This is a genomic window from Fictibacillus phosphorivorans (genome assembly GCF_023715845.1).
Classification (GTDB): domain Bacteria; phylum Bacillota; class Bacilli; order Bacillales; family Fictibacillaceae; genus Fictibacillus; species Fictibacillus phosphorivorans_D.
Genome location: NZ_JAMBOR010000015.1, coordinates 1 through 92,444 on the forward strand (window position 1 = coordinate 1; position 92,444 = coordinate 92,444).

Annotated in this window: 100 protein-coding genes, 1 pseudogene, 1 riboswitch and 1 other annotated feature; of the genes and pseudogenes, 68 read left to right on the forward strand and 33 right to left on the reverse strand. The window is 41.0% G+C overall.

Features of this window, described 5'->3' with window-relative positions:
- Positions 1–226: 226 nt before the first annotated feature.
- From M3206_RS12360 to M3206_RS12375, 4 genes are all read left to right on the forward strand, one after another.
- Positions 227–628 (forward strand): hypothetical protein, encoded by a 402-nt coding sequence (locus M3206_RS12360; protein ID WP_251312835.1) that lies wholly within the window; start codon positions 227–229, stop codon positions 626–628.
- A gap of 59 nt (positions 629–687) precedes the next feature.
- A complete protein-coding gene (gene galE, locus M3206_RS12365) occupies positions 688–1,692 on the forward strand; it encodes a UDP-glucose 4-epimerase GalE (RefSeq protein WP_251312836.1) in 1,005 nt (334 codons plus the stop codon).
- A gap of 236 nt (positions 1,693–1,928) precedes the next feature.
- Entirely contained in the window at positions 1,929–2,423 is a 495-nt protein-coding gene (locus M3206_RS12370; protein ID WP_251312837.1) for a competence protein ComK, read from the forward strand.
- 131 nt (positions 2,424–2,554) lie between these two features.
- Entirely contained in the window at positions 2,555–2,875 is a 321-nt protein-coding gene (locus tag M3206_RS12375) for a hypothetical protein (protein ID WP_251312838.1), read from the forward strand.
- 83 nt (positions 2,876–2,958) lie between these two features.
- On the opposite strand, the gene M3206_RS12380 is transcribed toward M3206_RS12375, so the two are convergent.
- The 5 genes from M3206_RS12380 to M3206_RS12400 form a co-directional block, all read right to left on the reverse strand.
- Complete coding sequence (locus M3206_RS12380) at positions 2,959–4,407, reverse strand: sodium:solute symporter (protein WP_251312839.1); 1,449 nt, start codon at positions 4,405–4,407, stop codon at positions 2,959–2,961.
- A 39-nt stretch (positions 4,408–4,446) separates the two neighbouring features.
- A complete protein-coding gene (locus tag M3206_RS12385; RefSeq protein WP_349774014.1) occupies positions 4,447–5,787 on the reverse strand; it encodes an aspartate aminotransferase family protein in 1,341 nt (446 codons plus the stop codon).
- 84 nt (positions 5,788–5,871) lie between these two features.
- A complete protein-coding gene (locus M3206_RS12390) occupies positions 5,872–7,248 on the reverse strand; it encodes a sigma-54 interaction domain-containing protein (protein ID WP_251312840.1) in 1,377 nt (458 codons plus the stop codon).
- 206 nt (positions 7,249–7,454) lie between these two features.
- Complete coding sequence (locus tag M3206_RS12395; protein ID WP_425590736.1) at positions 7,455–8,075, reverse strand: spore coat protein; 621 nt, start codon at positions 8,073–8,075, stop codon at positions 7,455–7,457.
- Positions 8,076–8,219: 144 nt separating this feature from the next.
- Positions 8,220–9,401 carry a DHH family phosphoesterase gene (locus M3206_RS12400; RefSeq protein ID WP_251312842.1) on the reverse strand — a complete coding sequence of 394 codons (1,182 nt, stop codon included), beginning with the start codon at positions 9,399–9,401 and terminating at the stop codon, positions 8,220–8,222.
- Positions 9,402–9,543: 142 nt separating this feature from the next.
- On the opposite strand from M3206_RS12400, the gene M3206_RS12405 reads away from it, so the two are divergent.
- From M3206_RS12405 to M3206_RS12415, 3 genes are all read left to right on the forward strand, one after another.
- Entirely contained in the window at positions 9,544–10,830 is a 1,287-nt protein-coding gene (locus tag M3206_RS12405; RefSeq protein ID WP_251312843.1) for an MFS transporter, read from the forward strand.
- A 51-nt stretch (positions 10,831–10,881) separates the two neighbouring features.
- A complete protein-coding gene (locus M3206_RS12410; RefSeq protein WP_251312844.1) occupies positions 10,882–11,127 on the forward strand; it encodes a hypothetical protein in 246 nt (81 codons plus the stop codon).
- A 308-nt stretch (positions 11,128–11,435) separates the two neighbouring features.
- A complete protein-coding gene (locus M3206_RS12415) occupies positions 11,436–12,596 on the forward strand; it encodes an acyl-CoA dehydrogenase family protein (protein ID WP_251312845.1) in 1,161 nt (386 codons plus the stop codon).
- A gap of 453 nt (positions 12,597–13,049) precedes the next feature.
- Here the strand turns inward: M3206_RS12415 and M3206_RS12420 are convergent, their stop codons facing one another.
- Positions 13,050–13,418: a glyoxalase superfamily protein gene (locus tag M3206_RS12420; protein ID WP_251312846.1), complete on the reverse strand. Its 369-nt coding sequence runs from the start codon at positions 13,416–13,418 to the stop codon at positions 13,050–13,052.
- Positions 13,419–13,575: 157 nt separating this feature from the next.
- Here M3206_RS12420 and M3206_RS12425 point away from each other — a divergent pair, with 157 nt between their 5' ends.
- Entirely contained in the window at positions 13,576–14,004 is a 429-nt protein-coding gene (locus M3206_RS12425) for a VOC family protein (protein WP_251312847.1), read from the forward strand.
- A gap of 357 nt (positions 14,005–14,361) precedes the next feature.
- A complete protein-coding gene (locus M3206_RS12430; RefSeq protein WP_251312848.1) occupies positions 14,362–14,535 on the forward strand; it encodes a hypothetical protein in 174 nt (57 codons plus the stop codon).
- A 23-nt stretch (positions 14,536–14,558) separates the two neighbouring features.
- On the opposite strand, the gene M3206_RS12435 is transcribed toward M3206_RS12430, so the two are convergent.
- From M3206_RS12435 to M3206_RS12450, 4 genes are all read right to left on the reverse strand, one after another.
- Positions 14,559–15,215 carry a TetR/AcrR family transcriptional regulator gene (locus M3206_RS12435; protein ID WP_251312849.1) on the reverse strand — a complete coding sequence of 219 codons (657 nt, stop codon included), beginning with the start codon at positions 15,213–15,215 and terminating at the stop codon, positions 14,559–14,561.
- Between the two features lie 66 nt (positions 15,216–15,281).
- A complete protein-coding gene (locus M3206_RS12440; RefSeq protein WP_251312850.1) occupies positions 15,282–16,319 on the reverse strand; it encodes an ABC transporter permease in 1,038 nt (345 codons plus the stop codon).
- Positions 16,309–17,037, reverse strand: coding sequence for an ABC transporter ATP-binding protein (locus tag M3206_RS12445; protein ID WP_251312851.1), 729 nt, complete (start codon positions 17,035–17,037; stop codon positions 16,309–16,311). Before M3206_RS12445 ends, M3206_RS12440 begins: the two co-directional genes overlap by 11 nt.
- 176 nt (positions 17,038–17,213) lie before the next feature.
- Complete coding sequence (locus M3206_RS12450; RefSeq protein ID WP_251312852.1) at positions 17,214–17,651, reverse strand: DUF4395 domain-containing protein; 438 nt, start codon at positions 17,649–17,651, stop codon at positions 17,214–17,216.
- 134 nt (positions 17,652–17,785) lie between these two features.
- Here M3206_RS12450 and paaI point away from each other — a divergent pair, with 134 nt between their 5' ends.
- Entirely contained in the window at positions 17,786–18,235 is a 450-nt protein-coding gene (gene paaI, locus M3206_RS12455) for a hydroxyphenylacetyl-CoA thioesterase PaaI (protein ID WP_251312853.1), read from the forward strand.
- 120 nt (positions 18,236–18,355) lie between these two features.
- Here the strand turns inward: paaI and M3206_RS12460 are convergent, their stop codons facing one another.
- Entirely contained in the window at positions 18,356–18,853 is a 498-nt protein-coding gene (locus tag M3206_RS12460; RefSeq protein ID WP_251312854.1) for a peroxiredoxin family protein, read from the reverse strand.
- A 420-nt stretch (positions 18,854–19,273) separates the two neighbouring features.
- Between M3206_RS12460 and M3206_RS12465 the strand changes: the two genes are divergently transcribed.
- The 4 genes from M3206_RS12465 to M3206_RS12480 all read left to right on the forward strand — a co-directional run bounded on the left by M3206_RS12465 (position 19,274) and on the right by M3206_RS12480 (position 23,559).
- Positions 19,274–20,434 carry a S8 family peptidase gene (locus M3206_RS12465; RefSeq protein WP_349774015.1) on the forward strand — a complete coding sequence of 387 codons (1,161 nt, stop codon included), beginning with the start codon at positions 19,274–19,276 and terminating at the stop codon, positions 20,432–20,434.
- Positions 20,435–20,810: 376 nt separating this feature from the next.
- Positions 20,811–21,812 (forward strand): S8 family peptidase, encoded by a 1,002-nt coding sequence (locus M3206_RS12470; protein WP_251312855.1) that lies wholly within the window; start codon positions 20,811–20,813, stop codon positions 21,810–21,812.
- A gap of 39 nt (positions 21,813–21,851) precedes the next feature.
- Positions 21,852–22,025 carry a hypothetical protein gene (locus M3206_RS12475; RefSeq protein WP_251312856.1) on the forward strand — a complete coding sequence of 58 codons (174 nt, stop codon included), beginning with the start codon at positions 21,852–21,854 and terminating at the stop codon, positions 22,023–22,025.
- A gap of 436 nt (positions 22,026–22,461) precedes the next feature.
- Positions 22,462–23,559, forward strand: coding sequence for an MBL fold metallo-hydrolase (locus M3206_RS12480; RefSeq protein ID WP_251312857.1), 1,098 nt, complete (start codon positions 22,462–22,464; stop codon positions 23,557–23,559).
- 32 nt (positions 23,560–23,591) lie between these two features.
- Here M3206_RS12480 and M3206_RS12485 read toward each other — a convergent pair whose 3' ends face one another.
- On the reverse strand, positions 23,592–24,104 hold the full coding sequence (locus tag M3206_RS12485) for a cupin domain-containing protein (RefSeq protein ID WP_349774016.1): 513 nt from the start codon (positions 24,102–24,104) through the stop codon (positions 23,592–23,594).
- A gap of 424 nt (positions 24,105–24,528) precedes the next feature.
- On the opposite strand from M3206_RS12485, the gene M3206_RS12490 reads away from it, so the two are divergent.
- The 13 genes from M3206_RS12490 (at position 24,529) to M3206_RS12550 (ending at position 37,605) form a co-directional block, all read left to right on the forward strand.
- Positions 24,529–25,104, forward strand: coding sequence for a thioredoxin family protein (locus M3206_RS12490; protein ID WP_251312858.1), 576 nt, complete (start codon positions 24,529–24,531; stop codon positions 25,102–25,104).
- A 171-nt stretch (positions 25,105–25,275) separates the two neighbouring features.
- Complete coding sequence (locus tag M3206_RS12495) at positions 25,276–26,025, forward strand: CobW family GTP-binding protein (protein ID WP_251312859.1); 750 nt, start codon at positions 25,276–25,278, stop codon at positions 26,023–26,025.
- Between the two features lie 729 nt (positions 26,026–26,754).
- Positions 26,755–27,366 (forward strand): hypothetical protein, encoded by a 612-nt coding sequence (locus M3206_RS12500; RefSeq protein WP_251312860.1) that lies wholly within the window; start codon positions 26,755–26,757, stop codon positions 27,364–27,366.
- A gap of 13 nt (positions 27,367–27,379) precedes the next feature.
- A complete protein-coding gene (locus M3206_RS12505) occupies positions 27,380–27,949 on the forward strand; it encodes a hypothetical protein (RefSeq protein ID WP_251312861.1) in 570 nt (189 codons plus the stop codon).
- Positions 27,950–28,041: 92 nt separating this feature from the next.
- The gene (locus M3206_RS12510; RefSeq protein ID WP_251312862.1) at positions 28,042–28,377 is read left to right on the forward strand and encodes a LapA family protein; all 336 of its coding nucleotides are present in this window, start codon (positions 28,042–28,044) and stop codon (positions 28,375–28,377) included.
- Positions 28,378–28,519: 142 nt separating this feature from the next.
- Complete coding sequence (locus M3206_RS12515; protein WP_285876954.1) at positions 28,520–29,548, forward strand: LacI family DNA-binding transcriptional regulator; 1,029 nt, start codon at positions 28,520–28,522, stop codon at positions 29,546–29,548.
- A 75-nt stretch (positions 29,549–29,623) separates the two neighbouring features.
- Complete coding sequence (locus tag M3206_RS12520) at positions 29,624–31,729, forward strand: amylo-alpha-1,6-glucosidase (RefSeq protein ID WP_251312864.1); 2,106 nt, start codon at positions 29,624–29,626, stop codon at positions 31,727–31,729.
- Between the two features lie 17 nt (positions 31,730–31,746).
- Entirely contained in the window at positions 31,747–33,000 is a 1,254-nt protein-coding gene (locus tag M3206_RS12525) for an ABC transporter substrate-binding protein (RefSeq protein WP_251312865.1), read from the forward strand.
- 30 nt (positions 33,001–33,030) lie between these two features.
- A complete protein-coding gene (locus M3206_RS12530; RefSeq protein ID WP_251312866.1) occupies positions 33,031–33,921 on the forward strand; it encodes a carbohydrate ABC transporter permease in 891 nt (296 codons plus the stop codon).
- Between the two features lie 12 nt (positions 33,922–33,933).
- Positions 33,934–34,758, forward strand: coding sequence for a carbohydrate ABC transporter permease (locus M3206_RS12535; protein ID WP_251312867.1), 825 nt, complete (start codon positions 33,934–33,936; stop codon positions 34,756–34,758).
- Positions 34,759–35,051: 293 nt separating this feature from the next.
- Positions 35,052–35,654, forward strand: coding sequence for a biotin transporter BioY (locus M3206_RS12540; protein WP_251312868.1), 603 nt, complete (start codon positions 35,052–35,054; stop codon positions 35,652–35,654).
- A gap of 18 nt (positions 35,655–35,672) precedes the next feature.
- A complete protein-coding gene (bioB, locus tag M3206_RS12545) occupies positions 35,673–36,659 on the forward strand; it encodes a biotin synthase BioB (protein WP_251312869.1) in 987 nt (328 codons plus the stop codon).
- A gap of 130 nt (positions 36,660–36,789) precedes the next feature.
- Entirely contained in the window at positions 36,790–37,605 is an 816-nt protein-coding gene (locus M3206_RS12550; RefSeq protein WP_251312932.1) for a mechanosensitive ion channel family protein, read from the forward strand.
- Positions 37,606–37,625: 20 nt separating this feature from the next.
- Here M3206_RS12550 and M3206_RS12555 read toward each other — a convergent pair whose 3' ends face one another.
- Positions 37,626–39,116: a potassium/proton antiporter gene (locus M3206_RS12555; RefSeq protein ID WP_251312870.1), complete on the reverse strand. Its 1,491-nt coding sequence runs from the start codon at positions 39,114–39,116 to the stop codon at positions 37,626–37,628.
- A 346-nt stretch (positions 39,117–39,462) separates the two neighbouring features.
- On the opposite strand from M3206_RS12555, the gene M3206_RS12560 reads away from it, so the two are divergent.
- Positions 39,463–39,627, forward strand: a complete 165-nt coding sequence (locus M3206_RS12560; RefSeq protein ID WP_251312871.1) for a Fur-regulated basic protein FbpA — start codon at positions 39,463–39,465, stop codon at positions 39,625–39,627.
- A gap of 209 nt (positions 39,628–39,836) precedes the next feature.
- Here the strand turns inward: M3206_RS12560 and M3206_RS12565 are convergent, their stop codons facing one another.
- Complete coding sequence (locus M3206_RS12565; protein ID WP_251312872.1) at positions 39,837–41,243, reverse strand: alanine/glycine:cation symporter family protein; 1,407 nt, start codon at positions 41,241–41,243, stop codon at positions 39,837–39,839.
- Positions 41,244–41,502: 259 nt separating this feature from the next.
- On the opposite strand from M3206_RS12565, the gene M3206_RS12570 reads away from it, so the two are divergent.
- Positions 41,503–42,051: a class I SAM-dependent methyltransferase gene (locus M3206_RS12570; protein WP_251312873.1), complete on the forward strand. Its 549-nt coding sequence runs from the start codon at positions 41,503–41,505 to the stop codon at positions 42,049–42,051.
- Between the two features lie 35 nt (positions 42,052–42,086).
- Here M3206_RS12570 and M3206_RS12575 read toward each other — a convergent pair whose 3' ends face one another.
- Genes M3206_RS12575 through M3206_RS12585 form a run of 3 tightly spaced genes read right to left on the reverse strand, consistent with a single transcriptional unit; the run spans position 42,087 to position 43,751 of the window.
- Positions 42,087–42,440, reverse strand: a complete 354-nt coding sequence (locus M3206_RS12575) for a DUF2512 family protein (RefSeq protein WP_251312874.1) — start codon at positions 42,438–42,440, stop codon at positions 42,087–42,089.
- Positions 42,441–42,452: 12 nt separating this feature from the next.
- Positions 42,453–42,605, reverse strand: coding sequence for a hypothetical protein (locus M3206_RS12580; protein ID WP_251312875.1), 153 nt, complete (start codon positions 42,603–42,605; stop codon positions 42,453–42,455).
- A gap of 12 nt (positions 42,606–42,617) precedes the next feature.
- A complete protein-coding gene (locus M3206_RS12585; protein WP_251312876.1) occupies positions 42,618–43,751 on the reverse strand; it encodes a zinc-dependent alcohol dehydrogenase in 1,134 nt (377 codons plus the stop codon).
- A 144-nt stretch (positions 43,752–43,895) separates the two neighbouring features.
- Between M3206_RS12585 and M3206_RS12590 the strand changes: the two genes are divergently transcribed.
- The 4 genes from M3206_RS12590 to M3206_RS12605 all read left to right on the forward strand — a co-directional run bounded on the left by M3206_RS12590 (position 43,896) and on the right by M3206_RS12605 (position 46,722).
- Positions 43,896–44,138 carry a hypothetical protein gene (locus M3206_RS12590; RefSeq protein ID WP_251312877.1) on the forward strand — a complete coding sequence of 81 codons (243 nt, stop codon included), beginning with the start codon at positions 43,896–43,898 and terminating at the stop codon, positions 44,136–44,138.
- 96 nt (positions 44,139–44,234) lie between these two features.
- Positions 44,235–45,002 (forward strand): Nif3-like dinuclear metal center hexameric protein, encoded by a 768-nt coding sequence (locus M3206_RS12595; RefSeq protein WP_251312878.1) that lies wholly within the window; start codon positions 44,235–44,237, stop codon positions 45,000–45,002.
- A 154-nt stretch (positions 45,003–45,156) separates the two neighbouring features.
- Positions 45,157–45,723: a tyrosine-type recombinase/integrase gene (locus tag M3206_RS12600; protein ID WP_251312879.1), complete on the forward strand. Its 567-nt coding sequence runs from the start codon at positions 45,157–45,159 to the stop codon at positions 45,721–45,723.
- A gap of 90 nt (positions 45,724–45,813) precedes the next feature.
- On the forward strand, positions 45,814–46,722 hold the full coding sequence (locus tag M3206_RS12605) for a YitT family protein (RefSeq protein WP_251312880.1): 909 nt from the start codon (positions 45,814–45,816) through the stop codon (positions 46,720–46,722).
- A 208-nt stretch (positions 46,723–46,930) separates the two neighbouring features.
- Here M3206_RS12605 and M3206_RS12610 read toward each other — a convergent pair whose 3' ends face one another.
- On the reverse strand, positions 46,931–47,356 hold the full coding sequence (locus tag M3206_RS12610; RefSeq protein WP_251312881.1) for a PH domain-containing protein: 426 nt from the start codon (positions 47,354–47,356) through the stop codon (positions 46,931–46,933).
- 261 nt (positions 47,357–47,617) lie between these two features.
- Between M3206_RS12610 and M3206_RS12615 the strand changes: the two genes are divergently transcribed.
- Positions 47,618–49,297 (forward strand): DMT family transporter, encoded by a 1,680-nt coding sequence (locus M3206_RS12615; protein WP_251312882.1) that lies wholly within the window; start codon positions 47,618–47,620, stop codon positions 49,295–49,297.
- Between the two features lie 46 nt (positions 49,298–49,343).
- Here the strand turns inward: M3206_RS12615 and M3206_RS12620 are convergent, their stop codons facing one another.
- Positions 49,344–50,369: an NlpC/P60 family protein gene (locus M3206_RS12620; RefSeq protein WP_251312883.1), complete on the reverse strand. Its 1,026-nt coding sequence runs from the start codon at positions 50,367–50,369 to the stop codon at positions 49,344–49,346.
- 939 nt (positions 50,370–51,308) lie between these two features.
- Positions 51,309–51,852, reverse strand: a pseudogene (locus M3206_RS12625) (site-2 protease family protein); the annotation flags it as partial.
- A gap of 175 nt (positions 51,853–52,027) precedes the next feature.
- Between M3206_RS12625 and M3206_RS12630 the strand changes: the two are divergent.
- Entirely contained in the window at positions 52,028–52,450 is a 423-nt protein-coding gene (locus M3206_RS12630) for a hypothetical protein (protein WP_251312884.1), read from the forward strand.
- A gap of 33 nt (positions 52,451–52,483) precedes the next feature.
- On the opposite strand, the gene M3206_RS12635 is transcribed toward M3206_RS12630, so the two are convergent.
- From M3206_RS12635 to M3206_RS12645, 3 genes are all read right to left on the reverse strand, one after another.
- Positions 52,484–52,846 (reverse strand): hypothetical protein, encoded by a 363-nt coding sequence (locus M3206_RS12635; protein WP_251312885.1) that lies wholly within the window; start codon positions 52,844–52,846, stop codon positions 52,484–52,486.
- Positions 52,847–53,006: 160 nt separating this feature from the next.
- On the reverse strand, positions 53,007–53,564 hold the full coding sequence (locus M3206_RS12640) for a GNAT family N-acetyltransferase (RefSeq protein ID WP_251312886.1): 558 nt from the start codon (positions 53,562–53,564) through the stop codon (positions 53,007–53,009).
- A gap of 15 nt (positions 53,565–53,579) precedes the next feature.
- A complete protein-coding gene (locus M3206_RS12645) occupies positions 53,580–55,076 on the reverse strand; it encodes an HD-GYP domain-containing protein (RefSeq protein WP_251312887.1) in 1,497 nt (498 codons plus the stop codon).
- A 335-nt stretch (positions 55,077–55,411) separates the two neighbouring features.
- On the opposite strand from M3206_RS12645, the gene M3206_RS12650 reads away from it, so the two are divergent.
- Positions 55,412–56,140, forward strand: coding sequence for a TraR/DksA C4-type zinc finger protein (locus tag M3206_RS12650; protein WP_251312888.1), 729 nt, complete (start codon positions 55,412–55,414; stop codon positions 56,138–56,140).
- Between the two features lie 39 nt (positions 56,141–56,179).
- Here the strand turns inward: M3206_RS12650 and M3206_RS12655 are convergent, their stop codons facing one another.
- Complete coding sequence (locus tag M3206_RS12655) at positions 56,180–56,812, reverse strand: LysE family transporter (protein WP_251312889.1); 633 nt, start codon at positions 56,810–56,812, stop codon at positions 56,180–56,182.
- A gap of 144 nt (positions 56,813–56,956) precedes the next feature.
- Between M3206_RS12655 and M3206_RS12660 the strand changes: the two genes are divergently transcribed.
- Both M3206_RS12660 and M3206_RS12665 read left to right on the forward strand, forming a co-directional pair.
- Complete coding sequence (locus M3206_RS12660; protein WP_251312890.1) at positions 56,957–57,532, forward strand: cysteine hydrolase family protein; 576 nt, start codon at positions 56,957–56,959, stop codon at positions 57,530–57,532.
- Between the two features lie 115 nt (positions 57,533–57,647).
- A complete protein-coding gene (locus M3206_RS12665) occupies positions 57,648–57,881 on the forward strand; it encodes a hypothetical protein (protein ID WP_251312891.1) in 234 nt (77 codons plus the stop codon).
- Positions 57,882–57,913: 32 nt separating this feature from the next.
- Here the strand turns inward: M3206_RS12665 and M3206_RS12670 are convergent, their stop codons facing one another.
- Positions 57,914–58,099, reverse strand: a complete 186-nt coding sequence (locus tag M3206_RS12670; protein WP_251312892.1) for a hypothetical protein — start codon at positions 58,097–58,099, stop codon at positions 57,914–57,916.
- A gap of 114 nt (positions 58,100–58,213) precedes the next feature.
- Entirely contained in the window at positions 58,214–59,509 is a 1,296-nt protein-coding gene (locus M3206_RS12675; protein ID WP_251312893.1) for a purine/pyrimidine permease, read from the reverse strand.
- Positions 59,510–59,846: 337 nt separating this feature from the next.
- Between M3206_RS12675 and M3206_RS12680 the strand changes: the two genes are divergently transcribed.
- Positions 59,847–60,104 carry a hypothetical protein gene (locus M3206_RS12680; RefSeq protein WP_251312894.1) on the forward strand — a complete coding sequence of 86 codons (258 nt, stop codon included), beginning with the start codon at positions 59,847–59,849 and terminating at the stop codon, positions 60,102–60,104.
- On the forward strand, positions 60,101–60,358 hold the full coding sequence (flgM, locus tag M3206_RS12685; RefSeq protein WP_251312895.1) for a flagellar biosynthesis anti-sigma factor FlgM: 258 nt from the start codon (positions 60,101–60,103) through the stop codon (positions 60,356–60,358). Before M3206_RS12680 ends, flgM begins: the two co-directional genes overlap by 4 nt.
- On the opposite strand, the gene M3206_RS12690 is transcribed toward flgM, so the two are convergent.
- The gene (locus M3206_RS12690; protein WP_251312896.1) at positions 60,359–60,769 is read right to left on the reverse strand and encodes a phage holin family protein; all 411 of its coding nucleotides are present in this window, start codon (positions 60,767–60,769) and stop codon (positions 60,359–60,361) included. It abuts the gene before it with no gap.
- A gap of 205 nt (positions 60,770–60,974) precedes the next feature.
- Here M3206_RS12690 and M3206_RS12695 point away from each other — a divergent pair, with 205 nt between their 5' ends.
- From M3206_RS12695 to M3206_RS12725, 7 genes are all read left to right on the forward strand, one after another.
- Positions 60,975–61,250 (forward strand): hypothetical protein, encoded by a 276-nt coding sequence (locus tag M3206_RS12695; RefSeq protein WP_251312897.1) that lies wholly within the window; start codon positions 60,975–60,977, stop codon positions 61,248–61,250.
- A gap of 350 nt (positions 61,251–61,600) precedes the next feature.
- On the forward strand, positions 61,601–62,632 hold the full coding sequence (locus M3206_RS12700) for a YkvI family membrane protein (protein WP_251312898.1): 1,032 nt from the start codon (positions 61,601–61,603) through the stop codon (positions 62,630–62,632).
- A 75-nt stretch (positions 62,633–62,707) separates the two neighbouring features.
- On the forward strand, positions 62,708–63,031 hold the full coding sequence (locus tag M3206_RS12705) for a nucleoside triphosphate pyrophosphohydrolase (RefSeq protein WP_251312899.1): 324 nt from the start codon (positions 62,708–62,710) through the stop codon (positions 63,029–63,031).
- Positions 63,032–63,359: 328 nt separating this feature from the next.
- Positions 63,360–63,674, forward strand: coding sequence for a hypothetical protein (locus M3206_RS12710; protein WP_251312900.1), 315 nt, complete (start codon positions 63,360–63,362; stop codon positions 63,672–63,674).
- Positions 63,675–63,876: 202 nt separating this feature from the next.
- Positions 63,877–64,665 carry a DeoR/GlpR family DNA-binding transcription regulator gene (locus M3206_RS12715; RefSeq protein WP_251312901.1) on the forward strand — a complete coding sequence of 263 codons (789 nt, stop codon included), beginning with the start codon at positions 63,877–63,879 and terminating at the stop codon, positions 64,663–64,665.
- 178 nt (positions 64,666–64,843) lie between these two features.
- Positions 64,844–65,020: a hypothetical protein gene (locus tag M3206_RS12720; RefSeq protein WP_251312902.1), complete on the forward strand. Its 177-nt coding sequence runs from the start codon at positions 64,844–64,846 to the stop codon at positions 65,018–65,020.
- 153 nt (positions 65,021–65,173) lie between these two features.
- Complete coding sequence (locus tag M3206_RS12725) at positions 65,174–66,484, forward strand: APC family permease (protein ID WP_251312903.1); 1,311 nt, start codon at positions 65,174–65,176, stop codon at positions 66,482–66,484.
- Positions 66,485–66,566: 82 nt separating this feature from the next.
- Here the strand turns inward: M3206_RS12725 and M3206_RS12730 are convergent, their stop codons facing one another.
- Entirely contained in the window at positions 66,567–67,604 is a 1,038-nt protein-coding gene (locus tag M3206_RS12730) for an SEC-C metal-binding domain-containing protein (RefSeq protein ID WP_251312904.1), read from the reverse strand.
- A 191-nt stretch (positions 67,605–67,795) separates the two neighbouring features.
- Between M3206_RS12730 and M3206_RS12735 the strand changes: the two genes are divergently transcribed.
- Both M3206_RS12735 and M3206_RS12740 read left to right on the forward strand, forming a co-directional pair.
- Positions 67,796–68,461, forward strand: coding sequence for a DUF4349 domain-containing protein (locus M3206_RS12735; protein WP_251312905.1), 666 nt, complete (start codon positions 67,796–67,798; stop codon positions 68,459–68,461).
- Positions 68,449–68,607 carry a hypothetical protein gene (locus tag M3206_RS12740; RefSeq protein WP_251312906.1) on the forward strand — a complete coding sequence of 53 codons (159 nt, stop codon included), beginning with the start codon at positions 68,449–68,451 and terminating at the stop codon, positions 68,605–68,607. Before M3206_RS12735 ends, M3206_RS12740 begins: the two co-directional genes overlap by 13 nt.
- A 147-nt stretch (positions 68,608–68,754) precedes the next feature.
- Here M3206_RS12740 and M3206_RS12745 read toward each other — a convergent pair whose 3' ends face one another.
- The gene (locus tag M3206_RS12745) at positions 68,755–68,985 is read right to left on the reverse strand and encodes an IDEAL domain-containing protein (protein ID WP_251312907.1); all 231 of its coding nucleotides are present in this window, start codon (positions 68,983–68,985) and stop codon (positions 68,755–68,757) included.
- A gap of 374 nt (positions 68,986–69,359) precedes the next feature.
- A riboswitch (TPP riboswitch) is annotated at positions 69,360–69,468 on the forward strand.
- A 77-nt stretch (positions 69,469–69,545) separates the two neighbouring features.
- Between M3206_RS12745 and thiD the strand changes: the two genes are divergently transcribed.
- The 9 genes from thiD to M3206_RS12790 all read left to right on the forward strand — a co-directional run bounded on the left by thiD (position 69,546) and on the right by M3206_RS12790 (position 75,955).
- Positions 69,546–70,367 (forward strand): bifunctional hydroxymethylpyrimidine kinase/phosphomethylpyrimidine kinase, encoded by an 822-nt coding sequence (thiD, locus tag M3206_RS12750; protein ID WP_251312908.1) that lies wholly within the window; start codon positions 69,546–69,548, stop codon positions 70,365–70,367.
- Entirely contained in the window at positions 70,354–71,253 is a 900-nt protein-coding gene (thiM, locus tag M3206_RS12755; RefSeq protein ID WP_251312909.1) for a hydroxyethylthiazole kinase, read from the forward strand. Before thiD ends, thiM begins: the two co-directional genes overlap by 14 nt.
- Positions 71,250–71,924 carry a thiamine phosphate synthase gene (gene thiE, locus M3206_RS12760; protein WP_251312910.1) on the forward strand — a complete coding sequence of 225 codons (675 nt, stop codon included), beginning with the start codon at positions 71,250–71,252 and terminating at the stop codon, positions 71,922–71,924. Before thiM ends, thiE begins: the two co-directional genes overlap by 4 nt.
- Positions 71,925–71,954: 30 nt before the next feature.
- A complete protein-coding gene (thiW, locus tag M3206_RS12765; RefSeq protein ID WP_251312933.1) occupies positions 71,955–72,440 on the forward strand; it encodes an energy coupling factor transporter S component ThiW in 486 nt (161 codons plus the stop codon).
- 73 nt (positions 72,441–72,513) lie between these two features.
- On the forward strand, positions 72,514–72,753 hold the full coding sequence (locus tag M3206_RS12770) for a hypothetical protein (protein WP_251312911.1): 240 nt from the start codon (positions 72,514–72,516) through the stop codon (positions 72,751–72,753).
- Between the two features lie 268 nt (positions 72,754–73,021).
- Entirely contained in the window at positions 73,022–73,624 is a 603-nt protein-coding gene (locus M3206_RS12775; protein WP_251312912.1) for a helix-turn-helix domain-containing protein, read from the forward strand.
- The gene (locus M3206_RS12780; RefSeq protein WP_251312913.1) at positions 73,621–73,830 is read left to right on the forward strand and encodes a hypothetical protein; all 210 of its coding nucleotides are present in this window, start codon (positions 73,621–73,623) and stop codon (positions 73,828–73,830) included. Before M3206_RS12775 ends, M3206_RS12780 begins: the two co-directional genes overlap by 4 nt.
- A gap of 16 nt (positions 73,831–73,846) precedes the next feature.
- Positions 73,847–74,428, forward strand: a complete 582-nt coding sequence (gene clpP / locus M3206_RS12785; RefSeq protein WP_251312914.1) for an ATP-dependent Clp endopeptidase proteolytic subunit ClpP — start codon at positions 73,847–73,849, stop codon at positions 74,426–74,428.
- 291 nt (positions 74,429–74,719) lie between these two features.
- Positions 74,720–75,955: an MFS transporter gene (locus M3206_RS12790; protein ID WP_251312915.1), complete on the forward strand. Its 1,236-nt coding sequence runs from the start codon at positions 74,720–74,722 to the stop codon at positions 75,953–75,955.
- Between the two features lie 99 nt (positions 75,956–76,054).
- On the opposite strand, the gene M3206_RS12795 is transcribed toward M3206_RS12790, so the two are convergent.
- Both M3206_RS12795 and M3206_RS12800 read right to left on the reverse strand, forming a co-directional pair.
- A complete protein-coding gene (locus tag M3206_RS12795; RefSeq protein WP_251312916.1) occupies positions 76,055–76,915 on the reverse strand; it encodes a DUF1206 domain-containing protein in 861 nt (286 codons plus the stop codon).
- 14 nt (positions 76,916–76,929) lie between these two features.
- Positions 76,930–78,018: an AI-2E family transporter gene (locus tag M3206_RS12800; RefSeq protein ID WP_251312917.1), complete on the reverse strand. Its 1,089-nt coding sequence runs from the start codon at positions 78,016–78,018 to the stop codon at positions 76,930–76,932.
- 153 nt (positions 78,019–78,171) lie between these two features.
- On the opposite strand from M3206_RS12800, the gene M3206_RS12805 reads away from it, so the two are divergent.
- The 9 genes from M3206_RS12805 (at position 78,172) to M3206_RS12845 (ending at position 88,170) form a co-directional block, all read left to right on the forward strand.
- A complete protein-coding gene (locus M3206_RS12805) occupies positions 78,172–79,188 on the forward strand; it encodes a LacI family DNA-binding transcriptional regulator (RefSeq protein WP_251312918.1) in 1,017 nt (338 codons plus the stop codon).
- An 89-nt stretch (positions 79,189–79,277) separates the two neighbouring features.
- On the forward strand, positions 79,278–80,000 hold the full coding sequence (locus M3206_RS12810) for a ThuA domain-containing protein (RefSeq protein WP_251312919.1): 723 nt from the start codon (positions 79,278–79,280) through the stop codon (positions 79,998–80,000).
- A gap of 325 nt (positions 80,001–80,325) precedes the next feature.
- Positions 80,326–81,360: a Gfo/Idh/MocA family protein gene (locus M3206_RS12815; protein WP_251312920.1), complete on the forward strand. Its 1,035-nt coding sequence runs from the start codon at positions 80,326–80,328 to the stop codon at positions 81,358–81,360.
- Positions 81,357–82,418, forward strand: a complete 1,062-nt coding sequence (locus M3206_RS12820) for a Gfo/Idh/MocA family protein (protein ID WP_251312921.1) — start codon at positions 81,357–81,359, stop codon at positions 82,416–82,418. The genes M3206_RS12815 and M3206_RS12820 overlap by 4 nt, the downstream gene beginning before the upstream one ends.
- A complete protein-coding gene (locus tag M3206_RS12825) occupies positions 82,415–83,383 on the forward strand; it encodes a sugar phosphate isomerase/epimerase family protein (protein ID WP_251312922.1) in 969 nt (322 codons plus the stop codon). The genes M3206_RS12820 and M3206_RS12825 overlap by 4 nt, the downstream gene beginning before the upstream one ends.
- Positions 83,384–83,601: 218 nt before the next feature.
- Positions 83,602–83,817, forward strand: a binding site (T-box leader).
- Positions 83,818–83,863: 46 nt separating this feature from the next.
- Positions 83,864–85,294 (forward strand): proline--tRNA ligase, encoded by a 1,431-nt coding sequence (gene proS, locus M3206_RS12830; RefSeq protein ID WP_251312923.1) that lies wholly within the window; start codon positions 83,864–83,866, stop codon positions 85,292–85,294.
- Positions 85,295–85,413: 119 nt separating this feature from the next.
- Positions 85,414–85,752 carry a PadR family transcriptional regulator gene (locus tag M3206_RS12835; RefSeq protein WP_251312924.1) on the forward strand — a complete coding sequence of 113 codons (339 nt, stop codon included), beginning with the start codon at positions 85,414–85,416 and terminating at the stop codon, positions 85,750–85,752.
- Positions 85,749–86,777, forward strand: coding sequence for an HAAS signaling domain-containing protein (locus tag M3206_RS12840; protein WP_251312925.1), 1,029 nt, complete (start codon positions 85,749–85,751; stop codon positions 86,775–86,777). The genes M3206_RS12835 and M3206_RS12840 overlap by 4 nt, the downstream gene beginning before the upstream one ends.
- 139 nt (positions 86,778–86,916) lie before the next feature.
- Entirely contained in the window at positions 86,917–88,170 is a 1,254-nt protein-coding gene (locus M3206_RS12845; RefSeq protein ID WP_251312926.1) for a dicarboxylate/amino acid:cation symporter, read from the forward strand.
- Between the two features lie 156 nt (positions 88,171–88,326).
- On the opposite strand, the gene M3206_RS12850 is transcribed toward M3206_RS12845, so the two are convergent.
- Complete coding sequence (locus tag M3206_RS12850) at positions 88,327–89,331, reverse strand: inorganic phosphate transporter (RefSeq protein WP_251312927.1); 1,005 nt, start codon at positions 89,329–89,331, stop codon at positions 88,327–88,329.
- A gap of 12 nt (positions 89,332–89,343) precedes the next feature.
- A complete protein-coding gene (locus M3206_RS12855) occupies positions 89,344–89,961 on the reverse strand; it encodes a DUF47 domain-containing protein (RefSeq protein ID WP_251312928.1) in 618 nt (205 codons plus the stop codon).
- Between the two features lie 453 nt (positions 89,962–90,414).
- On the opposite strand from M3206_RS12855, the gene M3206_RS12860 reads away from it, so the two are divergent.
- Positions 90,415–92,286 (forward strand): heavy metal translocating P-type ATPase, encoded by a 1,872-nt coding sequence (locus tag M3206_RS12860; RefSeq protein WP_251312929.1) that lies wholly within the window; start codon positions 90,415–90,417, stop codon positions 92,284–92,286.
- Positions 92,287–92,444 lie beyond the last annotated feature (158 nt).

Consider the following 92,444-nt stretch of genomic DNA (forward strand, 5'->3'; position numbering starts at 1 on the left):
TAGAGTTACTTGGTGACGTCCTTCAGTAGTATGCTTAGATAACATGTATATTTCTCCCCTCAAACATTATCTACTTTAATTGTACAATAAAAAAAGCTTGTAGACATGACTTTGTCTACAAGCTGAGCCAGCTCACTAAATCAGTGAGCTGGCTTTTTCATTTGGTATATTTCGCGCGCCTCACAAATAAGATGAATTATCTAATAGTATTGGGGGAGGACGAGCTGTGTCGGTAAATAAAACGGATTACACGATCTCTGAAGACCTGGTCATTAAATACAACACGTTGAGCGCCAAGAAAAAAGAACTTGAAAAGGAACTGGATGAACTGAAGAAAGTCTTTCATATTTATTTTGATAACCTAGTCGGTCCGAACGAAAAAGGGGAAGTCACCGTCAACCATTATAAACTCCAGAGGCAGATTCGAAGGTCGGAAAAGTTTAATGATGAGAAGACCGTACACCGGCTTACCGAACTCAACATGACGGATCTCATTCAGCATGTTCCGAAGCCTGATGAAGAAAAGGTGAAGTCTGCCCTTACGCTAGGCTTAATAAAAGAAGAAGACTTGGACGGCTGCCTCATCAAAAGTGCGTCTCAAGCCATTGTTGTAAAAACACTTAAATAAAAAGAGAGGTGACTTGTGTCAAAACAGTCACCCCATTTGTTATGGAGAGTGATAAGACGATGACAATTTTAGTAACCGGCGGGGCAGGATATATTGGCAGCCACACTGTGCTTTACTTAAAAGAAAAAGGTGAGTCCGTAGTTGTGCTGGATAATCTCATCACAGGGCATCGGCAATCGGTACTCAACGACGTTCCTTTTTATATGGGGAGTTTACACGATCAAGAACTGCTTCACTACATTTTTCAAAACCACAATATAGAAGCAGTTATTCATTTCGCAGGAAATTCTCTAGTAGGTGAAAGCGTGAAGGATCCACTTTCTTACTATGAAAATAATTTAGGTGGAACCCTTTCTCTATTAAAAGTGATGAACAAAAACCAGGTGAAAAAGCTCGTATTTTCTTCAACAGCAGCCGTTTACGGAGATCCAAAATGCGTTCCAATCCAAGAAGAGGACCCAACAATTCCTACAAATCCTTATGGTGAAACCAAGCTTGCGATAGAGAGGATGCTCCATTGGGGTGAACAAGCATATGACATCAAGTCGATCTCGCTGCGCTATTTTAATGCAGCAGGTGCAGATCCTGAAGGACATATTGGAGAGCAACATCATCCGGAAACGCACTTGATTCCGATCGTCTTGCAAGCAGCATCAGGAGAACGGGACAAAGTGAATGTGTTTGGCGATGATTATCCTACACCAGACGGTACATGTATCCGTGATTATATTCATGTGATGGATCTGGCAGATGCACATTATTGTGCACTGAAAAAAATCAGGAACGAAAAGAAAAGCGGCACCTACAATTTAGGCAACGAAAAGGGCTATTCCGTAAAAGAAGTGATTGAAACGTGCCAGGAAGTCACAGGGCGTGAAATCAGAGTAGAAGCTTCTCCAAAAAGAGCAGGGGATCCAGCAGTACTTGTGGCTTCCTCACAAAAAGCTCGAAAAGAATTAAAATGGAAGCCGAAATATTCGAATCTAAAAGACATCATTACTCATGCTTGGAACTATCACTCGAAAAAAGAAGTTCACCATAAGAATATGCACTATGTTAAATAATTTGATAAAAAAAACAGTCCATTATCTGGGCTGTTTTTTTAGTCCAATCGTTTCAGTACTCAACGAAATTCAGGAATACATTTACTGAAAATTTAAATAGTTAAAAATATTGTAAAAATGAGTAGATTCTTGTCTAAAGGCTTAGTATAATTTACCTATTGGAAGATTTTTGCTTTATAAATTTGAGAAAGGAGAGAAAGGTAGTAGGATAAAAGATAAAACAGGAGGATGAATGGATGGAAAAGACGATGCTTCTCGGAACCTACGAAATAAATACAAGTACAATGGCACTTTTGCCATATTACAATGAGTTTGGAGTCGTGCATACCGAAATATTGGAATCAGAGAAAAATGAAAGAGTTGCACTTAGTCCGATCAAAATAATTAATGAAAGTTGTTTGTTCTTCGGCTCCAGTTATGAAGGAAGGCGAGAAGCCGTACGTCGTTCGATGGGTTATGTAAGTTTGTCCCCGATCATGATCAACCTCGAATTAGGCATTTTTTTCTTTCCTGTAGAATCACCCAAAAATGAAACATGCATCTGGTTATCTCAGTCACATGTGCAGCGAATTGAAGCTGTCGACTCGGATACCTGCAGCGTCCACTTTAAGAATACCGCAAACCTTATACTACCCCAATCGAAACATGCATTAGAGGCGAAACTGTTCCGTACCGCACAATACCGATATATATTAAGTGAACGAGTCAGTGAGAGAAACATGAGATATTAATAAATATAAAATACTAAAACGCCTGATGCATTTATTGCACAGGCGTTTTGTTTATTGAAACTAGTTATTATTGCTTTTAATGGAACTTTATTCCTTTTGTAACGTAGTAATAGAAAAGAGGAGGAGACGGGATGAAAAATGTTCTGATTTCAGTTGTTACACTCTTACTTATGGCTTTAGTAAACTACATGCTTGCACGTGTTGTAGGGTGGAACTTTATCGATCTTGCTTTGTTCGTCGGATTAGCCTTTGTCATCATCATCCGTTTTTTTACGTCAACAGGTGGAATGTCCTCTAACATGGTTCGTGTACAAACTCAAGCTCTTACTGGAATAAAGGTGGAAGAAGAAAAACAGACATTTAATCCGAGTTATGCTTATTACACGGCGATTGCTTATACGGTTGTATCGTTTATCAGTGTTTTTATGTATTATAAGGATTACTTTATCTGAGATAGAATAGTAGTAGAAAGATTAGTAGGCGAATTCCCATATATAAAACAGCCTTCTCATTAAAGAGGAAGGCTGTTTTAAATTTATGCTTCTTTTCTTGCCTCTGCACTTTCATCTTCATAGACTTCGTGATCTTCAAAAGGTGTAGCAAACTCAGAATCATCAGCAGGTCGTGTAAACAGCGAGATACCTACTATACTGATTAATCCTGTGGACATACCGTATAGAATAGGGTTAGTAGAAGTTAACCCTTCCATAAATAAACCAGCTAGAACGACGACTGTGCTAATTAAAATGGCATAGAATCCTGAATTAGGTGTAGCACGTTTCCAAAAGAATGTCATGACCAATGGAATGAAAATAGCACCTGATAAAATTGCATAAGCGACGTCTAGAGCGACAAGGACATCTTGTATCCATATAGAAAATGTAATAGCAATCATACCTATAAACAATGTCGTAACCCTGGATGCAAGTAATAGCTGCTTATCGGACATGTTTTTAAGAAAATATTGTTTAACGATATCGTTCGTAATTAAGGTTGAGGAAGCGAGTAATGACCCTGAAGCGGTGGACATCAAGGCAGAACAAACACTGGCAAGAACAAGACCTAATATGCCGTTCGGTAATATCGTAAGCGCCATCGTTGCAAAGGTGTTTTGCGGGTTTTCTAGATTTGGAATGACAAGAAACGCGCACATCCCGATGATACTTCCGGCAATCGCATAGGCAAAACTGTAGACACCTGCAAAGATGGAACCGTTCCTGGCAATCTTTCCTGATTTCGCCGTAAACACCCTTTGCCAAATATCCTGTGATACGACCATTCCTAGTGCAAACAATAAGAAGTACTGAAAGATCTGCTGGTAACCTATAGATGTAACGCTTAGATGGGCTTCTGGCAGCTTTGATACCAACTGACTAAACCCATCCACTTTTGCTAGACTCATAGGAACCATGATGAAGAAAATACCGATCGTCATAATAACAAACTGAATAATATCTGTTACTGTGACACTCCACATACCGCCAAGAATGGTATAAAAAAGTACAATTCCACCGCCTACAAGCATAGAAGTGGTTAAGTTCCAACCTAATAAAACATTGATAATGGTCCCCATCCCAATTACCTGAGTAACTCCGATCATGAGTGTATAAATAGAGGCGACGATCGCACTGAGCAATCGTGTTTCGGACTTATATCTTTTTCCTAAGAGTTCACTAATTGTCGTAACTCGTAATGAATCAATTTTTTTGATAAAGATCGTACCGAGAAGGATAATGCCTAGTCCGATCATAGAGACAAACCAGATGCCGGAAATCCCATACTCGTAACCTAGTTTTGTCGTTCCAATTGTTGCAGCACCGCCAAGAATGACAGCAGATAAACAACCCAAGTACATAAACATTCCTAAATTTCGTCCTGCAAGTGTAAAATCCTCAGATGTTTTTGCTTTCGTTGAACCAATTATTCCAGCACCGATCAAAATTGCAAAATACAAAAGGATTACAACTGTATCAAGGGCTTGCATCAGTAATTACCTCCTTTTTGATGTAATGCGCTTATCGTTTTATACGTTTTCGTACTGCACGCTTAATTCGGACTGAAGTTCATCAAGATGTTCACGAACGGCAGTTTCAAGAACGACAAGACCTTGATCAATTTGTTCTTTTGTAATCGTAAGGGGAGGGATCATACGAATAACTTCACCACTGTTTCCGCATAAGTAAAACAGAACGCCTTTTTCGAGGCACTTATCAAGAATGTTCATAAGACCCTTTCCATCTGGTTTACCGGTTAATGGATCCACGATTTCAATCCCGATCATTAAGCCTAACGCACGCACACTTCCGATCACAGAATATTTCTCTTGAATAATTTTAAGTTTATTAGCAGCGTAAGCTCCCATTTTTTTTGAGTTCTCTACTAGTTTTTCTTCCTTCAAAACCTCTAAAGTAGCAAGGGCTGCTTCACATGCAATGGGGTTTCCGCCAAACGTCGTCCCATGACTTCCAAGCGGCCACTGTTTCATCAATTCTTTGGATGCCACTGTTGCACTTAAAGGAAGTCCTGATGCGATTCCTTTTGCGATCGCCATTATATCTGGTGTAACATCCAAAGCTTGCGCGGCAAACCATTCTCCGGTTCTGCCAAAACCCGTTTGAACCTCGTCAAAAATGAGGAGGATCCCATGCTGGTCGCAAATTTCTCTGACTTTCTTCAACCATCTGCTAGGAGGAACAATATAACCGCCTTCACCAAGAACAGGCTCAACGATTACACAAGCTACTTCTTCTGGAGTGACTTGATGATTAAAAAGAGATTCAAAATCATTGACTAGCTTTTCGACAACATACTCATCTGCGTTCACTCCATCAGGGGAACTCTTCTTATTCGCATAAGGAACTTGATAGACTAACCCGTTTGGCTGTAGAAATTTACGATACTTGGCTTTTGATGTTGTAACACTTAAAGCGCCCAGTGAACGACCATGGAAACATCCTGTGAATGAGACGACATAAGGTCGTTTTGTTACATGCTTGGCAAGTTTGATGGCACCTTCAATAGCTTCGGTCCCACTATTTGCAAAAAAGAAACAATCGAGATCACCGGGTAGAACGTCTGACAGTTCCTTTGAAAGCTTTAAGATTGATTCATACATGATCACGCCAGAAGGGCCATGCATGAGGTGATCGGATGCATCTTTTATGGCTTGTACAACCTTAGGATGACGGTGGCCGGTATTAGCTGTTGCAATACCTGAAGTGAAATCCAGGTACTGTTTTCCGTCAACTCCGTAATAATAACAACCCTCAGCCTTTACAACAGGCAGGTTTGGATGATCCTTTGCCATACTCGGTGCTAAAAGATCAGGCATTTCATTGATAAGGTGATTCCAGCTTGCTGACACACGATTACCTCCTTGGATATTTCGTTCGTAGTTGCATAATAAATACTTAAAGAGAATATCCATGCAAGTTTTATGCCAATTTTTTTAAATGATATGATACTTTTTCATTTTTCTTACGATAGAAGGCTGACTGATACCTAGAGCTTGTGCCATTTGAACGGTTGTCTTGTATCTTTTTCGAGCTTTTAATAAAATATCTTTCTCTGTCTCTTCTAACGTTTCCTTAAGGTTTAGCGATTCTGTCATGTGAGTGGCAGTAGAAGGCAGCGCTTCTTTAATATGTTCTGGCAGATGTTCAACCGTTATCAAAGTAGAAGGCGAAATCACCACTAAACGCTCCATAATATTGATGAGTTCTCGAACATTTCCTTTCCATTCATAATGAAGAAGGTGGTGGATGACTGCCTCGTCCAATTTTCGTTCTCTGTTGTATTTTTCTCCGAATTTCTGCAACAATAGATGAATCAGAGGCACGATATCTTCTGTTCTTTTACGTAGTGGAGGAATGGTCACAGGAACAACGTTCAATCGAAAATAGAGATCTTCTCTGAACAATTTTTCAGTGATTGCCTTTGATAAATCTTTGTTGGTGGCAGAAATTAAGCGGAAGTCAACGTGTATCGGTTTGGTTCCGCCAACTCGGTAAAATTGCTTTTCTTGAATCACCTTTAATACTTTAACTTGGTGGGGAAGGGAGAGCTCACCAATTTCATCTAAAAATAGTGTGCCGCCATTTGATAGTTCGATCAGTCCTCTTTTGCCTTTTTGATTCGCTCCTGTAAATGCTCCAGGCTCGTAACCGAAAAGTTCTGCTTCGAATAAAGATTCAGGGATTGCGCCGCAATTCACTTCTATAAAAGGGCCGTTTTTTCGATGGCTTTTATTATGTATAAACTTTGCCAGAAGTGATTTCCCGACACCCGATTCTCCAAGAATTAGTGCATTTACATCCACTTCGGATAATTGGAGAGCGGTACTAATTACTTTTTTCATCTCTTCACTATTCGCTACGATTCCTGCATCATGCAGCTGTTTACTTCTTAAATGCTCCAGTTCGCTTTTTACACGATCCATTTCTTCTTCCATGTTTAAAAGAAAATCCTTGTATTTAATTAACTCTGTTATGTCATGTGAATAGCTAACAACTCTGTATAATTCACCCTTATCGTTATAAACCGGGATGCCCGTTACAAGGAGTTTTTTGCCTTTATTCGTTGTTTGAACAAAGGTTATTTTTTTATTTTCTTTCACGACCATGGGCGTTAAGATTGGGGAAAATAACCCTTGCGCTTCTAAATCATATACCGATTTTCCGATTAAGCTCTCCGATTCTACACCGTAAATCTTACCTGTAACTTCACTTACTTTTAAAATAATGCCGTCAATATTCGTTACTAAAATATCGTCTTTCAATGAATGGAGAATTTGTTCATTTTCGTTCCATTTTAAAGATGGGCTCAAGACTCTCACACCTTTCGACTGGCTTAAATAATTATTCAATTCTGAATAATTATTCGTATTTGAATAAGTATAGCGTATTAAACAAATGAAGAATATGCTTTAAATAAAAAAAGAACTCTCCGAGGGAAAGTTCTTTTCATTTGCGGTTAGGCTCCAAATCAAATCTTTCTTGTACTGATGTAGCTCATCAGCCGCTTTTGGAGGTCTTAGTGAGGCATATTACCAGGTGTGTTTTGCTGTGGAACTTGCGTATAGCTTTGAAGCATAGCAGTCATGTCCTGATCCTTTAATTGAGGAACCTGATAATAGCCATGTTTATTTTGATAAAGGAAGATCTCATAACTCATTTCAATAAAGTTTGGAACGCTGTCTGCGATCACACGGCGTAACACCGGGTTTGTCATCTCAAGAGCAGTCATGGCTAAGAGCATGGCTAATGATTTTGTGTTTCCTAGCATATAAGCGGATAAGCCTTGGTCTGAAAGGTCATTAACAGATTGGTTTGGCTTTTTCGGAGCTCCCGGCTTTATGCCATATATGACGTTATTATCTTGATTCATTTTGTATTGCTGAGTCGGAACTTTAGGGTCTTGTCCGGTACTGAAACTATCAACGATCGTATTGTACATCTGGGTTGCAAATGCTGCTTGACGGTGATTGATATCTTTTAATATGGGGTCTTTGATGTGCTGGTCGTACATTTGATATTGGTCTAGCATGCTGATGATCCCAGAGATCACTTCATGTGCATCAAAAAGTTCGTGTCCGCCATGGTTTTTATTCATCGCCTGATTGGCCATCATGTTCGGTTGCGTATTATTATTCATTTGATTTTGATTGGGCATTTTTAGGTCCTCCTCATGGTTGGTTACTTCTTTAGGATACCTAGTTTCCGTTTATTCATGTGTATGATATAAAAAAGACTGGTTCATTTTGGTTGCCGTTACAACCTTTCTGAGCCAGTCTTTCTGTTAATTATTATTTACTTCATCATCACGCATGAGCCAACCCTCAAAGTGTCGTTTCACATAGTTTTCAGCAGCTTGGAAACTATCAAACGTTTCTTCGACAGGGTGTGTCTTATGGGTGATTAGCCATGTTTCATTATCTTCTGAATAGATTTTGGAAACTTCCTGATATTTGTTCACATAAAGTGCTCCATCAGGGTTTTCCTTCACATTGTGTTCATTTTTCGGTGCATCTATTCTGCGAGGCTGTTCCTGGAAAGCGGCAACTACAAATTTCTCGAAAGCTTCAGGAGTCATTATACCACCAGAGGCTTTAGGGTGACCGCCGCCTCCATATTGCTTCGCATAAACCGAGCAATCCACTTCTTCATGAATGGTACGAAATCCGAGTCTCTTGTTTGCGATGTTTAAGATCACTATAAGATCCAGGTGAGGATTTTCACGGTTGATCTCGTTGCCGAGTTCCGAATGATAGCGTTCTGCATGTAACACACCGATCTTATATGTCTTTTCCTCAGAACCTTCGCCTAGTGACCAAGTATCCCAGATTTCAACCATTTGGCGCTGTTTTTTCTTAATGTAGTCTGCGATGTTTTCTTCTTCTAGGTCAAGGATCGTGGTTTCTGTTTCAGAGAACTCAAAGGAATCTCCTTTTAAGCGCTCCATGATCCGTTCTTCAAACTTATCAGGAGGAAGAATGAAGAATAAGTCGTTCAGACGTTTTGCTTCAATCTTCTGATCAAACCATTCCCATGTATCATACAATCGGACTAACTCGACATATTCTTTCAGCGCGCCAGTGTCTTTCAGCTTGCCATTCTCTAATAAATACTCATAAAAAAGAGATGTTGCACAAGTGAGACGACCATCGTCATAACGAACTTGAACATGGCCCCAATCAAATCCATTAAAGTGAAGAGCGGTCGAATGGTGATCGATCAGTTTCACTTTTCCTCCAGCGTTGGAGCGTTCGTCCAGTCTCATCATTAATTCTTCGTTTACAGCGATATCGGTAATGATAATTTCTGTTTTCTTTTCTTTTGGATTATCCAGAAGCTGTTCAACGCGGTCATTTATCGTTCCATGTGAACAATAGGAAATCTTACAGTTCTCTCCAAAAGCCATTTGTGCGAGAAAGCCGCACGACTTTCCATCTAAATCGTTGTGTGAAAATAAATGAATCATGTTAGTATCCTCTCTATTTTGCTCTCTGTCTAGAGTATCGTCATAATGGGGAAAGTTCAACCTAAAAAAACATTTACAAAAGTTGGAATTAGGTAGAGAATGGTAGTAGAACAATGTTACACACAAAATTGGGGGTTGTTAAATGAAGGACTTTCTGAAAATTTTTCAGAACCGAAACTTCAGCAAGCTGTTCCTAGCTGGATTCACTTCGATGATGGGAAGTATCATCGGCGTTACGGCATTCATGTTTTATCTGCTAGATAAGTTTAGTGAACAGCCGTTTTTTGCCACATTGGCCGAGTTGATGTACTCACTGCCAACGTTAGCCGTCTTTTTTATTGTTGGCGTACTTGCAGACAGAATGGATCGTCAGAAGATCGCATTATATTGTGACTGGATTTGTGCGGTTCTCTGTTTGGCGCTGATCGGTGCGATCTGGCTAGACTGGATGCCGTTGATCTTTACGATTCTTTTTCTAAGAAGTGCTGTAGGCAAGTTCTTTTTCCCAGCGGATCAAGCTATGGTACAAGGTATTCTATCAAAAGATGAATATGCGGTAGCAGCTGGGTTGAATCAGATGACAGGAAGTATGTTTATGCTATTTGGAAACATGCTTGCGATTTTTATTTACTGGAATGTAGGTATTCAAGGTGCTATTGTATTTGACTTGATTACATACGTCGTTTCCGCTTTATTGATCATGAGCATGAAAGTGGATGAAGAAGTACGTCTGCCTAACGGGAAACATAAGTTTAAAGATATACATATCGGCATGGTATGGAAAGACTTTGGTGCAGGTTTCACTTATATAAAAAATTCAAAATTATTAATGTCGCTCATTTTTGGTTTTTTCTTATTTGGTGTCGTAAATGGCGGGTTATCCGTCATGCCAGCTTTTATCATGAAATATAAACTCGCTCCTGACAATTATGAACAGATGATGATGTGGATGGGTATTGTATTTGGTGTATCCGTTCTTACAGGAAGTGTGATTTGTTCAATACTTTCTAAAAGAATAAAGCTTTCAACGGCTATTATTATTGGTTTATTTATAAGTGGTACCGCGATCGGTCTTTGTGCGACAGCTCCAAACATTTGGGTTTTCTTTGTTTTTACAGTTCAGGTTGGACTTAGTATACCGCTAGTAAACATCGGTTTAGGAGGATGGCTTCCTAAGATTGTTGATCCCAAAATGATGGGACGTGTACAAGGAGCAATCACACCGATTAATATGCTCTCCCATACGGTTACACTCGCTTTGATCGCGGCGTTTTTTCCGAAATTTTTGTCTGTTGAAGCGCTGTTCTGGGTGGTAGGCGGAGCATTGTTCACCGTTGGTTTGTTCTATATGTTCACACTGCCTAAGTATGATGTTGAAGAAGCAAAAGAACCAACAGAATATCCACTGAAAGAAAAAGTACCGGTGTAAAGCTGGTGAAAGTATCGAACCCCTTATATAATGAGAGACGGAGGGGAAGTTATGGCATTATTTCAAAGCATTTTATTCTGGATTTTTCTGATATTGCCGGCCGGTCTTTTTATCTTGGCCATCGCCAGAACATCGTGGGTGTTGATGCTCGTGAATTTGTTATTAACATTGCCGTTAGTTTGGTTTGTGGGCTGGATTACAGAAAGATATGGTGCAGTGTTTGTAGTCATTGTGATCCATGTCATCACAGGAGTTTGGCTGTGGGTGAAAAGACAACGGTTTGATTTTAGATATTAGTTGAGAAGGCTTCAGCAGCATTTCGGTGTCTGCAGAAGCTTTTTTGTTTGAATAAAAGGACCGGCTGGGATAGCCGGTCAACACTGGTGGGGAGGTTAGACGTTGGAATAGCTAACCTGATTTTAGAATAACACGAACAAACGTTCTTGTAAATCGTTTTTGGGTATTTATTTAGAAAATAAACATAAAGGTGTCAAGAAGATTTCAATGGGGAATCATGGGTCATATATCTTGCCGTGTTTTATGTAGAAGGCATACACTATTATTTAAACGTAGTATTCTTATTCGATATGAAGGGATTGTCATTTGTGAATGATTTATATGACGCATATATAAAAAATGATACGCAAGAAAGATGGTTTAAGAAAATAGATGCTTTGGCCGATAGGTTTGCAGAGCGAGCGGATCAACATGATCGTGAAGGCAGTTTTCCGTTTGAGAACGTAAAGGACCTTAAAGAAGCAGGATATCCTTCGCTCACAATTTCAAAAGAGTTTGGCGGAGAAGGTTTGAGCTTGTATGAGTTTGTGCTCCTGCAGGAAAGAATTGCAGCAGGAGATGCAGCAACTGCTTTATGTCTTGGATGGCATCTTGGTTGTTTTCTTGAACTGACAGAAGAGCGATTGTGGGAAGAAGAGAAATTTCGTTGGTTTTGCGAACAAGTGGTAAAGGCTCAAGCTCTTGTGAATCGTGCTGCGTCCGAACCCGCCACCGGGAGTCCAACACGAGGAGGGATGCCGCAAACAAAAGCTGTTCAAGAAGGAAATGACTGGGTGATTAACGGCACTAAAACGTTCACATCCATGGCACCAGCCTTAGATTATGTGATTGTTTCGGCGCAAATAGGAAACACCGGGAAAAAAGGAAACTTTTTAATCGATATGAAGCAAGAAGGAGTTACCGTCGAAGAGACATGGGATACGGTCGCGATGCGAGGAACACGAAGTGATGACCTCGTTATGAAGGATGTAAAGGTAACAGCAGATGCGCTCGTTGAAGAAGAACGAGGAAAACTGGATCTTCCAAAAGCGTGGCTGCTCCATATCCCTGCTTGTTACCTTGGTGTGGCAGTCGCTGCAAGAAATGAAGCTGTTCATTTTGCTAAAAGCTACAAGCCGAACAGTTTGCCTGGAGCGATTGCTGAGGTTCCAGAAGTTCAACGTAAGATCGGTGAAATGGAGCTTGAGTTATTTAAAGCACGTGAGCTTTTGTATTCGACTGCTGCAAAATGGGTGAATGAGCCTGAATCCAGGATGGAGATGGGACCGGCGATCATGGCTGTGAAGCACATCGCAACGAACTCAGCGGCAAAAGTTGTGGATCTTGCGATGAGGATTGTTGGCGCGAGGAGCCTTGCAATGTCCAGTCCACTGCAGCGTCATTACCGGGATGTGCGTGCAGGTCTTCATAACCCTCCGATGGACGATATGGTAATCAGTGCACTGGGGAAAAGAGCTTTAAGCGAGTAGCTGAACATCATTTGTAAGCCTTTCAGCTCCAAAATCGGAGCCGGAGGGCTTTTGTTGTTCAGTAATGAGATGCGAGAGTGAGGGTATTAAAGTGTGCGGGATTTGTCAAGGATTGTAAACTCGTGGGTAAACTGTTAAAACTTTTGGATTGAGGGGTAAATCTCGTGGATAAACTGCCAAAACTTTTGGATTGATGCCGCTTTTTTCTGGATTCGACCTGTTGGATAGGCTTCCATACCCAGTTAGGTATCGCCTTAAAATTGTTTCGGCACCCTAAACGGCTCCTAATTAGAGCTCTTTATGCTGGGGCAACCTGACTTGCTTCGTTTTTTGTCAAATCACCTTAATGTCCTACTAAAAATAGAAGAATCCCTTCTGAAATTAATCAGAAGGGACATCCTCAATATATAAGTGAAGTAGAGGAAGCTTAGTGCTCCGTATCTCATAAATAGTCTAGCTCTGTTGAGGCTCGTAGAAGCAGATGCTGTTTCCGAACGGGTCCCCAATCCTGATTTCTAGATGACCATGAGCGCTCTCCAAACCAGGTCTCGCATACTTATATTTTTTCGAGGATATTCTTTGGTGCAGTTCTTTTATATCTTCAACTTGTATACGGATTTTTATGCCTGGGTTGGAATCTCCATAATGTTCAGAGAGATGCAATTGGCAAGAACCTGCTGATACTTGCATATATAAAGGATAATCCTCTTCATATCGATGCTCCCAATCAAGATTAAACTCCAAAAAGTCTAAATAAAATTCTCTTGCTTTTTCAATGTCCAATATTCGAAGGACGGGCGTAATACTCTTTGCTTTAATCATGTAATAACCTCCTATTAGATATTTTCTCTTTCAAATTGCCAATCCCTCTCTATTTGATGAAGGATTTTTATTCCAAGGTAAAGAATGATAAAGGAATGAGGGAGGATATTTGGGCAGTGGTCATTGTATTCATCGACTAGTAAAGGAGAAAAATCAGATGAAAGAAAAATTAGTCCGTGTAGGTACCACCTATGTACCCGTTCGTGATCCAAACGTATCAGCGAGATGGTATGCTGAGAAACTAGGAGCACAAATCAATTATCAGGATGACGATAAAGCGATTATGAATCTGGCTGATCAAAGTTTTTTTCTCGTAAAAGCAGAGCAGAACGAAAGCTCTAACTTTAAAGATTACAATGGCACTCAAAGATTCAGCTTAACGTTTGAAGTTGACGGGATCGACTCGCTGTATCGATTGCATAAGGAATTCAAGAGTCTTGGAATTGAGACTGGTGAAATTGAAGATCGAGGGCATGCGGGAGAAAATTTTGTTTTCTGTGATCCTGATGGGAACAAGTATGATGTTTGGAGTGAATTAAGTCCGGCATATAAAAAGCTGCGTCCTTCTTTTTATGAGGAGGTATAAAAGAAAGATGGACGAGCAATCTTTTTTTCTCTTTAAATAGCTGTACTTTTGTTAACAAAAGGCTTGTCTTTTAAGGGCGGTAGGAGCGGAACCATTAGACGGTGAAGGCATCATACCTTCATCGGATACAACTGCTTACGCAAATAGTTTCCTAGGTACAGGCATCATTCTTTTGCTTCTTGCCGTCTACGTTTTGTGATCCTCTAAAAGAAAAGACCACGTTCAAACCGATTCGAAGAAAAAATCATGCTTGAAATGAAAGGAAAAGGGGAATTTCATAGTAAGAATAATAGGAACCAGAGAAGAAATCTCAAGGTTCTTTTTTCGTTCTAATACTCGTGCTGGGGAGGTGAGCGTATGAAAAAGGGACTTGTGCTCGTAATTATTTGCGGCTATTTTGTGGCAGGTACTTCCGCGATCGCATTAGCTCCGACACTTAGTGATAGCGCTGTAAACCTATCTAATCCAATCAGCACGACAATCATCTCAAATAAACAAGTATTATATGATGAACAAAACCCGCTTCAATAGAGGAGCGGGTTTCTTATAGGTTCTTATCGTTTTCCGGTTAATCCATACATTACAAACTCAACAATCTGCTCGATCTCTTTTTCATCGTCCCACTTCTGATCAGGGAAGATGAGGAAGCGGGGAAGGATATAACTGATGATGCTTGAAGCTGACATTCGTATGATGGTTTCAGGAGGCAGGTCAATGATTTCGCCTTTTTCCTGAAAGTGCTCGATGATCTTCTTGAACTTTTTATACACATGCTCGGTAAAAAGCTCCTGATAGGGCTTGCGAAGCTCATCATGAAACGCGATCTCTTGAAGGAAAATCTTTAAGACAGGAAAGTGTTTTTTTACAAATTCCAGACGATTTTTTGCAATCACCCTTAATAAGTCCTCGTAATGCTCATATTCTTTTTCAAATACTTCTTTCGCAAAAGTTTTTATAAAAAAAGGAGCAGCGAATTTCGCCATTGTCGGTGTAACAATCGCTAATAGAAGTTCCTTTTTTGTTTTGTAGTGACGGAAAATCGTACCTTCAGCTACCCCTGCTTTTTTTGCGATCTCACTTGTGGATGAGGCAGCAAATCCTTTTTCTGAAAAAGTATCGATCGCAGCAGCTAATATTTTTTGCTGTTTTTCACTAAGTACAGGGTCATCCGTGTCATGCATCAGCTCTTTAATCCATTCTTGGTCGGACATGCGTGTTTCTCCTTTAAACGTGCGTTTCTTTTATTATAGACACATTTTATAGACATGAACAAACGGTTATAGCTTTCTATGCTTTTTCAACGCCAAGACGTTTAATACCATGAAGAGCAACGAAAAGCCTGCGAGTACGAGTACTTCGTCATAGATGTCCGCCCATCCTCCGCCTTGAATCATAACTTCCCGCATCGCTTGGCCGCCATAGGTCAACGGCATAATATAGCTGATAGGCTGAAGCCAGTCGGTCATCGTTTCAATGTTAAAGAGCCCTGAAAAGAATACTTGCGGAACGACCACAAGCGGTATGAACTGAATCATCTGCAGCTCATTTTTTGCAAAGGCGGACAGCAAGGTTCCGAGTGAGAGTGCGGTCACGGCAAGCATGAGGGTGATCAAGATCACATACCAAATGGAACCAGCCATCATGATATCAAGAACATAAATCGAAAACGATACGATGATAGCAGATTGAATAATCGTGAAAATTCCGAACCCTAACACATATCCTGCGACCATCTCCCAGCGGCGCATCGGTGTAGCAAGAAGTCTCTCAAGCGTACCTGTTGTTCTTTCGCGCAGAAATGAAACACCTGAGATCAGGAATACGAAAAAGAAGATAAAGAACCCGATAAGAAAAGGTCCCATGTAGTCGAAAGATTCCATATCAGCCGAACCGTGAAGGTAATCGACTTTTGTTTCCATCGCGTTTGGCTGAGGACTTTTTGGAGCCAAGGATTTCAGTGTTTTTTCCACAGTCATCATAACCGCTTTGTTAGCTGTCGGATTGCTGCCTTCCAGCGTAATTTTCGTTGTTGGCGGATCGATCTCGATGATCGCATCTAGCTTTTCATGTTCTAAGTCGTCAAAAGCTTGTTTGCTATTTTCATAGATCGTAAAAGATGAATCAGCACCTTCAAGTTGTGAAGCGAATGGTTCTGTACTGCTGATTACAGCGATCTCAGGGTCATAGTTGTTCCCAGAAAACACGAGATTCACAAGCGTCAAGATGAGTAAGGGTGCCAAAAACATCATGGCAAGTGTTCGTTTATCCCGGATGAACTGGCGGATGATCCGTTTCACTAAGGCTCTAGTTCTCATTTGCGGCACCTCCATAAGAAAGAAAAGCCTCTTCGATCGTTGCACTGGTCGTAGATTCTTTCAGCTCTTGAGGGGAACCTGAAGCTATTAATCTTCCATCACGGAGCATGCCTAGCTGGCCGCATTTCTCCGCTTCGTCCATGACGTGTGTGGTAACAAGGATCGTCGTTCCAGCTACACTCAGTTTGTATAGTTCGTTCCAAATTGATTGACGAAGAACAGGGTCAATCCCCACAGTAGGTTCGTCTAAAATTAATACTTCAGGTTCATGAAGAAGGGCAGCCGCTAATGATAAGCGCCGTTTCATTCCCCCCGAATACTGATGAACAGGTTTCTTTAAAAAGTCCGTCAGGTTAACAAGTGAAGCCGTGTGTAGGATTCGTTCTCTTTGCTTTGTTCCTTTTAATCCGTAAATAGAAGCAAAGAACTCCAGATTTTCTTGACCGCTCAGTTCAGCATAAAGGGCATCAGATTGAGCCATAAAACCAATACGCGTCATGTTGTAAAGATTCGGCATGGCCGTATCGAGTACAGTAATATTGCCGCTAGTCGGTGTTTCAATCCCGGCAATCATTTTAACGAGAGTGGTTTTTCCGGCACCAGAGGGACCAAGCAGCCCATAGATCTCGTTTCTTTCAACATTTAAAGAAATATTGTTAAGCACTGGCTGTGAACCATAATTCTTTGAGACATCCAAAACTTGTATGACAGATGACATGTGGAGAACCTCCTTAAAGACGAATTAAAAAGTGAGTACTCACTCATTTTTCCTGTTTCCAGCATATGCGAGAGGACAAATAAATGTCAAGTGAGTACTCACTCATTTTTTCTCTTTTTGGATTCCAGTTCAATATCATATATCCTTCAAAAAAAGACTCCCATTCAAGGGAGCCTTTAGAGATCTTTGTGATTTTGTGTTTTCTGATAACGATATTGCAGCCATCTGTATCGGATAAAGCAGCCGATGCAGAATCCTAAAATGGCGATGAAAGAGGCTGCGGCTACCATTGCAGTTGCAGCGATTGCTAGTCCTGTCCAGTTCAGCGTATAGGAAATAAATCCAAGTGCTAGTAATGATATGGCGATTAGTTGGTTGAATTGTTGCTGATCCTTATCTTCAGGGATATAAGCGGATGGACTCTTTCTCAAAAATAAGGCAGCAACTTTCATGACAGGGTTAAAATCAAAAAACATTCCTAGTAGTCCAGCAAATAGCGGCAGTAATAGAATCCAGGCTTGACCAGTGAGCCATGTGGCACAAACTGATAAAAAGATGAACCATTGATTTGTCCGGACTAAAGGTCTAGGGATTGAAGCAGGTTCTTTTTTCATGGCTATTTCCGACCTTTCCTATTGCTTTAGTTCTTAGTGTAAGTGTATTCGGCTAGTATGTGAAGAGAAACCTCTTTAAAAATAAGAAGGGGATTTCAGTGAATAAAAAGAATTCTTTAGAAGAGGTGAAACGGATGAAGACAAAAAGAGACGATACAGAGGTCCATTTTCAATATGCAGAAGAAATTCGAGAAAAACTGAACCAGGATACGTTTGCGCAGTGGCTGGGGATTGAACTCACACATATGGGGCCAGGAGCCGCAGAAGCTAAAATGACGATAACGGAAAATATGCTGAACGCTCATGGAACCGCACATGGGGCCGTATTGTTTGCGATCGCCGATTTTGTATTTGCAGTCGCTTGTAATTCCTATGGAAAGACTTCGGTTGGACTCCAAGTGAACATCGGTTACTTAGCAGCCTGTCAAAAAGGAGATAAAATAACCGCAAAAGCGAAAGAAATCAAGCGGAATCACCGTACTTCCTGGTATGAAGTGACGGTAGAGAACGAACATGAGACAGTTGCTCATCTAAGTGCATTGTCTTACAGAAAAAATGACTATTTTGTAGGCGGGGAAGAGTGAGCTTAAGGATCAATCACATAAAAACGGCCCTTCATCACATAATTTGCAATATTATTCCATAACAGCGAATCAGTAAACAATAAAACGGAGTGAGGCATTTTCGCCACACTCCGTTTTTTATTATTTCTGTAATGTTTTTTTGATATATTTAATCGTCTTCCTCAAATCTTCAGCTGTCGGGCGGCCGAACGGTCCCGTTTGAATATCGAAATAAAGCACACGCTTTTGATCATCCACTAAGAATAATGCAGGTTCTCCGTGTTGGCCGTGGTCTTCATAAAGTTCTCCGGTATGATACTGAACACCATAAGGCTCTGCAGCAGCACGTTCCGGATCACTAAATACAGGAAACGAAAGAGAATGAGTTTCTTTCATCTTATTCAGGTTTTCTCTCTCATCCGTCGAAACCGCGAGAATGTGTGTGTTTAATTCATTAAAAGTGTCAATGTTCTGCTCCAGTTCTTTTAACTGATCATTACAAACGGGACACCATTCTCCCCGGAAGAAAACGAGCAGGTGGAATCGATCGTCCTTCTCCAGATGCTGGTGAAAAGAAAACGGTTCTCCTGTTTCACTTTTTAGTGTAAAATCTGGTGCTTGATCTCCTGTTTTTAACATTTTACATCCCTCCAAATAGTAGGCTCTACTTTAGGTATACCTCTATCCTAGATTTTTTAACCATTTGTTCAATCCATACGAATTTTTCTCTTGGAATACCAAAAGGGTGTACGGAAATGAATTTCATAAGAATTGAAAAATGCTCTTAAAACAATTTGATGATCAAAAAATTCGAAAATGAAATATTTAGTGAAAAAAACTAGCTGATACTTTGTAGATATATCTAGGTCACTATGTAAAAAGTTTGAATTTTTTCAAAGGTAATACAATGACCATAATCCTATTTTATGTTAAAACTTTTAAAATTTAGTAAGATCTATTTGTTTTTGATAGAATAGTAAAATTTTTCTTTATTTTCAGTTATTTCCGCTCTATATTAGAAATTGTCGACGACAAAATTCAAATCAAGGAGTGAAGTAAATGTTAAAGAAGTTTGCCACGATGGCAGCAGTACTACCATTAGTTGTAACTCTTGCATCACCGGCCTCAGCGGCTAAAAGTCCCGATGTAAAGGCGAATGTAACTCCTCAAGAAATCATCGTAAAGTTTAAAGATGGTGTCTCAGACTCCAAAGCAAAATCATTAGCAGTTAAAGCAAAGGATGAAGTGAAAGAAAAAGGTGAAAAATTCCACGTGATTAAAGTGAAGGAAGGATCCGTGGAAGAAGCTATTGCAGAATATGAAAAGAGCGGAGATGTAGAGTACGCAGAGCCGAACTATACATACCATGCTACTTGGACCCCGAATGACACGTACTTCTCGAACGGGGTACAATGGGCACCTCAAAAAGTCAGTGCTCAGTCTGCTTGGGATATTACGCGCGGATCATCGTCTGTAAAAGTAGCGATCATTGATACTGGGGTTGACTACAACCACCCAGACTTAGCGGGCGGCGTTATTAAAGGTTATGACTATGTAGATGACGATTGGGATCCAATGGATAAAAACGACCACGGTACACACGCAGCAGGTATCGCAGCGGCTACAACGAACAATGCAAAAGGTATTGCGGGTATGGCACCGAACGTTATGATCTATGCGGTTCGTGTACTTGATGCAAACGGAAGCGGAACGTTGGATGATGTAGCAAATGGAATCTATCATGCCGTTGATAACGGTGCAAAAGTCGTTTCATTGAGCCTTGGCGGACCTTCTGGTGCAACTTCTCTTCAAAACGCAGTAAACTATGCAGCTTCTAAAGGTGTAGTAGTAGTTGCTGCAGCAGGTAATGAGAGCACATCGGCTCCTAGCTATCCGGCTTACTACTCAAATGCGATCGCTGTAGCAGCTACTGATCGCAACGACCTTAAAGCTTCTTTCTCTAACTATGGTTCTTGGGTTGATGTTGCAGCGCCAGGTGTAGACATCGCTTCTACTGTTCGTAACGGTGGATATGCTTATATGTCTGGTACATCCATGGCTTGTCCGCTTGTAGCAGGTATTGCTGGATTACTAGCTTCACAAGGACGCAGCGCATCCAACATTCGTGCAGCGATCGAGAATACAGCTGATAAAACATCTGGAACAGGTTCTTATTACTCTAAAGGACGAGTAAACGCAGCGAATGCTGTTCGCTACTAAACGATAGAAAGAATGGACTCTCAAGATTGGACGTTGTCCCGACTTGAGAGTTTCTTTATTATGATAGTTTCATTTAGGAATGATTTGTGTCGAACTATAAAGAAACGATAAGAATAAATGCTTATAGTTATTAGCGATTGTTTGTCGAAGTAGACATAATGACGCATTTTTAAAACAGGACTTGTGGTAAAGTTTAACAGTTTGCTAGAATAATGATAATAGTACCCTCAGCTAGAATCTTTATTCTTTTTTTATACTAAAAGGAAGGAGGTTCATAGCATCTTCAGAAGTTCTTCATCCATCCGACCACCATGATAGCTTAGATACAAGAGCCAAATGATTCACCAATCTTTTTATTAAAAAGGAGGCAAGGATCATGAGCGAAATTCGTTTAATTCCCTTTGTGCTGGAAGATGTAATGGAATCATCGAAAGAAGAAATTCCATATGGTGTTGAAATGATCAACGCTCCTGCTTTTTGGCGTGAAGGTGAAAAAGGGCAGAGTGTCGTAGTTGCTGTTCTCGATACAGGCTGTGACACAAGTCATCCTGAACTATCGAACCGAATCGCAGGCGGACGGAATTTTGTTGAAGGAGAAGAAGACGATTATACAGATGCACATTACCATGGTACGCATGTTGCGGGCACGATTGCAGCAACGCTAAACAACGCGGGTGTTGTAGGGGTTGCACCGGACGTAAAGCTATTGATCTGCCGGGTACTAGGTAAGAATGGAAGTGGAACGTATCAAGGAATCATCGACGCGATTGATTATTCGGTAAAATGGCGAGGAGAGAACGGGGAAAGAGTACGCGTGATCTCAATGTCACTCGGCGGACCGAACGATGTTCCTGAACTTCACGAAGCGATCCAAAGAGCAGTGTTAGAAGATGTTCTTGTAGTCTGTGCGGCTGGAAATGAGGGGGACAACAATGAAAATACAAACGAGTATGCTTATCCGGGGGCCTATCGAGAAGTAGTACAAGTGGGTGCAGTGGATTCAAAAATGAAACTGGCTCCATTTTCAAATACAAATGATGAAATTGATCTTGTGGCACCAGGCGTTGATGTTATCTCAACTTATCCTGGAAACAAATATGCCAAGCTGTCTGGAACGTCAATGGCAACACCGCATGTTTCAGGGGCAGCTGCTTTATTGATCGAACGCGAGGAAAAACGGTTTGAACGTGAGCTGACTGAAGCAGAAGTATATGCACAGCTCGTTAAAAACACGTTAAGTATCGGGTTGTCGAAGAAAGCAGAAGGAAACGGATTGCTTGTCCTAAACGCGCAGGAAAAGGCTGTGTGTGATGAGGAGACATTCCGAGCAATGAGAATTCCGATAGAAACGGCAGCAGCCAAAGACTCCCATTCATAATAAATAGCCCGCTTCTTCGGAAGAGAGGGGTGTTGGAGAATGGCGTATAAAATATTGGCACTTCTCATCAGTTTCGCAATGCTCGTTGTGAAAATCTATGAAGAGATGAGAAGACGTGCAAAATTGTTAGCCTTAAAAGAGGAGCTCGAACAGAAAAAGAAACCAAAACGAAAAAAAAGAAGTACCAAGAAAAAAGAGAAGGATAGTGCTTAAATGAATAATTGGAACAAAAGCTGATCTGCTGGACAAGAAACCGTCCGGAATAGATCAGCTTTTTTGCTGTGTGGAGACGATATTAAAGTTCTACAAGATGTTTTCAATTATAATATGGTTCAGTTTTTGAAAAAAAACTGTTCAGAATTGGTTTTGGAGTGCGCGTACAGCAGACGGAGGCTTGATAGGCGTTCTGGAGGCTTTAAACAAAAGCGAATCAAAAAGTTTTGGGGCTGAATCCGCGAGTTTCAGCCCTCAATCCAAAAATTTTGACCTTCAATCCAAAAATTTTGTGCATTTATCCACGAGTCGACAATCCGCCGAATTTCACCACACACTCATAACTGCCACTTGAGAACTCCAGCTTAAAAGTTGCTTCGCTGGAAAGAAAAGGAGTAGTATATTTACACTAGATGGTTTAAGAGAGGTCGTAAATATGCTTGCATTACTTTTAATTGCTGCCGTTGTCGTGACAACGTTCTTGTTCATCGCGTTTCATCCAGTGTTTGGGAGCAACCCTTCAAAAGATGATAGATCCAGATACCGTTCAAGCGAACATTATGCTGACGGTACGTTTGTTAATCAAATTGCTACCGAAATGGCTACGGATTTCAGGTCTATGTTTCCTGTATTAAAAGAGTTTTTAATGGGGAATCCGAACAGACAGCCCAGTAAGCCGATTCCGATAAAACCGCTTCAGTTATCAAAACTGAACCCAAATCAAACAACAAAAGTGACATGGTTTGGCCATTCTTCATTGATGATAGAACTGGATAATAAACGAATTCTTCTCGATCCGATGTTTGGAAAAGCACCGTCGCCTATTCCATGGTTTGGTAACAAACGCTACAGCAAAGACTTACCCTTTTCAGTTGCAGAACTGCCTCAAATCGACCTGGTTCTCCTATCGCATGATCATTATGATCATCTGGATTATGGCACGATCAAAAAACTTAAATCTAAAGTAAATCAATTTGTTGTTCCACTCGGTGTCGGCAATCATCTAAAGAGATGGGGTGTGGAACCAGGGAAAATACAAGAATGTAATTGGTGGGAAGAAGTTACGGCAAGTGGACTAAACCTTGTGTGTACACCTGCAAGGCACTTTTCCGGCAGAAGCTTAACGAATCGTAACTCTACGCTATGGTGTTCTTGGGTGATTGAAGGAACAGGGGCAAAAATCTATTTTAGCGGTGACAGTGGCTATGGCCCGCATTTTAAAGAGATTGGGGAAAAATTTGGACCGTTTGATTTAACATTGATGGAGTGCGGTCAGTACCATGAAAAGTGGGCTGCAATTCATATGATGCCAGAAGAAACCGTAAAGGCTCATATCGATGTAAAAGGAAAGAGGTTGATACCAATTCACTGGGGAGCTTTTACATTATCTCTTCATACCTGGACAGATCCCATTGAACGAGTGGTAAAAGCTGCGGATGCGAATGACATGAATATATTAACACCTATGATCGGTGAAAAGGTCTCTTTAGACGAGGAACATACTCGATCTAATTGGTGGCAAACCAGATCCTAAAAAAGGCGGCTCCGGGGAGAGTCGCCTTTTTCTTATCCATTTTTCTTCCATAATTCTAAGAGAGGTCCTTCTTTTCCGAAGAGTGGATCGGTTTCTGGCAGCGGAACTAACATGATCTCATCGAGCACTTCTGGTCGTTCGTCCGGCTCACCTTTTTTTAAGTTGTGTTCCATCCCTTCCGGATAGGCTCCTCCTACTTTAAAATCAGTGCTGCAGCCGATCAGCTTATGACCGGTTCCAGCAGGGAGTACAATGACATCTCCCCTGGAAACCGTAACGGAAACACCGTCTTCTCCACCTAAAAGAAGAACGGCTTCCCCCCTCATTACACCTAATACTTCGTGCGTGTTGCTATGGTAATGATGATAATCGAACACACCATTCTTCCATCCGTTCGTCCATCCATTTTCCTCAAAAACCTCCAGTGCATCCTGAGGTTCTTTAAGTTCACCAACGTACAAAAGAACCGGCCAAGAAGGATGATTTGGAATTTTTCCATCATCCGTAAAGAACAGTGTTTTAACATTCTCGCTTAACATTTTCATAACCATTAACACCTCACCCGTTTTTGATTTCTTTTCCCTCTATTCTATAAAAAGAAACCAAAACCTTTTCTAGAAATATATTTTAGGAAGATGAAAATAAGAGTATTCTTGCGAAAGAGCGCAATATTTGACGAAAAGTAATGTGTTTAAAATAGTTTCTTTTTTAGCATAAAGTGGTATTAAAAGAAGTACATGGTTTAAATGTTTAGGAAAGGTGGAAATCAGTATGAAGTACAAAGTCAAGGACTGGCTCCGGTTAACACCGCGTGAGAGATACCTGCTTTTATTCGCTGTTTCCCAACTGCAGAAAAAACTTCGGGCCGGTTAAAAAGAACAAAAAAATAAATTTAAGGCGTTTTCATTTCCCCAACTCCCCCTTGTTTGGTTACAATAAGAATAGATAAAGAACAGGGAGGAACACAGAATGGCTGACCTCAATACTTGGTTTGAAAAAGGCATGACTCGCTATGCATATATACACGGAATGACAGCACATAAAGAAAACCTGCTAACGATCTACAATGCATTCGTACTTCCAGATCCGATGAAAGATGCACTGCATAGCATGCAGAAAAGCCGGTTGAGAGCAATTGTGATCACCGAAGACTGGTGCGGAGATGCAATGCTGAATCTCCCTGTTTTTATGCGGATGGCAGACGAAGCACTCATTGATGTTCGTTTTATACAGCGGGATAAAAATCTCGAATTGATGGACCGATACCTAACTAATAAATCAAAATCGATTCCGATTATTATCTTTATAGATGAAAAAGGTAAAGAAATCATGAAGTGGGGACCGCGTGCACCGAAATTGCAGCAGCTGGTCGAAGAACGTAAGAAGAAGCTCCCAGCAAAAGACGATCCGCGTTACGAAAAAGCATTCAAACTGTTTGCAGATAAGATATCTACTCTTTTTACGACGGACCACGCACTGTGGGAAGAAGTCAGTCTGGATATCATTAAAAAATTATTAGCTAAAATCAACGTTAACGGCCTGTAATCGGGCTGTTTTTTTGTTATTCCGGGAGGATCTGTTACATTATTTGGAGTGGAATACGAGATGTAGAAAGTAAATTGCGCGCTCAAGCAGAATTGTGCCCGCCTATGATAGATTTTAGTGTTTATAATTAAAATAGAATGCAAAAAGAGAGAAATCATGTTGAGGTGTAAGATGAAGAAAACGAACGTAATCATTTTAGCAGGTTTTCTAGGTAGCGGAAAAACGACGCTGCTTAAGCAACTTCTGCAGTACGAAAAAGAACGAAATCATCGAACAGCCGTCCTTATGAACGAACTTGGAGAAGTTTCTGTTGACTCCGATGCCGTTCCTGGCGATATCCCGTTAAAAGAACTGCTAAACGGGTGTATCTGCTGTTCGCTATCTGATCAGCTTGAAAAACAGCTTTGGGGACTTTGTAAGGAAAATGAATTGGATACTTTAATTATTGAAGCAACGGGAGCGGCTCACCCGATTGATGTGCTGGATGCTTGTTTGTCACCATACCTGTTTGATGAACTCGAGGTATCAGGAATCATATCCATCATGGATGCGCCAAGGTGGCTCGATCGAGGTTCGATGAGTGTTCAAGCGAAAATGCTGATGATCGAACAACTCAAGCATGCGGACTTTATCATTTGGAACAAGACGGGGACGTTAACAGATGAACAGAAAAAATCTTTAAAGGAAGATGCGGAACGATTAAATGCAGGAACTCCCTATGTCCTCACTGACTATGCGAAAGTAGATATTACTCAGCTTTTCAAACTCACTGTAAAAGACAGAAAAAAACATCAACAAGTTACAGTAGACAAACTGAAAGTAAAAACGTGGATCTATTCCTTCCAAGGTGCAATCAAAAAAGAAGCTTTTGAAGACTGGCTGCGCGAAGCACCATCATCAATCTACCGGATCAAAGGGTAAATTAAACTTGAAGACGGACAAATCTATCTCTTTCAATATTCCTATGGACTCCCAAATTACGAAAAAGAGCTTATGAAGATGCCGTTAAGATTGGTTTTTATCGGTGAGAATTTAGATACAGTGAAATTAACGGAAAGCTTAAAAGAAATCGATAAGAATAGCTAAAAAACGGCGCTTGGATAATCCATCCAAGCTTTTTTTCATGAAGTATCTATTTTGTTGTGGACTTATATTACCAGTGTTTTTTACATTTGCAGCCAAACGTTATCCGAAGTAATTCCGAAAACACCAACCCACAAGGTAAATACTTACTACCCCCCAAGCAGCTGCACTCACTATCCACCAAATTACTGATTTAGCTTTTGATGCATTCCCCTTGTTTTCGGGATTTACTTTTATAAAAACAAACTTACTTTCCATATCTTTTTTCATAGAAATGAGACCGAAAAATCCAATTATTATGAATCCAATAGTTAAAAGTAACAGCACTCTTTCACTCCCTTACCTTAATAAATTTGATCGTAAATCTCTGCCTTTCTCTTTTATAGGAGCTCGGTGGAAGTCGGGTGTCATCTAGTGAAAACAAGGCTTTTAACAAACAGGGGTAAAAAGCAACCTGCATAAAGTAACCTTTTCAACATAAAAACCTTTTTTATTACTCTGATCTTATCATTATATGGTAATCTTATATTATCATAATTTTCCAAATGATTAATGAGGTGATATCTATTGCAAACAAAAGCGATAACACATGATCATCAAAAAATACATAAAGAAATTTATGGAGCAAAGTCCGGTCCTGTTCGTATTCTGCATATCCCTCAGATGAAATACGTAACGCAAGAGATGGACACAGCCTATTATATGGATTGGGCAGGACGACCAGAGCCAATGGATCAACAATGGGTTGTATGGAAGATCGTCAATCGGCTAAAACACATTACGAAAACAAAGATCGGTTATAAATTCAAACTTATGCCTCACGAGATTATTTGGCATGAAATGAAAGATAATCTAGCTAAAACAACACAGGTGATGCAAGTTCCAGATTGCATCACAGATGAGATGTTTGAAGAAGCTCGAAGTGATGTTGCTAAGAAATTGAAAGAAGTAATCCCAGAAACAAGGCTTATTATTGCAGATCCTGTTCTATGTGTACAAAAGTTACATGTTGGTCATTATCGTGACACAAAGACTATACTCGCAGAAATCATTCAGTTTGCAGAAGAAAAGGGATTTAAAGTAAAAGACAGCCATAGAGAAATTTATTTGACACCAGCGATGAAATGCCATGAACCATCTACATGGAAAACGATCGTTCGTGTAGAATTAACGGATTAATCGGGAGAAAACGATGGGTCTAGAAAAAGTGAAGTTCAAACTAGAGTTGAAAGAAGAAGATAAAGGATTAAAGTATGTACTGATCTTGATTATATTGGGTTTGTTAATAAGTGGGACCGCATTGTCAATGTATCGTGGAGAAGATGAAGATTTTGAACCACGAATGGTAGCCACTGAATGGGCACGAGCAGAACTTCAATCGAATGTATCGTTGAAGTATAATCTTTTGTCTGAAAAAGCAAGGACAACATACGTTGATGTTGTCCCAGATGAACGAAAACAAACGAAAGTTGAAGAAGAATTTGAAGAATATGATCTGTTCCAATGGAAGATTAAGAAAGACGAGATCATATATAAAGTTCATTATTATGGCATGAAGACATGTCCCGAATGTCAAAAAGCTATCTGGGTAAGAGTTAAAGCTGAAAACGGAAAATGGGTAGTGCCTGAATTTAATTTTACTGAATATGATGCAGCTAAAAGAATTAAGGGCATAGAAGCAGAGCAGATCCCAACAACTTTGGAACAGGAAGAGGAGATGGAAAAGAAAAAATCCATCTTTGAAAGAGTACTAAATCTGTAATTTAATCTTTTTATCTCAACATGAAAAGTATTTTTATGTTTTTGGTAGATTCATAAGCAATATGGGAATAGATAGATTATGAGGTGATAACGATGAAAATGCAATTGTACTTGATATTCGGTTTTATCTTTGCTCTTATTATCGCAACGTTTGCCGTTATTAACGTGGGAGATGTGGAGATTAATTATCTATTTGGCACAGCGAATTGGCCGCTTATCCTTGTTATTTTAGGATCAGCCGTTTTTGGAGGACTTTCTGTGGGGTTGTTTGGGTTGATCAAAGTGATTCAGCTGCAAAGACAAGTGAGGAAGCTGCATCAGATTCATAATGAAAAAGAATCGTGGAAACAGGAAAAAGGAGAGGGAAAGGTTTCTGAAACCGTTGCATCCACACAGGAAATTCCAAATGAGAAAGCTGAAGAAAAATAAAAATGGAGAAACCCTGAAGAACCGTTGTGTTCATCAGGGTTTTCTTTTTAACCATAAAATCTTTTTTCAGAAATTTTAAAAATAGACTTGAAAGCGAATTCATTTAAGGTTAAGATATACAACAACTCGTATCCGAAACGTTTTGGAGGATAATATGGCAACGATTAGGGATGTAGCAAAAAGAGCAGGAGTATCTGTTACAACGGTCTCCAGAGCGTTGAACGGTTATTCTGATGTAAACGAAAAAACAAGAGAACGAATTAAAGAGATTGCAAAAGAACTAAAATATAGTCCGAACCTATTGGCGAGAAGCCTCGTGATGAAGAAGACAAAAACGATCGGTTTGCTCGTTTCAGGACTGAAGATTGAAGGAAGCAAAGATAATTTCACATATGAGGTGCTTTGCGGAGTGAACGACTGTGCGGGCCAGCTTGGATATGAGCTTGTTCTTATCAGTACAGATTCACAGAAACAACAAGAAAAGACATACAAGCAGCTTGTTCAGGAACGTAAAGTCGAAGGAATTATCCTGCAGGGGATCAAAACCGACGATCCTTATCTAGAAGAAGTATTAAAAAGCGATACGCCATGCATTCTTATCGATATCCCGATGGAAAGCGATTCTGTTGGTTATGTGACAACAGACAATAGAGAAGGCGCAAAATCAGCTGTCACACACCTCTTGGATCTTGGACATCAACACATCGGAATGATCAACGGGCACAGCCAGGCTTTTGTCAGCCAAGAACGGTTGGATGGCTACCAGGATGCTCTTCAAGAGAAGGGAATCACATTTGAAGAATCGTATGTTCGGAATGGGGCTTTTTTAGAAGAAAGGGCAGAAACCGAAGCGACAAAACTTCTTCAAGAACATCCTGAACTGACAGCTCTCTTTTGTGCGAGTGACTTGATGGCGATGGGTGCAATAAGGGCAGCCAAGAAACTGGGACGCAAGCTTCCGGAAGAGTTATCGGTCGTTGGGTTTGACAACATTATCTTGTCGGCCTATTCAACACCTTCACTTACCACGATTGCTCAAGATCGTTATCAATTAGGGTTTGAAGCGACAAAACTTTTAACAGGTATGCTCGAAGGAAACATGGACAGCAAGAAAAAAATATTGAATACTGCATTTATAAAAAGAGAATCAACATGTGAAAACCACACTTAGTGGTTTTTAAAATGAAACTCACCGAAAACGTTTTGGGAAGTTATTGAATAAACGAAAAACAGGGGGAAAACAATCATGAACTACCGCGTAATCAAAGAGAACGATCTATTTTTCTTAACAGATGATAAAGGAAATATTCCACAGGAAAACAGTTATGGTTTAGGACTTTACACAAAGGATACGAGATTCTTAAGCAAGTTTGATGTCAAAATCAACGGTCAGGATCCAATTCTTCTATCCTCTTCGGCGGATGAGAACTATATGGCAAAAATTTTGCTGACGAATCCTCATATGGAAGAGGACGGAAATCTAATCCTTTGGAGAGAATCAGTCGAGATTGAAAGAAAACGCCTCATCTATGATGGTGTGCTCTATGAAACACTTCAATTAAAAAACTATTATCCGAAGCCTGTTGAATTTGAAATCAGCGTACATGTTGATGCTGACTTCATGGACATGTTCATCATCCGAGGTTTTCAATATGGAGAGATTGGTAAGAGAACAGGGGAAGAAACGACTGATCGATCATTGAGCTATTTTTACAAAGGAGCCGATGATGTTGAGCGAGCTACTAAGATTCAATGGGATCGTGAGGCCGTATCTGTAAAACAAGAAGGAGAAGTAACCTTCAAGTTTCGGTTGGATCATGCAGAGGCTCAATCTGTAACCTTTACTGTTTCACCTGAAATCGATGGAGAATCAGGTACGGTTATCGAACCGGACGCAGCACTTCAAAACCTGAAAGACTCGTACGAAAAATGGGAGTCAGAAACACCAGGTGTTAAAACGGATTTCGAACCGCTTCAAAGACTAGTAGATCGCGGTATCCAAGATTTACGAGTACTATTGACAGACCTCGGATATGGACAGTTTCCGGTTGCCGGCCTTCCATGGTTTGGTGTTCCGTTTGGAAGAGACAGCTTGATTGCAGCTCTTCAAATGCTTGCTTTCAATCCTGAAATTGCAAAAGGTACTCTTTTAACGATGGCTTCTCAACAAGGAACAAAAGTAGATCCTTGGCGAGATGAACAGCCGGGTAAAATCATGCATGAGATCCGATACGGAGAACTCGCTGCAACTAATCAAGTCCCATTCACTCCTTATTATGGAACGATTGATGCGACACCGCTCTTTTTAGTTCTTTTATCTGAATATACGAAGTGGACAGGAGATCTCTCTCTAGCAGAAGAACTTTCGCAAAACGTGGAAGATGCTCTCATGTGGATTGACGAATATGGAGACCGTGATGGTGATGGATTCGTTGAGTATCATCAGGAATCTAGCAAAGGTATCGCGAACCAGGGCTGGAAGGATTCTGGAGATTCAGTCGTTCATCGAAACGGTGATTATGCTGAAACACCGATTGCCCTTTCTGAAGTTCAAGGGTATGTGTATCAGGCAAAGCAAGGAGTAGCCGCGATTTATGAAGCTCAAGGAAAAGTAGAGGAAGCCGCAAAGCTTCGTAACGAGGCAGAACAATTAAAAGAAAGATACGATGAAGCGTTTTGGATGGATGATCAGCAGTTCCATGCGATCGCACTCGACAAGGATAAAAAGCAAGTAGGAACGTTAACGACGAATCCAGGGCATGTGCTTTTTGCTGAAATGCTCGATGATAACAAAGCGGATGCTGTGATTGAAAAATTAGTATCCCCAGCATTCTTCTCAGGATATGGGATTCGAACGATGGCTGAAGGAGAAGCAGGTTATAACCCGATGAGCTACCATGACGGAAGCATCTGGCCGCATGATAACAGCATGATCTTGTTAGGTATGAGCAAACTTAACCGTCAATCAGCAGCCAACACGGTCATTAATGGCTTGATCGATGCGGCAAAACATTTCGAATATGACCGATTGCCTGAACTCTTCTGCGGTTACAGTGCTGAGGAAGGACGTGCAGTGAAATATCCTGTCGCATGTTCACCACAAGCTTGGGCAGCAGGAACACCGCTTGTCTTTATCCAAACGATCCTCGGACTCTTCCCTGATAGCTTGCACAAAGTGATCACGCTGTCACCTAAGCTGTTGGTGGGTATGAACGAGTTAACGGTTAAGAAGATAAAAATTGGTGGAGGATTCCTTTCAGTCGATGTGCATCGTGAAGGGGAAGAAACAGTTGTCACAATCGTCGAGAACACAACTGGTTACGAAGTTGTTCAAAAGGAACAAACTGCTTGAAGAAGGGAGTAAACGCAATGCTATCTAAAAAATGGCTGTCCTCTCTAGGAATCACATCATTGCTGCTGTCGACTATACTAACAGGCTGCGGGAATGATGAAGAGAGCAAATCCGGCAAAACAGAGATCGTACTAAGCGGCTGGGGCGGTAATCCAGTAGAAAAGAAACTATTGAATGAGGTGCTCGCAGATTTTGAGAAAGAACACCCTCACATCGATGTGAAGTTGAACACGATCAATGATCAGTATATGGACGTGCTGAAAACACGTCTGATCGGCGGTACAGCGGCTGACGTATTTTACTTAGATGCGTTTGAAGCTCCTGCCTTGATCGAAACAGGTGCAATCGAACCGCTTAATAAGTACGTTACGGATGATTTTGATATAAATGACTTTGAGAAACCGATGATCGACGCGTTTAGAAGTGATGGAGAGCTGTATGGCCTTCCGAAAGATTACTCTACGCTTGCTCTTTTTTATAACAAAAAAATGTTTAAAGAACATGGCATCTCAGGCCCCCCTAAAACATGGGAAGAGCTAGAAGAGATCGCTAAAAAAGTGACTGATGAAGAAAAACAAGTATACGGACTCGGTGTAATGCCGCAGATTGAGCGATTATATTATCTTGCAGAATCAAAAGGCGGGGAAGTGATTACAGACGGACGTGCCAGCTTTGCGGATGATAAAGTCGTAAATGCGATTCAGCCGATTGTCGATATGCACATAAAAGATAAAACAGCAGCAACGCCATCTGAAGTTGGAGCGGGACAATCTGCTGGGGAAATGTTCGGCCGCGGGAAAGCGGCAATGGTTGTTGAAGGAAACTGGAACATTCCGTATATGGAAGAGACCTTCCCTGATATCGACTATGGCACAGCCGAGCTGCCCACTGTAAACGGGAAAAAAGGAACGATGTCATTTACGGTCGGATATGCGATGAATGCAGAATCCGAACATAAAAAAGAATCATGGGAACTGATTGAATATCTAACGGGTAAGGAAGGCATGAAAAAATGGACAAGCAAAGGTCTTGCATTGCCGACAAGAAAATCGGTTGCTTCTGAACTTGGCTTTGACCAGGACGAACTTCGTAAGCCGTTGGTTGAAGGAGCAAGCTATGCGACCGTTTGGCAGGATGGACCTTCACTTCCGATCGTTATGAACAACTTCAACAACCAGTTCCTCAGTGCGTATCTTGGAGACCGTCCATTGGAGGAAGCGTTACAAGATGCTGAAAAACAAGCGAACAAAGAAATCAAGGTAACGGAATAACGGAAAAGGAATGAGGTGAAGATTGTGAAAATGTTTACGAAAAAGGAGAGAAAAGAAGCGGGTCAAGGGTACCTCTTCTTGCTTCCTACCATTCTTGTACTAGGTGTATTTGTTATCGCTCCCATCCTTTATGCCGTTTTCTTATCTTTCCATAAGGTAGAGCTTTTAGGCGGAGCAACGTATGAGTTCCGAGGACTGGATAACTTTTTAAAAGTAACCTTTGATGACAGAGCGATCATCGCATTAAAAAATACCGCCGTCTATGTTGCGGTTGTTGTCCCGACACAGACTTTCTTAGCACTCGTGCTTGCAGCTTCTCTTAACGCAGGGCTGAAGGGACAAAAGTTTTTCCGGGTCGTTTATTTCTTGCCGACCTTAACGTCATCAGCGGTATTAACCCTGATCTTTATGTGGATGTATAACCAGAACGGTTTGATCAACTATGTACTAAAGATCTTCCATCTGCCGACGTATAACTGGATTGGTGACCCAGACGTCGCGCTGATCGCGATCATGATCATGAACATTTGGGCGACAGCACCATTCTTTATGGTTATCTATCTGGCAGCACTTCAGGATATTCCAGACAGTCATTATGAAGCAGCTGAACTGGATGGAGCAGGTGCGATTCAAAAATTCTGGCACATCACGGTTCCTAACCTTCGTCCGGTTACGTCGTTCGTTGTCATCATGGGAATCATTGGAACGTTCCAGCTGTTTGACCAGTCGTACATTTTCTCCGGAGGATCGGGTGGACCGAACAACTCCACATTGACGGTTGTTCTATTGATCTATCAATATGCATTTAAGACACTTGGAACGATGGGTTATGCAACTGCGATCGCCTTCATGCTTGCGATCATTATTCTAGTGGCAACTTTAATACAGCGCAAATTCTCAAAAGAAGAATCACTTTACTAAGGAGGAGATACCATGAAAAAACGATCGGCTGGAAGAAAAGCGCTTTATATCATCCTAGTCGTGTACGCGATCATCACTGTCATTCCGTTTTTATGGGCATTGTCTTCTTCCTTTAAAACACTGGGTGAGATCGTAAGCGGATCGATTAATTTTATACCAAAAGATTTTACACTGGAAAACTATAAACAAATTTTCACAAGAGAGCCGTTGTTCGGCAGATGGCTGTTTAACAGTCTGTTTATCGCAACAGTCGGAACACTTCTTAATTTGCTGTTCAACTCAATGGCCGGATATGCGCTCGCACGATTGAGCTTTCCAGGGAAAAAGAGCATCTTTATCATTATTCTAGCCGTGTTGATGATTCCATTCCAAGTTACGCTAATCCCGAACTTCTTGATTTTGAAAGAGCTCGGCTGGCTGAACTCTTATCAGGGAATGATCATACCTGGTGCGGTTAACGCGACGTTCATCTTTATGATGAGACAGTTCTTTGTGAACTTCCCGAAAGAAGTGGAAGAAGCAGCAGCGATTGATGGCCTCGGCCGATTCGGAACGTTCTTCAGGATCGTACTTCCACTAGCGAAACCGGCCCTTGCCGCGCAAACGATCTTCGTGTTCATGGCGTTCTGGAACGACTTTATGAGACCGCTCATCATTATGTCCGACATGGAGATGTTCACATTGCCACTCGGATTGAACTCGTTTAAAGGTCAGTTCATCTCCTATTGGAACTACATTATGGCAGCGTCCATGGTCTTCACGCTTCCGATAATCGTGTTGTACGCCTTCTTTAACCGATATTTTGTAAAAGGAATCAAGTTTACAGGCGATAAATAGTATAAAACTGGCTAAGCGGGATGTTAGAAGTTCCCGTGAGCCAGTTTTTTTATGCTTTACGATCGGAATCCCAGGTTAAATGAATTTTTTCCTCGCTTAATTTGATTAATCTCACGAAAAAGAGTAATAATCCCACGTTAATTTTATAATAACCACGAGTCGCCAAATCTCGACAAAACCGGTGATTTTGTCAAAATCTATATGTTAACCAAAATATATTGTAAGTTGACGCAAATGAAAACCTCCGCTATTCTTAATTCATAAACAGTTCTTACATATGGAGGTTCATGCAAATGACAGCAACAAGAAAAAGCTTGAAAACGATTGATATTACGCTGATCGGAATGTTCGTAGCCTTGATGGCGATCGGCGCTAATATTACAACGATCTTTCCGTTTATGGTCGTTGGCGGTGTGCCCATTACGCTGCAGACGTTCTTCTGTATCTTAGCAGGCGCACTATTAGGAAGCCGCTTAGGTGCGATCGCGATGAGCGTCTACGTTTTGGTCGGTTTAGTCGGAGCACCTGTATTTGCTCAGTTTAAAGGTGGTTTTGCGACCCTTGTCAGCCCGACTTTCGGTTTTTTATTATCTTTTATTCTAGTAGCCTATGTAACTGGCAAGATCATTGAAAATAACGGCAGCAAGGCGTCCTATATCGTCGCGGCACTGGTAGGAACGTTGATCAATTACATCGCTGGTACAAACCTTATGTTCATGGCTTATAAGATGTGGGCAGCTGCACCAGAAGGATTCACTTACTCTATGGCTTGGGGATGGATGATGGTTCCGCTTCCGAAAGATATTATTCTAGCTGTTTGTGCAGGGTTGATCGCTCCACGTATTAATATCGCTCGTAAAAAAGTAATGCCGCATCAAACAAAGCACGCATCATAAGAAAAGGGGAGACGGAATATGACGTGGAATCTGCTAGCGGAGAAAGTTTTACAAGGTAAAGAGATAACGAACGAAGAAGCACTTTCCATCTTAGAATGTTCAGATGATGATTTGCTGTTGCTTTTACACGGTGCATTTCAGATTAGAAAACACTATTTTGGAAAACATGTAAAACTAAACATGATCATCAATACGAAATCAGGTGCTTGTCCGGAGAATTGTGGATATTGCTCACAATCTATCGTTTCGACGGCTCCGATCGAAACTTATAGAATGATGGATAAGGACGAAATGGTTAAAGGGGCAGAGACCGCTTATAACTTGAACGTCGGCACCTATTGTATCGTTGCAAGCGGTCGGGGGCCGACGAACCGAGATGTGGATAAAGTTGTAGAAGCTGTAAAAGAGATCAAAGACACTTACGGATTAAAGGTTTGTGCTTGTCTTGGAATCTTAAAGCCAGAGCAGGCAGCACGTTTAAAAGAAGCTGGGGTGGACCGTTACAACCATAACCTGAACACATCAGCTCGAAACCATGAGAACATCACCACTTCCCATACATATGATGACCGGGTGAACACTGTGAACGTCGTAAAAGACAGCGGGATCTCGCCATGTTCTGGTGTGATTGTCGGCATGAAGGAAACAAAACAAGATGTGATCGATATGGCGCGTAGCCTTAAAGTGCTCGATGCAGACTCTATACCGGTCAATTTCTTGCATGCGATTGATGGTACCCCGCTTGAAGGAACGGACGAATTGGACCCGCGCTATTGCTTGAAAGTATTGGCTCTGTTCCGCTATATCAACCCAACAAAAGAGATTCGCATATCAGGTGGACGAGAAGTAAACTTAAGAAGCCTTCAACCGCTAGGGTTATATGCGGCGAACTCTATCTTTGTAGGCGATTACCTAACTACTGCAGGACAGGAATCAACGGCAGATCATAAAATGATGGAAGATATGGGATTCGAAATCGATCGGGCGCCCGTAACTGCACAATAATATAGAAAACAGATTGATAAGCCACTCCTAGCCTTGGTACAATAGAAACTTATTCTATTGAAGATAAGTAGGAGTGGTTTTTTTGGAGAAATGGGAAAAATGGCTTTGGAAAATAAATTGGGCAGAAATCATGCTCGGCGCAGGCTTATGGGCTGCTAAGTTCTTATTAATCATCGTCCTGTTTATCATCATCAGATCCATTGGAAGACGTGTGATCAATCGCATGTTTGAAAGAGCGGCATCCCACCGCAAGATGTCGAGCGGTCGAATCATCACACTGCAAAAGCTCGTAGTGAACTTATTCTCGTACGTATTAATCTTTGTTTTTGCAGGTATCATCTTTAAACAGTTCGGACTCGAGATCGGTACCTTGATCGCAGGAGCTGGGGTTGTCGGACTAGCCATCGGATTCGGGGCACAAGGACTTGTAAGTGACGTTGTAACAGGATTCTTTATTTTACTAGAAAAACAAATGGAAGTTGGCGATTACGTCACCATTGGTGGAGTGGATGGTATTGTAGAAGAAGTTGGTCTGAGAACAACTCACATCCGGGCGTTTGACGGAACATTATCTTACATGCCAAACCGTGAGATCAGCACGATCCAAAACCATTCTCGAGGTAACATGCGCGCATTGGTGGACATTAAAATTGCTTATGAGGAAAACATCGACCGTGCAGTAAAAATCCTTCAAGAAGCTTGTGACCGCGTGAAAACGAGCAATGAAAACATTGTAGAAGGACCTAATGTTCTTGGTGTTCAGACTCTTGGTTCATCAGAAGTTATCATTCGTATTATTTCAAAAACACAGAATGGTGAACAGTGGGGAGTAGAACGCGAATTGCGTCAGGCTTTAAAGGAAGCCCTAGAAACAAACGGAATCGAAATCCCATACCCTCATCAAGTAAATTTAGAAAAGGTGCATAAGGAACAGCCGGGAAGATAGACTCCCGGCTGTTTTTTTCCCTACACAGAATTCGGTTCTACTTTTTGTTCGGATAGAAAAATTGTTAATGGCTTGAGCTTGTTTTTGTTCACCATGATATACAGAATGTCATTTGCATGGATCTCCGTTTGTCCCGTTGGAGTTATGAGTTCATCACCGCGAATCATCGCACTTACAATGGCCTCTACTGGTAAAGTGATTTGTTCTAACGTTTGTCCAACAATTTTCGCATGAGCTGGAACAAAAAACTCTACGATCTCAGCGTTGGCTTTCCCGATTGAAACCAGTTCAAGTACATGTGGTGAAGTCGGCTTTTCTTCCTCAGTGAGTTTTAGTTTCTGTGCGAACCATGGAATCGTTGAACCCTGCACAAGTGCTGAAGTCAAGACAACGAAAAAGACTAAATTAAAGAATAGCTGGCTATTTTCTACACCTTCTATCAGAGGAAAAGTAGCCAATACAATCGGAACGGCTCCTCTTAAACCGGACCATGATAAAAATACTTTTTCCTTAAAATTAAAAGGAGAAAAAATAGTACTTAAAAAAACACCAATCGGCCGTGCGATAAAAATAAGGATAAGGCTGATCAACATCCCTTCCACCATAATTCCAACGTGGAACAGTTCACTCGGAAAAACAAGAAGTCCTAGGATCGCGAACATTAAAATCTGCATCATCCAGGCAAACCCTTCGTTAAAACGGACGATTGAGTTTTTATAGGTGAGGTGATTGTTACCCATCAATACTGCGGCTACATAAACAGCAAGTAATCCGCTCGCTCCAGCCAGCATCGTGATCCCATAGCAAAGGATCGCGAAAGATAACGCGAATACCGGATAAAGCCCGCTGGATTCGAGGTGTATTCGGTTGATGGCATAAACGGCCAACTTTCCAAAAAGATATCCGAAAACGATTCCCATCCCCATCTGCCAGAAGAATGAGAAAATCAGACTAAAAACTGAACTAGTCTCTCTGGTTAACAATTCGATAAACGTAATCGTAAGAAACACGGCCATTGGGTCATTGGATCCCGATTCTGCTTCTAGCGTCGCAGCGAGTTTGTCTCTTACATTCTTTCCTGATAATACAGAGAACACTGCTGCGGCATCTGTTGAGCCAACAATGGATCCAAATAAAAATGCTTCCAGCCAAGTAACATTAAGCAAAAATTTAACTGCCGCTGCGACTACCGCAGTAGTTAAAAATACGCCGAAGGTTGCGAGCGAAAGAGATGGATACAAGATGGGTCTCACATCGGTCCATTTTGTTTGCAATCCGCCTTCAAACAGAATAATGATAAGTGCAATTACACCGACCAGCTGAGCAATGTGAGGGTCGTCGAAATAAATAAAGTTAAGTCCATCACTTCCTGCGAGCATACCGAGCCCGATAAAAAGAACGAGAGCAGGTAAACCGAATTTTGATGAGAACTTTGTGGTCACTACACCCAGAATTAATAATAATGCCAATAATAAAATGAAATAATCTACGTTAAGTCCGCCTTCCAACATTTTAGCTCTCCTTAGTGTTAATTTTCTTATGTAATCCTTTGTTGTGATGAAAGTGTGGATTTCCGTTCCGGATACTCGCAGTTCACGTATCGATTTGGTATGTGTAAAGGGAGTTTAAACCATCCCTTTTGTATATAAACCTTTTCCAACATTTTTAAACAGTATTGACGACATTTAATGTCTTGAAACAATTGACAATTTATCCAAAAGAGGGTAGTCTTGAGCCATAAGAGTTGAAACGTGACCATCACTTAAAAAGGTTTAGCACATAAACTATTTATGTGAAGTTTTTTCTTCTTCAAATGCGGGTAAGGTTAGTTGAAGAGATTTTCAGGAGGGATTGAACGTGTCAGCGGACCATCAAAAAAGAGAGAACCTAATTGCTGATCTATTGCTACATAACATATATAAAACAAAAGATGGACGTCATTTATACGAACTTTCTTTGCAGGATCTTGAACAACAATTACATGAAATACTTTCACCGCCTGCACAAGAAAAAGCCACTTAAATCATATATGAAAAAAGAAATAGATAGTACAGAAACCGGCTTAAAGAAGCTGGTTTTTTATTTTGTTAAATAAGGACTACACATAGTTAGAATCATTTTGACCTCCTCCAGTATCTACCTGAAGCGGAAATCAACTTTTATCTTAGGGAAAAAGATAATAAAAAGAAGATTTCCAACTCAATTGGAAATCTTCCTTCTTTCTTTAGATCTTATTTATTTTCTTCTGATTGTTCTCCCCACACCTCGGTGTTTTTTAGACCGATGCTAGATGGGTAGAATACTGGATTCTTGCCTTCTTTTTTCTGTTTTATATAATCACCAAGTGCATCAAATGCAATTTTTCCTAATAACGAAATTGCGATTAAGTTGATGATTGCCATTAATCCCATGAACAAATCAGCTAAACTCCAAACGAAATCAAGGGATGCGATGGCACCGAAACCTACCATTCCAACGACTGCAATTCGATAGATGAATAACCACATTTTGTTTTGGCTGATGAACTCAATATTAGATTCACCATAATAATAGTTTCCGACAACTGAACTGAAAGCAAACAAAAGAACGATGATAGCCAAGAACGGACCGCCCCATGAACCAAGGAGGTTGTTCAAAGCTTCTTGAGTAAGGATGATTCCATCTGCTTCTTTGGAAGTATACATACCTGAAAGAAGGATGATAAAAGCAGTTGACGAACAAATCATGATTGTATCAACGAAAACACCGAGTGATTGGATCAACCCTTGTTTTACTGGGTGGCTGACATCAGCCGTTGCTGCAGCGTTCGGCGCACTACCCATACCTGCTTCGTTAGAGAAGAGTCCGCGTTTGATACCGTTCATCATCGCGGCACCTAGTGCTCCACCAGCTACTTCTTCGATGCCGAATGCACTTTTAAAGATCAAGGTGAATATTGCTGGAAGTTCAGTGAAATTCGTGATCATTAAAAATAATGCAATAAGGATGTATAGGCCAGCCATAATCGGTACGATGATCTCGGAGACCTTTGCAATTCTTTTAATACCGCCGAAGATAATCACTGCTGTTACAACTGCTAGGAAAATACCAATATAACCAGGCTCAATATCAAAAGATTGCCCAAATGCGCTTGCGATCGTGTTTGATTGAACGGAATTGAATGCTAGTCCAAACGTGATCGAAATCAAGACCGCGAAGATCATACCCATCCAGCGTGCGTTTAAAGCTTTTTCCATGTAATAAGCAGGTCCGCCACGGAAAGTAACACCTTCACGGACTTTGTAGATTTGTGCTAAAGTACTTTCCACAAATGCAGATGCAGAACCGATCAACGCGATCAGCCACATCCAAAATACAGCTCCAGGTCCACCAGATGTAATGGCTATCGCTACCCCAGCTAAGTTACCAGTACCCACTCGGGATGCCGTACTGATACAAAACGCCTGGAAAGACGAAACACCTTTTTTATTAGCTGTTGCTCCTTCACCAAGTAAGCGAAGCATCTCGCCAAACATCCGGAATTGAACAAATTTTGTTCGAATCGTGAAATACAGACCTAATCCGACTAACATAATAATCAGGATATAAGACCATAAATATGTGTTAATTTCTCCAATGATATTGTTAAGTAAATCCATACATTCACCTCAATTAGTCTAATGTGTCTCTCAGTTGTACATCGCTTTCAAATGTAGCAAAACCTCACATGTTTTTCAATTAATTTTTTTCCATACAAATTTATTCCAATGAAATATTCCCAGACTTTGTGTTAAATAAACTAGAAAAATTAATAGAATTCAGGTTAAATTATCCATTTGCTTCTCACCTTACAAATCCGACTGAATAATATAGATAAAGTCGATTGATTTAATCGGAATTAGAAGCGAGGTAGAGAGAATGGAAGGTGGAACATCATTATTCATTCAAAAATTTATACAATCTCCTTTACAAGTAGGGAGTTTGTTTCCGAGTTCCCCTGCATTGGCGGAGAAAATGACAACAAATATAAATTGGCAAAATATTAACGAGGCTGCTGAATTGGGGGCAGGAACCGGGGTTATTACTCGTTCGATTATAAAAAATATGCTTCCAGGAACGAGGCTGCATGTGTTTGAGAAAGATAAAGATATGCGTAATAGACTTCAAGTGAATTTCCCAGAGGGTCTCTATCATGAGGATGCTAGTGAGATCATCAAGAGTCTGGGGAGCAGAGAAGGGACACTTGATGCCGTTTTTTCTGGACTGCCTTTTTCGAATTTTAATAAGGAACTTCGGACAAAAATCGTAGATGAGGTATATCGATCGTTACGTCCTGGTGGAATACTCGTAGCGTTTCAATACTCTACACTGATGAAAAGAACGTTTCAGGCAACATTTAAGGAAGTAGATATCTCATTTGTTCCGAAAAACTTTCCTCCAGCTTTTGTTTATCTTTGTGAAAAATAACAACGGCACCCTGTACAAAAGGATGCCGATTATCTCTAATGGTAAGAATGATCTAAATGATCAGATATGAGATGCTTGTGAACTAATGCTTCCATTCCAGTAATGATCAAAGCCACTAAGATGGACCCCCAAATGGAGATGCTTACAGCGGGCAGAACCAGAGCAAGCAGATAGACAAGGATAAATGTCGCTGCAAAATCGATCGCCAACTGTTTAGCATAAGAGATTCTTGAAATCATGATATATTCCATGAGCACGCCTATAGGTGCAAGTACGGCCGTGATCCAGATCATAGGCTGGACAAGCTTAAAGTCTACACTTTTAAAAAGAAAGTTGGCTAGAATAAGAGCTAACGGAATTCCGATAAGCTTAATTAACAAACTTTGCATAAATAACACTCCTTATAAATTGTTGTTTTGCTGGCTGATTTCGCCTTCGTCTAAGTACAGATTGGCGTTCTCGATCTTTTGGTGCTGATCCAAAGAATCCCCACGTTCTCTTTTATTTTCTGCAGTTTTCACTTTTCTTTTCGCTCTATTTTTATCCGAGTTCATCATTTTCACTCCTTACGTTTTTAGTACGACTTTAATACAGTCTTCCTTATGGTTATTGAATAGATCATAACCTTTCGCTGCTTCATCCAATGGGAGGGTATGTGTAATGATCTCACGCGGGTCGAATTCCTCAGCCATGATCTTATCCATTAGCGTTCTCATGAGATGGATAACGGGAGCCTGTCCCATCTTTAACGTCACGTTTCTTGAAAAAAATGCACCAAGCGGGAAACCGTTGTAAAGCCCGCCGTAGACACCCGTTATCTGGACGGTTCCAAATTTACGAACGGCTTTTGTTGCAATCTGTAATGGACCAAGAGTACCGCCTTGAAGTTTCAGTGTTTGTCCCACTTTTTCCATCGGTGATTTTTTTCCATCCATCCCCACACAATCGATCACGACATCAGCACCGCCAAGGGTCATCTCCTTTAGGTGCTCACCTGTATCAGCAAACTTTGAAAAATTAACAGTTTCCACATTGTTCATCTTTTTCGCTTTAAGAAGTCGATATTCTAGGTGATCAACAGCGATTACGCGGTTTGCACCGAGCATCCATGCGAATTTCTGAGCAAAAAGCCCAACAGGTCCACAACCAAGCACGATCACTGAATCTCCTTTTTTCATGCCACTGTTTTGTACACTCCAATACGCAGTAGGGAGTACGTCAGAAAGAAATAGAAAATATTCGTCCTCCATCTCAATGGTCTCTGGAATCTTAAAGGGAGTAAAATTTCCGAACGGGACTCTTAAGTACTCGGCCTGGCCACCAGGATAGTTACCGAACTTTTCGGAGTACCCAAAATAGGCACCAGAATCATAATGAGGGTTTGCATGATCGCATTGGCTCTCCATCTGGTGTGTGCAGTAATGACAGCTGCCGCAAGCTACGTTAAACGGAATGACGACACGATCCCCCTTTTTTACTGAGGTTACATCGGTACCGACTTCTTCCACGATACCCATAGGTTCATGGCCAATAATGTAACCTTTTGGAAGAGGGAAGTTTCCTTGATACAGATGAAGATCAGAGCCGCAGATCGTAGTAGAGGTGATACGGACGATAATATCATCCTTTTTTAATAGCTTCGGATCCTCGACTGATTTTACTTGTATATCTCGTTTTCCTTGGTATGTTACAGCTTTCATCTTTTTTCCTCCAATTCCCTATAAGAATGAACGTTGAGACGTTGATTTATACCTATTTTCAAAAGATATCGTGTAGAGTGTCATAAAAAGAGTAAAGAGCGGGTATTACTTCAATAAGAAAGTTTTTCTAAGGAGGCGAGAGAGATGGAATATTCGCTGTATAAAAAAGACGGCAAGTTTCCATGTGATGTTACAGTGGATTATGAAAACATGGTCTTTACAGTACGGGACAGCGATACGACGGGTGAAGTGTTCAACAGTGCGAGTGAAGTTGCAGAATGGATCAAACAGCACTGGTCTGTTGATCAATTTCAAAAACCTGATGATTATTATGATCTGATGAAGCATCTCGAAAGTTCTCTTCAAGAAGAAATCAAATACGAATAACAGGCTAGGGCCAAGTGATAATCACTTGGCTTTTTTTTATGGTCTCGCATGGGGAAATCTGGGATAATTAAATAAAAAAAAATGGGGGATTCATGTATGAAGACGCAGGACTTTGAACAGCTTTTGCCATCGTTATTCGGCAAGTGGCTTACGATTTTTGAAGATGAGGGAGAGTACGGTTTTACATACCGGACTGAAAAGGCTAATAAGAGGATTGCCTTTTCGACAAACTTAACGCCTGAGACGGTTGAGAAAACGGTACAAGCCGATGCTGATCTGCTTCTTACCCATCATGATGCGTGGGATTTCCTGTACGGTATGAGAGAAGAGTGTACAGCAAAGTTAAAAAAGCACAACATCTCCCATTTTTTTATTCATTTGCCGCTCGATTTTGTGGAATTTGGAACATGCACATCATTGTTTGAACAGATAGAAATCGATGAGATTAAGAGTTATTCAACCTATGATCATGATACGGAGTTGCCGGGTATCGGAATCTTTCATCAGGGTATCTCTTATTCGGAGTTGAAAAAAAGACTCGAAAAGAAATTGGATGAACCAGTACGCGCCTGGCAAAACCATGACCGGTCGATTAAAAAAGTAGCGATTCTAACTGGTGCAGGGAATAACACAGGATTTATTCAATTTGCAAAAGACAACGGCTGTGATGTCTTTATTACCGGTGAAAGAACATTGTATTCTCTACAGTACGCTAAGTATATGGGCGTTAATTTAATGGTAGGCTGCCACACATATACAGAGATTTTTGGAGTTGAGAGTTTTTGCAGAAAGGTTAAAGAATTCTACCCAGACATTGAACTGGTTCAAATTAACGAAGAACATATCGAATCCATTCAAGATTAGGGAACTTCAATCGTGACCTTAATTTTTCTACACTTCATTTAAAGAAATCGGTACATATTAAAAAGGTATTTTTTCATGAAAAGCGAATTAGTTTAATGTTACATAATAGTATGATAAACTAGTATTATGTAACATAAAAATAGGTGATGATTAAGTGGAATACGTTGAAGCATTGAGGGATATCAAACAAATTAATGCAATTAAGAGATATTTAAAGAAACAGTCAGAACGTGACTATGTTCTTTTTGTATTCGGCATTAATACCGGATTAAAGATTACAGATATGCTATCGATTAAAGTCGAAGATCTCTTAACGGAAAATGGCCTTATAAAAGACTACTATTCCTTGGCTCAGAAAGAAGAAGAACCATCAAAAGAAATCTTTCTGAATGAAACCGTTAAAAAAGTAGTGGTTCAATATATAAAAAATGCCAAGTTGAACAGCAGTGATTATCTCTTTTTATCCAAAAAAACGAAATTACCAATCACAAGACAGCAAGCATACCGCATTATAAGCTGTGCTGCAGATCAGGTAGGCATTAAAGGCAAGATTGGTACTAATTCCTTGCGTAAGACGTTTGGTTTTCATGCGTATAAGCGAGGCGTTGCCATATCCCTTCTTCAAAAACACTTTAATCATTCCAATGCATCTGAAACCCTTAAATATCTGGGAATATCCAAAGAGGAAATAATCAAAACCCAGATCGATGTTCGTCTTTAAGATTTGTTTACAAAAATCCTATGAAGGTATTCTTTAAGTGAAGTAACAGATAATACCTATCTGGATGCAAGTTAAATGGAGGTTCAATTTATGACAGAAGAAACAGTACTTAACCAACAAATCCCTGAGCAAGTTAAGAAACAGCATCGTAAATTAACAAAAGGAAAACTTGCGGCTAGAACTTTACTCATCACATTTGGTGCGTTCCTCATGGCGGTGGGCCTTGAAATTTTCCTAGTACCCAATCACGTTATTGATGGCGGTATTGCCGGCATATCTATTATGGCGTCCCATCTCACAGGTTTAAGCCTTGGTATTTTCCTATTCGCATTAAACTTGCCATTTATTATTATCGGATATAAGCAGATTGGTAAGACATTTGCTTTCTCCACTTTATATGGAATTATTATTCTTTCTATCGCAACAACCCTCTTACATCCCGTAAAACCTTTTACAGATGACTTGCTGCTAGCGACCGTTTTTGGCGGAATCTTTATCGGTGTCGGAATCGGTATGGTTATCCGAAGCGGTGGTTCGTTAGATGGTACAGAAATCCTAGCGATCTTATCTAACAGCAAACTTCCATTCTCTGTTGGTGAAATTATCATGTTCTTTAACATCTTTATCCTAGGGGCAGCCGGATTTGTCTTTACTTGGGACAGAGCGATGTACTCCTTGATCGCTTATTTCATCGCGTTCAAAATGATTGATTTAACAATTACAGGTCTAGAGGAATCGAAGTCCGCTTGGATTATTAGTGAGCGCCATAAAGAAATCGGAGAAGCGATTCTGCATAGACTAGGACGCGGCGTAACGTATTTAAAAGGTGAAGGTGCTTATACTGGTGATGAAAAGGGCGTTGTGTTCTGTGTAATCACTCGTTTAGAAGAAGCAAAACTGAAAGATATCGTGGATGAATTTGATACTAGCGCATTCCTTGCGATTGCAGACATTGCAGAAGTAAAGGGCGGACGATTTAAAAAGAAAGGAATCCACTAAAAAAGAGGAAGTCTCGGTTCTCGAGACTTCCTCTTTTTTATGGACATTTTTTAGCAGGTCATTGTGTGGAGAGCAGGTGGATTGTATGGTTAAGCTCGTACGTTTGTGACTTAAAAGCCATTCTACACCTGCTTGCAGATTTTCTGCTACGTAATCAGGTTGAACGTCCAAGGTAAGACGATTTTGTTCATAGGAATCAGATCCAGACCTAATCAAATTTAATGTCTGCCTGCGGGCATCGCTCTTTTAAGAGGCGGAGAAACTTATCACGGTCTTTAGGCGAAATAAGCGCCATTCCAAATTGATATTTGATGTTGATTCGTTTAAGTGATAACGCAGGACTCGAAAGCGGGTTCCACGTTTTATGTGCAGACTGAATCTCGTGATAAGGAATTCTCTTGTTGATGGGGCCGCAGCGGATTACCAGTTCTTTTTCATCCAGTACATAATAAGTGGAAAACCAGAGCCAGCAGATGAAAAGGATGATCACAAGGTTTAAGGCAAGCGTGAAAAGGGATTCAACTAGATCTGCATTCTCACTAAGAAGGGCAGAAAAGCTTACAAAAGATCCATAGCCTATGCTGATAAGTAGAATAAGTCCTAGCCAAACATCACGTTTTGATGGGAATTTCAAGATTATCACTCCTTAAAAAGTAAAATTGTCACAATAGAAAGCTGTAGCATCTAAGAACAAGCAGATCGTAATCACGACTCCGTTTTCTTCTTATAAGCGTACCAGAAAAAATATACGACGATGAAGAAAACCATACTATTTAAACAAAACAACAGCGGGAAAATCTTTTTTATGCTTTTTGTAAACTTCTACGGAACTTATTACACATTCATCCGTATTTAATAATAGGGTAAAGAAACATACGAAAAAGGGGAAAAATTCATGAATATTTTATTATTTTCATTGGTTGTGGGGCTGGCGGCAGCGCTTGTGGTCCTTCCGATCTCACCGATTAAAAAGCCGTCAAAAAAAGAAATGAAATACAATCGGACTTTTGCGATTATTGGGACGGTGATTCTAACAGTTCCACTCGTATTTGCCTTCTATTATGTTACGAATCTTGACCGCAACTTTTCTTCGGTTTGGATGCTTGCGATCATCATTACAGGTCTAGGAGCGATTTTTGCTACAGGAAAAGAACGGATGATCAAACTGCTCCTCTTCGTCTCATGTATCTTTGTTGGAGGATATTTCTTAACTGCCGGTCTTTTCAATGCAGATGAAAAATATCAATCAGCCAAAATGGAGCAGAAAACTGAGATTGATACGTTCGATGAAAAAGAGACGCCAGCGAGTGTTCCGCCTAAGTTTGCACGCAACAAGATGAGAAAGTCATTCGGGCAAGTGCCGAACACGAGCTATTATGAGCTTGGTAGTCTCCAGATTCAAAAAGTAAACGGAGATTACGTATATATTGCACCTGTAGAGTTTTCCGGTTTCTTTAAATGGTGGAACGGCGACGTGACCCCTGGTTACTTTACGTTAAGTGCAACGGATTCTACGGCGAACCCGAAGTTTGTCAAATCCGAGATGCTGTATACGCCATCTTCTTATTTTAACAAAAATATGGAACGCCACATGCGCTCCGCTTATCCTGAATACATCTTCTACGGTGAGCCGCAGCTGGAGATCGATGATAACGGAAAACCATACTATGTTCGTTCGTATGGAGATTTTATTTCTGCTCGTAACGGATTTAAGGTAAAAGGAAGTGTTGTGGTCGATCCGACGAACGGTAAAACCAAAGACTATAAATTAAAAGATATGCCAGCCTTTATTGATGGTGCCGTTTCACCAGAGACGGTAAGTCTTCAGAACAGTTATTTTGGAAATTATGTTCATGGCTTCCTCAACAGCAAGTTTGGCAAGAAGGACGTTAAGCTTCCTTCTGATGAAGGTACTGAAGCAAATGTAAGTCCGATCTTCGATGAAAACGGAGATATGTATTACTTTACGGATTTCACGAGTCCGAAAGAGGGAGTGGATTCTATGCTGGGCTACTCGCTTACGAACGCGAGAACCGGCAAGGGTACCTATTATACGGGCAATCTCGAGGAATCGTATATGGATTCCCAAGGGGCACTCCAGATTATTCAAAAGAAGTTTATCGAAAAGAAATGGGACGGTGAAATGCCTGTACTCTATAACTTTTACGGTGAGCCTAGCTGGTTAACGCCGGTCCTTGATTCGAATGGATTTTTACAGAACTATTTTATTGTTTCTGCTTCAAATCCAGAGATATCTGTCTACGGAAACACACCAAACCAGGCGCTTAAACAATATAAAACAGCCTTAAAGAACGGCGGTGGAAGCGTAGACGGAAGTTCGAATGCGGAAGAAAAACAAGTGGAGGGCTCTGTCGTTCGTGTGTACAAAGAGAAAACAGGGGACTATACGACCGTGTCCTTCTTATTAAATAATCGTCAAAGCTATGTTGTCTCTTCAGAAACCAATCCGCTCGCCATCTATCTTAAGGAAGGCGATCAAGTTAATGTGAAATATCAGGACACAGGAGAAGCGTTTTTACCTGTCACAGAAATTGCGATCAAAGGACTTAAGTAAAGAAAAAAGCAGCGTCATTTCGATTGAAATGACACTGCTTTTTCTTTTATTGCCCCGGTACATAACGTCTAGCACCAGAAAACTCAATTGCGTATGCAGGTGTTGAAATCGGATCCATACGTACGGTTGATGCTGTGTTTGGTGAGTGGATCATCATTCCATTTCCAGCATACATCGCCACGTGGTGAACACGGCCTTTTCCTTCATCATAAGCAAAGAACATGAGGTCGCCTGGTTGAAGCTGATCTTTATCTACGATCAGTCCTTCTGTTGATTGCGGACCAGAGTCTCTTGGAATCGTAATTCCGTTTGCTTTATGAAGCGTATGGGTAAATCCGGAGCAATCAAATCCGAACCCGGCTGCTCCCGCCCAAAGATAAGGAAGTCCGAGGAATTTCTTCGCTTCATCTACAAGCCGTTCACCTGTCGGTACAGGAATATCGTTTTCACTCTTATATACCTTTGCGTCCTTTGCGTCCAGCCAGCGAACCTTTCCTTTCGGAGTTAATACAGCAATGTTATGCCCGAATGCTTTTAGAACAGGAAGTCTAGTATTGTAGCTTAGTTCCAAGTCTTTTTTGTGGCCAAATGGTGTTTTAGAAAGCCAAGCTGTCGGGCTCGTGATGAGAGCGAAAGGCTTACCTTCAAAATGCGAAAATTGCTTAGATGTGGTGAGCTGTCGCAACGGCATCCAGCCTGGATATCCAAGTTCGTTTCGTGGTGTGGGCTGTCCATAAACCGCTACTTTTACCCATTCGTCCTGCTGCTCTAAGACTCGAACCTTTTGTCCGTATAGTGCTTGAGTCTCAAGGTTTCCAACGAGCCAAAGCTTTTCTTCATACGTCATACCTGTTGTCCAACCTCTTAGATCAACAGGATTGGAGAGGGAAGGTCCATCGACATCCTTACGTGCAATTTCTGGCTCTGACCATAATGTAGCGGCTGCTACATCCACGTATAGATCTTTCCCGACTACATTTTTGACAGTTGTTCCTTTTTCGGCAGAAGCGGTGTTGGTGAAGATGGTAAGTAACATCGCAAGCGAAAAAAGAACCTTCAAAAGTTTTAGCATTTTTTGTCGCTCCTTTTTCTCTTTTTCCTCACCATTCGAGTTTTCTCTATCTATTTCCTTTAGAGAGTCCAAAAGATAAGCCGAATATCCTTTAAGTATCATTCTATGACATGAAACAAAGGGACTAAACGAGAGAGGTTTACAGGTTAAAAGAAGGGGAATGATTTTCGCGAAGTGATAAAAAGAAAAGACTTAACGCAAAAGGAACCTATACCTTTTGAGTCAAGCCTTTTAATTAAGTAATAAGAAAACGATTTACTTCCATCAAGTGGTTTCCGTAAACAACAAATGCGGATAATATTCCCGCTAAAAGAAGATACAGAGCAAGGACGATGATCTTTGTTTTCATGTTGGATACATAATAATTTTTTTGCTGATCATAGACTTTTTTTGTTTTTGCCTTTTCTTCTAGCAAACTTTTTTCATATGCTTCAAAATAAGTAGCTATGTTAAAGTCTTCTAATTCTGGAGGAGAAAAAATTCCTTCAGGATCTGACTCGTTATAGGTTTGGATCAGCATTTCTCTTTTCTTGAGGTGTTTATCATATGCCTCTCGAAGTGTTCTTAAAAAGCGCTCACGGTTATTGAGCATCTCAAGTTTTACTATGATGCTATGTTTCTCAATCTTCTTTTTATCCTGAAAGATGGGAAACGTGAATCCAGTTGGAGCACGGTCTTTCACACGTCTTTTAGCTACACGAACGTCCTCAATAAACGTACCGATGATGTGAGAAAAGTTTGGCATGTCACGGTATTCAAATAGTTCTTGCTGAATCTGTGATAGTTTTTCTTGTTCCCCATCAAACGCTTCTAAAGTAAGCTCTGTTTTGTTATGTTCAAAATCTTCACGAACCCGTCTCCACCAAGTCATGATACCGAAAAGGAAGATTAAGAAGATAATTGGATCTGGTGATATGAACAAATATGGAATAACAATAAGGAGTCCGACAAACCAAATCTTTGTGGATAAAACGCCTACGATTCGTCCGCCATCCAACGGAGAGACAGGAAACAAATTGAACAAGTTGATCAGCGCTCCTAAAAAGATAACAAGACCCCAGAAAGGCTGTCCAGTAGATTCGTATAAGAAGACAGCAGGCAAAAACGAAATCAGACCGAATAATGGACCAGCATATGCGATATAAGCTTCGTCTTTTGCGTTCTTAGGCATTTCTTTCATACCGATCGCAGCACCCATAAAAGGGATGAATATGGCAGGCGATGTCTTAATCCCTTTTTGTTTCGCTGCGACCAAGTGTCCCATCTCATGAATGAATATGAGGTAGACGATCGCTACGGCAAATTTCCAGCCATAAAAGACGGCATAAGCGCCCATAGATATGAACATGGATAGGAGGGTTGCAAATTTACCTATTTTTAATAAACCGAACACCCATTTTAATTTACCCATTAAGAACACACCAACACCCGCAAGAATTGTCCATAAACGGGATTGGTTCTGTTTTTCTGCTTTTTCAGCCATGTATGAATCCCCCAAATGATTTCTTAATTCTATCTTAAAGGATATACGTTTAAAGTGTGAAGAAGTTTCTTTCGTTCTGTTTCTTAACGAAATAATGCGGGTATACGAATAAAAGCACCCCTGTAATGAAAAGTTGGATTCGAATGATGTGTAAAGAAAAGAAGGAGGGATCGGTTTGCCCGTACATAATGAACAATTGATCCAAAGTGACCCATTTGTGTTGAGCAAATCGGAAGTTGTTCATGCTGTTAAGAAGTACCTGAACCATGAAGGCTATGAAACAAGAAACCTTGGAGATCTATGCGACCTTACAGCAGCAAATGAATACCATACCTTGTTCATTGAAGCACAAGGAAACCGTGCTGAACATTATAAAAAAGAAGTTGTATTTTCAGGAAGTCAGCTAGATGAACACTTGAGCGGTCAGCTGATTAAACTGCTGAAAAACTATGAAAAAAATCCAGCTAAAACACTCGTAATGGCAAATCCAGATACCCCGCGAATTCGGAAGATGGCAGAAAATCTTAAATCAGCACTTGATGATCTTGGCGTTGTTCGATTTTGGGTAAAAGCAGATGGAAGTATTGAGTGGGAGTAAAAGAAAAAAGCACCGGGGAAAAGTTCTCCGGTGCTATTTTACTTTTTCGATTGTATCATGGCTTTGTTCATATAACTCAGGAAGTACGTTCATTTCTTCAATATCACGTTTTGTTTTTTCTGTACCGAGCAAGTAGAGAAAACGGAAGAGTTCGTAAGACAGTTTACTGTCTTTCCCTCGATCATGTTCTGCATAAGCTTCATTGAAGTGCTTTTTTGGAGACCAAATATCTAACCACTCTTGCTTAGAGTTCGCTTTCATCTCATAGATGATGTGTTCTAACTGCTTCTTTTCATCATAGGAAGCCAGAATTTCAAAATAATGCGTTTGTTCATCTGCTGGTATGGGCTGTATTTCACCCTTAGCTGTTACAAAGAACGATTCTTTTTGCTCCATATCAAAAACCTCCTTTTTCTTCTCATTCCCCTGAAGAAGTTTATTAAACCAACGCCTAATATAACTAGACTTAAAGTTAAAGTGGCAACTCTTTCAATGCCAAAAAATAAGCTAGCTATTCAGATTTGAATCAGCTAGCCATTTCTTGTCTATTTACTCTTTAATAGAGATCCGCGTTTCGTTTTAATAAGGCATACACATACATATCGTAAAATTCACCATCGGCTTTTTGGTATTCTTTTAACAGTGCTTCTTGATGGAAGCCGAGCTTTTCTATAAGTTCTCTTGAAGAGGTGTTCTCTGGTCTGATCGTAGCAGCAATTCGGTTGAAGTCCAATCCGTTAAAGCCATAATGGATGATCGCTCGTAATGTTTCATTCATAAAACCTTGATGCCAATATTTCCGGTTGAGTTCATAGCCGACTTCTGTCCGCTGATCTGACTTGCTCCAGTTGTGAAAACCGCAAGTCCCGATCAGTGTATTCTCCTCTTTGAGAACAATTCCCCATCTAATCGCACTTCCGGATTTATAACTTTTTTCAAACGCTTCAATGAGGGAATAAGCCTCCTCTTCTGATTTCAAAGGTTCCATCCCGTAAAATTGCATCGCTTCTGTATCTGAAAAGGTAGAAAAAATCTCCATCATATCAGATTGCAGTACGGGACGAAGCTTCAGTCTTTCTGTTTCAATTACAGGGAAATTATTATACGTGTTCAAAAAGACACCTCCACTTTACGAAATCGATTTTAGATTCATTTCATCTATGAATAGCTGTGTTAAATAAGGGTCCCACTGTGTACCTTTTCCCGCTTCTAAGATCGCTAACGCTTTTTCATGTGTCATTCCTTTGCGATATGGACGATCAGAAGTCATGGCATCATAGGCATCGGCAACTGCAATAATCCTACCGAAAATAGGAATATCCTCTCCTGCAAGCTGTTCAGGATAACCCTTACCATCATATCGCTCATGATGGTATCGAACACCAGGCAGTAAGGGCTTCATCGCTTCGAACGGCTGAACCTGTGCGAGTATATCTGCTCCAATCACGGGGTGCTTTTTTACTTGTTCAAATTCCTCGCTAGAAAGTGTTTCTTCTTTTAATAGGACGATATCAGGGATTCCGATCTTGCCGATGTCATGAAGAAGTGCTGCTTTTCTGAGCTGAAGAAGCTGCTGAAAAGGTAGTCCTGCCATCTGGCCAATTTTCATCGCATAATCAGCCACACGAAGACTATGCCCCGCCGTATAGGGATCTCTAGCATCCAATGTTGCCGCCATCGTTGCAAAAAAGCTCTCAAGCAATTGTTTGTTTTCGTATTCTCGAGATTGTATCGCCCGAGCCATATGGTTGAATCCTTTTATAAGCTTTGAAAACTCATCCGAATACAGATCATCCACTCTCGCGTTCGAGTTTCCTGTCCGTACTTCATACATCCCGGCTTGAAGTTCGTTCATGGGCTGCTGTATGTCTTTAAAAAGGAGATAGGCACCATAGATTGCAAAGGAAATCCCAATCAGAAGAACGAAGAATGCCCAGCTCCAATAAGAACCGTTTACTGGCGATGATAACTGATAAAGTCTTACTTGATTGGCTAAAGCAAATAACAAAAGCGGGAATGTCCCGATAAAAAGGGTGCTCCACTGGATTTTACGCTGAATTGAAATATGTCTGGATGTAGCTAACGATAAAACGACACCGTGGTCTTTTAGCGTTTTTTCTTGAATGTATCGTAAGACAGGCTGAACAGCTTTTGTAGTTAAAAAGAATTCAATGATTGCATGCATGCCAGCAACTAAAATCGCACCAAGTGAGGCAAGATATATGTAGTAATAAGGTAATGTTAAGTATTCAAAATAAATAGATACTGCAGTTAAAGACACCGCTGGTACGGAAAGGCCAAAAAGGTGGGGGCCTAGAATCCGCTTTACTGTTCGAATCGGAAAATGATGTGCATGAAAATAGACTTTTTCTGCCAAATTTAGCGGTGGTTGCTTTTTGTTGTAATAGGTCCGGAAAACAGACGTATGCTTGCGGAAGAACAAGTATTCTAATAAAAACATGATCACACAAGAGGATACGAGTATTCCGCTTAACACTAAAATTTCTTTAACCGAGAAACGGAGTGTAGTGAAAAGGAAGACGCCGCCAACTCCTAAAACGGCTACGGCTGAACCAATAACATAATTCTTTAATAAACGCCTTTCAAATTGTTCGTGTACCGTCAATTCTCCTTCACCCTCCTTCATACTTTCAAAAGATAGTAATAGCATACCTTACAAAAACTTGGGAAAAGCTGTTTTTCTACATATTCTTACAATTTTTTTAAACCAGTAAGTTCCTTATTAAGAATATCGTATTGTTTTTTAATTCTTTTAGAAAGTAAACACGTTAAAGGGAAATTATCTTTCATTTAAAGAAATGAGAGGGTTTGAACCTATAGTTAGGGGATGATTCTTAAAAGTATAGCATGCAGGTGAAATGTACAAAATACACGGGATGGATATTTTCTTTAGAAAACGGGTATGAAATGATATACGGATGCTAGAAGGGAGCTAGAAAAATGTCATTAACTTCACAAGAAATGGATTATTTTAAACAAATTTTAGAAGACCGGAAAAAAGAGATAAAAGAAATGAGAGAACGTAACGACTCATTTGGAAGTGATACAGAATTTCCGAAAGAATCAACAGGAGAGTTATCAAACTACGATAACCACCCAGGAGATCTAGGGACAGAGTTATTCGAAAAAGAAAAAGACATCGCATTAAACGATCTTCATGAAAAAGAGTTAGAAGATATTGATGCCGCGCTTAAAAGCATAGAAAATGGTGAGTACGGAGTTTGTAAGACTTGCGGAAAGGACATTATAAAAGATCGCTTAGAAGCCATTCCGTCTACACTCTACTGTAAGGAACACACGCCAGATCAACATTCTTCAGATGACAGACCAATAGAAGAAGCTGTAGCGGGTCCGGATTATTCGAGAAGAAGCAATGACGGAGAAGATGCTACTTTCTTTGACGCTGAAGATACATGGCAATCTGTTGCAAAGTACGGTACAAGTGAAACACCTTCTGATTTTACAGATCCGGAAAAAGAGGATTATAACGAGATGTATGAAGACTCAGATGATGATGACGGCTATGTAAAAGATTATGAAGGATTTGTCACAACAGACATAACAGGAAATCAAAGAAATGTCGTCCACAATCGTAAACACGAAGAGTATGAGGAAGAGTTGGACCGAGAAGAAGAAAGACAGTTAGACCGGGATAAGTACGATAACTAAACACATATAACAGCCTATCGGTTAACCGGTAGGCTGTTTTTAAATTTGTTTTACCAGCTGGACAAGGAGATGATAGGCGAAAACAAGTAAACCAGCACCCGCTAAACCTGTCAAAACTCTAATTGACCGATCGTTGATCAGTAAACGAAAAAAATGAACGGCAAACGCCACATTAATATTCCATAAGATAATACCCGCGATAATCATCAAGCTTAATAGCGCTTGAATCCACAACTCGTTCGTTGGCATATCTTGAAGCGTTCCTCCATAGATTCCAAGCCAAAATAAGAAGTTTATCGGATTCATCAATGCAATCGTAAAACCTGTCCAATAAGGCTGTTGTGAAGGCGTCTCTTCATTTAATATAAGCATTGTTTTCTCTGACCAAGCTGTTTTTATCGTCGAGATTCCTAAAACGATAAGCATGATGATTCCAACGACCAGCATTACGATTTGTACAAAATGGTTCTGAAGGAAAGGGGATAGCCCCAAAAAGACGATGAGCATGAAAATGAAATCTGCGCTGACTGCTCCTAACCCTACTAGCCAAGATGGCCAGAATCCGCCTGATAAGCCACGTTTGATCATCTCTAGTTTGATCGGACCTACTGGAATGGCCAGGCTGATCCCAAGCATCATAAAATGCAAACTTAAAAGCCAAAACTCGCTCAAACTGACTCCCCCTGAGGATTGCTTGTCTTTCTTTTATTCAAAGATATGAATATATGAAATAGATTATTACGGCAGGAAAAACAGCACGTATAACGAACAGTACATAAAAGGCTGTAACTATCATCTGCTAAAGGAGCCAAATCCGTGAAAAAAGCTTGTTTGCTTATCATTGATGTTCAAAAAGGTTTTGATAATGTAGATTTTTGGGGAGAACGAAACAACCCGAATGCCGAACTGAATATGCTTACTTTACTCGATGCATTCAGAAGTTCAAATTTACCTGTTTTTCATGTCCAGCATCAGTCGGAAAATGAGAATGCACCTTTACATCCGACGAAGTTAGGTTATCAGCTGAAAACAGGATTTGAACCTAAAGAACATGAACCCCTCTTTATTAAGAGTGTTAACAGTGCGTTTATAGGAACATCATTAAAGGACGAGCTAGACAAACAAGGGATTCATCATTTGATCATTGTGGGTTTAACAACGAACCATTGTGTGTCAACTACAGGGAGGATGGCTGCTAACTTTGGATATTCAGTCTCTATCGTGCAAGATGCAACAGCCGCGTTTACCGTAACTTCCTACAACGGCAGAAAATTTTCGGCACAAGATGTACAAGAATCGGCTTTGTCGCATTTACACGGAGAATTTGCTGAAATTTTAAGTACAGAGGGAGTTTTGGCGAAATGGGTAAGAACATCGAACTATATCCAATAAAACGTAGACAATATTCCCCAGGAAATGTCGGATACTGTTAATGGTTTAGTGGTTTTGTTTTCGGGGAAAAATAAAAAAGTATTGATAATCCGATCATTTGAGGTGTCATAAAAACATGGTGAAAAATCAAATAGAAAAGCTGATGAGAGAACCAGAACAAGAATTAGAGTTTTGGAGACAAGAGGATCAGCAAAAAGAACTTGTAAGAATGCGTTATGTTCCCCAAGGAGAGGGAGGATATTTTCAAGTCACTTATTTAGATGAAGAAGAGGGCATAATCGGTTCGCAAGTTCTTGACGAAGTAGAAGACGCAGAGCGCTTTTTAGAAAAGAATCAACCAGCTAAATAAACCAAACCAGAGGATCAACCGTCCTCTGGTTTTTATTTTGTGAATTTCTTCTCCTGCAGCCATTCTGTCGCATGCTTTTCACATATCGTAATGTCATCAAACTCTCTATTTTTATAGTTAGAGATCAAATCTTCTGCTGTTTGAAGAACCACTTTCAATTCTTTTTCAGTGATTTCACCTCTGTTAAAAGTTGCCATTAATTCATTTTTTAAACACAAACTTTTTATCCTGGTATTGCCTGCAGAAAAGGAAAGTGATCTTGCTAAGAAAGAGCGACAGAGATTCGTATCTCCGTCCAATAAGAAAGGCTCCTCAAAAAGGGAGACCTTCTTTTATGAATGCTGCTCTTTCTTTGTGCTCTTTCGTTTGTAAAATTGTTCTAAAGCCATGCATGTCAGCATTCCCATTATTAGTCCGTTGCTGAGGAGCGTTACGACGATACTCGGCCATTCTTTCAGAGCGGCGGCCGGAATAAACAGACTGCCGATACCGACCATTAGAGATGTGCTAATAATAAATAGGTTTGTTTCTGATTTCAGCTCTGATTTGTATTCTCTGAACGCAAGTCCGATCATGCTGGAAAACGGCAGGAATATGGTCGCATATCCAACGGGCGCTGGAATACCCGCAAAGAAAAAAGTGAGCGGCGGGAAAAAACTGATGACGATGATGAATGCATTTCCTAGAATGAATGCCAAACGGCTAAACATCTTTGTAGTTAAAATGAAACCTGAAGCACCTGAAATCGGAACACTGGCTACCGCCGAGAACAGACCTGCGATCCACGTATTCAGCCCCATCATAATCGAAGCACGGTTATAGTGGATCGGTTCGTAATGTTCATTTTCGGACTCGTATGCTTTTTCCACAACATTGATGCTGGCAACCATATTTGTCAGGAGCAAAAGCCCTACAAAAAGGGAAGTGAGAATGGCTCCTCCCGATAACTCAGGCGTTCCCCACGCCAACCATTCAGGAAACGAAAGCACTTTCGAGGAATGCATCGTTTCCTTCGTTAAATCTAATAGCTTAAATAGACCCCATCCCAAAATGAGTGAGATAAGAATGGAATAACTCCGGAGCCACCGCACTTTTGATTTTCCGAGAACAATCGATAATACAAGGATAAAAAGTGAAGCGATCGCCACTTTTGCATCTGCACTTTCCTGAAGATAACCGATCCCTAGCATCCCTTTAATAAAAGAACCGCTTAATTGAGAAACGAGTAAAATCAGATACGTTCCTGTCACAAGGGGAGTAAAGAGTGCTCTGACCGAGGTTATGATCCGAAAAGCACCAAGCAGAAAAAATAGAATACCGCTGATCAGCATGCCAGCTGTCAACTGCTGTAATCCATCAGCTACCGTTAATGCACCAGATGCCACGATCCCTGCATATACGGTAAAAACTCCCCACCATAAGCCAGCGGGTCCTTCATTAATAGGAAGTTTATGACCAAACAAGACTTGTAGAATAGCAGAGACTCCGATGATAAAAAAAGAGCGCTGCAGAAGATCTGCTGTTTCTGCTTGTGTCATACCGAATGCATCGCCGATCGCAATCGGAGCTACGAGACTGCCAGCTAGTATAAAGACCATCCATTGAAGTGAGGAAAACGTTAATTTCATAAAAACACCTACTGTTATGTATTTCGTTTAAGTTTTTTTAGGACCTAGTAGGCTCGAACCTTGCACGACTATCAATCTATAAACGAAAAATAAAATAATAGGCATGCAATGTTCTGGTCTAACGTCCTTCTTTTATTATAGACCTTAAACGAGGTTAGCAGAAGGAAAGAGGTTTAGAGGAATGGATTAGAGGGGTAATTCTCAGTAAGATCCATACAAAACAACAAGGGGTTCGAATTTTCTAAAAATATTTTTCAGTTATCCTCATAAAAGAAAAGGCATAATCGAAAAATATGAAGACAAGTAATGTCGAACCATAAACAAAGGACGATTAAAGATGCAGAAACTTACACACGATGATGTTATTCAATGGTTAGAGAAACATCTATTGGACTTTGAACAGTTTACACCTTACTTGTTTACTTCCCAATGGATTCATTCCTTTTGCAAGGATAAAGAAAATGGAAATGAATTCGAAGTGAAATTAGATCTATCAGGTCAAGAGTTGTTCTTTCGACTTCTGGACAATCTAGATCATGATAGTTCATGGAAATGGCTTGGGACGTTTAATCATACAGGAGAGGTGAAATCATGAGAATTGATGGACAACAACCGGTACAAAAAAAATACGATGTTAATAAAATGTATCAGAAGCCTACTGTTAAGCCACCGTCATTTGCCAAGGACGAAGTTTACATTTCAAACGAAGCAAAAGCATTGAATGATCAATCGCAGCTTAATATAAGAGAAAAGAAACTTTCGGATATAAAAAAACGCATCGATGCTGGAGAGTACCAAATCGATGCGGATAAGATTGCAAAAAAGATTTCACAGTTTTACTCCGTCTAATTATTTTTTATTGTTCGTGCCGTCTCTCTGTCTTAACAGGGAGACGGCATTTTTTATGAAAGGCGGTATAGGAACGTTCAACCTGCCAGCATTTTCAATCATGGATAATAATTCATTTGATAAATAAAAAAAGATTGTAGCTGACTGGATATATAAGCCGCCGAGTAATTGATCGAGAGAATGGGCAACTGCAACTAAAGCAAATATCATAATTTTCTTTAATATGCCTTTAAATCCGACCTTGCTGTTCAGTTTTCCTTCATAGGCAGAAGCTGCCATACCCGTGATATAATCGAGTACTACAAATAGAATTAACGTTTTAAATAAAAGGCTAGGTGTTCCAAACAGGAAACTTGAAACTGCTCCTAAAGAAACAACGGCCATGTGGTAAACCATCGACCATCTTTCCACTTAAATTCCTCCCTTATCTCCCATTAATTTAGTATATGCTTGTACTCCACAACTGTTATGGCAGTTACCTACTACTTGTCCTCCTATTTTTTAGTAGGATTGTTTCAAATGTGTTAAATAGTCAAAAAATTAAAAAAATAATGAGTCAGACACGCACTGAATCTGTTACAATAAAATAAATCCGGAAAGGGAGGAAAGAAATGCAATGAACAAAATTACGTTAGGCTTGCCTCCACATTGCCACAAAGTATCTTGTGACGGAAGAATGATTAAGATTAAGGACTCAGGGAACAACAAATGGACGTTTCCGCTCTCTGGAACAGAAAACGCAGTTGTCGAAGAAGTAAATGACGAAACAGGACTACTCACCATTCATGGAAAGGATAAGATACTGGCAACCCTTGAAATGCCAATTCGTTTTTGTGAAGTGGGAAGAGGCTGGCTTCTCGATAAGTTACCAAAAAAGAAACGCATCAAATAAAAATACAATCACCGCACAGCTGGGTTTTTCCTGGCTGTGCGTTTTCAATTTATAATTCGTTTTTTGTCTAATAAAAGAGACATGACGATCACGTATTTTTATATCCACAAAACAGATGAAAAGGAACGGGTATGCACAAGCAGGTGTTTTTTGAAGGAGCGGATAACAGTTTGTATGTTGCTAAAAGGGAAGGGAAGAACCGGGTAATCATTCAGGAATACAGCGGTGCCTTGCAAATTTAATAAACCGTATTTCGAACAGTAAGGGGATTGTCCTTGCTGTTTTTCTTTTTCTTCTAAAACTCTTGTCCATGCATATGTTTGTAAAGATATAGGCATGGAGGTGAGGGGATGGGTGGACGGATCAAACAAATCTTACAGATTGCCGCCACTTATATCGGTACGGTAGTAGGTGCTGGTTTCGCTACGGGGAGAGAGATCGTTGAGTTCTTTACGAAGTATGGATCAGCTGGTTTTGCCGGCATCCTGATAAGCGGGTTCCTTTTTATCGTAATTGGGACAAAACTGATGATCATGGCGAAAAGGATAGGAGCTACTTCATTCGATGAGATGAACCTTCATCTATTTGGAACAGCCGCATCCCGAGTAGTAAACATCTTAATGCTTGTTATGCTTTTTGGAGTAACTGGGGTCATGCTGTCTGGGACTGGTGCTTTATTTCAAGAACAACTTCAATTGCCATTTCAGGCGGGAGTCATTTTAACCTTGATCGTTACGTATTTAGTCATGAAAAAAGGGATAGATGGGATAATGTGGACCAACTCACTCATCGTACCTATCATGGTTCTATTTTCATTGATCTTGTCCGTTTCTATGTTTGGCGAAGGGGGACGGCAACTTTTTGTTTCTGATGATTTTACCGGTGGATGGCAATGGATTGTGAGTCCGTTTTCTTATGCGGCTTTTAACTTAACTTTGGCACAGGCTGTATTGGTTCCTCTTTCACGGGAAGCCGCAGATGAATCTGTGATCAAATGGGGGGGATTCATAGGAGGACTCGGTCTCACGTTTATTTTGTTAAACAGCCATTATGTCCTATATTCGGTTCCGCGTGTACTTAGTTATGAAATTCCGATCGCAGAAATCGTTGGCGGTCTCGGAATCGTGGTGCATTACTTTTTTGTACTTGTCATCTATGGTGAGATCTTCTCGACATTGATTGGAAACTTATTTGGTCTTGCGGGTTCCCTTAGAAAGAATATAAGACTATCAAGTCATGCCATACTCATTTCCTTGATGGTTGGAAGCTATTTGCTGAGCCAGGTTGGATATGCCGAACTGCTGCATTATTTGTATCCAGTTTTCGGACTGATCGCATTAATTTTTTTAACTGTGGTATCTGCTAAAAAGCTGGAAAGATGAATACAATTAATGCACTGTTCACTATTTTAAATGTTAGATGTTAATAACCGATTTTGCTGGAAGGGAAAAAGGTCGATGGCGTATTACAATAAATTAGTCCGTGATAAGATACCGGAATTGCTTGAACTCGCGGGGAAAAAGGGGACGTTCCGCATTCTGGGAGATAAAGAGTTTGAAAGTGAGTTAAAGAAGAAACTTGCTGAGAGTGTAAAGGAGTACAGAGAAGCAGAAAGTGAGAGTGATGCGGCAGAAGAGCTTGCAGGTTTGTTTGAGATTTTGATCTCGCTCACAAAAGTGCATCACCTCTCTTTAAGGGAACTGGATGAAATCAGGCAGGAGAAAGCGAGAAAGCACGGCCGTTTCCATGAACGCCTCTTCCTGATCAAGGTGGAAGATTAGAGCAGGGGGGGTCTGACCCCAGACAAATACAAATCTACTGGATTTGTATTTGTCAGGAGGACATTATGTATAATATAGGGAAATTATGTGATTTAGCGAGATTTTTATGTGATGATCGTTCAAAATTATGTGTTTATCATTCTCTAAATATATTCAACTATATACACAAGCATAAACAGGTATTCTTATCATGCTTGTTTTTGCTTGTTTTTCATACCAACCCATTTAAAACCTCTTATTAGTATGTGGCGGCACCATAAAATAAGAATAATTTAAGGAAGTGGGATTATATTTAATAAGACTGTTCATATTTTATGGAGGTGTTGCTATGTCAGCTTCACGGATTTTAAAATGGATCACCGGGGGACTTGAAGCTTTGCTGGGTATACCGGTACTTGGTGGAACGATTGTGGTGAGTTTGCTTTGGACCCCTTTGGCTATTATGCTCGTGCTACATATCGTCACACTGGTTCTAACGAAACGAGACGGTGGTCCATTTACCGGTAGTGTCCTAGGGATAATAACCTCCTGTTTAGGATGGATTCCTTTTGTTGGTATGGTATTGCACATACTTTCCGCTATTTTCCTTATGATTGATGGTTCGAAACGAGATAATAAATCCCAGGAAGTCATCCAAGGTTAAGTTCTATGAGCCCTGTTTTAAATAAGGGCTCTTTTTTTAATTTAAAAGGCAGAGATATGTTTATAAGTGATCCATCAGAATCTTGAGTGGTACAAAACAAGAAAAAACAGGAAAAAACATGCAAAAAATGTGGTAACAAACAAGCACAATCCTGCATATGATTAGAAGACCACGTGGAAATAAGAAGTAACGGAGGAACACTATGTTTTCTGAAGAAAGAAGAGAAAAGATCTTAGAAGTGTTAAAGAAAGAGGGCCGGGTTCTTGCAAAAGAATTATCAGATGCGCTTCAAGTTTCAATTGACTCGATACGACGCGATCTATCTACATTAGAAGATAAAGGACTCGTTAAACGTACCCATGGCGGTGCCATACCTGTGACAAAAGTGAAGAAGGGACCTATTGCTCCAACCGAGCGTTACACAGAAGGGACCATGCATGAAAATGCTATCGTGAAAGAAGCGGCAAAATGGATTCAAGCGGGAGACACCCTTTTTATCGGTGGAGCGGCGATCCATTATGTTCTGCTCAAGTATTTGCCTTCTGTTCCACTTACTGTCGTTACAAATTCTTTAAAAATCGCGGATGCCCTTCGAGAGCAGGAGAATATCGATCTATATGTAATTGGTGGAAAAGTAAAGAATTCTGGCAATATGACGGATGCTCTTGCAATTCAGCTCGTCAGTCACTATTCATTTGATCTTACATTCGTCACAGGCGGAGGAATTTCTGAGCGAGGAATAAGTACAGCTACCCCTGAAGCGGCTGCTTTCATGAAGGCAGTTGGGACTGTATCAAAAAAGAGCATTGGTCTATTTACGCACAATAAAATCGGAGTTCATGCGTTTGCGAATGTTGGACCGGTTTCAAATCTGGCGGCTGTTATAACCGATGGCGAATCATCACGAGAACATCTAGACGCAATCAAGCAGCAAGGTGTTAAAGTGATTATCGCAAATACTGAAAAAAATGGAACGGAAAAAGCAGAATAATCAATTGAAACCATCAAAAAGACCCTGAATCGAGGGTCTTTTTGATGATTAATAATCATGAAAGATACGCTAACCAGTAAGAGAAAAAGTGGAAGGTTTTCTGACACATTTAATGCTTGCTATACACGAATTCCTTAAACTCTTAATAAGATTAGTTTCGTGAAATGAGGTGTAACGATTGCTTCATTCTTCGCATTTTTCTTCAGAGGAAAAATTAAAAATCCGTGAACTGAAAAAGAAAATCGGATCCGAAGAAAATTTAGAGAAAAAAGTGGCGTATGAAAAGCAGCTAAATGAAATCATGGAAAGGGTATTCATTAAAAAGCAGCTTAGAAGAAGAAATGAACTGAATTAACACTGTAAACCACTCCTAAACAGAAGAAAACTTCCTCAAAAAAACTGAATTGCACGTCTATTTTGGAAAGCAGTGACATTTCTTACATGTTTATGTTACAGTGACATTAGTTTTTTTCAGATGGACAAACGTTTTCTAAGGAGTGGACACAGCATGAATCAAGAAGCAGCATTGAAAAAAGACATCGGGCTTTCTGTAGCCATGTCCATCGTTATTGGAACGGTAATTGGGTCAGGAATCTTTATGAAGCCTGGAAGTGTGCTTGAATACACCGGAAATTCAAACCTTGCATTGTTGGCATGGGCTCTTGGAGGGCTTATCACGCTTGCTGGCGGGTTAACGATCGCAGAAGTTGCAACACAAATTCCGAAAACAGGCGGCCTTTATGTATATATGGAAGAAGTGTATGGGAAGCTTTGGGGCTATTTGAGCGGCTGGGTTCAAACTGTCATCTATGGACCGGCTGTGATCGGTGCACTTGGCTTGTACTTCGGGTCACTGTTAGCAAATCTTTTTTCATGGGAAAAATCGTTTGGCCCTTGGGTCGGCATCGGAACGGTACTTTTTCTTACCATTATAAATAACTTTGGAACAAAATACGGAGGGTTCGTACAGAATCTGTTCACGATCGGGAAACTTGTTCCGATTGCTTTAATCATTATATTTGGAATAACTAACGGAAACGAACAGATCTTAAGTGCATCAAGCGGCTCTTTTGTTGAGATCAGCATGGGAGCAGCAATTTTAGCGACCCTTTTTGCTTATGATGGGTGGCTGATGGTTGGATTTGTTGCGGGAGAGATGAAGAATCCAGGGAAGACGTTGCCTAAAGCGATTATTGGGGGAATATTGATTGTAATGGCGGCCTATCTTCTTGTTAATATTGCATTGCTGAAAATTCTCCCAGCTTCAGAAATTGTGAGACTTGGTGAAAACTCAGCGGCATCTGCGGCTACCATACTTTTTGGTCCTCTTGGGGGTAAACTTATTGCAGTCGGAATAGCGGTGTCGATCTTTGGCTGCTTGAACGGTAAAATTCTAACCATTCCCCGTGTGCCTTTTGCTATGGCAGAACGAAATCAGCTTCCTTTGGCGAAAACGTTCAGCAAGGTTAGTGAAAAGTACGGTACTCCAATTGCGGCAACGTACTTACAGGTTGTCATTGCGATCATCATGATGATTTTAACAGATCCTGATTATCTATCCGAAATGGCGATCTTCGCTGTTTATATCTTTTATATTTTTGCATTCTATGCGGTATTTAAGCTTCGGAAACGGAATAAAGACGCGCGTGTTTACAGTGTTCCGCTGTTCCCAATAGTTCCGATCTTTGCGATAAGTGGTTCAGTGTATATTGTCAGTGCAACAATCATTAATAATCCTTTTGACAGTCTGACGGCTATATTCATAACACTAGCTGGACTGCCCGTCTATTATTGGCTTCAGAGAAAAGAAAAAAATTAAAAGGCCCAATCGGGGTCTTTTTTTATGTCCTCGAATAAAAAAACCGCCAGGGATTCCTGGCGGTAGAAAAAGATATACTCGCTTAAACGCTTAATCGTTCTTTCATTTCACGGTAGCGCGATGAAAGGCTTCCTGGTGAAACACCGTATTTCTTAGCTGTTTCAGCTTGTGTGGATTGAAGTCCTCTAATATCCTTTGAGACGAGGTAGTCCAGAGCTGCAGCATAGATTTCTTCTTTGCGAATAGTTGGTTTTGACTCGTTGACATATTCATCCCAAAGTTTTTCAGCCTCTTTCAGCACTTCGGTTTCCGCATGGGCTTTTACAAGTTCAGTTACAGCTGTGTACTTGTCCTCTTTGTCTGCTGATTCTTCAGAAGCTTTAGCACCTTTGTTTGCCGCAGGCTGCTCACTGATAGCTTCCTGAGGTTCTGCTTTAGGCTCCGGAATTCCTGCCGATATATCAATTAAAGAGAGTTGCAGAACAGTAGGGAATTGATCTTCGAAAATCTCTTTCGCATCTGCAGATGGCTGTAATTTTTCAATCGCTTCTTTTAATGCTGGCAACTCAGAGACCGGCATCTCGATATAGCCGACATAAAATTCATAATTGATGCCGTTCGATACGAGCGTTCCAAGTAATGCGCTTTCTGTCTTCGGTTTATCCGCAGCGTTTATCGTCACATCGTATACTTGCTCTGTCCAGATGTCTTTCACTGTAAAAATAAACCCTGTTTTTTGCTCAACCACTTTATAAAGGGAAGGCGCTGTGCTTGTCCAGCCGGTTAAGATCTCAGCAACTTCAGGTTTCACTGAGTTCATTACACTTTCCACATATAGCTCAACAGGCGTTTTTCCATCCTTTATCTTCGAACAGAAAACTTCCCAGCAAACAGCAATGTTCGCATACGTTTGTTCCTGGTCTTTGCCAACCGGATATTGTTTTACATACTCTGCCGTACGTGCTGCTAAATCCTGTTGAAAGTTCTCGAGGGCAAATTTGATGAGTCCTTCTTGGTGAAAGGAAACTTCTCGCGTTTGCTCTTCTTTATGTAAGCAACATTTTTTATATTTTTTTCCGCTGCCACAATAGCACGGATCGTTTCTTCCTATCATTGACATGCTATTCCTCCAGTTAAACCACTTACTTATCCTGTACATACTAGCATAAATCGGGTTTTTTTCAAACAACAAACCACCAGACAACATTTTATCATAAAAAAGAATAAGAAAAAATCATTCAATGGGTAGTTTTTCGTATGATGAACCCTTTTTTTGTAAAAAACGTCTAAGCCAAAAAGGGGGAATATGAGATGTGGAAGGTATGGAAAGTGTGGGTATTGATCTGTGTATTATTATTGGGAGCGTGCAGCCAAGGTACTAGTGAAAAGAATGCTTCACAAGACCTAGCTGGCGTTCAAGATCAGAGGAAAGTAATCTTTAACGCAGATCTTCAGATCTCAGTAGAAAAATTGCAGAACACGATGGAAACGGTCCGAAAGTTAGTCGAGGATAAAGGCGGTTATATCGTTGAATCAAACACGAATATCGGTGAAGAAGGTTTTGAGAACGGAATGATGACTGTGCGTGTCCCGATGAATGGGTTTCGCCCTTTTTTACAGGAAGTAAAGGATTTAAGTGAAGGTTCACCGCAAGAAAGTGTGCGTGGTGAGGATGTAACAGAAGAGTATGTGGATTTGTCTTCGAGAGTAAAAGCGAAGCAGCAGGTAAGAGATCGACTAGAGTCTTTTATGAAAGAAGCAGAAAGTACAGAAGACTTGTTAAAGATCTCAGCAGACCTTGCAAAGGTTCAAGAGGAGATAGAACAGATTGAAGGAAGGCTAAAGTTTTTAAAAAATCAAAGTGATTATTCAACGGTTACGGTTCAGTTTGAAGTGAAGAACTTGAATGCAGAGAGGCTGCAGACCGGAGATTTGAACACGTGGAAAAAACAAAGATGCTTTTTATGGAGACGGTGAATTTCTTTGTTTCCGCGATATCGTTCATCGTCGTTGCTGTACTCGGATTAGCACCATTATGGCTGGTACTGATTCCTGTTGTCTTTTGGTTATGGAGAAGGAAAAAAGGGCAAAAGAAAAAGCCGGGTTCTCCGACATTCATGTAATGAGTCATTTGGTTTTGGGTTCATGTCAGATTCGTTAAATAATAGGCACGTCACAAACACCCTCTGCAGCATGGATTACAGTCCAGATGCTGAAAGGGTGTTTTGGCTTTTACGGCACCTTCCTAGGGTCAGCCGTTACCAAAAGCCTTAAGCGAGAAAAGCTTTGTATTCTTCAGTTAGTTTCATAAAGCGGTCTTTATCTTTTTGATCCAAGGCGTTGTTGATTTCTTTTTCATAAAACTCTTTGTAATATTTGTGAAGAGCTTCGTCCAGAACCATTTGGGCAATAAGGCTGAAGGCAAATGGGTCTCTTTTTTGTTGTTTGTACTGAACCATCTCATTTTGGTTTTTGTTATAAGAAGTGTTTTTGTCTTTCATCCTGTTTCCCTCCTTGAAATTATCTCCCTATCCGATTTTCACCTTTTATGTTTCTAGGTTTCTACTAGTATACTGAGCAAGGTGCCCAATGACAACCATTTTATTTGAAAATTCTGAATAAATTTTTGATAATCATTCTAATGTACTGTATTTTCACCACCTTTTGGTAAATTTCTTAATAATTCGACTCATGATTTCGGTAGTATTTCTCATGCGTGACAAACGTTATAATTTTGTGTTATTTATGTGTTTATATTGTGTTACTTACTATTTCCCCGTATTTATAAAGGCTTAAACACGAAGAAACACATAATCTAAAAAATCGTTGACTTTTTAGCTTGAATGTGAGTAGGATTGTGTTAACTCAATATGGTCATTTTCGCTAGGGGTGCTTATATTCGTAAGCTGAGAGAAGGTACTAGCCTTCGACCCTTTGAACCTGATCCGGTTAATACTGGCGTAGGGAAGCGGTGTGGTCCATTACTTTCTACAATCGTAATAGCCACCCGCTTATCATTTGCGGGTGGCTTTTTTGTTTTACGTTTTAGGAGGGAAATGTGATGGGACAATTGATTAAAGTTTGTAAAGCACTGACAATCGCAGGTTCTGACAGTGGTGGAGGAGCTGGCATTCAAGCAGATTTGAAGACATTCCAGGAATTTGGCGTATATGGTATGTCTGTTCTTACTGCTGTTACAGCACAAAATACGCAGGGTGTCCAAGGAGTGTACCCTGTTCCTCTTGCTGGACTAGAACAGCAACTTATTTCGATCGGAAGCGATCTTAAGCCGGATGCGGTAAAAACAGGAATGCTCTTTTCAGGAGAATACATTGAGAGAACGGCTTATTATATTGAAAAGTTTGGATGGAACAACCTCGTCGTGGATCCTGTAATGGTCGCAAAAGGCGGAGCGACCCTTTTGGGAAACGAAGCTCTAGAAGCGATGAAAAAACATATGCTGCCACTAGCAAAAGTAATTACACCGAATGTTCCTGAAGCTGAAGCACTTACAGGAATGGAAATTACGAATGATGAAGCAGGACGGGAAGCAGCTCGCATCTTGTTAGATAAAGGTGCTGATTGTGTGGTCATTAAAGGCGGACATCTGGAAGAGGAGCTTGTCACCGATCTTGTTTCCAACGGTGATAAGATTTGGGAGCTTGTTGATCAACGCGTATATACAAAAAACACTCATGGTACAGGCTGTACTTTATCCGCTGCATTGACAGCTGAATTAGCTTACGGAAAAACGATTGAAAGTGCTGTGCAGAATGCCAAAAACTTTATTCAAATAGCAATTGCACATGGTATCGATGTCGGTTCAGGACATGGACCGGTTAATCACTTTGCTTATAGGAGGATTCTTCATGAACAACTCTAGATTACAAGAATGGAAATCATTCGTTGAACAGGTAAGAGAAGCGCGGCCATTGGTCCACCATATCACGAATCACGTAACGATGAACTTTCTTGCTAACGGTGTATTAGCTGCAGGCGGAAGTCCGATGATGGTCCATGACGCTTTGGAAGTTGAGGACGCGGTAGCGGTGTCAGATGCCCTCGTCCTTAACATCGGAACTTTGGAAGAAGCTTCAGCGAAGTCTATGAAACTCGCGCTAAGAAAAGCGATGTACAGTGGGGTGCCGGTGGTACTCGATCCCGTAGGCGTAGGTTTGTCCGCATTCCGCCATGAAGTGATTAAAGGATTATTGTTAGAATATTCAGAATTGAAGGGGGTCAGTCCCCAAACAATTCTGACAATTTGCGGGAATGCGGCAGAGATGAAGTTTCTCGCTGGTGAAGGATGGGATGGCCGTGGAGCAGACGGAGAGCTCGACGCTTCTCAAGGTGATATGTACCAACTCGCCATAGCTGCTGCTAAACAGACAGGATGCATCATTGCGATGACAGGTGAGAAGGATATCGTTTCTGATGGGGAGATAGTCATAGAGCTTTCACATGGACACCCGATGCTCTCTAGAGTAACTGGAACGGGATGCTTTGCTACATCAATGATTGCGTTGTACCAAGCTAATCAAACAGGTAATGCCGCACAGAATCTGTCTTTAGTCGAACGAACTGCACTTGCTCTTCTGATGCTTACGAAAGCGGCAGAGGAATCTGTCAAAACATCTAGAGGACCGGGGAGCTTTCAAACCAAGCTGTTGGACGAACTCTTTTTATTAGAAACGACGAAATCCATCTGGGAGGAAAAGATCAACTGGTCAGAGCACAGAACAGAAGCCGAAAGAGGTGTAAACACATGACGGCACTCTCACAAGTGAACCTCGCACATAAGCTATCACTCTACTTTGTAGCAGGGACAACGAACTGTCAATCGCCGGAATCCTTTCGCGACATCCTTGTTCAAGCGGTTAAAGGCGGTGTCACGACTTTTCAATACCGTGAAAAAGGGGCAAATGCTTTAAGGGGTGAAAAACGGTTAGAAATGGCTAAGAGGGCTAAAAAGATCTGCCGGGATCATGGTGTGCTTTTTATCGTGAACGATGATCTGGAACTGATGAAACAAGTTGATGCAGATGGTCTTCATGTTGGCCAGACCGATGGCAGTTTAGCTTTTATACGCAAAGAGACAGAAGGGAAGGTTCTCGGTGTTTCCACGCATACTCTTGCTGAAGCCATAAATGCTGTTGACCATGGAGCAGACTATATCGGGGCTGGCCCGGTCTATGCAACGGTTACCAAACCAGATGCACAGGAACCTGTCGGACCAGAATTTATAAAGATGCTGAGAGCAAACGGGATTGCTGTACCTATTGTAGGCATTGGCGGAATCTCTCTCGAAAACACTAAAGCTGTGATTGAAGCGGGTGCTGATGGAGCGGCAATCATTTCAGCGATCAGTCAAGCAGAAGATCCTAAAAAAGCGTGTCGTGAATTATTATTCGATATACTGGAAGCAAAGAGGGGATTGTAAGTGAAGATTTCCGTTTTGAAGCTGACGGTTATGGCCATGTTTGTTTCAATAGGAACACTGACTTCCCATCTATTATGGTTTCCAGCAGGTGTTGCAAAAGCATTTCCGGTTCAGCATGCGATAAATGTCATCGCGGGTGTAACTTTAGGTCCAATACCTGCTCTCCTTGTTGCGTTCGCTATCGGCCTTTTGCGTAATTTATTCGGAGTTGGATCACTGCTTGCTTTTCCAGGTGGGATGATCGGCGCGTTATTAGCGGGCTATTTTTATAAAAGATTTAAGATGTATGGGGCAGCAGCGGCAGGTGAGTGGATCGGAACAGGTATGATCGGTGCACTTTTAACTGTTCCAGTCGCAACCTTTTTCTTAGGATCGAAAACAGGTGCATTCTTCTTCGTTCTTCCGTTTCTCACAAGCTCAGTCGCGGGTGGAATCATCGGTTTGGTGATCCTCCGATTGATTACAAAGAACACATACGTAAAACTACGTGCAGTACCGCCCGGAAAATCTGCATAAGATCATGCACAGAATAGGCCTTCATCCCGTACACTGAGTACTATCACCCGGTGGAAAAGGGGGCCTTTTATCAATGAAAAAACGACCGAAAAAGTGGGTTTATGCTGAAATGCTGCTTATCTTCATGGGGCTGTTGCTTGCGATTTATAACGGCAAGTATTGGGAGAACCCTACTGTTCTTTTTTCGATCTTAATGACGATCTTCATATTCCGTGCAGTGGAACGTAAGATATTTAAACAAAAAACAGAATTTTGGTTCAACGTTGGAATGGTTGTAATCTTCTTAATTCTTGGTGTTATACCGCTAGTATAAAGGTAAAATGTTTTACTTTATGTTCAAGACGCCTGATTTTTGAATAACGATAATGGAGTCACTGACCCAGAGGGAACCTAGGTTGCTTAAAAAACTTGAAAATATGGAGAAAGCAGACTGATCGGGAACGACAGTCTGCTTTTTAATGAATAGGCAAAAGTATATTTTAAGTAAATCTTTGACATAATGAAGCCTAACGTAATAAAATAATTTTACGTAAAATATATTTTTTATGTGGAGAGTATGACTAAAAAGTGAGGTGATGTGGGTGAATAGGAATCAAACCGTACCAGAAACGTTTGTCGTTACAGAGCCAGAACAGGCTGCAGCACTTTTACATCCTGTCCGGTCAGAGATCATAAGCTTATTGAAGGAACCGAGATCGGCGACAGAATTATCAAAAGTGATGAATGATTCCGCTCAGAAAGTGAATTACCATTTAAAGACACTTGAAAAAGTTGGTCTTGTTATGCGGGCAGGCACAAGGAATGTAAGAAACCTTGTAGAAGTTCTTTATAGAAGTGCAGGAAAGACTTTTCTGTTATCGGATTCACTTGGTCTGTCACAAGAAACGGTCCGAAAATTAAAGGATCAGACTGCGCTCGCTCACGTCTTATCTTTAACGGAGAAAATAAAGCGTGACACTGTTTCTCTTATGGAAGAAGCGGAGAACGAGGAAATACCGAGTGCGGTGTTGGAGATGGAACTCTCACTTAAAGGCGTTGAAGAACGACAAGCTTTTTTACAAGATTATGCTAACATGCTTTCTGAACTGATAAAAAAACACCATGATCCAGAGCAAGGAAAGTCACGAACGTATCATGTTTCAATGGCGATGTACCCAAAACCTGAAGGAGGCGGCACAGCGTGAAAGAGGAACAAAAGAGCACAGTTACACCTATTAGGACAGATCAGGTGACAGAAGAGGCGAACACGATCCCGATGAAAAAAGAAGTCCAGGTTGAGGGTGCTGATGATCAGCAGCAGCCCGCGAAGATTATCTTTATTACATCTGGATTCGGTAAAATACATGTTCCACAGTCAACAAACAAGAGCCCGATGGCAATCGCGGCATAATCAGGAGGGAAAAGAGATGAACTTAATTCCTATGGTTGTAGAATCCACGAACCGCGGTGAGCGTTCGTATGATATTTATTCAAGACTGTTAAAAGACCGCATCATTATGCTCGGAAGTGCCATTGATGATAATGTTGCAAACTCGGTCGTCGCACAGCTTCTTTTCCTCGCAGCTGAGGATCCGGAAAAGGACATTTCCATCTACATCAATTCACCAGGAGGTTCAGTGACGGCTGGACTGGCGATCTATGACACGATTCAATTTATCAAACCTGACGTATCCACGATCTGTATCGGAATGGCAGCATCGATGGGAGCAGTTCTTTTAGTGGCAGGAGCAAAAGGAAAGCGTTATGCACTACCGAACGCTGAAGTCATGATTCATCAGCCACTAGGCGGGACACAAGGGCAGGCTGCGGACATGGCCATCCACGCAAAACGAATTCTGCAAACCCGCGAGCTCTTGAATAAAATCATCTCAGAGCGCTCCGGTCAGCCGATTGAAAAAGTAGAAAAAGACACAGATCGCGACTTTTTCATGTCAGCAGAAGAAGCCTTAAAATATGGAATTATCGATAAAGTTATCGAGAAGATTTAGAGTGATTGAAGAGGTTAAGAATGAACGAGAAAATCTCTAGAATGAACCAGAAGATCTTAGAAGCTAAAGAAGAAAAGCCAGCTCGCCCCGAGCTGGCTTTTCTATTTGGGAAATGGGGTCTGACCCCAAACAATTTATTTCCCACGTCCATATTCTTGTTTTACGCTAGGAGGTTTGCTCGATAGTACGTGTCGAAAATCGCGATTTTAGAAATGGGCTTGTTGGTTGTGGTAATCTATTGAAAAGATACATAGTTTGGAAGTTTACGATATAAGAAAGAAGGAATGCTGCATGGCCACAACAACTGAGAAGGCGTCAGGCATAGCGTCTTCACAGCAAAAGACCATTTATTCAATTTTATTTGCTATTAGTTTTGTCCACTTGTTAAATGACTCGATGCAGGCTGTGATTCCTGCGATTTTTCCGATCCTGGAGAAATCGATGGGGCTTACTTTTACACAGCTGGGGTGGATTGCCTTCACACTCAACATTACTTCATCTGTCATGCAACCGGTCGTCGGCTGGTATACGGATAAATCGACTTCTCCCTATCTGCTGCCATTTGGAATGATGGCTAGTTTAATAGGGATGCTCGGTATTGCGTTTGCTGATTCGTTTTATCTGATCATCATCTCTGTTATTGGGATCGGACTCGGATCTGCGGTATTTCATCCAGAAGGTTCCCGCGTTGCTTATATGGCAGCAGGGAATCAGCGCGGGCTTGCACAGTCCATTTACCAAGTTGGAGGAAACACAGGAACTTCATTGGCCCCAGTAATGACGGCACTCGTTTTTGTTCCGCTTGGCCAGTTTGGAGCCGTTTGGTTTACATCGCTGGCGGCGATAGCTATTTTTGTTCTGTTTTATGTCTCCGGATGGTACTCAAGACAGCTTGTTCATTTTCCGAGAGTCAAAAAACAAACCGGTGAGAAAAAAGCGATTGATAAAAAGCGTAAAAAACAAGTCATTATGGCGATGGCACTGCTTGTATTCCTTGTTTTCGGTCGCTCATGGTATTTCTCAGGAATCGGCAACTACTACCAGTTCTATCTGATTCAGGATTACGGGCTGACGATCCGCCAGGCACAAATTTATTTATTCGTATTCATGGCGTCAGGCGTGCTCGGTACATTCTTCGGCGGGCCGATTTCAGACCGTTTAGGAAAGAGGAACATGATATTTTGGTCGATGATCGGAACGGCACCGCTTGCCCTTCTTTTGCCTCATGTTGGATTATGGGCTGTAGCACCTTTATTTTTCATAATCGGTTTTATCTTAAACACAAGTTTTTCTGTAACAGTGGTTTATGCACAAGAATTAGTGCCGGGAAGGATTGGAATGGTTTCTGGACTTATTGTCGGGCTTGCCTTCGGAATGGGGGCACTAGGTTCTGTTGTGCTCGGGAAGGTAGCTGATGTTACTAGCATTTCGTACACGATGATGCTCGTGAGCCTTTTGCCTTTGTTAGGCCTGTTGACTGTGATGCTGCCATCAGACCGCACGCTAGAGAAGTGGTCTAAAGAATGAAAATTGTAGGGGGTCTGTCCCGGGACAGACCCCCTACAATTTCCTGCAATGTTCCCTTATCAAAACAAAAATCCTTGCCCCCTGTCGGCAAGGATTTTATTATTCATTATTTAACCTATGATACTTAGCGTTTGCAAACATGAACACGCCATAAGCGATAAAACCTAACGCAACGATTGCGAGAAGAATGGGACCGAATGGCTGGTTCGAAAGTTCAAGCAGGGCGCCGTCGAGCCCTTTTGTTTCTTCAGGATTCACATAAATAGCGGTGCGGATAAGAAAGAAGGCGATGATCATAAATACGATCCCGCGTGCGGCAATTCCGAACATGCCGATATAGCCGCTCCATTTCCATTCCTCTTTGTTCATCTCGTTTTTCTTCAACTCTTTTTTAAACCTGCCGGAAATCGCTCTGAACATGAAAGTGAAACCGGTGATGCCAAATACGAGTCCCGCAATGGCAATGAGGATCTGTCCGAAAGGCTGTTCGAGCATTTGAGCGGACAACGTCTGGTACTTTTCATCGGATGATTCACTTCTTGCGCGAAAAAGAATACGTAACGCACTGATACACATTGCCGTATAAACGCCTGCGATAAAAAGAAACCCGATTCTATTGAACCATCTTTTCCAGCTATGGTGGACACATTCGGGGTCAAAGATCGCTTTTATGACCTGCCAGAACGCAAAGGCACTTAAGCCTAGGGCAAGTACAATCAATAAGGCTGGCCCGAAAGGCTGCTTGGCAATCGTGTAAAGTGCTCCCTGAGAACTTGCTTCATAAAAACGATTACCGGTTGAAGTAATCAGTGCAAGTACGCCAATAACCACATACACGATTCCTTTTGACAGATAACCGATTTTAGCAAAACGATGGATCCAGGGGCGGAAAGATTCAAAAAGGTTCCTGATCTTATCCATTTTAGTTTCTTTCTTAACGAATGGCTGCTTTTCAGTCAAAATTGGCTCTCCTTTCAGAGCAAATCACTTCTTGTTTCGGGCGGATTGTATAGCAAGTAAATACGGTATAGGTTACTGATAAGCGTTTTGATAACCGCATAAGTCGGAATAGCGAGCAGCAAACCGATAAATCCAAATGCAGCACCTGCCATCAGTACGATTAAAATGATGGTTAGCGGATGTATATGGAGCTGTTTGCCCATGATCTGAGGAGAAAGGATATTTCCTTCAACCTGTTGAACAACTAGCGTGACTACCGCTACTTTTACCGCCATCATCGGATCTTGAATGAGTCCGATCAAAAGGGCAGGGAAAACCCCGATGAAGGGTCCAAGGAATGGAATCACATTCGTCACAACCGCAAAAAGTGCGAGTACGAGTGCAAACTTTAAGCCGATGAACATATAGCCGGCATACATAAAGACTCCGACGAATAGGGCGACCAAAACTTGTCCTTTAATATAAGAAGACAGCGTAGAATCGATATCACGCAAAATACAGGCTACATCATGTTCCATATGACGAGGTACGATTCTCAGAAAATAATTAAAAAACTTTTTGTCATCAAGCAAGAGATAAAATAGGATAAACGGCACCACCAACAGAACAAGTGCAACATTTGTTAAAGTCGTGACCAGCGCGATTACATCTTTAGAGATGGTGCTCGTGAACTTTTCGAGGCGTTCGGTTGCCAGTTTTGCTACCTGTGTACTGTCGATGAATGATTTTTTTTGGCCTGTAACCATCTTTCCAGTTTTTTCAGTAGCTTCTCCGATTTTTTTAGGAAAGTCATCCGTTATGTTCGTTAACTGATCCGCGACAACAGGGATCGCAAAGCTGGATATTCCTGAGAAAATTAAAATTAATCCCATCATGACAAGAAAGATTGCAAGGAATTTAGGAACCCTCTTTTTAATCAAAAAACGAATTACAGGGCGAAGCAAGTAATAGAGTAACCCTGCGATAAACAATGGAAAGAAAACACTGGAGATGACAAGATACAGGAAGTCAATGAGGTAATCGATTTTCCCTAATAAATATAAGATTGTGAGAACAAGTACGGCACCTGCCCCGTATTTAAAAAATGAGTGCTGATACCACATAAATTGTGACCTCCATTTCGTATTAGTATTCTTTTCCCTTTTTTAATAACTGTAATCTTTTTTTATTGAAATAATAATTGACAATTTAATAGAGCGCTGATAGATTGGAAGTGTAAATGTAAACGTTTACGTAAAAGAAAGCAGGTAGATGTTTTGAATCCGACAATAAAAGATGTAGCCAAGTATGCAAATGTTTCAATTGCAACGGTCTCCAGGATCGTTAACGGGCTGCCAGGCTATTCGGAGGACACAAAGAAAAAAGTGCAAGAAGCTATTGAGGCCTTAGGCTATCAGCCGAACGCCATTGCCCGAGGACTGATTAATAAAAGAACCCAAACCATTGGTGTCCTGTTTCCTGATGTGTCCGGTATGCTTTCTTCAGAAGTGCTTGAAGGTGTTGAGAATGCCGCTCACGATGCCGGATTCAGTGTCATCGTCTGCAATACGGCTTCCAGCGGAAAGCGGACAGTTAAATATTTGCGGTTATTGCAGGAAAAACGGGTAGACGGCATCATCTTTGCCTCAGAAGTCGTGAAGGAAGAATATTATAAAATTTTTCAAGAGATGAAAGTTCCAGTCGTGCTTGTCTCAACTGCTTCTTCCGAGTTCGATCTTCCTTTCGTCCGCGTAAACGATTTTGAAGGTGCTTTTCGAGCAACTGAGTATCTGATAACAAATGGACATAAAATGATCGGAATGATAGGCGGCAAAACGAATGATCCGATTGCGGGAATTCCCCGTTTGAAAGGCTTTAAGGAAGCTCTTCAAAAACATTCGCTGCCTTATTCAGAAAAACACATCACGATCAGTGAAGGCTATCGTTTTCAAAATGGAAAAGAGTCATTGCCTGTGCTGCTAAAACAGCTGCCCAATATGACTGCTCTGTTTGCGGTAAGTGACGAGGTGGCGATAGGGGCGATGACCGCTGCGCATCAGCTTGGCATAAAAGTGCCGGAAGAACTGTCGATCATCGGGTATGATAATCTGAAGTTTGCAGAAATGTGTTACCCGGGGCTGACCACTGTCTCACAGCCCTTAAAAGATATGGGACAAACAGCAGGCGAGATTTTAGTAAAATTGATTAAAGGTGAAGAAAAAGAAGCAGAAAGCCGTTTTATGCCATTTACAATTGTAGAAAGGCAGTCAGTCTGTGATTTACGCAACAAGTAAAAAACGGAAGCACCATTGCTTCATTTTATTTTATTAAAAGAGTAAACGTTTACGTAAAACGCTTACACAACATATAGGAGGCATACACAATGATTAAAGTTACAGTATGGAATGAAAACCGCCACGAGCAGAAGAACCCGACAGTGCAAGAAATCTATCCAAAAGGAATTCACGGTGCGATCGCTGAGTTTTTAGAGAACGCAGGACACGATGTGAAGACAGCAACGTTGGATGAGCCTGAGCACGGTCTTACAGAGGAAGTATTAAACCAGACAGATGTACTTGTATGGTGGGGACACCTAGCCCATGACGAAGTGGATGATGCGATCGTGAATAAAGTCCAGCAGCGAGTATTGGATGGAATGGGTCTCTTAATCCTTCATTCCGGTCATTTTTCTAAAATCTTCAAAAAGTTAATGGGTACATCATGTGACTTAAAGTGGCGTGAAGCTGACGAAAAGGAACGCATTTGGATCGTGAACCCTAGCCATCCTGTAGCAAACGGTCTTGGAGAGTACATCGAACTTGAAAAAGAAGAGATGTATGGCGAGCATTTTGATATCCCGGCTCCAGATGATCTTGTATTTGTTAGCTGGTTTGAAGGAGGAGAAGTGTTCCGTTCAGGATGTGTTTACAATCGTGGAAAAGGGAAGGTCTTCTACTTCCGTCCAGGGCATGAGACTTACCCGACTTACTACAACAAAGATGTTCAAACTGTAATCACGAATGCTGTATCATTCTTAGCTCCATCTGGAAGCCAAGCTCCTGTGTACGGAAACGCAAAACCGCTTGAAGCAATTGGAGCGAAGTAATTCATTTAAAGGCTTTTTTCGGAAAAAACTGGTGAGTGAAGATAGTGGATCTCCGTTGCAGGATACTCGCTTTCCGCGGGGCGTGCGGTGAGCCCACTCGTCGCTTTGCGACATTGATCGGTCTCACCTGTCCCGTTGATCCCGCTGGAGTCTCGCACCTTGCACTCAACTTTTCAATGATGTGAAAGAAACGAACATCAATCAGTTATTGTTATAAGTATTTGATAGCAAGAGAGTTGAGCTTTGCGGAAGAGGCTTGATTGCACTATTCAAGCACATCAAAATTGTTTTCTATAAAATAACCAATCATGAGGAGGAAGTAAAAATGACAGTAAAAGTTGGAATTATCGGATGTGGAAGTATTGCTAATCACCGCCACTTGCCGGAATATGCAGCAAACCAGGATGTTGAGATCGTGGCTGTATGTGATGTTGTAAAAGAACGCGCAGAGGCGGCACAAGCTGTTTATGGCGGAAAGATCTATACGGACTATAATGAACTGCTTGCATTTGATGAGGTAGAAGCGGTAAGTGTTTGCACACCAAACTACCTGCATGCCCCTGTATCCGTGGCTGCGCTAAAAGCAGGGAAGCACGTATTATGTGAAAAGCCGATGGCTACTTCTCTAGAAGAAGCAGAAGAGATGATCGAAGCAGCGGAACAAAGCGGCAAGACTCTCATGATTGGACATAACCAGCGTTTTGTTCCAGCGCACCAAAAAGCGCGTGAGATCATTGCGAGCGGAGAGCTTGGAAAAGTGTACAGCTTCCGCACAGCATTCGGGCACCCTGGACCTGAAGCGTGGAGTGTTGATGGAAAGAACAGCTGGTTCTTTAAGAAAGATGAAGCATTTATCGGCGCAATGGGTGATCTAGGTGTTCATAAAACAGATTTGATCCGTTATATCCTTGGAGAAGAGATCGCTGAAGTTGGAGCGTTCGTGGAAACAAGTGCAAAAGAATTTGCTACCGTTGATGACACTGCCGTTTGTGTGTTGAAAACAGACAGCGGCATTATTGGAACACTTGCTGCGAGCTGGTCGTACACGGCAAAAGAAGACAACTCAACGATCATCTATGGAGAAAAGGGAATTCTTCGCCTTGAAGATGATCCTCAATATTCTCTTGTCGCACAATACACGAACGGATCAATCGTTCGTTATGAGCTTGGTGCGATCCAAACGAATGAAAATCAATCAAACTCCCATGTTGTTGATCATTTTATTGAAGCGGTTGAATCAGGTGAATCTCCGCTTATCACAGGCGAAGAAGGTAAGCGTTCACTAGCTGTCATCCTAGCAGCCTTAGAATCCAATGAGAAGAAGACGATCGAAAAAGTAAGAACAGGAGTACACGCATGAAATTAAGAGTGGGTATAATCGGGGCTGGCGGCATCGCACAAGGCCGTCATATCCCCGCTTTTCAACAACTTGGAGATCAAGCAGAAATTACTGCGATCAGTGATGTCAATGTAGAAGTGGCTAAATCTGTTGCTGAAAAATTTCACGTACCGAATTATTTTACAACGTATCAAGAGATGTGGCCGCACGTAGATGCTGTTGTCATTTGTACGCCAAACAAGTTTCATAGAGAAATAACGGTTGCGGCTCTCGATGCTGGAAAACACGTTCTATGTGAAAAACCGATGGCGATGACGGTTGAGGAATGCGAAGAGATGATAGAAGCTGAAAAACGTTCTGGAAAAGTTCTTTCTATCGCGTACCATTACCGTTATATGAAAGAATCCCAAGCAGCTAAACGTGTCATCGAAGCAGGTGAAGTAGGTAATCCATTTGTCGTCCGAGTTCAGGCTCTTAGAAGACGAAAGGTGCCAGGCTGGGGAGTTTTTACGAACAAAGAGCTTCAAGGTGGAGGAAGTTTAATAGATTACGGTTGCCATCTGCTAGATCTAACGTTATGGCTATTGGGTAACCCAGCAATCCGTGAAGTTTCGGGGCAAACGTATAACACGGTCAGCCGGGAAGCCGAACAAGTGAACCAATGGGGTTCGTTTGATGCGGAAACGTTCGAAGTCGATGACCACGTTACAGCTTACATTCGTTTAGCGAACGGAGGAACGATCCTTTTTGAAACCTCATGGGCTGCGAATATTCCTGATGATGCGGAAATGGTTCGGATCTCAGGAGACCGAGGCGGGCTGGATGTATTTCCTTTTTCGGTCAATAAAGCAGAGAACGGCATGTTGACCACTGCAAAAGCAGATTGGATTCTTGGAGAAGATGATCCTGGCATTGTACAGGCTAAGAATTTTATAGACAGCTGTCTAGGAAAAGCTGAGCCATTGGTAAAAGCAGTAGAAGCGATGAACACATCACGTGTCATTGAAGCAATCTATGCAAGCAGTTTGATGGGGAAAAGCGTCCCTGTTGAGAATGGAAAAGGAGTGGAGAAAGCATGAAACTAGGAGTATTTACAGTTCTTTTTTCGCAGAAGTCATTCACAGAAATGCTTGATTATGTAAAAGAGGCAGGCGTTCAAGCGGTTGAGATTGGAACGGGAAACTATCCTGGCAACGCGCATTGTCCGATGGATGAATTGTTAGCGAGTGAAGACAAGCGAAACGAATATCTGCATGAAGTGGAAAAGCGCGGTTTAACGATTTCAGCGTTCAGCTGTCATGGTAATCCGTTGTCTCCAGATGAAGCGTTCGCGAAGGAATCTCATGATACATTTGTAAAAACAGTAGAACTTGCTGGTTTGATGAATGTACCCGTTGTAAACTGTTTCTCAGGCGTACCAGGAGATTCTGAAAACGCTAAGTATCCAAACTGGCCGGTATCTCCTTGGCCGAACGAGTATAGCGATGTACTGAAGTGGCAATGGGAAGAGAAGCTTATTCCTTACTGGCGTACATGGGGTCAGTTCGCAAAAGAACATGGTGTGAAGATTGGTTTAGAGCTTCACGGCGGTTTCTTAGTCCACACACCTTACACGTTGTTAAAACTGCGTGAAGAAACATGTGATGCGATTGGTGCGAACCTTGATCCTTCTCACTTATGGTGGCAAGGAATCGATCCTGTCGCGGCAATCAAGATCTTAGGTAAAGCTGGAGCACTCCATCATTTCCATGCGAAGGATACGTATTTAGATCAAGACAACATCAACATGTACGGCTTAACGGATATGCAGCCATACGGTGCTGTTCAAAACCGTGCATGGAGTTTCCGTTCAGTAGGTTGCGGTCACTCTGTTCAGGATTGGTCAGACATGATGAGTGCGCTTCGTACGTATGGCTACGATTATGTAGTGAGCATCGAACACGAAGATCCGATCATGTCGATCGAAGAAGGCTTCACTCGCGCTGTAAAGAACCTGCAGTCGATTCTTATCTCTGAACAGCCTGCCGAGATGTGGTGGGTCTAGTACAAAAGTAGGGGTCTGACCCCAGACAAATACAAATCACCCCGATTTGTATTTGTGGGGTGCACACCCCTTTGATTAAAGAAAGCCTGAAATCCATCCACAAGGATTTCAGGCTTTTTCATGAATTTTGAACCCAAGCAACATCTCTCCAGAACAAACGATTTAAAACAGGAATTGACAGTTCATGGCAGTTTCCTCTATAATTTTGAAAAAACAAACTCGAAACATTGATGAGGGTTAGTACATTGATCTTGTCTTCTTCAGAGAGGGAGCTGTTTGCTGAGAGGTTCCTGCTGACAACCAATCGAACCTGCCTCTGAGTTCTGACTCCGATTTTAGTGGAAGAGATCAGCGGTTCAAAACCGTTATCATGAAAGAGTGTAAAGCTATGCTTTGAATTAGGGTGGTACCGCCATGGCAAAATGGTCCCTAAGACAGGCATAGCTTTTTTTATTTACTAAAAAAAGCGGGGTGCATCTAATGGCAAAGGAATTTGTAAGAGATGTAACAAACATGGATGAGGATTTTGCACAGTGGTATACAGATGTTGTTACAAAAGCGGAACTGATCGATTACTCGAGTGTTCGCGGGTCTATGATCATAAGACCGTACGGGTATGCGATCTGGGAAAACATCCAGAAACAACTGGATAAACGAATCAAAGAAACAGGGCATGAGAATGTTTATATGCCGCTCTTTATTCCAGAGAGTCTTTTGCAAAAGGAAAAAGACCATATAGAAGGCTTTGCGCCTGAAGTAGCATGGGTGACACATGGTGGGGAAGAGAAGCTGACAGAGCGTCTTTGTGTTCGGCCGACTTCTGAAGTTCTTTTTGCCGAACATTTTAAAAACGTCATTCATTCCTACCGAGATCTCCCTAAGCTTTATAACCAATGGTCGAACGTGGTTAGGTGGGAAAAAACGACGCGTCCTTTCCTTCGTACGCTAGAGTTCCTTTGGCAAGAAGGCCACACGTGTCATGAAACAGATGAGGACGCGCATGAAGAAACGGTGCGTATGCTTCATGTTTACGCCGAACTTTGCGAAGAGTATCTAGCTATACCGGTCGTCAAAGGACAAAAAACAGAGAAAGAAAAATTCGCTGGAGCTAAATATACGTATACGATTGAAAGTCTGATGCATGACGGGAAAGCGTTGCAGTCAGGAACTTCTCATCACCTGGGTGACGGATTCGCAAAAGCATTCGGCATTGAGTTCACGAACAGAGAAGGCAAGCTGCAGACCGTACAACAAACTTCCTGGGGCTTTACTACGCGTATTATCGGTGCAATGATTATGGTCCACGGTGATGACCGAGGGCTAGTCGTCCCGCCTAAAATCGCACCAACACAGCTGATGATCGTGCCGATCGCTCATCACAAAGAAGGTGTACTGGATTTTGCATACGATTTGAAAGAAAAGCTTTCAGGTAGCATTCGGGCAGGAATTGACGCAAGCGATAAAAAACCAGGCTGGAAGTTCAATGAGTATGAAATGAAGGGAATTCCGCTCCGACTTGAAGTGGGACCACGAGATATCGAACAGAAGCAAGTTGTACTTGTCCGCAGAGATACAGGAGAAAAACAAACAGTATCCATTGTAAACTTAGAATCTCACATCCAAGAAACCTTAGCTGACATTCAACAAAATCTATTTAACAAAGCGAAAAAACATCGAGATGAAAAAACAAGTATTGCTTTTACTTTCGATGAATTTAAAGAAAGTCTTACAACCAACGGAGGATTTATTAAAGCCATGTGGTGCGGAGATGAAGGGTGTGAAAACTTCATTAAAGAGGAAACAGGGGCAACATCCAGATGCATTCCGTTTGAACAAGAAAAGCTCTCGGATCAATGCGTGTGCTGTGAACAAGAAGGAAAGCATCTCGTCTACTGGGCAAAAGCGTATTAAAAAAGAAAGGGGGACAGACCCGGGTCTGTCCCCCTTTTTTTATAATATAATTATTTTCAACATATTTGGAACTTTACAATACTGTACGACATACACTATAATAGGATCGAGGTGATTGCATGAGTGATTTAATTCTCTCACTTAAGACCGAATTAAGGCGGGGTACTTTAACCCTGGCTGTACTTAGCCAGCTTCAAGAACCGCAGTACGGATACTCTCTTGTACAGCGGTTAGAAGAAAACAACATTATGATTGATCAAAGCACACTGTATCCATTATTAAGAAGACTGGAAAAACAGGAACTCTTAACAAGCCAATGGGATACAAGCGAGAATAGACCTAGAAAATATTATCTCCTGAGCGAATTCGGAAAAGAAATGTTTGAGGAGCTTAAACAAGAGTGGTTTCAAACATCAATGCAATTAAATTCGATGTTAGAAGGAGGAGATTCTAAATGAATTTGCAAGAATGTTATATCAATGAAGTTACACGAAGGCTTCCGGTAAAAATAAGGGATGACATTGCCATGGAATTGAGGTCCATCATTGAAGATATGCTTCCTGATGAACATACCGAAGAGGATCTGAAGAAAGTCCTGTCGAAGCTAGGCGACCCTGCCAAACTAGCAAACGAATATCAGGATAAACCACGGTATATCATCGGTCCCGACTTTTATGACAGCTACATCAATGTCCTGATTGTTGCAGCTATTATTTCTGTCGTAGTAAGCAGTCTTGCCCTGTTTGTTCATGGCATCATGACATTCGACGAAGATAAGTCTCTATTTGCCCTATTATCATTAGTCGGACAGTTATCATTGAAGATGTTACTCTCTAGTTTCAACGTTCTATTTCAAGTTTTCTTCTGGGTTACAATCGTTTTTATCGTTCTCGAACGAACAGGATTATCATACGAAAAAGGACAAAATAAAAAGAAGCCATGGACACCAGACGATTTGTATCAAGTTGAAAAGGTTGAAAAGAAAAGACAAATACCAAAAAGTGAGGTTTTCTTCAGTTTGTTCTGGACAGCATTATGGGCAACCATTCTATTTAATGCGTCTAACTTAATCGGCTGGTATGAACAAACAGGAGAAGGCTTGAAAGGATTGAAGCTTGAAGCACCCTTATTTAATCAGGATGTACTGTATTCGTATGCACCCTTCCTGATCCTTTTGATTGCTATCGAAATCGGGCTGGCCATCTATAAATTCTTTATCGGGAAATGGACAAAAGCACTAGCTGTTATCAACATGGTGTACCATTTCTTTTCCTTAGGATTACTCTGTGTCATGCTGACAGATTCGACACTTTTTAATAAAGCATTTACTTTAAAGTTGTTTGAAGCTTTTAAAGATGTCCCAGCGGGCTGGTGGATAGGGACCATTATCTCTACCATGGTTATTTTCTCTATTATAGATATCATCTCAGGATTTAATAAGGCGGCAGCTAAGACAAATATCACTAACCTTCAAATAAAATAAGTAATAGTAAAAGAGACTTTATCAATAATAAGTCTCTTTTTATTATGTAAAAATAATTCATCCTCCTCTATGCAAATAAAAATTTCCGTATAAAATAGAGAGAGTGCAATGAATCAAGTCAAGTTAGGGGAGTAGTGTTATGAAAAATACGTGGAAAGCATATCGTTCGCCGATCATTTTACTTTTTGCGATTATTATTGGAAGTGTGATTGGCTCAGTGATGGGGAAGGATGCAGCAGTACTTAAGCCGTTTGGGGACTTATTTTTAAATGTGATGTTCATGATCGTTGTTCCGCTCGTTTTCTTTTCGATCTCTGCGAGTGTTGCGAACATGGCAGGAGCAAAAAGGTTTGGTAAAATCATAAGCTCAATGATGATCGTTTTTACTTTAACAGGTACGATTGCCGCCGTTACAAGTATGGCGGGAATTAAGCTGTTTCCTCCATCTGAAGGTGTGACTATCGATCTTGTAAAACCTGATGAGGCAAGTGAGAATGTTTCAATCGGTGATCAATTAGTCAGCACCGTTACCGTGCCTGATTTCGTTGATCTCTTAAGCCGCGCGAACATGCTTGCGCTTATTCTTTTCTCTGTCTTATTGGGACTTGCTACATCAAAAGTAGGAGAGAAGGCTAAGCCTCTTGCGAATTTCCTTTCAGCGGGAAGTGAAGTAACCCTGCAGATGGTCAAGTACGTTATGTATTATGCACCAATCGGACTCGGTGCTTACTTCGCGGCACTTGTTGGAGAGTTCGGGCCAACTCTTTTAGGCTCTTATTTTAAAGCGGTATTATTCTATTACCCATTTTCTATTGTGTATTTCTTTGTGTTCTTTACACTTTATGCATGGATGGCACACGGAAAACTTGGAATGCGTGTATTCTGGAAAAACATGGTTTCACTGTCTGTTACGAGTCTCGCTACATGCAGTTCAGCTGCAAGTATTCCGGTTAACTTAGAAGCGACAAAAAAGATGGGGGTTCCTAATGATATTGCAGAAACCACAATCCCGCTTGGTGCTACGCTTCATAAAGATGGCTCAGTCATTGGCGGTGTACTGAAGATAACATTCTTATTCGGGATCTTTGGTATGGATTTCTCTGGATTCAACACATACTTACTCGTAGGTGGAGTTGCGCTCTTAGTAGGTATGGTAATGGGAGCAATTCCTCAAGGTGGGTTGATTGCTGAGATGCTGATCCTATCCTTGTTTGGTTTCCCGGTTGAGGCACTTCCGATCATTGCTGCAATCTCTGCTATCATCGATCCTCCGGCAACATTGCTGAACGCAACCGGCGATAATGTCGCAAGCATGATGACTGCGCGCTTAGTAGAAGGGAAGAACTGGCTAACGAAAAAAGTTTCTCCTTTAAAAGAGCAAAAAGGCGCGTAAAATTATAAAAAGTCCTTCATTCTGAAAATAAATGAAGGACTTTTTAATTTCAAATAGCGTTATCACAAAAAATAGGCTTACATCACATAAATGTGAGCTCATCATATTTTTACATGAAAAAAAGAAGCTCATACTCAAGCTTCTTCTCTAAAACTTTTAAAAAAATAAATCTAAAATAAAATAGGATATTGCAGCAAGTGTTGCTGAGATCGGTAATGTAATACACCAAGTGATCATCATGGTTTTAGCCGTTCCCCATTTTACGCCTCTTAAGCGATGTGATGCTCCTACGCCTAGAATAGAAGATGTGATCACGTGCGTTGTACTAACAGGAATACCTAGAGCTGAGGCACCAAGGATAACGGAAGCACCTGTTAAATCAGCAGAAACCCCATTAACGGGACGAATCTTCATAATCTTTCCACCAACTGTTTTGATGATCTTCCAACCACCGATAGAAGTTCCAAGTCCCATTGCTACCGCACAGGAAATTTGTACCCATAACTGAATATCTGTACTTTCTGTGTAGCCATTCGCAATTAACGCCATGGTAATGATACCCATTGCTTTTTGAGCATCGTTCGTACCATGTGAATAGGCTTGGAATGCCGCAGTGACGACTTGGACTTTTCTGAAACTATTGTTTGTTTTTGTTAAGTTTGCATTTTTAAAAATTTGTTTGATCACATTATAGAATACAAAACCAACGGCAAATGCCAAAATAGGTGAAAGCAATAAACCGTAAATAATTTTAAGGAATCCGGAATAATGCAATGCTCCAAAGCCTGCTGCCGCAATAGCAGCACCTGCGATCGATCCGATGATCGCATGTGATGAAGAACTTGGAATGCCGTAATACCATGTGATCAAATTCCATGCTATCGCAGCGATTAAGGCCGCGAGTATGACAACTGATCCGTTTTCAAGGGTAAAGGGATCTATAATGTCCTTAGAAATAGTTTTTGCTACACCTGTGAATGTCATAGCTCCGACAAAGTTCATGACAGCAGCCATAAGGATGGCTCTTCTAGGTGATAAAGCTTTTGTTGAGACAGACGTTGCGATTGCGTTCGCTGTATCGTGGAATCCATTGATAAAATCAAAGGCTAGTGCTCCGAATACAACAAGAATGGTAAGGATTAATATAGAATCAAATTCCATTGCTAATACCCGTTACGCGTTTTTCATGATAATAGATTCTAATGTGTTCGCAACGTTCTGGCAGCTGTCGGCGATGCCTTCAAGAACATCGTACATTTCTTTGTACTTGATTACTTTAATAGGATCCGTTTCTGTTGCGAACAATTGACGTTGTGCTTCACGATAAAGATCGTCACATTTTGATTCATAATCTTTAATCTTAATGGCATGTTCGCGCATATCTAGAAGTTTTTTATCTGCTAGAAGATTCACAGTAAGTAGAATCTCATCTGCACTTAACTTAATATTTTCAACAAATTTAACCATATATTCATCAGGATTTGTGATGGCATAAATATCGAATAGAGCAGAAGCCTGTTCGATGCCGTCTAGAATATCATCCATGGTCATAGCAAGTGATAAGATGTCTTCTCTCTCGATAGGTGTGATAAACACCTTGTTCAATTCCATGATAACGGTATGAACAAAAGAATCGCCTTTTGACTCAAGTTCTTTCAAATGATCTGCGAACTCACGCAAGTCATTTTCATTATGGATCTTGAAATCGTAAAAATAAGCAGCAGATTCTTTAAGGTTGCTAGCAATGTCAGTAAGCATTACAGCAAACTTGTCCTTCTTCTTTGTAAACATAAATACCCTCCACAAGAAATGTCTTTAAACCTTTTCTTAAACCCTTTTTAACCAGCAGTTGTTTATGTGTTTTTTAACCACCCAACACATTATACAAAATATTTGTCGAAAATGAAGGTCTTGTAATCAAAAATTTACAAAACTTTTATCCAATCCTTGTTTCTTATTACTTTTCCCCAACGAAAAGAATATAAGCAAAAAAGCTGTCTTTAACAAAGCTCCTTTATAATATCCTTTTTTAAAACGGCGTTCATTTCATTCTTTTCAACAAAAAGGTATAATAAAAATAACTTTTTACGTGTCACTTTCGAAATAAGTTCTACATACACTAATAGGGCTAGGAACCGAATATTGGATAGTTTATAGGCTGCTGTCACCTAGACGGCAGCATTTCTGCTTTTATAAGGGTAATGAGGATGATTGTTATTATCAATACGTAGGAGGGAAGTCTACATGGAACTCTCTGCACGGACTCAGCTTATACTTGCTACCACTGCAGGATGTTTAATTCTATCCGCTTGGCTCATTGAAACGTATACCCAATCACCATTCTATGTACTGTTTTATATACTGGCTTTTATTGTCGGCGGGTATGCGAAAGCAGTTGAAGGTATTCAAGACAGTATCAATGAAAAGAAGCTGAATGTTGAGCTGTTAATGATGTTTGCGGCGATCGGCTCTGCGGCAATCGGTTACTGGGGGGAAGGGGCTGTCCTTATTCTGATTTTTGCCTATTCAGGTGCTCTTGAAAGCTACACACTTCAAAAAAGCGATAAGGAAATCAAATCACTCATTTCCCTCCAGCCTGAAGAAGCATGGCTGATCTCAGAAAATCAAGAGATTCGAGTGGATGCCTCTACTTTAAAGCCAGGTAATCGAATTAAAGTAAAGCCGGGTGAGAGAATTCCAGCAGATGGCGTTGTACAGAAGGGAAAGTCATTTGTAAATGAGTCCGCTTTAACGGGTGAATCATTTGCAAAAGAGATCAAGTGCTCGTCAGAAGTATTAGCAGGGACACTTAATCAAACGGGTCTTCTCGAAATTTCTGTAACCAAACATATGAAAGATTCAGTATTCCAAAGAATGATCGACATGGTGAACCGTGCACAGAATGAAGCACCGCCTGTACAGAGAAAGATTGAGGAATTTGAAGCGAAATATGTTTTATTCGTCCTACTAGCAGCCGCTTTAACAGTGCTGATACCAGGTTCTACGGGATTATGGAGCTATTCAGATTCGTTTTACCGCGCATGTGTATTGTTGGTTGTAGCATCTCCTTGTGCGCTTGTTGCGTCAACGATGCCAGCGTTACTCGCTTCTCTTTCAAATGCTGCAAAGCAAGGGATCCTTTTTAAAAGTGGAGTTTTCCTTGAGAAGTTAAGAACAGTCAATGTCGTTGCGTTTGATAAAACAGGAACACTCACAGAAGGCAACCCATCTGTAACAGCGGTTAGATATGTTCATCCTTCCATAAAAGAGGATATTTTGAACCCCATTATTTATACAATAGAAAAAAATAGTACGCACCCGTTAGCAAAAGCGATCTTAAAGCGATTAGAGCCGGATTTTGAAGGAAACGAAAAAGAGGTCATCTCTTATGAAAACATTCCCGGTCTCGGGGTTAAAGCTGAAGCTGCGGGTATCAAATGGAAGATCGGCAGCAGGGAACTGACAGGTATATCGGAAGAAAAAGAGTCCAACTTAATCGCAGATCTCACCGAAGATAGTGAAGTTACAGGACAAACGATCGTTTATGTTACCGCGGATGACGAACTCGCAGCTTATTTCTTAATCGGTGATACTGTACGTTGTGAAACTATTGAAGCTATTGATAGTTTAAAAAAGAAACACATATTAACTTTGATGCTGACCGGGGATTCTAAGCGAGGAGCGGAAATGTTAGGCAGACTCGCAAAAGTAGATGAAGTGGGCTATTCCTGTATGCCTGAAGATAAAGTGAATACGGTAAAGGGATGGAAAGATCGAGAAGCTGTAGTAGCGATGATCGGTGATGGTGTGAATGATGCCCCAGCACTCGCCATTGCAGATGTGGGCGTCGCGATGGGAATGGGGAGTGACGCAGCGATTGAAACAGCAGATGTTGTACTCGTAAAAAATGATCTTAGTAAGCTGTTATATGCTATGCGTTTATCTGAACGATTATCAAAGATCGTTAAACAGAACATCGTGTTTTCCATTGGTGTTATTCTATTCTTACTGTTAGCAAACTTCTTTCAGGTTTTAACACTCCCTCTTGGGGTGATCGGGCATGAAGGAAGCACCATACTTGTCATTTTGAATGGACTTAGGTTGATGAAAGGTTAATTAAAACATAAAGAAAAAGCCGGGAAGCAATTAGACTAACCTAGGTATTTGGGACACAATAAAACACCTTCGAAATGATACACTTATTAAAAGTGAAAATCGGAGGTGTTTTTGCATGGGCAAAAACGTTTATTCAAAAGAAACAAAGTGGGCTGTTG

Excerpts from the sequence above, each read along its gene's own strand:
- galE (WP_251312836.1), top strand. The coding sequence starts at position 688 with ATGACAATTTTAGTAACCGGCGGGGCAGGATATATTGGCAGCCACACT.
- M3206_RS12370 (WP_251312837.1), top strand. The coding sequence starts at position 1,929 with ATGGAAAAGACGATGCTTCTCGGAACCTACGAAATAAATACAAGTACA.
- M3206_RS12375 (WP_251312838.1), top strand. The coding sequence starts at position 2,555 with ATGAAAAATGTTCTGATTTCAGTTGTTACACTCTTACTTATGGCTTTA.
- M3206_RS12380 (WP_251312839.1), bottom strand. The coding sequence starts at position 4,407 with ATGCAAGCCCTTGATACAGTTGTAATCCTTTTGTATTTTGCAATTTTG.
- M3206_RS12395 (WP_425590736.1), bottom strand. The coding sequence starts at position 8,075 with ATGAATAATAATACGCAACCGAACATGATGGCCAATCAGGCGATGAAT.
- M3206_RS12400 (WP_251312842.1), bottom strand. The coding sequence starts at position 9,401 with ATGATTCATTTATTTTCACACAACGATTTAGATGGAAAGTCGTGCGGC.
- M3206_RS12405 (WP_251312843.1), top strand. The coding sequence starts at position 9,544 with ATGAAGGACTTTCTGAAAATTTTTCAGAACCGAAACTTCAGCAAGCTG.
- M3206_RS12410 (WP_251312844.1), top strand. The coding sequence starts at position 10,882 with ATGGCATTATTTCAAAGCATTTTATTCTGGATTTTTCTGATATTGCCG.
- M3206_RS12420 (WP_251312846.1), bottom strand. The coding sequence starts at position 13,418 with ATGATTAAAGCAAAGAGTATTACGCCCGTCCTTCGAATATTGGACATT.
- M3206_RS12425 (WP_251312847.1), top strand. The coding sequence starts at position 13,576 with ATGAAAGAAAAATTAGTCCGTGTAGGTACCACCTATGTACCCGTTCGT.
- M3206_RS12430 (WP_251312848.1), top strand. The coding sequence starts at position 14,362 with ATGAAAAAGGGACTTGTGCTCGTAATTATTTGCGGCTATTTTGTGGCA.
- M3206_RS12435 (WP_251312849.1), bottom strand. The coding sequence starts at position 15,215 with ATGTCCGACCAAGAATGGATTAAAGAGCTGATGCATGACACGGATGAC.
- M3206_RS12440 (WP_251312850.1), bottom strand. The coding sequence starts at position 16,319 with ATGAGAACTAGAGCCTTAGTGAAACGGATCATCCGCCAGTTCATCCGG.
- M3206_RS12445 (WP_251312851.1), bottom strand. The coding sequence starts at position 17,037 with ATGTCATCTGTCATACAAGTTTTGGATGTCTCAAAGAATTATGGTTCA.
- M3206_RS12450 (WP_251312852.1), bottom strand. The coding sequence starts at position 17,651 with ATGAAAAAAGAACCTGCTTCAATCCCTAGACCTTTAGTCCGGACAAAT.
- paaI (WP_251312853.1), top strand. The coding sequence starts at position 17,786 with ATGAAGACAAAAAGAGACGATACAGAGGTCCATTTTCAATATGCAGAA.
- M3206_RS12460 (WP_251312854.1), bottom strand. The coding sequence starts at position 18,853 with ATGTTAAAAACAGGAGATCAAGCACCAGATTTTACACTAAAAAGTGAA.
- M3206_RS12465 (WP_349774015.1), top strand. The coding sequence starts at position 19,274 with ATGTTAAAGAAGTTTGCCACGATGGCAGCAGTACTACCATTAGTTGTA.
- M3206_RS12470 (WP_251312855.1), top strand. The coding sequence starts at position 20,811 with ATGAGCGAAATTCGTTTAATTCCCTTTGTGCTGGAAGATGTAATGGAA.
- M3206_RS12475 (WP_251312856.1), top strand. The coding sequence starts at position 21,852 with ATGGCGTATAAAATATTGGCACTTCTCATCAGTTTCGCAATGCTCGTT.
- M3206_RS12480 (WP_251312857.1), top strand. The coding sequence starts at position 22,462 with ATGCTTGCATTACTTTTAATTGCTGCCGTTGTCGTGACAACGTTCTTG.
- M3206_RS12485 (WP_349774016.1), bottom strand. The coding sequence starts at position 24,104 with ATGAAAATGTTAAGCGAGAATGTTAAAACACTGTTCTTTACGGATGAT.
- M3206_RS12490 (WP_251312858.1), top strand. The coding sequence starts at position 24,529 with ATGGCTGACCTCAATACTTGGTTTGAAAAAGGCATGACTCGCTATGCA.
- M3206_RS12495 (WP_251312859.1), top strand. The coding sequence starts at position 25,276 with ATGAAGAAAACGAACGTAATCATTTTAGCAGGTTTTCTAGGTAGCGGA.
- M3206_RS12505 (WP_251312861.1), top strand. The coding sequence starts at position 27,380 with ATGGGTCTAGAAAAAGTGAAGTTCAAACTAGAGTTGAAAGAAGAAGAT.
- M3206_RS12510 (WP_251312862.1), top strand. The coding sequence starts at position 28,042 with ATGAAAATGCAATTGTACTTGATATTCGGTTTTATCTTTGCTCTTATT.
- M3206_RS12520 (WP_251312864.1), top strand. The coding sequence starts at position 29,624 with ATGAACTACCGCGTAATCAAAGAGAACGATCTATTTTTCTTAACAGAT.
- M3206_RS12525 (WP_251312865.1), top strand. The coding sequence starts at position 31,747 with ATGCTATCTAAAAAATGGCTGTCCTCTCTAGGAATCACATCATTGCTG.
- M3206_RS12530 (WP_251312866.1), top strand. The coding sequence starts at position 33,031 with ATGTTTACGAAAAAGGAGAGAAAAGAAGCGGGTCAAGGGTACCTCTTC.
- M3206_RS12535 (WP_251312867.1), top strand. The coding sequence starts at position 33,934 with ATGAAAAAACGATCGGCTGGAAGAAAAGCGCTTTATATCATCCTAGTC.
- M3206_RS12540 (WP_251312868.1), top strand. The coding sequence starts at position 35,052 with ATGACAGCAACAAGAAAAAGCTTGAAAACGATTGATATTACGCTGATC.
- bioB (WP_251312869.1), top strand. The coding sequence starts at position 35,673 with ATGACGTGGAATCTGCTAGCGGAGAAAGTTTTACAAGGTAAAGAGATA.
- M3206_RS12550 (WP_251312932.1), top strand. The coding sequence starts at position 36,790 with ATGCTCGGCGCAGGCTTATGGGCTGCTAAGTTCTTATTAATCATCGTC.
- M3206_RS12555 (WP_251312870.1), bottom strand. The coding sequence starts at position 39,116 with ATGTTGGAAGGCGGACTTAACGTAGATTATTTCATTTTATTATTGGCA.
- M3206_RS12565 (WP_251312872.1), bottom strand. The coding sequence starts at position 41,243 with ATGGATTTACTTAACAATATCATTGGAGAAATTAACACATATTTATGG.
- M3206_RS12570 (WP_251312873.1), top strand. The coding sequence starts at position 41,503 with ATGGAAGGTGGAACATCATTATTCATTCAAAAATTTATACAATCTCCT.
- M3206_RS12575 (WP_251312874.1), bottom strand. The coding sequence starts at position 42,440 with ATGCAAAGTTTGTTAATTAAGCTTATCGGAATTCCGTTAGCTCTTATT.
- M3206_RS12580 (WP_251312875.1), bottom strand. The coding sequence starts at position 42,605 with ATGAACTCGGATAAAAATAGAGCGAAAAGAAAAGTGAAAACTGCAGAA.
- M3206_RS12585 (WP_251312876.1), bottom strand. The coding sequence starts at position 43,751 with ATGAAAGCTGTAACATACCAAGGAAAACGAGATATACAAGTAAAATCA.
- M3206_RS12590 (WP_251312877.1), top strand. The coding sequence starts at position 43,896 with ATGGAATATTCGCTGTATAAAAAAGACGGCAAGTTTCCATGTGATGTT.
- M3206_RS12595 (WP_251312878.1), top strand. The coding sequence starts at position 44,235 with ATGAAGACGCAGGACTTTGAACAGCTTTTGCCATCGTTATTCGGCAAG.
- M3206_RS12605 (WP_251312880.1), top strand. The coding sequence starts at position 45,814 with ATGACAGAAGAAACAGTACTTAACCAACAAATCCCTGAGCAAGTTAAG.
- M3206_RS12615 (WP_251312882.1), top strand. The coding sequence starts at position 47,618 with ATGAATATTTTATTATTTTCATTGGTTGTGGGGCTGGCGGCAGCGCTT.
- M3206_RS12620 (WP_251312883.1), bottom strand. The coding sequence starts at position 50,369 with ATGCTAAAACTTTTGAAGGTTCTTTTTTCGCTTGCGATGTTACTTACC.
- M3206_RS12635 (WP_251312885.1), bottom strand. The coding sequence starts at position 52,846 with ATGGAGCAAAAAGAATCGTTCTTTGTAACAGCTAAGGGTGAAATACAG.
- M3206_RS12650 (WP_251312888.1), top strand. The coding sequence starts at position 55,412 with ATGTCATTAACTTCACAAGAAATGGATTATTTTAAACAAATTTTAGAA.
- M3206_RS12665 (WP_251312891.1), top strand. The coding sequence starts at position 57,648 with ATGGTGAAAAATCAAATAGAAAAGCTGATGAGAGAACCAGAACAAGAA.
- M3206_RS12675 (WP_251312893.1), bottom strand. The coding sequence starts at position 59,509 with ATGAAATTAACGTTTTCCTCACTTCAATGGATGGTCTTTATACTAGCT.
- M3206_RS12680 (WP_251312894.1), top strand. The coding sequence starts at position 59,847 with ATGCAGAAACTTACACACGATGATGTTATTCAATGGTTAGAGAAACAT.
- flgM (WP_251312895.1), top strand. The coding sequence starts at position 60,101 with ATGAGAATTGATGGACAACAACCGGTACAAAAAAAATACGATGTTAAT.
- M3206_RS12695 (WP_251312897.1), top strand. The coding sequence starts at position 60,975 with ATGAACAAAATTACGTTAGGCTTGCCTCCACATTGCCACAAAGTATCT.
- M3206_RS12700 (WP_251312898.1), top strand. The coding sequence starts at position 61,601 with ATGGGTGGACGGATCAAACAAATCTTACAGATTGCCGCCACTTATATC.
- M3206_RS12705 (WP_251312899.1), top strand. The coding sequence starts at position 62,708 with ATGGCGTATTACAATAAATTAGTCCGTGATAAGATACCGGAATTGCTT.
- M3206_RS12710 (WP_251312900.1), top strand. The coding sequence starts at position 63,360 with ATGTCAGCTTCACGGATTTTAAAATGGATCACCGGGGGACTTGAAGCT.
- M3206_RS12715 (WP_251312901.1), top strand. The coding sequence starts at position 63,877 with ATGTTTTCTGAAGAAAGAAGAGAAAAGATCTTAGAAGTGTTAAAGAAA.
- M3206_RS12725 (WP_251312903.1), top strand. The coding sequence starts at position 65,174 with ATGAATCAAGAAGCAGCATTGAAAAAAGACATCGGGCTTTCTGTAGCC.
- M3206_RS12730 (WP_251312904.1), bottom strand. The coding sequence starts at position 67,604 with ATGTCAATGATAGGAAGAAACGATCCGTGCTATTGTGGCAGCGGAAAA.
- M3206_RS12735 (WP_251312905.1), top strand. The coding sequence starts at position 67,796 with ATGTGGAAGGTATGGAAAGTGTGGGTATTGATCTGTGTATTATTATTG.
- M3206_RS12740 (WP_251312906.1), top strand. The coding sequence starts at position 68,449 with ATGGAGACGGTGAATTTCTTTGTTTCCGCGATATCGTTCATCGTCGTT.
- M3206_RS12745 (WP_251312907.1), bottom strand. The coding sequence starts at position 68,985 with ATGAAAGACAAAAACACTTCTTATAACAAAAACCAAAATGAGATGGTT.
- thiD (WP_251312908.1), top strand. The coding sequence starts at position 69,546 with ATGGGACAATTGATTAAAGTTTGTAAAGCACTGACAATCGCAGGTTCT.
- thiM (WP_251312909.1), top strand. The coding sequence starts at position 70,354 with ATGAACAACTCTAGATTACAAGAATGGAAATCATTCGTTGAACAGGTA.
- thiE (WP_251312910.1), top strand. The coding sequence starts at position 71,250 with ATGACGGCACTCTCACAAGTGAACCTCGCACATAAGCTATCACTCTAC.
- thiW (WP_251312933.1), top strand. The coding sequence starts at position 71,955 with ATGGCCATGTTTGTTTCAATAGGAACACTGACTTCCCATCTATTATGG.
- M3206_RS12770 (WP_251312911.1), top strand. The coding sequence starts at position 72,514 with ATGAAAAAACGACCGAAAAAGTGGGTTTATGCTGAAATGCTGCTTATC.
- clpP (WP_251312914.1), top strand. The coding sequence starts at position 73,847 with ATGAACTTAATTCCTATGGTTGTAGAATCCACGAACCGCGGTGAGCGT.
- M3206_RS12790 (WP_251312915.1), top strand. The coding sequence starts at position 74,720 with ATGGCCACAACAACTGAGAAGGCGTCAGGCATAGCGTCTTCACAGCAA.
- M3206_RS12800 (WP_251312917.1), bottom strand. The coding sequence starts at position 78,018 with ATGTGGTATCAGCACTCATTTTTTAAATACGGGGCAGGTGCCGTACTT.
- M3206_RS12810 (WP_251312919.1), top strand. The coding sequence starts at position 79,278 with ATGATTAAAGTTACAGTATGGAATGAAAACCGCCACGAGCAGAAGAAC.
- M3206_RS12815 (WP_251312920.1), top strand. The coding sequence starts at position 80,326 with ATGACAGTAAAAGTTGGAATTATCGGATGTGGAAGTATTGCTAATCAC.
- M3206_RS12820 (WP_251312921.1), top strand. The coding sequence starts at position 81,357 with ATGAAATTAAGAGTGGGTATAATCGGGGCTGGCGGCATCGCACAAGGC.
- M3206_RS12825 (WP_251312922.1), top strand. The coding sequence starts at position 82,415 with ATGAAACTAGGAGTATTTACAGTTCTTTTTTCGCAGAAGTCATTCACA.
- proS (WP_251312923.1), top strand. The coding sequence starts at position 83,864 with ATGGCAAAGGAATTTGTAAGAGATGTAACAAACATGGATGAGGATTTT.
- M3206_RS12835 (WP_251312924.1), top strand. The coding sequence starts at position 85,414 with ATGAGTGATTTAATTCTCTCACTTAAGACCGAATTAAGGCGGGGTACT.
- M3206_RS12840 (WP_251312925.1), top strand. The coding sequence starts at position 85,749 with ATGAATTTGCAAGAATGTTATATCAATGAAGTTACACGAAGGCTTCCG.
- M3206_RS12845 (WP_251312926.1), top strand. The coding sequence starts at position 86,917 with ATGAAAAATACGTGGAAAGCATATCGTTCGCCGATCATTTTACTTTTT.
- M3206_RS12850 (WP_251312927.1), bottom strand. The coding sequence starts at position 89,331 with ATGGAATTTGATTCTATATTAATCCTTACCATTCTTGTTGTATTCGGA.
- M3206_RS12855 (WP_251312928.1), bottom strand. The coding sequence starts at position 89,961 with ATGTTTACAAAGAAGAAGGACAAGTTTGCTGTAATGCTTACTGACATT.
- M3206_RS12860 (WP_251312929.1), top strand. The coding sequence starts at position 90,415 with ATGGAACTCTCTGCACGGACTCAGCTTATACTTGCTACCACTGCAGGA.